Annotated in this window: 103 protein-coding genes, 1 tRNA gene and 2 pseudogenes (2 of these 106 only partly in view); 37 read left to right on the top strand and 69 right to left on the bottom strand. The window is 64.6% G+C overall.

Going from position 1 to position 113,216, the window contains the following annotated elements:
- The 8 genes from XH87_RS16920 to XH87_RS16885 form a co-directional block, all read right to left on the bottom strand.
- Positions 1 to 576, bottom strand: partial view of an acetyl-CoA acetyltransferase gene (locus XH87_RS16920; protein ID WP_035706215.1) — the beginning only. The gene continues 594 nt to the left of window position 1, outside the view; 576 of the gene's 1,170 nt are visible here — the first part of the coding sequence; the start codon lies at positions 574 to 576; its stop codon lies beyond the left edge, outside the window.
- Positions 577 to 636: 60 nt separating this feature from the next.
- Positions 637 to 1,287: a bifunctional 4-hydroxy-2-oxoglutarate aldolase/2-dehydro-3-deoxy-phosphogluconate aldolase gene (eda, locus tag XH87_RS16915; RefSeq protein ID WP_271588148.1), complete on the bottom strand. Its 651-nt coding sequence runs from the start codon at positions 1,285 to 1,287 to the stop codon at positions 637 to 639.
- A 10-nt stretch (positions 1,288 to 1,297) separates the two neighbouring features.
- On the bottom strand, positions 1,298 to 2,266 hold the full coding sequence (locus tag XH87_RS16910; RefSeq protein ID WP_271588147.1) for a sugar kinase: 969 nt from the start codon (positions 2,264 to 2,266) through the stop codon (positions 1,298 to 1,300).
- A 24-nt stretch (positions 2,267 to 2,290) separates the two neighbouring features.
- Positions 2,291 to 3,277 (bottom strand): D-erythronate dehydrogenase, encoded by a 987-nt coding sequence (gene denD, locus XH87_RS16905; protein ID WP_271588146.1) that lies wholly within the window; start codon positions 3,275 to 3,277, stop codon positions 2,291 to 2,293.
- A gap of 64 nt (positions 3,278 to 3,341) precedes the next feature.
- A complete protein-coding gene (locus XH87_RS16900; RefSeq protein WP_035706227.1) occupies positions 3,342 to 4,265 on the bottom strand; it encodes a carbohydrate ABC transporter permease in 924 nt (307 codons plus the stop codon).
- The gene (locus XH87_RS16895) at positions 4,258 to 5,175 is read right to left on the bottom strand and encodes a carbohydrate ABC transporter permease (RefSeq protein WP_081492449.1); all 918 of its coding nucleotides are present in this window, start codon (positions 5,173 to 5,175) and stop codon (positions 4,258 to 4,260) included. The genes XH87_RS16900 and XH87_RS16895 overlap by 8 nt, the downstream gene beginning before the upstream one ends.
- 100 nt (positions 5,176 to 5,275) lie before the next feature.
- A complete protein-coding gene (locus XH87_RS16890; RefSeq protein ID WP_035706230.1) occupies positions 5,276 to 6,595 on the bottom strand; it encodes an ABC transporter substrate-binding protein in 1,320 nt (439 codons plus the stop codon).
- A gap of 44 nt (positions 6,596 to 6,639) precedes the next feature.
- Positions 6,640 to 7,707, bottom strand: coding sequence for an ABC transporter ATP-binding protein (locus XH87_RS16885; RefSeq protein WP_271588145.1), 1,068 nt, complete (start codon positions 7,705 to 7,707; stop codon positions 6,640 to 6,642).
- A gap of 202 nt (positions 7,708 to 7,909) precedes the next feature.
- Here XH87_RS16885 and XH87_RS16880 point away from each other — a divergent pair, with 202 nt between their 5' ends.
- The 7 genes from XH87_RS16880 (at position 7,910) to XH87_RS16850 (ending at position 14,295) form a co-directional block, all read left to right on the top strand.
- Positions 7,910 to 9,010, top strand: a complete 1,101-nt coding sequence (locus tag XH87_RS16880; RefSeq protein ID WP_271588144.1) for a LacI family DNA-binding transcriptional regulator — start codon at positions 7,910 to 7,912, stop codon at positions 9,008 to 9,010.
- 122 nt (positions 9,011 to 9,132) lie between these two features.
- Positions 9,133 to 10,962 (top strand): IlvD/Edd family dehydratase, encoded by a 1,830-nt coding sequence (locus tag XH87_RS16875; protein ID WP_035706253.1) that lies wholly within the window; start codon positions 9,133 to 9,135, stop codon positions 10,960 to 10,962.
- Between the two features lie 125 nt (positions 10,963 to 11,087).
- Complete coding sequence (locus XH87_RS16870; protein ID WP_158669605.1) at positions 11,088 to 11,819, top strand: SDR family oxidoreductase; 732 nt, start codon at positions 11,088 to 11,090, stop codon at positions 11,817 to 11,819.
- Between the two features lie 17 nt (positions 11,820 to 11,836).
- Entirely contained in the window at positions 11,837 to 12,583 is a 747-nt protein-coding gene (locus tag XH87_RS16865) for an SDR family NAD(P)-dependent oxidoreductase (protein ID WP_271588143.1), read from the top strand.
- Positions 12,584 to 12,590: 7 nt separating this feature from the next.
- Positions 12,591 to 12,983, top strand: a complete 393-nt coding sequence (locus tag XH87_RS16860; protein WP_035706260.1) for a GFA family protein — start codon at positions 12,591 to 12,593, stop codon at positions 12,981 to 12,983.
- A 150-nt stretch (positions 12,984 to 13,133) separates the two neighbouring features.
- Positions 13,134 to 13,814 (top strand): site-2 protease family protein, encoded by a 681-nt coding sequence (locus XH87_RS16855; protein WP_158669608.1) that lies wholly within the window; start codon positions 13,134 to 13,136, stop codon positions 13,812 to 13,814.
- Positions 13,815 to 13,872: 58 nt separating this feature from the next.
- Entirely contained in the window at positions 13,873 to 14,295 is a 423-nt protein-coding gene (locus tag XH87_RS16850; protein ID WP_035706310.1) for a hypothetical protein, read from the top strand.
- On the opposite strand, the gene XH87_RS16845 is transcribed toward XH87_RS16850, so the two are convergent.
- The 6 genes from XH87_RS16845 to XH87_RS16820 form a co-directional block, all read right to left on the bottom strand.
- Positions 14,283 to 15,098 carry a TonB family protein gene (locus tag XH87_RS16845; RefSeq protein WP_271588142.1) on the bottom strand — a complete coding sequence of 272 codons (816 nt, stop codon included), beginning with the start codon at positions 15,096 to 15,098 and terminating at the stop codon, positions 14,283 to 14,285. The genes XH87_RS16850 and XH87_RS16845 overlap by 13 nt on opposite strands.
- 9 nt (positions 15,099 to 15,107) lie before the next feature.
- Positions 15,108 to 15,563, bottom strand: a complete 456-nt coding sequence (exbD, locus tag XH87_RS16840) for a TonB system transport protein ExbD (protein WP_271588141.1) — start codon at positions 15,561 to 15,563, stop codon at positions 15,108 to 15,110.
- 3 nt (positions 15,564 to 15,566) lie between these two features.
- Entirely contained in the window at positions 15,567 to 16,550 is a 984-nt protein-coding gene (gene exbB, locus XH87_RS16835) for a tonB-system energizer ExbB (RefSeq protein WP_271588140.1), read from the bottom strand.
- Positions 16,547 to 17,236, bottom strand: coding sequence for a Fe2+-dependent dioxygenase (locus tag XH87_RS16830; RefSeq protein ID WP_035706273.1), 690 nt, complete (start codon positions 17,234 to 17,236; stop codon positions 16,547 to 16,549). The genes exbB and XH87_RS16830 overlap by 4 nt, the downstream gene beginning before the upstream one ends.
- Before the next feature lie 2 nt (positions 17,237 to 17,238).
- A complete protein-coding gene (locus tag XH87_RS16825; protein ID WP_271588339.1) occupies positions 17,239 to 19,638 on the bottom strand; it encodes a TonB-dependent receptor in 2,400 nt (799 codons plus the stop codon).
- Positions 19,639 to 19,841: 203 nt separating this feature from the next.
- A complete protein-coding gene (locus XH87_RS16820; RefSeq protein WP_025035676.1) occupies positions 19,842 to 20,081 on the bottom strand; it encodes a hypothetical protein in 240 nt (79 codons plus the stop codon).
- Positions 20,082 to 20,446: 365 nt separating this feature from the next.
- Here XH87_RS16820 and XH87_RS16815 point away from each other — a divergent pair, with 365 nt between their 5' ends.
- The 3 genes from XH87_RS16815 to XH87_RS16805 are packed head-to-tail and all read left to right on the top strand — an operon-like array spanning position 20,447 to position 25,386.
- Positions 20,447 to 21,619, top strand: coding sequence for an efflux RND transporter periplasmic adaptor subunit (locus tag XH87_RS16815; RefSeq protein ID WP_271588139.1), 1,173 nt, complete (start codon positions 20,447 to 20,449; stop codon positions 21,617 to 21,619).
- On the top strand, positions 21,616 to 24,762 hold the full coding sequence (locus XH87_RS16810) for a multidrug efflux RND transporter permease subunit (protein ID WP_271588138.1): 3,147 nt from the start codon (positions 21,616 to 21,618) through the stop codon (positions 24,760 to 24,762). Before XH87_RS16815 ends, XH87_RS16810 begins: the two co-directional genes overlap by 4 nt.
- A gap of 60 nt (positions 24,763 to 24,822) precedes the next feature.
- On the top strand, positions 24,823 to 25,386 hold the full coding sequence (locus XH87_RS16805) for an invasion associated locus B family protein (protein WP_271588137.1): 564 nt from the start codon (positions 24,823 to 24,825) through the stop codon (positions 25,384 to 25,386).
- 173 nt (positions 25,387 to 25,559) lie between these two features.
- Here the strand turns inward: XH87_RS16805 and XH87_RS16800 are convergent, their stop codons facing one another.
- Complete coding sequence (locus tag XH87_RS16800) at positions 25,560 to 27,848, bottom strand: arylsulfatase (protein ID WP_271588136.1); 2,289 nt, start codon at positions 27,846 to 27,848, stop codon at positions 25,560 to 25,562.
- Positions 27,849 to 27,957: 109 nt separating this feature from the next.
- Here XH87_RS16800 and XH87_RS16795 point away from each other — a divergent pair, with 109 nt between their 5' ends.
- Complete coding sequence (locus tag XH87_RS16795) at positions 27,958 to 28,644, top strand: TetR/AcrR family transcriptional regulator (RefSeq protein WP_442868280.1); 687 nt, start codon at positions 27,958 to 27,960, stop codon at positions 28,642 to 28,644.
- 18 nt (positions 28,645 to 28,662) lie between these two features.
- Here XH87_RS16795 and XH87_RS16790 read toward each other — a convergent pair whose 3' ends face one another.
- The 7 genes from XH87_RS16790 to XH87_RS16760 all read right to left on the bottom strand — a co-directional run bounded on the left by XH87_RS16790 (position 28,663) and on the right by XH87_RS16760 (position 35,105).
- A complete protein-coding gene (locus XH87_RS16790; RefSeq protein ID WP_035706291.1) occupies positions 28,663 to 29,025 on the bottom strand; it encodes a DUF1428 domain-containing protein in 363 nt (120 codons plus the stop codon).
- A 182-nt stretch (positions 29,026 to 29,207) separates the two neighbouring features.
- Positions 29,208 to 29,281: transfer RNA gene (locus XH87_RS16785), tRNA-Gln, on the bottom strand.
- A 214-nt stretch (positions 29,282 to 29,495) separates the two neighbouring features.
- Positions 29,496 to 30,398 (bottom strand): ribonuclease Z, encoded by a 903-nt coding sequence (gene rnz / locus XH87_RS16780; RefSeq protein ID WP_271588134.1) that lies wholly within the window; start codon positions 30,396 to 30,398, stop codon positions 29,496 to 29,498.
- A 28-nt stretch (positions 30,399 to 30,426) separates the two neighbouring features.
- Positions 30,427 to 31,410 carry an antibiotic biosynthesis monooxygenase gene (locus XH87_RS16775; RefSeq protein ID WP_271588133.1) on the bottom strand — a complete coding sequence of 328 codons (984 nt, stop codon included), beginning with the start codon at positions 31,408 to 31,410 and terminating at the stop codon, positions 30,427 to 30,429.
- An 11-nt stretch (positions 31,411 to 31,421) separates the two neighbouring features.
- The gene (gene guaD, locus XH87_RS16770) at positions 31,422 to 32,819 is read right to left on the bottom strand and encodes a guanine deaminase (RefSeq protein ID WP_271588132.1); all 1,398 of its coding nucleotides are present in this window, start codon (positions 32,817 to 32,819) and stop codon (positions 31,422 to 31,424) included.
- A gap of 15 nt (positions 32,820 to 32,834) precedes the next feature.
- Entirely contained in the window at positions 32,835 to 34,052 is a 1,218-nt protein-coding gene (locus XH87_RS16765) for a multidrug effflux MFS transporter (RefSeq protein ID WP_271588131.1), read from the bottom strand.
- Between the two features lie 279 nt (positions 34,053 to 34,331).
- A complete protein-coding gene (locus XH87_RS16760; RefSeq protein WP_271588130.1) occupies positions 34,332 to 35,105 on the bottom strand; it encodes an alpha/beta fold hydrolase in 774 nt (257 codons plus the stop codon).
- Between the two features lie 144 nt (positions 35,106 to 35,249).
- Here XH87_RS16760 and XH87_RS16755 point away from each other — a divergent pair, with 144 nt between their 5' ends.
- The 3 genes from XH87_RS16755 to XH87_RS16745 all read left to right on the top strand — a co-directional run bounded on the left by XH87_RS16755 (position 35,250) and on the right by XH87_RS16745 (position 38,868).
- Complete coding sequence (locus XH87_RS16755) at positions 35,250 to 35,900, top strand: GntR family transcriptional regulator (RefSeq protein ID WP_271588338.1); 651 nt, start codon at positions 35,250 to 35,252, stop codon at positions 35,898 to 35,900.
- Complete coding sequence (locus XH87_RS16750) at positions 35,897 to 37,426, top strand: aldehyde dehydrogenase (RefSeq protein ID WP_271588129.1); 1,530 nt, start codon at positions 35,897 to 35,899, stop codon at positions 37,424 to 37,426. The genes XH87_RS16755 and XH87_RS16750 overlap by 4 nt, the downstream gene beginning before the upstream one ends.
- 74 nt (positions 37,427 to 37,500) lie before the next feature.
- On the top strand, positions 37,501 to 38,868 hold the full coding sequence (locus tag XH87_RS16745) for an MFS transporter (RefSeq protein ID WP_271588128.1): 1,368 nt from the start codon (positions 37,501 to 37,503) through the stop codon (positions 38,866 to 38,868).
- A 50-nt stretch (positions 38,869 to 38,918) separates the two neighbouring features.
- Here the strand turns inward: XH87_RS16745 and XH87_RS16740 are convergent.
- Together XH87_RS16740 and XH87_RS16735 are read right to left on the bottom strand one after the other, a co-directional pair.
- Positions 38,919 to 39,095 (bottom strand): annotated as a pseudogene (locus tag XH87_RS16740) (amidase family protein); the annotation flags it as partial.
- Between the two features lie 21 nt (positions 39,096 to 39,116).
- Complete coding sequence (locus XH87_RS16735; protein WP_271588127.1) at positions 39,117 to 39,722, bottom strand: TetR/AcrR family transcriptional regulator; 606 nt, start codon at positions 39,720 to 39,722, stop codon at positions 39,117 to 39,119.
- Positions 39,723 to 39,922: 200 nt separating this feature from the next.
- Here XH87_RS16735 and XH87_RS16730 point away from each other — a divergent pair, with 200 nt between their 5' ends.
- Both XH87_RS16730 and XH87_RS16725 read left to right on the top strand, forming a co-directional pair.
- Positions 39,923 to 41,167 carry an efflux RND transporter periplasmic adaptor subunit gene (locus tag XH87_RS16730; RefSeq protein ID WP_271588126.1) on the top strand — a complete coding sequence of 415 codons (1,245 nt, stop codon included), beginning with the start codon at positions 39,923 to 39,925 and terminating at the stop codon, positions 41,165 to 41,167.
- A gap of 178 nt (positions 41,168 to 41,345) precedes the next feature.
- On the top strand, positions 41,346 to 44,534 hold the full coding sequence (locus XH87_RS16725) for an efflux RND transporter permease subunit (protein WP_271588125.1): 3,189 nt from the start codon (positions 41,346 to 41,348) through the stop codon (positions 44,532 to 44,534).
- A gap of 1 nt (position 44,535) precedes the next feature.
- Here the strand turns inward: XH87_RS16725 and XH87_RS16720 are convergent, their stop codons facing one another.
- The 5 genes from XH87_RS16720 to XH87_RS16700 form a co-directional block, all read right to left on the bottom strand.
- A complete protein-coding gene (locus tag XH87_RS16720) occupies positions 44,536 to 44,988 on the bottom strand; it encodes a MaoC family dehydratase (protein WP_271588124.1) in 453 nt (150 codons plus the stop codon).
- 389 nt (positions 44,989 to 45,377) lie between these two features.
- Positions 45,378 to 45,800, bottom strand: a complete 423-nt coding sequence (locus XH87_RS16715; RefSeq protein WP_271588123.1) for a hypothetical protein — start codon at positions 45,798 to 45,800, stop codon at positions 45,378 to 45,380.
- A 12-nt stretch (positions 45,801 to 45,812) separates the two neighbouring features.
- The gene (locus XH87_RS16710) at positions 45,813 to 46,034 is read right to left on the bottom strand and encodes a hypothetical protein (protein WP_007592399.1); all 222 of its coding nucleotides are present in this window, start codon (positions 46,032 to 46,034) and stop codon (positions 45,813 to 45,815) included.
- 222 nt (positions 46,035 to 46,256) lie between these two features.
- Positions 46,257 to 47,075 (bottom strand): lytic murein transglycosylase, encoded by an 819-nt coding sequence (locus tag XH87_RS16705; protein ID WP_271588122.1) that lies wholly within the window; start codon positions 47,073 to 47,075, stop codon positions 46,257 to 46,259.
- A 38-nt stretch (positions 47,076 to 47,113) separates the two neighbouring features.
- Entirely contained in the window at positions 47,114 to 48,967 is a 1,854-nt protein-coding gene (locus XH87_RS16700) for a flavin-containing monooxygenase (protein WP_271588121.1), read from the bottom strand.
- A gap of 185 nt (positions 48,968 to 49,152) precedes the next feature.
- Here XH87_RS16700 and XH87_RS16695 point away from each other — a divergent pair, with 185 nt between their 5' ends.
- The 3 genes from XH87_RS16695 to XH87_RS16685 all read left to right on the top strand — a co-directional run bounded on the left by XH87_RS16695 (position 49,153) and on the right by XH87_RS16685 (position 52,002).
- Positions 49,153 to 50,364, top strand: a complete 1,212-nt coding sequence (locus tag XH87_RS16695) for an acyl-CoA dehydrogenase family protein (protein ID WP_271588120.1) — start codon at positions 49,153 to 49,155, stop codon at positions 50,362 to 50,364.
- A 305-nt stretch (positions 50,365 to 50,669) separates the two neighbouring features.
- A complete protein-coding gene (locus XH87_RS16690) occupies positions 50,670 to 51,449 on the top strand; it encodes a hypothetical protein (protein WP_271588119.1) in 780 nt (259 codons plus the stop codon).
- Complete coding sequence (locus XH87_RS16685) at positions 51,436 to 52,002, top strand: hypothetical protein (protein WP_271588118.1); 567 nt, start codon at positions 51,436 to 51,438, stop codon at positions 52,000 to 52,002. Before XH87_RS16690 ends, XH87_RS16685 begins: the two co-directional genes overlap by 14 nt.
- An 11-nt stretch (positions 52,003 to 52,013) precedes the next feature.
- Here the strand turns inward: XH87_RS16685 and XH87_RS16680 are convergent, their stop codons facing one another.
- The 4 genes from XH87_RS16680 to XH87_RS16665 all read right to left on the bottom strand — a co-directional run bounded on the left by XH87_RS16680 (position 52,014) and on the right by XH87_RS16665 (position 54,732).
- Positions 52,014 to 52,406 (bottom strand): hypothetical protein, encoded by a 393-nt coding sequence (locus tag XH87_RS16680; protein ID WP_271588117.1) that lies wholly within the window; start codon positions 52,404 to 52,406, stop codon positions 52,014 to 52,016.
- Between the two features lie 21 nt (positions 52,407 to 52,427).
- Positions 52,428 to 52,901, bottom strand: coding sequence for a hypothetical protein (locus tag XH87_RS16675; protein WP_271588116.1), 474 nt, complete (start codon positions 52,899 to 52,901; stop codon positions 52,428 to 52,430).
- A gap of 324 nt (positions 52,902 to 53,225) precedes the next feature.
- On the bottom strand, positions 53,226 to 54,134 hold the full coding sequence (locus tag XH87_RS16670) for an amino acid ABC transporter substrate-binding protein (protein ID WP_271588115.1): 909 nt from the start codon (positions 54,132 to 54,134) through the stop codon (positions 53,226 to 53,228).
- A 178-nt stretch (positions 54,135 to 54,312) separates the two neighbouring features.
- Complete coding sequence (locus XH87_RS16665) at positions 54,313 to 54,732, bottom strand: nuclear transport factor 2 family protein (protein WP_271588114.1); 420 nt, start codon at positions 54,730 to 54,732, stop codon at positions 54,313 to 54,315.
- A 143-nt stretch (positions 54,733 to 54,875) separates the two neighbouring features.
- Between XH87_RS16665 and XH87_RS16660 the strand changes: the two genes are divergently transcribed.
- The gene (locus XH87_RS16660; protein ID WP_271588113.1) at positions 54,876 to 56,117 is read left to right on the top strand and encodes an amidohydrolase family protein; all 1,242 of its coding nucleotides are present in this window, start codon (positions 54,876 to 54,878) and stop codon (positions 56,115 to 56,117) included.
- A gap of 199 nt (positions 56,118 to 56,316) precedes the next feature.
- Positions 56,317 to 56,637 carry a hypothetical protein gene (locus tag XH87_RS16655; RefSeq protein ID WP_035715918.1) on the top strand — a complete coding sequence of 107 codons (321 nt, stop codon included), beginning with the start codon at positions 56,317 to 56,319 and terminating at the stop codon, positions 56,635 to 56,637.
- Here XH87_RS16655 and XH87_RS16650 read toward each other — a convergent pair whose 3' ends face one another.
- The 6 genes from XH87_RS16650 to XH87_RS16625 all read right to left on the bottom strand — a co-directional run bounded on the left by XH87_RS16650 (position 56,638) and on the right by XH87_RS16625 (position 61,575).
- A complete protein-coding gene (locus XH87_RS16650) occupies positions 56,638 to 57,549 on the bottom strand; it encodes a DUF1932 domain-containing protein (protein ID WP_271588112.1) in 912 nt (303 codons plus the stop codon).
- On the bottom strand, positions 57,549 to 58,418 hold the full coding sequence (locus tag XH87_RS16645) for an ABC transporter substrate-binding protein (protein WP_271588111.1): 870 nt from the start codon (positions 58,416 to 58,418) through the stop codon (positions 57,549 to 57,551). The genes XH87_RS16650 and XH87_RS16645 overlap by 1 nt, the downstream gene beginning before the upstream one ends.
- A gap of 84 nt (positions 58,419 to 58,502) precedes the next feature.
- Positions 58,503 to 59,186: a 4-carboxy-4-hydroxy-2-oxoadipate aldolase/oxaloacetate decarboxylase gene (locus XH87_RS16640; RefSeq protein WP_271588110.1), complete on the bottom strand. Its 684-nt coding sequence runs from the start codon at positions 59,184 to 59,186 to the stop codon at positions 58,503 to 58,505.
- On the bottom strand, positions 59,183 to 59,896 hold the full coding sequence (locus XH87_RS16635; RefSeq protein ID WP_271588109.1) for a PIG-L deacetylase family protein: 714 nt from the start codon (positions 59,894 to 59,896) through the stop codon (positions 59,183 to 59,185). The genes XH87_RS16640 and XH87_RS16635 overlap by 4 nt, the downstream gene beginning before the upstream one ends.
- 52 nt (positions 59,897 to 59,948) lie before the next feature.
- Positions 59,949 to 60,833, bottom strand: coding sequence for an amidohydrolase family protein (locus XH87_RS16630; protein ID WP_271588108.1), 885 nt, complete (start codon positions 60,831 to 60,833; stop codon positions 59,949 to 59,951).
- A gap of 31 nt (positions 60,834 to 60,864) precedes the next feature.
- Positions 60,865 to 61,575, bottom strand: a complete 711-nt coding sequence (locus XH87_RS16625) for a TetR/AcrR family transcriptional regulator (protein ID WP_271588107.1) — start codon at positions 61,573 to 61,575, stop codon at positions 60,865 to 60,867.
- Between the two features lie 118 nt (positions 61,576 to 61,693).
- On the opposite strand from XH87_RS16625, the gene XH87_RS16620 reads away from it, so the two are divergent.
- Positions 61,694 to 62,671 carry a tripartite tricarboxylate transporter substrate binding protein gene (locus XH87_RS16620; protein ID WP_271588106.1) on the top strand — a complete coding sequence of 326 codons (978 nt, stop codon included), beginning with the start codon at positions 61,694 to 61,696 and terminating at the stop codon, positions 62,669 to 62,671.
- A 68-nt stretch (positions 62,672 to 62,739) separates the two neighbouring features.
- Here the strand turns inward: XH87_RS16620 and XH87_RS16615 are convergent, their stop codons facing one another.
- Entirely contained in the window at positions 62,740 to 63,882 is a 1,143-nt protein-coding gene (locus XH87_RS16615) for a mechanosensitive ion channel family protein (RefSeq protein WP_271588105.1), read from the bottom strand.
- 123 nt (positions 63,883 to 64,005) lie between these two features.
- On the opposite strand from XH87_RS16615, the gene XH87_RS16610 reads away from it, so the two are divergent.
- Positions 64,006 to 65,256, top strand: a complete 1,251-nt coding sequence (locus XH87_RS16610; RefSeq protein ID WP_271588104.1) for a DUF763 domain-containing protein — start codon at positions 64,006 to 64,008, stop codon at positions 65,254 to 65,256.
- Positions 65,257 to 65,292: 36 nt separating this feature from the next.
- Here the strand turns inward: XH87_RS16610 and XH87_RS16605 are convergent, their stop codons facing one another.
- From XH87_RS16605 to XH87_RS16590, 4 genes are all read right to left on the bottom strand, one after another.
- The gene (locus XH87_RS16605; protein ID WP_035715940.1) at positions 65,293 to 65,529 is read right to left on the bottom strand and encodes a hypothetical protein; all 237 of its coding nucleotides are present in this window, start codon (positions 65,527 to 65,529) and stop codon (positions 65,293 to 65,295) included.
- A gap of 94 nt (positions 65,530 to 65,623) precedes the next feature.
- Positions 65,624 to 66,892 (bottom strand): cytochrome P450, encoded by a 1,269-nt coding sequence (locus XH87_RS16600; RefSeq protein WP_271588103.1) that lies wholly within the window; start codon positions 66,890 to 66,892, stop codon positions 65,624 to 65,626.
- Between the two features lie 91 nt (positions 66,893 to 66,983).
- Entirely contained in the window at positions 66,984 to 67,310 is a 327-nt protein-coding gene (locus tag XH87_RS16595; RefSeq protein WP_271588102.1) for a hypothetical protein, read from the bottom strand.
- A gap of 107 nt (positions 67,311 to 67,417) precedes the next feature.
- A complete protein-coding gene (locus tag XH87_RS16590; protein ID WP_271588101.1) occupies positions 67,418 to 68,191 on the bottom strand; it encodes a ferredoxin--NADP reductase in 774 nt (257 codons plus the stop codon).
- Positions 68,192 to 68,348: 157 nt separating this feature from the next.
- Between XH87_RS16590 and XH87_RS16585 the strand changes: the two genes are divergently transcribed.
- Positions 68,349 to 69,545 (top strand): amidohydrolase family protein, encoded by a 1,197-nt coding sequence (locus XH87_RS16585; protein ID WP_271588100.1) that lies wholly within the window; start codon positions 68,349 to 68,351, stop codon positions 69,543 to 69,545.
- Positions 69,546 to 69,687: 142 nt separating this feature from the next.
- Here XH87_RS16585 and XH87_RS16580 read toward each other — a convergent pair whose 3' ends face one another.
- The 8 genes from XH87_RS16580 to XH87_RS16545 all read right to left on the bottom strand — a co-directional run bounded on the left by XH87_RS16580 (position 69,688) and on the right by XH87_RS16545 (position 77,970).
- The gene (locus XH87_RS16580) at positions 69,688 to 70,155 is read right to left on the bottom strand and encodes a MarR family winged helix-turn-helix transcriptional regulator (RefSeq protein WP_271588099.1); all 468 of its coding nucleotides are present in this window, start codon (positions 70,153 to 70,155) and stop codon (positions 69,688 to 69,690) included.
- Positions 70,156 to 70,169: 14 nt separating this feature from the next.
- Complete coding sequence (locus XH87_RS16575) at positions 70,170 to 70,874, bottom strand: ABC transporter ATP-binding protein (RefSeq protein WP_035701355.1); 705 nt, start codon at positions 70,872 to 70,874, stop codon at positions 70,170 to 70,172.
- A complete protein-coding gene (locus XH87_RS16570; RefSeq protein WP_035701357.1) occupies positions 70,871 to 71,662 on the bottom strand; it encodes an ABC transporter ATP-binding protein in 792 nt (263 codons plus the stop codon). Before XH87_RS16570 ends, XH87_RS16575 begins: the two co-directional genes overlap by 4 nt.
- Positions 71,659 to 73,548, bottom strand: coding sequence for an ABC transporter permease (locus XH87_RS16565; protein WP_271588098.1), 1,890 nt, complete (start codon positions 73,546 to 73,548; stop codon positions 71,659 to 71,661). Before XH87_RS16565 ends, XH87_RS16570 begins: the two co-directional genes overlap by 4 nt.
- Before the next feature lie 182 nt (positions 73,549 to 73,730).
- Positions 73,731 to 74,933, bottom strand: coding sequence for an ABC transporter substrate-binding protein (locus XH87_RS16560; RefSeq protein WP_158669643.1), 1,203 nt, complete (start codon positions 74,931 to 74,933; stop codon positions 73,731 to 73,733).
- 75 nt (positions 74,934 to 75,008) lie between these two features.
- On the bottom strand, positions 75,009 to 75,593 hold the full coding sequence (locus XH87_RS16555) for an amino acid synthesis family protein (RefSeq protein ID WP_035701362.1): 585 nt from the start codon (positions 75,591 to 75,593) through the stop codon (positions 75,009 to 75,011).
- Between the two features lie 26 nt (positions 75,594 to 75,619).
- Positions 75,620 to 76,516, bottom strand: a complete 897-nt coding sequence (locus tag XH87_RS16550; protein ID WP_271588097.1) for a UPF0280 family protein — start codon at positions 76,514 to 76,516, stop codon at positions 75,620 to 75,622.
- Positions 76,513 to 77,970 carry a 6-hydroxynicotinate reductase gene (locus XH87_RS16545; protein ID WP_271588096.1) on the bottom strand — a complete coding sequence of 486 codons (1,458 nt, stop codon included), beginning with the start codon at positions 77,968 to 77,970 and terminating at the stop codon, positions 76,513 to 76,515. The genes XH87_RS16550 and XH87_RS16545 overlap by 4 nt, the downstream gene beginning before the upstream one ends.
- A 239-nt stretch (positions 77,971 to 78,209) precedes the next feature.
- Here XH87_RS16545 and XH87_RS16540 point away from each other — a divergent pair, with 239 nt between their 5' ends.
- Together XH87_RS16540 and XH87_RS16535 are read left to right on the top strand one after the other, a co-directional pair.
- On the top strand, positions 78,210 to 78,692 hold the full coding sequence (locus XH87_RS16540; RefSeq protein WP_035701369.1) for a (2Fe-2S)-binding protein: 483 nt from the start codon (positions 78,210 to 78,212) through the stop codon (positions 78,690 to 78,692).
- On the top strand, positions 78,692 to 82,222 hold the full coding sequence (locus tag XH87_RS16535; protein ID WP_271588095.1) for a molybdopterin cofactor-binding domain-containing protein: 3,531 nt from the start codon (positions 78,692 to 78,694) through the stop codon (positions 82,220 to 82,222). The genes XH87_RS16540 and XH87_RS16535 overlap by 1 nt, the downstream gene beginning before the upstream one ends.
- A 1-nt stretch (position 82,223) precedes the next feature.
- On the opposite strand, the gene XH87_RS16530 is transcribed toward XH87_RS16535, so the two are convergent.
- Positions 82,224 to 83,192: a catechol 2,3-dioxygenase gene (locus XH87_RS16530; RefSeq protein ID WP_271588094.1), complete on the bottom strand. Its 969-nt coding sequence runs from the start codon at positions 83,190 to 83,192 to the stop codon at positions 82,224 to 82,226.
- A 431-nt stretch (positions 83,193 to 83,623) separates the two neighbouring features.
- Between XH87_RS16530 and XH87_RS16525 the strand changes: the two genes are divergently transcribed.
- The 3 genes from XH87_RS16525 to XH87_RS16515 all read left to right on the top strand — a co-directional run bounded on the left by XH87_RS16525 (position 83,624) and on the right by XH87_RS16515 (position 86,673).
- Positions 83,624 to 85,363 carry an ATP-binding protein gene (locus tag XH87_RS16525; RefSeq protein ID WP_035701417.1) on the top strand — a complete coding sequence of 580 codons (1,740 nt, stop codon included), beginning with the start codon at positions 83,624 to 83,626 and terminating at the stop codon, positions 85,361 to 85,363.
- Between the two features lie 223 nt (positions 85,364 to 85,586).
- A complete protein-coding gene (locus XH87_RS16520) occupies positions 85,587 to 86,165 on the top strand; it encodes a peroxidase-related enzyme (protein ID WP_271588093.1) in 579 nt (192 codons plus the stop codon).
- Between the two features lie 10 nt (positions 86,166 to 86,175).
- Positions 86,176 to 86,673: an MgtC/SapB family protein gene (locus XH87_RS16515; protein WP_158670598.1), complete on the top strand. Its 498-nt coding sequence runs from the start codon at positions 86,176 to 86,178 to the stop codon at positions 86,671 to 86,673.
- A 72-nt stretch (positions 86,674 to 86,745) separates the two neighbouring features.
- Here the strand turns inward: XH87_RS16515 and XH87_RS16510 are convergent, their stop codons facing one another.
- From XH87_RS16510 to XH87_RS16500, 3 genes are all read right to left on the bottom strand, one after another.
- Complete coding sequence (locus XH87_RS16510; RefSeq protein ID WP_271588092.1) at positions 86,746 to 86,913, bottom strand: hypothetical protein; 168 nt, start codon at positions 86,911 to 86,913, stop codon at positions 86,746 to 86,748.
- Positions 86,914 to 87,063: 150 nt separating this feature from the next.
- Positions 87,064 to 87,207, bottom strand: a complete 144-nt coding sequence (locus XH87_RS16505; RefSeq protein WP_193374091.1) for a hypothetical protein — start codon at positions 87,205 to 87,207, stop codon at positions 87,064 to 87,066.
- Between the two features lie 138 nt (positions 87,208 to 87,345).
- Complete coding sequence (locus XH87_RS16500; protein ID WP_035701380.1) at positions 87,346 to 87,969, bottom strand: ParB-like protein; 624 nt, start codon at positions 87,967 to 87,969, stop codon at positions 87,346 to 87,348.
- A 321-nt stretch (positions 87,970 to 88,290) separates the two neighbouring features.
- Between XH87_RS16500 and XH87_RS16495 the strand changes: the two genes are divergently transcribed.
- From XH87_RS16495 to XH87_RS16470, 6 genes are all read left to right on the top strand, one after another.
- Positions 88,291 to 88,635 (top strand): hypothetical protein, encoded by a 345-nt coding sequence (locus XH87_RS16495; RefSeq protein WP_271588091.1) that lies wholly within the window; start codon positions 88,291 to 88,293, stop codon positions 88,633 to 88,635.
- 233 nt (positions 88,636 to 88,868) lie between these two features.
- A complete protein-coding gene (locus XH87_RS16490; RefSeq protein ID WP_007592476.1) occupies positions 88,869 to 89,156 on the top strand; it encodes an acyl carrier protein in 288 nt (95 codons plus the stop codon).
- 10 nt (positions 89,157 to 89,166) lie between these two features.
- Positions 89,167 to 89,637 carry a 3-hydroxyacyl-ACP dehydratase FabZ family protein gene (locus XH87_RS16485; RefSeq protein ID WP_035701385.1) on the top strand — a complete coding sequence of 157 codons (471 nt, stop codon included), beginning with the start codon at positions 89,167 to 89,169 and terminating at the stop codon, positions 89,635 to 89,637.
- Positions 89,634 to 90,839, top strand: a complete 1,206-nt coding sequence (locus XH87_RS16480) for a beta-ketoacyl-ACP synthase (RefSeq protein ID WP_271588090.1) — start codon at positions 89,634 to 89,636, stop codon at positions 90,837 to 90,839. The genes XH87_RS16485 and XH87_RS16480 overlap by 4 nt, the downstream gene beginning before the upstream one ends.
- A gap of 21 nt (positions 90,840 to 90,860) precedes the next feature.
- Complete coding sequence (locus XH87_RS16475) at positions 90,861 to 92,138, top strand: beta-ketoacyl-ACP synthase (protein ID WP_035701390.1); 1,278 nt, start codon at positions 90,861 to 90,863, stop codon at positions 92,136 to 92,138.
- Positions 92,139 to 92,146: 8 nt separating this feature from the next.
- Complete coding sequence (locus XH87_RS16470) at positions 92,147 to 93,079, top strand: lipid A biosynthesis lauroyl acyltransferase (RefSeq protein WP_271588089.1); 933 nt, start codon at positions 92,147 to 92,149, stop codon at positions 93,077 to 93,079.
- A gap of 3 nt (positions 93,080 to 93,082) precedes the next feature.
- On the opposite strand, the gene XH87_RS16465 is transcribed toward XH87_RS16470, so the two are convergent.
- Positions 93,083 to 94,819 (bottom strand): winged helix-turn-helix domain-containing protein, encoded by a 1,737-nt coding sequence (locus XH87_RS16465; RefSeq protein ID WP_271588088.1) that lies wholly within the window; start codon positions 94,817 to 94,819, stop codon positions 93,083 to 93,085.
- Between the two features lie 187 nt (positions 94,820 to 95,006).
- Between XH87_RS16465 and XH87_RS16460 the strand changes: the two genes are divergently transcribed.
- Entirely contained in the window at positions 95,007 to 99,245 is a 4,239-nt protein-coding gene (locus XH87_RS16460) for an autotransporter outer membrane beta-barrel domain-containing protein (RefSeq protein WP_271588087.1), read from the top strand.
- Positions 99,246 to 99,568: 323 nt separating this feature from the next.
- On the opposite strand, the gene XH87_RS16455 is transcribed toward XH87_RS16460, so the two are convergent.
- The 8 genes and pseudogenes from XH87_RS16455 to XH87_RS16420 form a co-directional block, all read right to left on the bottom strand.
- Positions 99,569 to 100,693 (bottom strand): polyamine ABC transporter substrate-binding protein, encoded by a 1,125-nt coding sequence (locus XH87_RS16455; protein ID WP_271588086.1) that lies wholly within the window; start codon positions 100,691 to 100,693, stop codon positions 99,569 to 99,571.
- Positions 100,694 to 100,699: 6 nt separating this feature from the next.
- Positions 100,700 to 101,893, bottom strand: a complete 1,194-nt coding sequence (locus XH87_RS16450; protein WP_050990906.1) for an aminotransferase — start codon at positions 101,891 to 101,893, stop codon at positions 100,700 to 100,702.
- Positions 101,894 to 101,901: 8 nt separating this feature from the next.
- Positions 101,902 to 102,228, bottom strand: a complete 327-nt coding sequence (locus XH87_RS16445; protein WP_028178566.1) for a rhodanese-like domain-containing protein — start codon at positions 102,226 to 102,228, stop codon at positions 101,902 to 101,904.
- A gap of 158 nt (positions 102,229 to 102,386) precedes the next feature.
- A complete protein-coding gene (locus tag XH87_RS16440) occupies positions 102,387 to 104,315 on the bottom strand; it encodes a potassium transporter Kup (protein ID WP_271588085.1) in 1,929 nt (642 codons plus the stop codon).
- Between the two features lie 140 nt (positions 104,316 to 104,455).
- Positions 104,456 to 106,357: a potassium transporter Kup gene (locus tag XH87_RS16435; protein WP_271588084.1), complete on the bottom strand. Its 1,902-nt coding sequence runs from the start codon at positions 106,355 to 106,357 to the stop codon at positions 104,456 to 104,458.
- A 229-nt stretch (positions 106,358 to 106,586) separates the two neighbouring features.
- Complete coding sequence (locus XH87_RS16430; protein ID WP_018320942.1) at positions 106,587 to 107,417, bottom strand: OmpA/MotB family protein; 831 nt, start codon at positions 107,415 to 107,417, stop codon at positions 106,587 to 106,589.
- A gap of 23 nt (positions 107,418 to 107,440) precedes the next feature.
- A complete protein-coding gene (locus XH87_RS16425; RefSeq protein WP_035701404.1) occupies positions 107,441 to 108,214 on the bottom strand; it encodes a motility protein A in 774 nt (257 codons plus the stop codon).
- Positions 108,215 to 108,504: 290 nt separating this feature from the next.
- Positions 108,505 to 108,609 (bottom strand): annotated as a pseudogene (locus XH87_RS16420) (SDR family NAD(P)-dependent oxidoreductase); the annotation flags it as partial.
- Between the two features lie 99 nt (positions 108,610 to 108,708).
- Between XH87_RS16420 and XH87_RS16415 the strand changes: the two are divergent.
- Complete coding sequence (locus XH87_RS16415; protein ID WP_271588083.1) at positions 108,709 to 109,002, top strand: hypothetical protein; 294 nt, start codon at positions 108,709 to 108,711, stop codon at positions 109,000 to 109,002.
- 2 nt (positions 109,003 to 109,004) lie between these two features.
- Here XH87_RS16415 and XH87_RS16410 read toward each other — a convergent pair whose 3' ends face one another.
- The 4 genes from XH87_RS16410 to XH87_RS16395 form a co-directional block, all read right to left on the bottom strand.
- Positions 109,005 to 109,724 carry an RraA family protein gene (locus XH87_RS16410; RefSeq protein ID WP_271588082.1) on the bottom strand — a complete coding sequence of 240 codons (720 nt, stop codon included), beginning with the start codon at positions 109,722 to 109,724 and terminating at the stop codon, positions 109,005 to 109,007.
- A 125-nt stretch (positions 109,725 to 109,849) separates the two neighbouring features.
- On the bottom strand, positions 109,850 to 110,731 hold the full coding sequence (locus XH87_RS16405) for a CDP-alcohol phosphatidyltransferase family protein (protein WP_271588081.1): 882 nt from the start codon (positions 110,729 to 110,731) through the stop codon (positions 109,850 to 109,852).
- A gap of 79 nt (positions 110,732 to 110,810) precedes the next feature.
- Entirely contained in the window at positions 110,811 to 111,515 is a 705-nt protein-coding gene (locus tag XH87_RS16400; RefSeq protein ID WP_271588337.1) for a phosphatidylserine decarboxylase, read from the bottom strand.
- 71 nt (positions 111,516 to 111,586) lie between these two features.
- A protein-coding gene (locus XH87_RS16395) for an ABCB family ABC transporter ATP-binding protein/permease (RefSeq protein WP_271588080.1) crosses the window boundary here: on the bottom strand, positions 111,587 to 113,216 show its 3' portion. It continues 329 nt past the right edge of the window; the window shows 1,630 of its 1,959 coding nt (coding positions 330-1,959); its start codon lies off the right edge, out of view; its stop codon occupies positions 111,587 to 111,589.

Here is a 113,216-nt window from a genome sequence, read left to right as displayed (position 1 = left end):
GCAGAAGTCGAAGCCGAAGTCCTTGCGCATCTGGGCGAAGGGGTTGGCGACGCCGTTCTTGTGGTTCTTGGCCGCGATCAGCGCCAGCGCATCGGACTGGTCGCCGTATTTCTGGAAATAGGAGCTGGCGATCTTGCCGAACACGCCGGCAAAGCCGCCGACCGTGTCACCGTCCTCGGGCAGGTAGGACGCCTTGAGCAGGTTCTTGCCGATCTCCGGGCCCGGCGTGCGTGTCATCTGCTCGACGCCGACGACGAGCACGATCTTGGCGGCCCCTGCGGCAATCGCGCGCAGGCCCTGATGCACGGCGGCGGAGCCGGTGGCGCAGGCGTTCTCGACGCGGGTCGCCGGCTTGAAGCGCAGCTTGGGATCAGCCTGGAGCACCAGCGAGGCGGTAAAATCCTGCGGCGAGAAGCCGGCGTTGAAATGGCCAAGCACGATCTCGTCGACATCGCCAGCCGAAACGCCGGCATCGGCCAGCGCCTCATTGGCCACGCGGACGACTAGGCTTTCCACGGTCTCGGTATCGAACTTGCCGAACGGCGTGTGCGCCCATCCGACGATGCTGGCAGTCATGGTCATTTCTCCCTGGAGGTCTCTTCCTGAGCTAAGTCTTAGCCTAGGGATGGCAAGACTTCACGCGGCTTTCAGGGCCTCGAGGGTGCGCTGGCAGATGGCAGTTATGCCGGCCCAGTTCCCGGCCCGGATCTCCGCCGTCGGGCACAGCCAGGAGCCGCCGACCGCGACCACGTTGGGCTCGGCGAGCCAGCTCGCGGCATTGGCCTCGCCGACCCCGCCCGTGGGGCAGAACCGCACGCTCGGGAACGGGCCGCCGAGGGCGCGCAGGCCCTTGATGCCGCCGGCCTGCTCGGCCGGGAAGAACTTTGCGACGTCGAAGCCGTAGGACAGCGCCATCATCAGCTCGGAGGCCGTGGCGATGCCCGGCGCGAACGGCAAGGAGCTGTCGGTTGCGGCCTTGAGCAGATCGGGGGTCAGGCCCGGGCTGATACCGAACGCGACGCCGAGCTTCTCGACACGGGTGAAGTCGGCCGGATTGAGGATCGTGCCGATGCCGACCACCGCCTCGGGGACCTCGGCCATCATCGCCCTCGCCGCCTCGATCGCAACCGGGGTGCGCAGGGTCACTTCCAGCGTGCGCACGCCGCCGGCGACCAGCGCACGCGCCAGCGGCACCGCATCCTGGATCCGCTCGATGGTGAGGACGGGAATGACGGTCGCCGCCTTGAACAGCGCGACGAGGTGATTCTGTTGGGCAGTCGTGGTCATAGGTCTCGATTCATTTGGTCGCTTGGCGAGAGGCCGCCGGCCGGTGCCGTTTCTTCGGTGGCATGGCATAGCCCGGAATGATGGCGCCGGGATAGCAGATCACGAGGCTGGCGAGGCGATGCCCGGCCTGAGCGGCCTCGACCGGATCGGAACCGGTGAGCCGCGCCGCGATATAGGCCGCGGCGAAGCTATCGCCGGCGGCGGTGGTGTCGACGACCGGTTTCGTCATGGGCTCGGCGCGGACCTCGCTGGTCCCGCCGGGGAAGCGCAGCAGGCTGATGGGCTCGGCAAGCCGGAACACCAGCTCGGGGCTCGGAATACGCGCCATCAGCTGGTCGTGGCTCTCGCCGGGAAAGAGCGCGAGCAGATCCTCGGTCGAGGTCAGCACGATGTCCGCGATCACGAAGGCTGCGGCAAAGACCTCGCGGGCAACGTCGCGATCCGGCCAGCCGCGTGCGCGAAAATTGGTGTCGAACACGAAGCGGGTGCCGAGCAGGCGCGCGCGCTTGATCGCCGCAAACAGGCGATCGCGGCCCGAAGCGTCGTAGATCGAGAGCGTGATGGCGGAGAGATAGACGACGTCGTAGCTCATCAGCGAGTTGAGGATTTCGTCCGTCTCCGGCAGGCTCATCAGCTGCCGCGCCGCCGCGCTGTCGCGCCAGTGGAAGAACTGGCGCTCGCCCTTCGCATCCGTCTGGATCATGTAGAGGCCGGGCAGCTTGCCCGCGAGCCGCACCACACGCCGCGTGCCGACACCCTCCGCATTCCAGGCCGCGATCATCTCATCGCTGAGACCGTCATCGCCGAGCGCGGTGAGATAGTCGACCTTGACCTCGAGCCGCGCCAGATAGACGGCGGTGTTGAGGGTATCACCGCCGAAGCCGCGCGAGTACAGGCCGCCGCCCTGGCCGGCAGACGCGCCGCCTTGCGCCTGCCTGAGCTCGACCATGCACTCGCCGATGCAAGCAACGCTCGCCATCACCAGGGCCCGCTCAGTCAGAGATCAGGCGACGAAATTGCCGCCGAGCTCGTCTTCGATGTGAATGCGGATGATATCGTCGAAAGTCTTCTCGGCGGTGGTGAAGCCGAGCTCGCGCGCACGCTTCGGGTCGAAATTGCGCGGCCAGCCGCCGACGATGCCGACGATGAAGGGATCAGGCTCGCGCTTGATGCGGGCGGCGACCTTCTCGCCGGCAACCCGCTTCAGGGCGGCGATCTGCTCGCCGACCGTGGCCGACAGGCCCGGCATGGTCAGATTGCGGCGCGGGCCCACGGTGGCGAGATCCATGGTGCCGGCGTGCAACAGGAAGCCGACGGCCGAGCGCGGCGTGGCGTGCCAGTGGCGGACGTCCTCGGACACCGGCAGGATCGCTTCCTTGCCGGCGAGCGGCTCGCGCAGGATGTTGGAGAAGAAGCCCGATGCCGCCTTGTTGGGCAGTCCGGGCCGGATGCAGATGGTCGGCAGGCGGATGCCGATGCCGTCGAGGAAGCCGCGGCGCGAATAGTCCGCCAGCAGCAGTTCGCCGATCGCCTTTTGCGTGCCGTAGCTGAGCAGCGGGGTATGGAAGAACTCGTCGCCGATCGCATCCGGGAACGGCGCGCCGAACACCGCGATCGAGGACGTGAACACCACGCGCGGCTTGTAGCCGCCGCCGACGAGCCTGATCGCGTCGAGCAACATCCGCGTGCCGTCGAGATTGATGCGGTAGCCCTTGTCGAAATCGAGCTCGGCCTCGCCCGAGACGATCGCAGCCAGATGGAAGATCACGTCCGGACGGCCGGCGATCAGCTTCTCGGCCGCGCCGGGGACGGCGAAATCGCCCGACACGGTCTCGACCGGAAAACCGGTCTTCTCCGGCTTCCTCGGTTCGACCACGTCATGCATGGTGAGCTTGGTGATGTCGCTCTTGCCGAGCCGGCCGTCGCGCAGCAGCCGTTCGCAGAGTTTGCGGCCGACCATGCCGGCGGCGCCCAGAACCAGAATGTGCAAGAGCCTACTCCTTAGTTGTTGGCCGAAGCGCACCGCTCCGATGCGTCCTCGGCAAGCCCCGCGATCATTCCTTCACGGCGCCGGTCATCGCCGACACATAATGCTCCACGAAGAAGGCGTAAAGGATCACGAGCGGCAGCGAGCCGGCCAGGGCTCCGGCCATCAGCGAGCCCCAGCGGTAGATGTCGCCGTCCACGAACTCGTTGACGATCGCCACCGGCACCGTCTTGTTGCTGGTCGACTGCAGGAAGGTCAACGCATAGATGAATTCGTTCCAGCACAGCGTGAAGCAGAAGATGAAGGCCGAGATCAGGCCGGGAATCGCGAGCGGCAGCACGATCTTGATCAGGATCTGCCAGCGGCTCGCCCCGTCGATCAGCGCGCATTCCTCGAGTTCGAACGGGATGGTCTTGAAATAGCCCATCAGCAGCCAGGTCGAGAACGGGATCAGGATGGTCGGATAGGTCAGGATCAGCGCCAGCGGCGAGTCGAACAGGCCATACTGAAACACGACGGTGGCGAGCGGAATGAACAGGATGGACGGCGGCACCAGATAGGCGAGGAAGATCAGCCCGCCGACGAGATTGGCGCCTTTGTAGCGCAGACGCACGATGGCATAGGCCGCGAGCACCGATGCGATGATCGAGAGCACCGTGGCACAGATCGCCACGTACATCGTGTTCCAGAGCCAGTGCGGATAGTAGCTCTCGAACAGCAGTTTGTGGAAATGCTTGAAGGTCGGATTCCAGGTCCAGAACGGGTTGTACCTGTCGAGGTCGAGGAGCTGATCGTCCGGTTTAACCGAGGTCAGCGCCATCCAGTAGAACGGAAACAGGAGGACCACGACGATGATCGTCAGCGGCAGGTACAGCGTCACGATCCGCCGCGGCACCGACTGCAGATAGCTCATGCCCTCGCTGTTGTCGACGCGCGCGGGCGCCGACATCACGGACTTGAGATCGACTTTCGAGGCAGGAAGATCAGTCATTGTTCTCTCCCTGTTGCCATTTGCGACGCTGCAGGCCGAACCAGGAGACCATGATCGCAGCGAGCAGGAACGGAATCATGGCGCTGGATATCGCCGCGCCCTCGCCGAGCTGCCCGGCGATGATCGCGCGCTGGTAGGACAGCGTCGCCATCAGATGGGTGGCGTTGACGGGGCCACCGCGCGTCATCGCCCAGATCAACTGGAAGTCGGTGAAGGTGAACAGCACCGAGAAGGTCATCACGACGGCGATGATCGGCGTCAGCAGCGGATAGGTGATGTACCGGAAATTCTGCCAGCGTGTGGCGCCGTCGAGCGTTGCGGCTTCATAGAGCGACGGCGACACCGTCTGCAGGCCTGCGAGCAGCGTGATCGCCACGAACGGCACGCCGCGCCAGATATTGGCGAAGATCACGCAAATGCGGGCCCAGGTCGTGTCGCCGAGGAAGTTGATGTTCTGGTCGATCAGGCCGAGATGCTTCAGCGACCAGGAGATGATGGAGAATTGCGAGTCGAAGATCCACCAGAACGCCAGCGCCGAGAGCACCGTCGGCACGATGAAGGGGATCAGGACCATCGCGCGCAGCATCGCCTTGAACGGCATATTCTCGTTCAGCAAGAGCGCGAGATAGAGCCCGATCGCGAATTTGAGGGCGCTGGCGACGAAGGTGTAGAGCAGCGTGTTGAACACCGACAGCCAGAAGATGGAATCGTCCCACAGCCACTCATAGTTCTCGGTGGCGACGAAGTGCCCGACCCTGCCAATACGGGTGTCCGTGAAGGACAGCCAGATGCCGAGTCCCAGCGGATAGGCCAGGAAGAAGATCAGGAACGCCATGGCCGGCACCATGAACCAGAAGCCGAGCCAGTTGCGATTGTGTTTCAGCTGGGTCCAGGCGCTGTCCTCGCTCATCTGAGGCTTGGCCCGGGGAATTGCGACATCAGCCATGCCCGATATCCCTGATCGAAATGTTGACGAGCGGGCGGCCGGATGGCCGCCCGCTCCGTGATCCTCAGCGATAGATGCGCTTCAGCTGGCGCTCGGCTTCCGCCATCGCGCCCTTCGCATCCTTGGCGCCGGTGCAGTAATTGGCGAACATGTCGACGACGATGAAGTCGGCGATCGCAGTTGCCGCCTTCTCGCCGACGGTCCCGATACCGGAGGCCGGCAGAGTGCGCTTGGAAGCCTGCGCGAACACGGCGTTCTTCGGATCCGCCTTCCAGATCGGCGCCGACTCATAGGCGTTCAAGGTCTGCGTCAGATAGCCTTGCGCGCCATCCAGCCACTTCTCGTAATTCTCCTTCTCCAGCATGAAGGCGATAAAGGCCTTCGCCGCATTCGGATATTTGGTGAAGTTGAAGGCGAGGATCGGCAGCGCAAGCTGCAGCTCGGTCGGCTTGCCGACCGGGCCGACCGGCCAGAGCGCGTGATAGGTGTCCTCGGCGAGTTCCTTCTTGCTCGCATCGGTCTTGGCGGCGACGTAGATCGAGATGCCGTTCGCCGTGCAATAGAGCTCGCCAGCGAGGAACGCCTTGTTGTTGGAGGAGTCGTTCCAGGACGCCGTGCCCGGGATGAAGCTGTCATACAGCGCCTTGCAATATTCCAGCGCCTTCGCCGTTTCCGGCGAGTTGATGATGATCTTGTCGTTCTGGTCGACCGTGTAGGCGCCATGCCCCCACAGCACCCAGTGCAGCCACGAATTGCCGTCACCCGAGGCATGACCGAGCGCGAAGCCCGCCGGCGTGTTGTTCTTCTTCAGGGCCTTGCACATCTCGAGGAAGCCGGGGAAATCCTTCGGGAATTCCTTGAAGCCGGCCTTGTCGAGCGCCGACTTGCGGTACGTCATGTAGCCGCCGTTGGTCGCGACGGGAATGCCGAGCCAGTCGTTGCCTTGCTTGCAGGTCTTGGCCGCCGCATCGGTCCAGCCGCCATATTTCTTGCCGAGATAATCGGCGACGTCGTTCATCTTCAGCACTTTGGTGGGAAACAGCTGCGGCAGCGTGTGCAGGCCCCATGCGAGATCGAGTCCGGAGCCGGTGTTGGCTGCAACCGAAGCCTTCGGCTGCACGTCCTCGAAGGACTCACTGAACACGTTCATCTCGGTGCCGGTGGCAGCCTTGAACGCCGCAACCATCGCGTTGAACGCATCGTCCTCCTGCGGCACGAAGCGCTTCCACCGCATCACGGTCAGCTTGGCGCCGGGCTCGGCCTTCCAGGGCGCGCTCTGCGCCCAGGCCTTGGCGAACTCGAAAAGTGCCGGCCCGGTCAGCATGCCGGTCGCAGCCAGTGCCGTTCCGCCTTGAAGCAGCGTCCGGCGGGTAAAGTCTTGCATGTCGTCCTCCCTGTGATGCTTTTTCTTGTCTTGGTTAAACTACACTACGCGTTGAGGCGCTTGCCCGTCGCGTCGTCGAACAAGTGCACCAGTGACGGGTCGGGCTTCAATCGCACCTTGTCGCCCGGGTTGAACTGGTGACGCTCGCGGAACACCGCGACGACCTGCTCGCCGCCGACCTTGGCGAACACCTGCGTTTCCGAGCCGGTCGGCTCGACCACGATGATCTCCGCCTCGGCGCCATCGTCGGCGATGGTGAAATGCTCCGGCCGCACGCCGTAGACCGCGGGACGGCCGTCGGACGCCGCCGGCGCGGCCTTGAGCGGCAGCTTGACGCCGTTCGGCCCCTCGAAGGTGGCAACGCCGTTGACGCGCACGTGACCTTTGAGGAAGTTCATGGCGGGCGAGCCGATGAAGCCGGCGACGAACTGGTTATCGGGCTTGTCGTAGAGCTCGAGCGGCGTACCCATCTGCTCGACGATGCCGTCATGCATGACGACGATCTTGTCGGCCATGGTCATGGCCTCGATCTGGTCGTGGGTGACGTAGACGGTCGTCGTCTTCAGCCGCTGGTGCAGCTCCTTGATCTCGGTGCGCATGGCAACGCGCAGCTTGGCATCCAGGTTCGACAAGGGCTCGTCGAACAGGAACACCTGCGGATCGCGCACGATGGCGCGACCCATGGCGACACGCTGGCGCTGGCCGCCGGAGAGCTGGCGCGGATAGCGGTCGAGCAGCGGCGACAGCGCCAGGATCTCGGCGGCGCGCTTGACGCGCTTGTTGATCTCGTCGGCGCCCGCATTCCGCAGCTTCAGCGAGAAGCCCATATTGTCGGCGACCGTCATGTGCGGATAGAGCGCGTAGTTCTGGAACACCATCGCAATGTCCCGCTCCTTGGGCTGGACATTGTTGACGACGCGGTCGCCGATCGAGATCGTGCCGGAGGTGATGTTCTCGAGGCCTGCGAGCATGCGCAGAAGCGTCGACTTGCCGCAGCCGGAGGGGCCAACCAGGACGACGAACTGGCCATCCTCGATCGGAATCGTCACGCCGTGCAGGACTTCAAAATTGCCGAACGATTTCCGCACGTCGCGGATTTGCACAGACGACATCTAGCTCCCTCCTCGAAAGTCCACGACGCCTCTTAGCGCCGCGACCGTCTTGTTTTTCAGACTTCACCGTACGAAGCCCGATCTTGGCGGGCAACATTGTCGGCAGTTTGTGCGGTTTTGGCAATTTGTCTTTGGTTAGTCGTTGCTGGTAGCGCTGTCAACGTTCCTTTGTTTGCGGGACCGACTGTGTTAAGAGCAGCAAATGGGTCGAAAACGCACCAAGTCAGGCAAAATCCGGCTGGCCGAAGTGGCCGAGCTCGCCGGCGTCAGCCCGATTACCGCGTCCCGCTTCTTCCGCAATCCGGAGGCGCTGTCGGTCGCCAAGCGGACGCGGGTCGAGAGCGCCGCCAAGGAGCTCGGCTATGTGCCCAACCTTGCCGCAAGGGCACTGGCCTCGCAACGCACCGAAGTCATCGGTGTATTGATCCCCTCCCTCACCAATAACGTGTTCTCGGACGTGCTGCGCGGCATCTATGACGCGTCCGAAGGCAGCCGTTACTCGATCCAGTTGTCCAACACACGCTACAGCATTCTCCAGGAAGAGAAGTTGCTGCGCCTGTTTCTGGCGCAGAAGCCGGCCGGGCTGATCGTCACCGGCATCGACCAGACTGCGGAATCCCGCGCGATGCTGGAAGCCGCGGACTGCCCGATCGTGCAGATCATGGAGATCGGCCCGGATCCGGTCGACATGATGATCGGCTTTTCGCACTATGATGCAGCCCGCGCGGCGGTCGCGCACCTGTTCGAACAAGGTCACCGCAAGATCGGCTTCGTCGGCGCGCGCATGGACCCGCGGGTCCAGCGGCGGCTGGACGGATATGTCTCGGCCATGAAGGACGCTGGCCTGTTCGAGCAGCGCCTCGTCGTCACGACGGCCACGCCGACTTCGGTGACGCTCGGCGGAGCGCTGTTCGCCGATCTCCTGGCGCGGGAGCCCGACATCGACGCGGTGTTCTGCGCCAATGACGACCTCGCGCTCGGTGTGCTGTTCGAATGCCGGCGCCGGGAGATCACAGTCCCCGGGCAGATCGCGATCGTCGGCTTCAACGACCTTGAGTTCATGGCCTCCGCCGTCCCCACCCTCACCAGCATCCGCACCAACCGCTACGAGATGGGGAAGACGGCCGCCACCATGCTGATCAACGCGATCGAAGGGCGCCGCCCGGAGCAGCCGGTGCTCGATCTCGGCTTCAAGGTGATCGAGCGGCAAAGCTCGTCGACCCGGCGTTCGGACAGCAGGCCAGCCGTTTCCGGCGCAGGCGCGACGAACAAAATGATAGCGTTACCAAGTAGCCACGACTAGTATCGGACTCGTGAGGAAACGACCCGCCAGGGGGAAGGCAGATCGTCGCTCGCGCCGTTGGGCGTCGCACATGCCGGCACCATGAGACGGACGCCAGCGCGTTTGCATTGCAGGAGAAACCAATGACAAAGAAACCAACCAATGGGCATGCCGCCGGCAGCAACGGCTCTCGCCGCCATCTTCGCTCGCAGGAATGGTTCAACAACCCGCACAATCCGGGCATGACCGCGCTCTATATGGAGCGCTACCTGAATTACGGCCTCACCCGCGCCGAGCTGCAGTCCGGCAAGCCGATCATCGGCATCGCCCAGACCGGCAACGATCTCTCCCCCTGCAACCGCCACCATATCGAGCTCGCCCACCGTGTCCGCGAGGGCATCCGCGAAGCCGGCGGCATCGCGATGGAATTCCCCACCCACCCGATCCAGGAGACCGGCAAGCGCCCGACCGCCGCGCTCGACCGCAACCTCGCCTATCTCGGCCTGGTCGAGGTTCTCTACGGCTATCCGCTCGACGGCGTCGTGCTCACGACCGGCTGCGACAAGACCACGCCGGCCTGCATGATGGCGGCGGCCACCGTGAACCTGCCCGCGATCGTTCTGTCGGGCGGCCCGATGCTGAACGGCTGGCATGCGGGTGAGCGCACCGGCTCCGGCACGATCGTCTGGAAATCGCGGGAGCGGCTCGCAGCGGGCGAGATCGACTATGAAGAGTTCATGGAGATCGTGGCCTCCTCGGCCCCATCGGTCGGCCATTGCAACACCATGGGCACCGCCTCGACCATGAATGGCCTCGCCGAAGCGCTCGGCTTCTCGCTGCCGGGCTGCGCGGCGATCCCCGCCCCCTACCGCGAGCGCGGCCAGATCGCCTACGAGACGGGAAAACGCGCCGTCGAGATGGTGTGGGAAGATCTCAAGCCCTCGGACATTCTGACCCGCAAGGCGTTCGAGAACTGCATCGTGATCAATTCGGCGATCGGCGGCTCGACCAATGCCCCGATCCACATCAACGCGCTGGCCCGCCACATCGGCGTCGAGCTCTCGATCGAGGACTGGCAGAAGGTGGGCCACGACGTGCCGCTGCTGGTCAACATGCAGCCGGCCGGCTTCTATCTCGGCGAGGAATTCCACCGCGCCGGTGGCGTGCCCGCCGTGGTGCGCGAATTGATGAAGCACAAGCGCATCCATGAGGACGCCGTCACCGTCAACGGCCGCGGCATCGGCGAGAACTGCAAGAACGCGCCGGTCCCCGACAACGACGTGATCTGGGCCTACGACAAGCCGCTGGTGAAGGATGCCGGCTTCCTGGTGCTGAAGGGCAATTTGTTCGACTCCGCGATCATGAAGACCAGCGTGATCTCCAAGGAATTCCGCGACCGCTATCTCAGCAACCCGAAGGACCCGAACGCCTTCGAGGGCCGCGCCATCGTGTTCGAGGGCCCGGAGGACTATCACGAGCGGATCGACGATCCCTCGCTCGACATCGACGAGCGCTGCGTCCTGTTCATTCGCGGCACCGGGCCGATCGGCTACCCCGGTGGCGCCGAGGTCGTTAACATGCAGCCGCCGGCAGCATTGATCAAACGCGGCATCCTGTCCCTGCCCTGCATCGGCGACGGCCGTCAGTCCGGCACCTCGGGCTCGCCCTCGATCCTGAACGCCTCTCCGGAAGCTGCCGCCAATGGCGGCCTCGCGATCCTCAAGACCGGCGACAAGGTCCGCATCGACCTCAACAAGGGCAGCGCCAACATCCTGATCTCGGACGAGGAGCTGAAGAAGCGCCACGCCGAGCTCAAGGCCAGCGGCGGCTTCAAGCATCCACCGAACCAGACGCCGTGGCAGGAGATCTATCGCAACACCGTCGGCCAGCAGTCGACCGGCGCCTGCATGGAGCTCGCCACGCGCTATCAGAACGTCGCCGGCACGTTCGGCGTGGCGCGGGATAATCACTGAGCTAGGCATACGTAGCCCGGGTGAGCGAAGCGACACCCGGGACATCCCGTTCCCGGATGTCGCGCTTGCGCGCTCATCCGGGCTACGGCACTGACCATCAAATTCAAGGTGAGGAGAACAACAACATGGCAGACCGCCTCAAGGGCAAGCGCGCCGTCGTCACGGCTGCAGCCGCCGGCATCGGGCGCGCTTGCGCGATTGCGTTCGCGCGTGAAGGCGCAACCGTCATCGCCACCGACATCAACGAAGCCGGCATCGCGAGCCTGACCAAGGAAGGCATCGCCGAAGTGGCAAAACTCGACGTCCGCAACACCACCGACGTCAACGCCTTTGCAAAGCGCATCGGCAGGATCGACATCCTGCTCAACGCGGCCGGTTTCGTGCACCACGGCACCATCCTGGAGTGCTCGGAAGAGGATTTCGACTTTTCGTTCGACCTCAACGTCAAGTCGATGCACCGGACCATCAAGGCCTTCCTGCCCGACATGATCGCGGGCGGCGGCGGCAGCATCGTGAACATCTCGTCCTGCGCGGCGCTGCGGCCCCCGGCCAACCGCTACGTCTACAGCTCGTCGAAGGCAGCGGTATCGCTGCTGTCGCGCGCGGTCGCGCTCGATTTCATCACCAAGGGCATCCGCTGCAACTCGATCTGCCCCGGCACCGTCGAGACGCCCTCGATGCTCGACCGCGCCGCCGCGCAAGGCCCGCAGGGCAAGGAGATGTTCATCTCCCGCCAGAAGATGGGCCGGCTCGGCACCGCCGAGGAGATCGCATCCATGGCGGTCTATCTCGGCAGCGACGAGAGCGCTTTCACCACCGGCGTCGACCTCGTCGTCGACGGCGGCTACATGCTCTGACGCCAGAGGCCTCCGGCATGAACAAGATCGACCTCAACGGCCGCGTCGCCATCGTCACCGGCGGCGCGCAGGGCTTTGGCCGCGCCATCACCGAGCGCTTCGTCGCCTCCGGCGCCAAGGTCGCGATCTGGGACTTTGACTCAGGGCTGGCCGAGAAAACCGCCAAGGAAGTCGGCGGCGATACAAAGGTTTACAAGGTCGACGTCACCGACACCGCGGCCGTCGAGCAGGCGCGCGATGCGACGCTGGCCGCCTTCGGCAAGATCGACATCCTCGTCAACAATGCCGGCATCGCCGGCGTCAACAAGCCGGTCTGGGAGACTGACCTCGAGGAATGGCGCAAGGTGCTGCGCATCAACCTCGACGGCCCCTTCATCTGCTGCAAGGCGATCGTGCCCGCCATGCTCGAGCAGAAATACGGGCGGATCGTGAACATCGCCTCCATCGCCGGCAAGGAGGGCAATCCGAACGCCTCGCACTATTCGGCGTCCAAGGCCGGCCTGATCGCGCTGACGAAATCGCTCGGCAAGGAATTGGCGGCACACGACATCCTCGTCAACGCGGTGACACCGGCGGCGGCGAAGACCGCGATCTTCGACCAGATGACGCAGCAGCACATCGACTTCATGCTGTCGAAGATCCCGAAGGGCCGCTTCGTGCTGGTGGAAGAGCTCGCCGCGATGGTGGCCTGGCTCGCATCCGAGGACTGCGCATTCTCGACCGGCGCCGTGTTCGACATTTCGGGCGGGCGCGCAACCTATTGAGGACATCATGATCCGGGAAGGCGGATGCCTGTGCGGCGCGGTGCGGTTCAAGGCTGAGGGCGAGCCGCTCAACGTCCGCATCTGCCATTGCCGCCTCTGTCAGAAGGCGATGGGCTCGCCCTTCTTCGCCCGCGCGCAGTTCGACCAGCGCGCGCTGACCGTCGAGGGCGATACGGAGCGCTATGCATCCTCGGAGAACATCGACCGCGTGTTCTGCAAGCACTGCGGCACGCGCCTGTTCGCCTGGCGGCGCAACGGCACGCTGGCGGGCGTCGCGCTCTCGGTGTTCGACGATCGCAACGCCTTCGCGCCGACCGAGCATATCTGGGTTTCGGAGAAGCCTGCCTGGCTGAAGCTCGACGACGGTCTGACGCAATATCCGGGCACGATCCCGACGTGAATTTGCGCGACTGCACGGCGGAGCACCGGGGCGGTCATTTTGCAGCGTGGCATTCCGGGACCGGCCACCCTATGTTGAGTTGAAGCGTTGCTGCACCGCCGGTTGGCTGGGACGGCTGCAAGGCCGCGAGCGAACCGGGATCAACGAGCCGTGAACATCTCCTTCTATGACCTTTCCGTCTGGGTGCTGCCGCTGGTGCTCGCCATCACCTTTCACGAGGCCGCGCACGCCTTCGTCGCGGACCGGCTCGGGGACAACACAGCCTCACAGCTTGGCCGCGTCAGCTTCAATCCTATCAGGCATATCGATCCGTTCGGTACCCTGATCCTGCCCGCGATGCTGCTATTCGCGCATTCGCCATTCCTGTTCGGCTATGCCAAGCCCGTGCCGGTGAACTTCCGCAAGCTGAACAACCCCAGGCTCGACATGGTCTGGGTGGCGCTGGCCGGGCCGGTCACCAACATCCTGCTGGCGCTGGCCGCCGCCCTCGCCTTCCATGCCCTGCCCCTGGTGCCCGCGAGCTCGGCGAAATGGGTTGCGGACAACCTCAAGAATGCTCTCGTGATCAACGCGATCCTGGCCGTATTCAACATGATGCCGATTCCGCCGCTCGATGGCGGGCGCGTTGCCGTCGGGCTGTTGCCCCGCCCCCTCGCCGCGCCGCTGGCCCGGCTCGAGCCGTTCGGTATGCTGATCCTGATCGGCCTGTTGATCCTGCTGCCGCTTGCGGGTTCGCAGTTCGGTCTAAATCTTGATGTTATTTCAGCAATACTGCGAACGTTGACCGGTCATGTGATTCAGGCTGTTCTCTTCCTGACCGGCAACGTTTAGTTGAACGGAACACTCCCACGCCGAAAGGCCAGAGGCCGACTTGGTCAAAGCTGCCGATATGCTGATCGCGCGACGCGCCGACACCCGCGCCCGCGCCGATTTTGCCACCTGGAAGATGATGGCCAAGCTCAACGGGGCGTCCGCACTGCCTCCGGAGGCCCAGGAGTTCCTGGCGAGCTACCAGAACCTGCTGACGCAGATGAGCGAGGGAGAGGCCACCGAAGCCACCATCGCTGCGATCTACAAGGCCTATTATGTCGAAATGGGCGGTGCGGGAACGCCGCCCGACGTCCGTACGCGTCAGGCCGAGCCGGCAGCCGATAATGTAACCGCTTTCCGGCGCCCCGCGCCGAAGCCGAAGAGGGCCGTCTCCTTCGGTGCGGCGGCCTTCGCTGGAACCCAGAAACGGCCGCTGCCGGTGGCGCTGATCTTCGCCTGTCTGGTCGTGGTCTATGTCGGAATCCGGCTCTACTGGCGCTGAGCCGACTTCTTCCTTTTCCTTGCGTCGGGCGGCGTGAAGATGATGTCCACGGTGCGCTCGAACCGGTCGTCAGTCAGGCTGGCGGGCGGCTGTGGAATGGGATCGGATTTACGAACAATCGAGACCGCCGCCGCATCGTAAGCGGCGTCCCCGGACGATTCCACGACGTCGACCGAAAGCACGTTTCCTCTGCGGTTGATCGCAAAGCTCACCTTGACCTTCTGGTTATTGGGCTGCTTGCCCTCCGGATTGACCTTGTGAGCGGCGAGATGCGCGCTGATCTTGCGGTTCCAGTCGGCCGTGATCTTCAAGATGTCCTTGCCGAGCCCAAGCACCGGCGCCAGGGCTTTCTCGGCTTCGCGCGCGTCTTCATCGAGCGTCCGGCGAGCCGTCGCAACCGACTTCGGCGATGCCTCGGCAGCAGGAGTTTCAACCGCCGCGATCTTCGGATCCTCATCTTGCGGCTTCTTGGAGATGTTTTCGGTGACGACTCGATCGGGATCGTCGACCTCTTGCGACTGATCCTTCGGCAGCTCGGTTTCCTTGGTCTCGGCCTTTTGCTCGGGAAGCGCCTGCTGCTCCTGCATGGCTTCGCTGTCAGGCCCCGGCGGAAGGTCGGTATCGGGCGCCTTGGGCGATGCCATCTCTACGGCGAACTCGGCGCCGGCCGCACCAAGGCCGTCGTCGTCGTCGTCGGCACGCAAATGAGCCAGCGCGAGCGCGGCACCACCCAGATGGAGCACCAGCGCCGCCACTGCTGCCAGGATCCAGAGCCTCCGGGATGGTCTGACTTCGTCCGACATGGCGGGCCCTCAGGGCTGAGCGGCGGCTGCCGCGGGCGCCCCCGGCGGGCCTTCCAGCGCGACCAGCTTCACCCGCGTATAGCCGCCTGAACGCAAGAGCTCCATGACGCCCATCAACTCCCCATACGGCACCGAACGATCGGCACGCAGGAAGACGTACTTGTCCTTGCTCATGTCGGACAGTCCGTCGAGCGTCCCGATCAACTCGGCCCGGTGGACCGGGTTTTCTCCGATGGCAAGCGTCAGATCGGGCTTGATGCTGAGATACGTCGGCTTGTCCGGCTTCTTCTGCGGCGTCGCGCTCGACGTCGGCAAGTCGATCGGCAAATCGACCGTGGAAAGCGGAGCCGCGACCATGAAGATGATCAGCAGAACCAGGATGACGTCGATGAATGGCGTGACGTTGATGTCATGCGTTTCCGAGAAGTCGTCGTCGTCATCATTGTCTGCGAGCGAAACGGCCATGGTTCACTCCGCTGCGCGCGAATGCACGCTGCCGTGGCTGCGGTCGAGATCGCGCGAGAGCAGCCGCCCCGCCGCGCCCGAGGCGCGGCTGACGAGCTCGAGATAGCCCTTCGTCACGCGCGAGAAGTGGTTGTAGATGATCACGGCGGGAATAGCGGCGACGAGGCCGATCGCGGTGGCGAGCAGCGCTTCGGCAATGCCGGGCGCGACCACGGCGAGGTTCGTGGTCTGCGATTTCGAGATGCCGATGAAGCTGTTCATGATACCCCAGACCGTGCCGAACAGGCCGACGAAGGGCGAGGTCGAGCCGATGGTCGCGAGCACGCCCATGCCGATCCGGATGCGACGCTGTTCCGCGCGCACGATCTCGGAAAAGCTGGAGGCCGCGCGCTCCTTGATGCCGGCATCGCTGGACAAGCCGGCCGAAATCCGCGCCTCACGCAACGCCGCCGCCAGGAAGGACGGCAGGATGCCCTCCTTGGTGCCGAGCGCCATCTGCGCTTCGGCGAGGGAGCGCGCCTCCGCAATCTTCTTCAGCGCGGACCGGAGCTTGGCGGATGCGACCGACAATTCGATCGACTTGGCAATGAAGACAGTCCAGGTCATCAGCGAGGCGAAGGCGAGCCCGATCATCACCGCCTTCACGATGACGTCTGCCGACATGAACATCACCCAGGGCGACAACTCCTTCATGGCCGGCGCGATGGCGGTCGCCGCGTCGGGCTTCGCACTCGCGGGATTGGCTGCCACGGGGGCTGCGCCCGCAACGGCGGGAGCCGTCGAGACCGCAGGCGCCGGGGCCACGGGCGACGGGGCCGCTGGCGCGGTTGCCGCCGGAGCCGGTCCGGCCGCGGACGGCTGAGCCGTCGATTGAACCGGTGTCGCCACTGGCGGGCTTTGTGTCTGGGCCGAAACCGGGGATGCGAGCCAGGCGGCCGCCAGCGTCAAGGCTGCGGCGAGGCTTGCTTGGAAGGACATGGTCTTCATACTTCGGCCCAGTAGCGAATGAGGTTGTGATAGATACCCGTCAATTTGACCGTTTCGGGATCGTCACGCCCGAGCCGTTCCACCAGCGCCTGTATCGCGGTGTCGAGGTCAAAGATCATGCTCCGGGCTTGATCGTCCCGTATCATGCTCTGAAGCCAGAAGAAAGACGCAACCCGCGTCCCCCTGGTCACGGGGGTGACCAGATGGAGGCTGGTCGAGGGATAGAGCACGCAGTCCCCGGCTGGCAACTTGACTTCGTGCGAACCGTAGGTGTCCTCGATCACAAGTTCGCCACCGTCGTATTCTTCCGGTTCGGCGAGGAACAGCGTGACCGACAGGTCCGTACGGATGCGAAGGCCGGTCAGGCGGTCGCCGCGGATCGCATTGTCGACATGCAGGCCGAAATGATGGCTGCTGCTCGCCGCATAGCGGTTGAACAGCGGCGGAAAGATCTGGAGCGGGATCGCCGCGGCGATGAAACGCGGGTTCGAGGTCAGCGCCGAGATGATGCGGTTGCCGAGTCTTCGCGCGACTTCGCTGTCGGGTGGCAGCTGTTCATTGCGCTTGACCATGGCGGACTGCGCGCCCGCGGTCGAGCGGCCGTCCTCCCATGCGCTGACGTCCATGATGCGGCGGAAATCCGCCACATCATCCTTGCTGAGAACGCCAGGCAGGCACGTCAACATGATCAGAATTTCGCCGTCGTCACGATGTAGAATGCCCGTCCCGGCGCAACCGCCACGAACGGCACGTTGCTGCGATAGAACGAGTCGTAATAGAGCTTGTTGGTCAGGTTCTGCGCGTAGAACTTCATGGTCCAGTTCTGGTCGATCTTCTTCTCGACGAACGCATCGAAACGCCAATAGCTCGGCAGCTCGTTGGTGTTGGCCGCGAACGTGCCGCCATAGACCTTGGAGCGGTACACCGCCTGCCCGCCGAGTTCCCAACCGTCATCGAACTTGTACTTGGTCAGCATGCTGAACGACTGGTGGGCAATGTTGGCAAGCTGCAGGCCGAGATTCGAGGCAACACCGCTCTGCGTGACCTTGGACTGCATCAGCACCAGGCCGCCGAAGATGCTCCATCGATCGGTGATCTTGCCCTCGGCTTCGATGTCGATGCCCTGGATCCTGTAGGCAGCGCCCGAGGTGAGAAGACCGTTGACGGTCTCGCGCGCGTTGTCCTTGGTGGTCTGGAACAGCGCGCCGGTCACCAGCAGGTGGCGATCGGCGAGCTCCCATTTGGTGCCGAGCTCTATCGCCTTGTTGCGCTCCGGCCCGAGCAGAATGGTCGAGTTGGCGGGAACGCCACCGTAGTCGGTGCCGGTCGCGTCCAGCTCCGAACCGAACGGATTGGCCGAGGTCGCATAGGCTGCATAGATGCTGCCGATCGACATCGGCTTGTAGACCAGGCCGACGTTGTAGTTCACCAGATCGGCGTTCTGCTTCACAAAGTTCGTATTGTTCGACGCGCTCTGGCGGTAGCCATCATAGCGGATGCCACCGTTGACGATGATCGTGTCCTGCCAGTTCGCGGTATCCATCACATACACGCTGCTGGTGTTGACGCCATAGCGGGTCGGGTTTCCGACCAGTGAGGGCGTGCCGAAGCCGGAGAGATTGGTGTATTGAGGCGAATAGAGGTTGACCCCCGAGATGGCCCCGTTGCTCGTGAAGGGCGAGCCGGCCAGCTCCGACGCGAGACCGGCATAGCGGTCGATCGAGATGTTCTCGTTCGAATATTCGACGCCGAACACGGCGGTGTGCTTGACCCCGCCGGTGTCGAGCTTGAACGTGGCCTCGTTCTGGTTGGCCCACACGTCCACGTTCTGGTAGCGGCTCTGCGCGCTCGCGGTCGTGGTCCAGAGCAGTGGATTCGGGCTGGTGGTAATCGGGTTCTGGGGCAGCGTGCCGATATAGTTCAGCAGCGAGTGCTCGCCGCGCACCTTGCTGGTCAGAGTGATGGCCTCGTTGACCTTGTACTCAATCGTGCCGGTGCCGAAATCCTGGCGCGCGGTCTGGAAGTCGCGGTTGAGGAAGCCGTACCAGTTTCCACGCGGAATGCCCGCCGAGGTCACCGGCACGTTGCCCTGCTTGTAATAGGGCACGCCGAAATCGGGATAGCCGCTGAGATCGGTGTGGACGTAGTTCGTCGTGATCTTGATGTCGTTGGTCGGGGTGTACTTGGTCGAGATGAAGCTGCCCCAGCGATTGTCGGTGACGTGGTCGCGCCCGGCGACGTTGGCGTCCTGGAACAGGCCGCCGGTGCGCACCGAGAAGGTCGGATCGATGACATGGTTGACGTCGAGCGTGACGCGCTTGGTCATGTCGGTGCCGAACTCGCTGTCCACGCGCTTGAAGTTGACGTCGCCGGCCTGCTTGGTGACGATATTGATCGCGCCGCCGGCGGTGCCGCGACCGGCATAGGAGGAGGCCGGTCCGCGCAGAATCTCGATCTGCTCGGTGAAGAAGTTCTCGCGGATGGAAACGGCGGGATCGCGGATGCCGTCGATGAAGACGTCGTTGCGCGCGTCGAAGCCGCGGATGAAGAAGCGGTCGCCGAACGCGTTGCCGCCCTCGCCCGAGCCGAGCGTCACGCCCGCGGTCGAGCGCCCGATCTCCTTCAGCGTCGTGGCGTTCTTGTCCTCGAGCACTTCCTTGCTGAGCACCGTGATGGTCTTCGGCGTGTTCAGCATCTTCTCGGGAAACTTTCCCGAGGCCTGCACGTGATCGACCTTGTAGGGCGCCGCCGGATCGGCATAGGGATTGCCGTCGGGAGCGCCGGACGGCGTGGTGGGAGCTGTCTGCTGCGCCTGCTGGCGCTGCGCGGCGCGGCGAAGCGCGTTGCGGGCACGGACCTGCTCAGGTGAAGGCTTCGAGGCCGCTGGACGCGGGCGCTCGACCGGAGCATCGACCGTCACCGGCGGCAGGGTCGACCGCTGCGCCTGCGCGCCGCTCGACACCGACGCCACCGCGATCAAGCTCGCAACCGCTGAAACTTTCTTGCCGGAAACGCCCGCGGACCTCTCATCCATCGGATCGAATGCTGCGACCGAACGCAACGATTTCGGTGCGACCACCTGCCCCATTACCAAACGCCCCATCTTCTTGTTCGCTCATTCACTTCGATGAACGATGGCTGTTGGTATCGGCCGCAAAATAGCGGGTCAATGCGAGCCGCTGGCGAGAATGCTTGAATCGATCCAGATCAAAACGATTCTAAACTCCAGTTTGAAATCGTTCTAAGAAGAGATTGGACTCGTTCTAAGACGACGCCAACAAACCGTTCGCCTCAATCGCTGCTCGGCGGCTTCATCAGCGAGAACAATTCGTCGACGGTCTTCTGCGCGACGGCGCGCACGCGATCGGTGTTGTCCATGCCGGCGATGTTGACGCCGTTCACGACGGCTTTGATCTCGTCGCGAAAGTCGGTGAGGAAGCGCAAGGGATCGCGCTGCTCGTTGGCGACACGCGCGATCAATCCCGTAATCAGAATCTGACACGCGATCAGCTTGCCGTTCAGCTCGTCCATCCTGCGCTCCATTCATGGCGGCGCCGATATGGACGATGCCGAAATGCCTGACAACCAAAACGACCGCAACACGGCTTAGAACCGTTCTTGTGACTGATCCGAAGAACCAACGCTATCCGGCCCGGGCCCACCGCGATGGGTGCTGCGCAAGAGTGGCCGGCGGATCCGTCGCGCCGCGAAAATGCAGCACTGCACATCGCCGCGCCAGACCATTGCCCCCGGGGTGCAAAGCTTTCCAATTGTTTAGGATTCTCGACCGATAGTGCTGTTTACACTGGAACTTGGCGTGTATTATACACCGCGATGGAACTCTGGGCCTGCCCCATCATGCGTAGCTGAGGGCACACGAGCCGACACGAGACGACATGAAAAAGTCCCGGCCGATCCTCTGGCTTCTGATCATCGCGGCCGTGGCCTTCGCGGGCTATTATGGTTGGCACAAATTCGGCTCGTCCCAGCCTGAAAAAAGCCAGACCGCGCAAAACGGCCCGCCTCGTCCGACCGCCGTCCCCGTGAGCGTTGCGCCGGTCCAGAAGACCGACTTTCCGGTCTATCTCACAGGTCTGGGCACGGTTCAGGGCTTCAATACCGTCCAGGTCAGAACCCGTGTGGACGGCCAGATCGTCAAGCTCGCCTTCCGCGAAGGCCAGATCGTCCAGCAGGGCGAGCTTCTGGTCTCGATCGATCCCCGCCCCTATCAAGCCGCGCTTGACCAGGCGAAGGCCAAGAAGGCGCAGGACGAGGCGAGCCTCGCCAACGCCAATCTCGAACTTCAGCGCGCCATGAGGCTCGGCGAATTCGCGACAGCACAGCGGGTGGATACCCAGCGCTCGACCGTCGCCCAGCTCACCGCCCAGATCGCCGCCGACGAAGCCGCGATCGCCAACGCCCAGACCCAGCTCGACTACACCCAGGTCAAGGCGCCGATCACCGGCGTCGCCGGCCTGCGCCAGGTCGACATCGGCAATATCGTGAACGCCTCGACGCAGACGGGCATCGTCATGATTTCGCAGGTCGAGCCGATCTCGGTGATCTTCACGGCGCCGGAAGACCAGCTCCCCTATATCAGCGAGGGCCAGAAAGCCGGCGCGCTCAAGGTGATCGCCTCCACGACCGACGGCAAGAAGACGCTGGCCGAGGGCAAGCTCGCGGTCATCAACAACCAGGTCGACACGACCAGCGGAACGATCCGCCTCAAGGCGGTGTTCGACAACAAGGACCACGCGCTGTGGCCGGGCCAATCGGTCTCGACCCGGCTCCTGGTTCGGACGCTGAAGGATGCGACCGTGGTTCCTGATGACGCGGTCCAGCATTCCACCGACGGGCTCTACGCCTATACCGTCAATCAGGACAACAAGGCCGAGGTGCACAAGGTCAAGGTCAGCTATGCCATCGACGGACGTTCGGTGATCGAGGAAGGCTTGAGCCCGGGCCAGCAGGTGATCGTCGGCGGTCAGTTCAAGGTCCAGCCCGGAAGCCTCGTGTCGACGGCGGTGGCAAGCTCGGATCCGGCCCGGAACAAGGTACGACAGGAATGACCGAGGGAGGGATTTCGGCACCTTTCATCCGTTATCCCATCGGCACCTCGCTGCTGATGGCCGGCATTCTATTCGTCGGTCTCGTCGCCTATCCGCTGCTGCCGGTCGCACCATTGCCGCAGGTCGACTTTCCGACCATCCAGATCACCGCCAACCTGCCGGGCGGCAGCCCGGAGACGATGGCCTCGTCGGTGGCCCAGCCGCTGGAGCGGCAATTCGCCCAGATTCCCGGCATCGCCCAGATGACCTCGACGAGCTATCTGGGCACCGCGTCGGTCACCATTCAGTTCGATCTCAACCGCAGCATCGATGGCGCCGCAAACGACGTGCAGGCGGCGATCAACGCAGCCTCCGGGCAACTGCCGAAGAACCTGCCGTCGCCGCCGACCTACCGCAAGGTCAACCCGGCGGATGCTCCGATCCTGATCATGTCCGCGACGTCGGATACGCTCCCGCTGACCACGGTCAGCGACTCCGTGGACGCCCAGCTTGCCCAGCAGATCAGTCAGATATCGGGCGTGGCGCAGGTGTTCATCGGAGGCCAGCAGAAGCCGGCCATCCGCGTCCAGATTGATCCGGCCAAGCTCGTCGCCAAAGGCCTGTCCCTGGAGGACGTACGCAGCCAAATCGCGATCACGACGGTCGACAGTCCCAAGGGTAACATTGACGGCGCCAAGCGCGCCTACACGATCTACGCCAACGACCAGTTGACGGACGCCAAGCACTGGAATGACGTTATCGTCGTTTACCGCAACGGCGCACCGTTACGGATCCGCGACATCGGTCAGGCCGTTAGAGGCCCCGAGGACGCAAAGCAGGCCGCCTGGGCCAACGGGAAGCGCGGCGTATTCCTCGTTGTGTTCAAGCAGCCCGGCGCCAACGTCATTGAGACTGTCGATCGCATCAAGGCAACGCTGCCGCGCCTGGTGGCGGCAATTCCGCCGGCCATCAAGATCGAACTGATGAGCGATCGTACTCAAACGATCCGCGCCGCAGTGGACGACGTCCAGTTCACGTTGCTGCTCACCGTCTTCCTCGTGGTGACGGTCATCTTCATCTTCTTGCGAAGCTTCTGGGCAACGGTCATCCCGGCCGTGACAGTGCCGCTCGCCCTGCTCGGCGCCTGCGCCATGATGTGGGTCGCGGGCTATACGCTCGACAATCTCTCGCTCATGGCCCTGACGATCGCGGTCGGGTTCGTCGTCGACGATGCGATCGTCATGCTCGAGAACATCTCGCGCTATGTCGAGCAGGGTCAATCGCCGATGACCGCCGCTTACAGGGGTGCCAAGGAAATCGGGTTCACTATCGTCTCCATCAGCATATCGTTGGTGGCGGTGCTGATCCCGCTGCTGTTGATGGGCGGCATCATCGGGCGCCTGTTCCGCGAATTCGCGGTCGTGCTGGCGATGACGATCTTCGTCTCGATGTTCGTCTCGCTCACGCTGACGCCGATGATGGCCTCGCGCTTCCTGCGCGCGCATGGGGAGGTTAAGCACGGCCGCTTTTTTCAGTGGAGCGAACGCGGATTCGATGCGCTCCTGCGAAGCTACGAACACGTTCTTGACATCGCGCTGCGGTGGAAGCGCGCCACACTTGCCGTCTTCTTCGCAACGCTCGTGCTGTCGATCTATCTCTTCGTCCTCATCCCCAAGGGCTTCTTCCCGCAGCAAGACAACGGCTTGATCACCGCGACGTCGGAGGCCTCGCAGGATATTTCGTTCAAGGAGATGCGAGCCAAGCAGGAGGAGCTCGGCAAGATCGTTCTATCAGATCCCGGCGTTGCCGCTGTGGCCAGCGTGATCGGCGGCAGCGGTCGTGCCGGCAACAACGGTGCTCTGTACATCACCTTGAAGCCACGTAGCGAGCGCGATGCGACCGCGCAGCAGATCATCGCGCGGCTGCGGCCCCAGTTCGAGAAAATCGAAGGCGCCCGCCTCTACATGCAGGCGTCCCAGGACGTCCGGCTCGGCGGCCGGCCGACGCGCACGCAGTTCGAGTTCACGCTGCAGGACGCCAATCTGGCCGAGCTCAATGAATGGGCGCCAAAAATCCTGGCCAGGATGCAGACGTTGCCGCAGCTGCGCGACGTCGCGACCGACCAGCAGACGCAGGGCACCACGGTCCAGCTCAAGATCAACCGCGACACCGCCGCGCGTTACGGCATCCAGCCGCAGCTGATCGACGACACGCTCTATGACGCCTTCGGACAGCGGCAGGTCACGCAGTATTTCACCCAGCTCAACACCTACAAGGTGATCCTGGAGATCCTGCCGGAGATGCAGGGCAACCTCGACACCCTGAACAAGCTCTATCTCAAATCGCCGCTGACCGGCGACCAGGTCCCGCTGTCGACGTTCGCGACCTGGACCACCGATCCGGTCCGTCCGCTCTCGATCAGCCATCAGGGCCAGTTCCCGGCGACCACGATCAGCTTCAACCTCGCGCAAGGCGTCGCGCTCGGCCAGGCCACGGAGGCCGTGCAGAAGGCGATGGCCGATCTCGGCGCGCCGCCGACGCTCAACTCGAGCTTCCAGGGCACCGCGCAGGCGTTCCAGCAGTCGCTCGGCACGGTGCCGCTGCTGATTCTCGCCGCCCTCGTCGTGGTCTATCTGATCCTGGGCATCCTCTACGAGAGCTACATCCATCCGATCACGATCCTGTCGACGCTGCCCTCGGCCGGCGTCGGCGCGCTCGCGATCCTGATGGCGGCCGGCTTCGACTTCAGCCTCATCGCGCTGATCGGCATCATCCTGCTGATCGGCATCGTGAAGAAGAACGGCATCATGATGGTCGACTTCGCGATTGCCGCCGAGCGCGACGAGCACAAGACGCCGGAGGAATCGATCCGCCAGGCTGCGCTGCTGCGCTTCCGCCCTATCATGATGACGACGATGGCCGCGCTGCTCGGCGGCGTGCCCCTGATGCTCGGTCACGGCACCGGCGCCGAGATCCGCCAGCCGCTCGGCTACGCCATGGTCGGCGGCCTGATCGTCAGCCAGGCGCTGACGCTGTTCACCACGCCCGTCGTCTACCTCTATCTCGACAAGCTCAACAACTGGTTCTCCGCCTGGGGCCGTTCGGGCGACGGCGAAGGCGACGAGGTCCCCGAGCACGGCGGCGTCAAGGAAGCCGCCGAGTAAGCTTGCACCGCGCCTCCCGCGAGGCTACAGCGAGACCCCATTCGCCAACGCGGTTTCGCCATGCTCTTGCAATCCAGACTCATCGCCCTTGCCGCTGCTGCCCTGTTGTCGATGGGCGCAGCGTCCGCCCAGCAAGGTGCCAGGAAGAACGCCGCTCCTCCGGCCGCACAGCCGGCGCCGGCTCCCACGCAGCCGCAGGCTGACGGAGCTCCCGGACAGCCCGGCTGGATCGTCCGCTGCACCAGCGCCAGCCGCGATGCGCCGCTCGAATGCGCGATGGAGCAGAACGCGGTGCTGACCAAGACCGGCCAGACCGTCGTCCTGATCAACATCCGCATCGCGCCTGACACCCGCACGCCGGTGGCGCTGCTGCAATTGCCGCTTGGCCTCAACCTTCCCGTCGGCGCCAAGCTTCAGGTCGATGAAGGCAAGACGGTCGACCTCCAGATCCAGACCTGCGAGAACCGCGGCTGCTACGCCTCGACCCCGGTCGCGCCGGACCTGCTCGCCGCCTTGCGGTCGGGCAAGCAGTTGAAGGTCTCCTTCCAGAACATGGCCAGGGAGACGATCGCGATCCCGATGCCGCTGGGCGACTTCGCGGCAGCTTACGACAAGATCAAGTAAGACGGTTGGCGCTGTGGTCGCGGCCATCCTTCGAGACGGCCGCCTCTGGCGGCCTCCTCACAGGATGAGGTCGCGTTTTGCGGCGAGACGTCAACTCCTCATGGTGAGGCGCCAGCGACGGCTGGCGTCTCGAACCATGAAGGCCGAGCTCTCTCGCAGCCGCGAGCCTGCGCCTACTGCCGCGCCATCTGCGCGTTGCCGACGGCGTCGTCGTCGAGCTTCTGGTCGTCGTGCATCGTGACGGTGACGCGCAGCAGCCGCCCCTCGTACTCGAACGGCGTCTCGTAATGCGACACGGGGCTGCCGCGGTCGCGGCCGATGTCGAGCCCGGACCACGAGATCAGCGTGTGGAATCCGAGCTGGGTCTGGAGCGACCCTGCCGGCTCGCCATCGATCAGAAGCGTATATTCGCTGATGCCCGTGCGCGCGCCCTTCGCGGGCGGCTCCTTGCGCACGAGCCGTTCGACGTGAACGCCGAGACGCCGCGCGCCCGACGGCACCTTGCGGTCCGACCGTACGATCTGGTGGCTGCCGCCGATGTTGAGGTCGTGCACGAGATGACCGCCCTTGACGTAAAGGCTGTAGCCCGACGTCGCATCGCCGTGCGAGATCAGCACGCCGTCTGCGCCCACCTCGCCGATCTCGACATGTGCCTCGATCGTGTAGCTGCGGCTGCGCACGTCGGGCGCCACGTCGGTGGGCACATGCCCCATCCCGGCGTGGAAGACGAAGTGCCGGCGCGCGCCGTGGAAGCGCGCGGCATTCTCCGCAAAGCGCGGCCCGAAGCGGTCGTCGAGCGGCAGGACCTTGTGCTTCTCGGCTTCTTCCCACCATGCCGCGACCATCCGGGCGAGGCGCTCCGGCTCCTTGGCCGCGAGGTCGTCGGTCTCGGAGAAATCCGCGTCGAGATGGAACAGCTCCCATTTATCGTTCTCGAACGGCGTGCCCGACGGATGAAAGGCGACGGCCTTCCATCCGCCATGCCAGAGCCCGCGATGGCCGAACATCTCGAAATATTGCGGCGAGCTCTTCGAGGGGGCCGACGCCTCCGTGATCGAACGCGCGAAGCTCTCGCCTTCCAGCGGCATTTGCTGACAGCCCGCGATGGTCGCGGGTGGCTCGATGCCGATCAGCTCCAGCAGCGTCGGCGCAAGGTCGCAGGCGTGGACGAACTGGTGCCGCAGCTCGCCTCGGCTTGCGATCTTCTTCGGCCAGTTGATGACGAAGGGATCGCGGATGCCACCGCCATGGGTGTTCTGCTTGTAGCGGCGCAGAGGCGTGTTCGAGGCCATCGCCCAGCCATGCGGGAAATTGCTGTGCGTGTCGGGCCCACCGATGTCGTCGATGCGGCTGAGCTTTTCAGCGACCGGCTCCGGCTTGAAGTTGAACGGTCCCATTGCGTTGACGAATCCGAGCGGCCCACCCTCCTGGCTCGCGCCATTGTCGGACATCACGATGATCACGGTGTTGTCGCGGATACCGGCCGTCTCCAGGAACGAGACGAGACGGGCGAGATGCCGATCGGAATGGTCGAGCATGCCGGCAAAGGCCGCTTGCAGCCGCGTGAAGACCCGGCGCTCGTCGGCCGAATGCTCCTCCCAGGCCTTGACGCCGTCATTGCGCGCCGGCATCCGCGTTGCCTCCGGCACCAGCCCCATGGCTTTCTGGCGCGCCAGCCGCTGAGCGCGCTCGACGTCCCAGCCGTGCGCGAAGGCGGCATCATAGCTCATGATGATCTCGGCCGGCGCCTGATGCGGCGCGTGGCAGGCGCCGAGCGCGACCCAGGTGAGCCAGGGGACATCCGGACGGTCGGCATGGTGATCGCCGATGAAGCGGATGGTCTGGTCGATCAGATCCTCGGTCAGATGATAACCCTCGGCATAGGTGCCCGGCGGATCGATATGCGTGTTGTCGAAGACGAGCTCCGGCGCATACTGGTCGGTTTCGGCATCGAGGAAGCCGTAGAAGCGGTCGAAGCCACGCCCGAGCGGCCAGCCGTCGAACGGACCGGTGGCGCCGCTCTCGGTCAGCGGCGTGACATGCCATTTGCCGACCATGTAGTTGCGATAGCCGTGCACGCGCAGCATCTCGGCGAGCGTCCCCGCCTCGCGCGCGATCTTGCCGCGATAGCCGGGATAGCCGGAATCGAAATTGGCGAGACAGCCGACGCCGACCGAATGGTGGTTGCGCCCGGTGAGCAGCGCCGCGCGCGTGGTCGAGCACATCGCCGTGGTGTGGAAGCCGCTGTAACGCAAGCCTTCCGCGGCGAGCTTGTCGATGGTCGGCGTCCTGATCGCCGAGCCGCAGCAGCCGAAATCGGAGAAGCCGACATCGTCGAACAGCACCACCAGGATGTTCGGCGCGCCCTCAGGCGGCTTCACGGCCGCCGGCCACCAGGGCTTTGACTGCGCAACCGTCTTGCCGATGCTGCCGCCGAACGGCGTGCCGCTGCCTGCGCTCATGTGATCCTCCCTGCTGGAGCCGGTGTTCATTTGTCCTGGCGGCCGCAATTGACGCGCGGAGCCTCGGGCTTTAGATTATAATCCGAATTATGATTATGGTTTTTGGCGGATGCAAGCCCTGATGCGCCTACGGTCCGAACCGCCGGAGCTTCGCGATTTCGACCTGCCCGGCGTCGCCCCGTCCCGGCAGAAGCGCAGTCGGGAAACCACGCTGGCGTTGCTGCGCGCCGGCGCCGCGATGCTGAGGACGCGCAGCCTTGCCGAGCTCTCGATCGAGAGGCTCTGCACCAAGGTCGGCGCCACCGTCGGCGCCTTCTACAGCCGTTTCGAGAGCAAGGAAGCGTATTTCAACGCCCTGATGGCGCTGGCCGCGCGCGACGGCGAGCAGCGGCTCAGCAAAATCAGGCGGCCGTCAGCCGATCCAAGCCTCGACAAGCTCTGCCATGTCGTCGTGAGCGGCATCATCGCATGGATGCGCAACCACGAAGGTGTGCTGCGCGCCGCGCTTCAGCATGACGACACCCGCCCGGACAAATGGACGCCGTTCAAGGCCCTCGCCCAGGCAACCACCGAGCGCGCCACCCCTATGCTGCTGCCGGCGATGGGCAAGGGCCGCAAAGCGGCAAAAACCCGCACCATCGCCTTCGGCTTCCAGGTCGTGCTCGGCACGCTCGTGAACGCGATCCTCAACGATCCCGGCCCGCTGTCGCTCTCGTCGAAAGAGATGGAGACGCGGCTCGCCGGCTGCCTGTCGCTGCTGCTCCAAACGGAGGTCGATCAGCGTCCCCCGAGATAGGCCTTCTGTCCCGTGCTGTCAGCCGACGATGTCGTTCGCCCGGAGCAGCGTCGTGAAGCCGCCATAGATCATGCGCTTGCCGTCGAACGGCATGCCTTCGAACGTCATCCGCGGGTCCGCCATCACCTTCTTGTTGACGGCATCGCGAGTCTCCCGATCGCGGTAGACGATCCAGGAGAACACCACGACCTCGTCCTCCTTCGCCATCACCGCGCGCGGAAACGAGGTGAGCTCCCCATAGGGAACGTCGTCACCGATGCATTCGACATAATCGAGCGCACCGTGCTCCATCCAGATCGCACAGGCGGTCGCCGCCAGCGCCTTGTAGGCCTCGAGCTTGTCCTTCGGCACGGCGAGAACGAAACCATCGACATAGGGCATTGCGGATCTCCTTGGGTTGCACGATCCAAGGACGATACGGCGCGCCGCGATCCGACCCGCGAATGGGGATGTCAGGTGAGGCAAACCGTCGCGAGCAGCGAGGCGGCCGACGAACCTGCCATCCTGCTCAAGGGGGACTTGGAAATTGGACCTTGGAAATCAGCCTTGGAAAGTGCCGGAACTGGCTGGGGAACCTGGATTCGAACCAAGACAAACAGAGTCAGAGTCTGTTGTGCTACCGTTACACCATTCCCCACCGAAGCGCTTGAAATTGCTAAGCTTTCCTCGGAAGTTTTGCAGGACTGACTGAAAGTTTTGCAAATCAGCGGCCCGCAGGCCGGTCATATAGCCGCGCCAGCGTTTGCGGTCCAGTCCTTCTGTGAACATCGTCGCCTGTTCTCGCTGCGTTCACGCCCGAGCGAAACGTCTTGTTGCTCTTTTCGGACAGTCCCGGCTTCGCAATGGGCTGATCAGACGACGATGCGATCGAAGTCCGCGGCGATCCGGGTGTTCGGGAAGATCTTTGCGGCTTCGGCAAGAATCTCCTCGTCTTCGTAGCGTCCCGACATATGCGTCAGCACGAGCTGCCCGACGTTGTTCGTGGCTGCAAAGGAAGCCGCTTCTGCCGCGGTGAGATGGCCGTAGTTCCGCGCGGTCGGCGCGTCGCGATCGAGGAACGTCGCCTCGATCACCATCATGTCGGCATCGGCAACGTATTGCGACAGCCCCTCGGTGGTCTCGGTGTCGCCGATCACGACGAGCTTCCTGCCGCCGCTCGGCGGACCGAGGACGTCTTCCGGATCGATGGTTCGGTTGGCGAGCACGATCGGTCGGCCCGCGGCCAATTCGCCGCGCAAGGGACCGTCGGGGACACCAAGCGTCATGAGCCGATCGGTCCGAAGATGACGGCGCGCTGGGCTTTGAAACACGAAACCAAAACTGTCGGTGTCGCGATGGCGGACCGGGAAACAATCGATGGTGAACTCACCGGCCTCGATGACCTGTCCTTCGGTCAGCGCTGCGAACTCCACCGCGATCGGCGCCCTGCCCGCGCCCCACAGGCCTGCGAGCATTCGGATGACGATGTCGAGCGTGCCCTCCCCACCGTGAATGGTCATCACGTCGGAGGTCTGCCGCAGGCCGAGCGTCGAGAACAGGCCGGGAATGCCGAGCACGTGATCGAGATGAGCGTGCGTCAGCAGGATGCGGTCGAGCCGCCGAAAGCCGGCGCCACTGCGCAGAAGCTGGCGCTGCGTGCCCTCGCCGCAATCAATCAGGACACGCTTGCCCGCGGCTTCCACGAGGAGCGCCGGATGGTTGCGCTCCGCTGAGGGAACGCTTGCCGAGGTCCCGAGAAATGTCAGGGCGAACATGGTCGTCACGTGCCAGTTGCGGACGGTCTCACCGCCCCCAATGCCACGCGAGCAGCAGCGCGTACAGCGCCATCGATGCGACGTAGAGCGCGGCGAGCAGCGCGTAGCCCGCGATCTGGCGGCCGAGCGTCGCCTTCGGCGTCACCCACCAGTCGAGCGCCCTGAACGCGGCGGGCACCAGCCACCAGCCGAGCAGCTGGGTGCTGACGAGATTGCCGACGAACAGCGACAGCCAGATCGGCACGCCGTGACTGTCGATCAGCGGCCGGCTGATGAAAGTGCCCCAGAGATAGACCACGGGATAGAGCACCAGCAGGACGATGAGATTGCTCTTCCAGATCAGCTCCGAACCTTGTTCCGGAGCCTGCGTCTTGCCGGCCGGGAACCAGAAATTGAATCCATAGCTCGCCCGCTTCACGTTCATGCCGGCGTTGAAGCGCTCGCCCTCCTTCAGCAGCGTCTGCCGCACGGGCGAGTCGAGCCAGGCATTGAGATTTTCATCGCTGTCGAACGACAGGATGATGATCCATTCGTCGTGCAGGCCCGGAATCGGCCGCTCGATCTTGTGGCGCAGGAATCCCTTGAACTCGGCTTCCGCGGCCTGGATGCGCTGCTGCCATTTCAGGAACGCATCCTCGAGCCCGTCGGGGACCTCGAAGGAGATGACGGCGGACACCGCATTGTCACGCTGAACGCCGGTGTCGGGCAGGATGTGGACGTCCTCGGAGCCGACGAAGAAGCGTTGTACCTGCCCGATCAGCCGCGCCCGAACATCGCTCTGGAGCCAGGCGCGTGCTGCGGCCGGGCTGGCGAAACGCAGGATCGTCACCCAGTCCACATGAGCGGGCGGTTGCGGCGGCACCACCTCCTGCCCCAGGAATCCGGGCCACGCCTTGAGCACCTCGCCAACCTCGCCGTTCCACCGCGCGAACGCGGCAAAGCCGTCGTCGGCAATGCGGCGCTGGATGACGAGGGCGACCGGCTGGCCGGCCGTGTCGGGGAATGCGCTCATGAGCTGCCGTCTCAGCTCTTCTTGTAGAGACGCTTGCCCATCACCCAGGTCTCGTCGACGCAGCGATCGTCGCCGACCATCATGACGGCGAACAGCATGCTCGCGGCTTCATCCATCGTGCGCGGGCCGGCGCCGTCCGCGATCAGCGACTGGTGCCACGCTTGCGCCATCTGCCCGCCATTCGGATCGAGCGCGACGAAATCGGCCTCCTTGCCGGGCTCGAAATTGCCGAGCTTGTCGTCGATGTAGAGACCTTCGGCACCGCCGAGCGTGATCGACCAGAAGCCGCGATAGGGCGACAGCTTGTTGCGCTCGGCCTCTGCAAGGTCCTTGCGCGTGGGATCGATGCTGCCGTCGAGCAGCGTATTGTTGCACATGCCGACCTTGTAGGCGTCGTCGAGCACGGAGATCATCGAGAAGCGGTTGCCGCCACCGACGTCGGTGCCGAACGACATCTTCACGCGATGCTCGGGATCGGTGGCGCGGCCGAGCCGGAACAGGCCGCTGCCGAGGAACAGGTTCGAGCACGGGCAGAACACCACCGCGGCGCCCTTCTTCGACATGCGGCGGAACTCGTTGTTGGAGAGATAGACGCCGTGGCCGCCGGAGAACTTTGGACCGACCAGGTCGAACTTCTCGTAGACCCCGAGATAGTCCTGGCAGTCCGGATGCTCGACCAGCACGCCGCTGCATTCGGCCGGGTTCTCGGAGATGTGGGTGTTGACCCAGCAATCCGGATGCTCGTGCTTGAGGCGCTGACACGCCCTGAGCAGTTCCGGCGAGGCGCCGAAGGCGAACCGCGGCGTGATGGCGTAGAGATTGCGGCCCTTGTTGTGGTACTGCGCGATCAGCCGCTTGCTGTCGCGATAGAAATTCTCGGGGGTATCGACGAAATCGGCCGGCGCGTTGCGATCGATGCCGGTGAGGCCCGCGATGACGCGCATGTTGCGGCGGGCCGCTTCCTCGAACAGCTCTTCGGTCGAGACCGGCGAGGAGCTGGTAAAGGCCTGACAGGTGGTGGTGCCGGACGCCAGCAGCGCGTCGAGGAAGCGCTTCACGCCCTCGCGCGCATAGTTGCGATCGCGATACTTGAGCTCCTCCGGATAGACCCACTTCTGCAGCCACGGCAGCAGCTGCTCACCATAGGCCCCTAACACGCGGGTCTGCGGCAGGTGAATGTGACCGTCGATGAAGCCCGGGACGATGATGCGATCCTTGATGTGGGTGACCTGCACGCCCGGATGCGCGGCGGCGATCTTGTCATAGGAACCGAACGCCTTGATCACGCCGTCGGTGACGACCATGAGGCCATCTTGGTGAAAGCGCGCAGCGGCCTGCTCGTTGCCGATGTGCTTCCAGGGATCATCGACGAAGTCGAAGAACGTGCCGCGAATGCCGACAGTGGTCATGAATTGGTTCCTTCCTTAAGTCTGTGTGGCGTGGCGCACTGAGGGCAGCGAGATCGCCAGCAGCGTCCCCGCAATGGTGCAGAGGCCGAGATAAAGCCATCCGATCGGCGCCTGCGTCGCCTCGGGCAGCACCGCGGCGATCGCCATGGCGCCGCTCACGGCGAGATAGCAGAGTGCACTGATGAGGCCGCCGATCAGTCCGTGGTCGCGCTCGAACAGGCCGAGCGCCATGCCGTACATCATCGGGCACAGCACGCCGCAGCCGCCGAGCACGAGCGCGCCGCCGATCGTGATCGACGCGAAATCGAGACCGACCATCATGCCCGTCGCGGTCAGGACCGCCGCGCCGGCAAGGAACAGCGCGAAGGCGCCGAAGCCCAGCATGCGGGCCGGCACGAAGCGCGCGCAATGCGCGCAACCGAGCTCGCCGGCGAGATTGACGCCGCCGAGACTGAGCGCGACGAGGCCGTAGATCGCCGCCGAGTAACCAAGGCCGGTCTGGTAGAAGAACGGTGCGACGACGCCGAATGCCAGCTGCGCACTCGCCGCCGCGGCAAAGACCAGCACGAAAGCCAGGAAGCCCCGACGAACGAGCGCCTCGCGCAAGACACCGGCAGTGCGGCGCGGATCAAACGGTGAGCGCCGGTCCGCTGGCAACGTTTCAGGCAGAAAGAACACGACGATCGTGGCGACGATTGCTGCGGCGACGGCAATCACGACGAACACTCCGCGCCAGGACGTCAGCTCCACGATGAATCCGCCGGCCGCCGGAGCAAGCACGGGCGCCAATCCCCAGGCAGCTCCAAGCAGACCCGAAATCGCCGTAAGCTCGCGGCCGCGGAAGCAATCGGCGGCGACCGCATAGGCGACGACGAGGCAGGTGCAGCCGCCAATGCCTTGCAGGAAGCGCAAGCCGAGCAGCAGCGAAGCGCTGGTGGCGAGCGCACAGGCGATGCTCATCGCGATCAGCACCGACAGCCCTGCGAGCAGGACGTTGCGGCGGCCGAGCGTGTCGGAGGCGATGCCGACCGGCACCAGGGCAAGGCTCATGCCGAGCATGTAGGCGGTGACGGTGTTCTGCATCGACGCCGCATCAGTGGCGAGATCCACCACCATCTGCGGCAGGCCGGGCGTATAGGCATCGAGCGGAATCTGGCTGAACGGCACGACGCATAGCAGGATCGGCACGATCCCACCCTTCGCGCGACCGGCGTCCGAAGCAAGTACAGTCATGGCTCACGCCCCCTCGATGCCCGCGGGCCCCATCTTTTCGTGCGCGCAATGAGACGCGACGATGCAGGTTGCGGGTCTTGACGCGCGGAACGTGCCAGAACTGTGTATAAAAACTCTTAGGAGAATCCTGTCGCGATACGGAATCTGACGGCTAATGCCGTGCCCCAGAGGCCCGAGACAGAACGCGAAGACAGGCTCGTCGCCGATTGCGAGCGCGTCGGCGTGCCGACACCATTAACCGTTCGGAACGGGATCGCTGAGTCGAACGCAAGGCGCCGATCAGAGCAAGAAGGCCTCGATAGCCGCGAGGAACTGCTGCGGCGATTGAAGCTGCGGCACGTGCGCGCATCCGGGAATGATCTTGAGCTCGGCGTGCGGCAACCCGGCAGCCAGCTCGTGCGACATCGGCGGAGGCGTCGCTTCGTCGTGCTCGCCGACCAGGACGAGCACCGGCACTTTCACGGCGGCAAGCTCGGTGCGCAGGTCGAGGCTTGCCAACGCCTCGCATGCGGCACGAAACACGTCGGAATCCGTCCGCAGAAATGCGGCGCGACGATCCCGCATCAGCTCCGGATGCTGCGCTTGAAACGCGGGCGCGAACAGGCGCCGCATCGCGACGTCGGTGATGGCCTCCAACCCTTCCTCCCGCGAGACCCTCGCCATGTTGCGAAACGCCTCGCGGCCGGGCTCCGAGAACGCCGCGCCGCTGTCGGCCAGAATGAGCTTGCCGGCGATCTCCAGATGCCGGATCGCCATCTGCAAGGCGACGAACCCGCCATAGCCGTTGCCGAGCACGATCGCCGGGGCGCCGCCCGCGGCATCGCGCACGGCCTCGGCCATCCGGTCGGCGACCGCGGCAAGGCCGCCCTCCACCGCGCGTGAACGGCCGAATCCCGGCAACTCCGGCACGATGGTCCGGAACGATGCCCGAAGCTCCGGCACGATCGCATCAAAGCTCGCACGGTCCGACAACAGCGAGTGGAACAGGAACAGCGGCGGCCCTTCGCCCGATTGCGCGGCATTGACGGTCCCGTTGGCTAGAAGCCTGTCCATGGCCGGCCCTTCCCTGACTTCTTCGCGCGTTCGCGTGCCCCTAAGGCCCCGACTGATAAATCAACTGTCAGGGAATTCAAGCATTTGTCTCTTGACGTAAAATATCACGACTGAGATATTGATACCAAGGAGATCTAAAATATGATGCTTTTGCGCGAGAATATCTACGATCTGTTGCGGTCTGATATTTTAGCTTGCCGCCTTGCTCCAGGCGATGAAATGCGTGAGCAGGATCTGGCCGAGCGCTATGACGTCAGCCGGCAGCCGGTTCGGGATGCGCTTCTGAGGCTGCAGCGCGAACACCTCGTGACCGTGCAGCCGCGCCAGGGCTACCGGGTCACACCGATCTCGCTATCCGACGCCCGCGACCTGCTGCGCTTCCGTCTTGCGCTGGAGCCGGCCTGCGTTGCCGAAGCGATCGAAAGCGCACCCGACAGCGTCTTGAAGTCGCTCGACGAATTCCGCCGCTTCTCGGGCAACCACGAGGACTTCATCGCCTACAATCGCGGCTTCCACAGCGCGCTGGCCCACGCCTCCGGCAATCGCCGCATGGCGACGGCCCTGTGCGACCTGATCGGCCAGGCCGACCGGCTGGTCCGCGTCAGCATTTCCAACCTGAAGGGCCACGACCCCGCAAAGCTCGTTGCCGAGCATGTCGCGCTGATCGACGCCATGCAGCGCCGCGAAACGCGCACCGCGGCGCGCATCATCAAGGCCCATATCGGGGACACCGAAAAACGCGTTCTGCCGGCGCTCAAGCGCAACGCCGTCATCGTCGAAGAGAGGTCATCATGAACGTTCCGTCGAAACCCGCGTCGATCGACGTCGAAACCCACGGCAATTTCATCGATGGACGTGAGGTCGAGGCCGGAGACGGCGCGATGCTGGACGTTCGCAATCCCGCGACCGGCGATGTCATTGCCCGCATTCCCGATTCGACCGCTGGGGATATCGACCGCGCCATGAAAAGCGCGCGCGCCGCGTTCGAAGGCAAGGCATGGGGCGGCATGGATACGCGTGCGCGAGCCAGGCTGGTCAACAAGCTCGCCGACGCGTTCGAAGCCAATCTCGACAGCCTGTACCGGCTGGAGACCCTCAACAACGGCCGCCCGGTCAACGAGACCCGCGCCCAGCTCTCCCGCCTGCCCGATTTCTTCCGCTACTTTGCGGGCCTCGCTTTGTCGCGCCGTGACTCCGTGATCCCCGTCGAAGGCACCTATCTCAACTACACGCTCCGCACGCCGATCGGCATCGTCGCCAATTGCACGCCGTTCAATCACCCGCTGATGATCCTGTGCAAATCGCTGGCCGCGGTGCTGGCGACAGGATGCGTGACCGTGGTCAAGCCATCGGAATACACGCCGCTGACCACCCTGAAGCTCGCGCAGATCTTCACCGAAGCGGGCCTGCCGCCTGGGGTGTTCAACATCGTCCTCGGCCTCGGCCAGAGCGCCGGCAAGATGCTCGCCGAGCATGGCGACATCAACAAGCTGGTCCTGACCGGCGGAACCGAAGCGGGTCGCATCGCCGGCAGCGCCGCCGCAAAGGTCTTTGCTCATCAAACCATGGAGCTCGGCGGCAAGACGCCGGTGATGGTGTTCGACGATTTCGACGTGGACCGCGCCGTCAACTATGCCGCGTTCGGCGCCTTCATCGGCGCCGGGCAGACCTGCGTTTGCGCCTCGCGCCATCTCGTCCAGGCCTCGATCTACGACGAGTTCGTCGAGAAGCTGCAAGCGAAGACCCGCACGATCCGCATCGGCGATCCCTTCGATCCCAGCACCCAAATGGGCCCCGTGATCTCGGCCAGGCAGCGCGATCGCGTTCTCGCCTATGCGGGCTATGGTCACGCCGACGGTGCGCGTCTCGTCGCCGGCGGCGTTGCCGCCAAGGTGCCGGGCCATGACAACGGCTATTTCGTCGAGCCGACGGTCTTCGCCGACGTCAAATCCGACATGCGCATCTTCCAGGAGGAAGTGTTCGGTCCCTTCACCTCGGTGACGCCGTTCAAGGACGAGGCCGATGCGCTTCGGCTCGCCAACGACTCGCCGTTTGGTCTCGCCGCAGCCATTCGCACCCGCGACGTCGCCCGCGCTCACCGTGTCGCCGCCGCGGTCAAAGCCGGCATCGTCTGGATCAACGATCATCACCGACTCGACCCGGCCTCGCCCTGGGGCGGCGTCGACGATTCCGGCATCGGCCGCGAATTCGGCACCGAGAGTTTCGACGACCATTTCAACACCAAGAGCGTGATGGTCGCCACCCACGAGCAGCCGTTCGACTGGTATCGCGACACGGCCAGTCAGAAGCGGCTGAACTAGCAGAACTGCACGCGGCCGATCGCCCATAGAAGGCGGGCCGCATCAACCAGAATGACAGTCAAGGGAGAGCGTCAATGTCGACATCGGTGAACGCAGGTGGCCGCCTCGATCGGCTTCCGATCGGTCCATTCCATCGTCGCATCATGCTGCTGATCGGCATCGGCATGTTCTTCGACGGTTTCGACATTTACATCGCCGGAACCGTGCTCAGCGTTACGTTGAAATCAGGCTTTTCGACGCTCGCCCAGAACGCGGCCTTCATCTCCGCGACATTCGTCGGCATGATGCTGGGATCGTTCGGCACCGGCTTCCTGGGCGACCGCTACGGACGCCGCTTCACCTATCAGTTCAATTTGCTGCTTTTCGGCATCGCTTCCCTTGCTGCGGCATTCTCGCCGAACATGGCCTTCCTGATCGCCTGCCGATTCGTGATGGGCGTTGGGCTCGGGGCGGAAAACGTCGTCGGCTATTCGACGATGACCGAGTTCGTGCCCGCCCGCACCCGCGGCAAATGGCTCGGCTTCACGAGCGTGTGCGTGGTCACCGGTTTGCCCGTGGCGCTGTTGGTCGCATCGGTGCTGGTGCCGCAATTCGGCTGGCGCTCCATGTTCGTGCTCGGCGGCGTCGGCGCGCTCGTGGTCTGGTACATGCGCAAGTCGCTGCCGGAATCGCCGCGCTGGCTGGAGGCGGTGGGGCGCACCGCGGAAGCGGAAGCGCTGATGCAGGCCATCGAGAAGGAGGCGGCGCAAGGTCAGCCCTTGCCTGCTCCCGCGGCCGCCGCATCCGCCCCGGCCGCGGCCGATCTCGGCACGCTGTTCACCGCGCCCTTGCTGTCGCGGATGATCGTCGGCGCGGTCTGCCTGATCACGATCAACACCCTGCTCTACGGCTTCGTGACCTGGCTGCCGGTATTCTTCGTCAAGCAGGGCCTCTCGATCGCGACCTCGTTCGGCTATTCGCTGCTCATGGCGCTCGGCGCGCCGATCGGCTCGGCCATCGGTGCATTGACCGCAGACCGCTGGGGCCGCAAGCCGACCATCGTCGGCGCATCGCTGATCGCGGTGGTGCTCGGCATTCTCTATCCCATGATCTCCGACCCGATCCTGCTGCCGGCCGTGGGCTTCGCGCTGACGGTGCCGATCTACGTGCTGGTCGCACTGCTGTTCGGCATCTACATCCCCGAGTTGTTTCCGACCGAGGTCCGCCTGCGCGCCTCCGGCATCGTCAACACGCTGGGGCGCGGCGCCACCATCGTCACGCCGTTTCTCGTCGTCTCGCTGTTCGAGTCGCGCGGCGTGGCCGGCGTGATGGCGCTGATGATCGGACTGCTGGTGGTGCAGATCATTACGGTCTGGGCCCTCGGCATCGAGCCACGGCATCGCAGCCTCGAGGAGCTCAAGCCGGAGGAAACGGCCGCACCGGTGCTCAAGGAAGCGTCCTGACTCTCTCCACCCATGGCCGGGCTTGTCCCGGCCATCGACGCCTTGTCAGAGTTGCTCGAGCACACCATCGCGCGCATCGAGGCGTTGACCTGTTCTTTCAAGGTCACGGGGATGCCGAGCAACGGCCGCCGCTCGTTGCGGCCGAGCGCGGCATCAGCGGCACGGGCGGCGTCTCTCGCGCGATCGAAATCGCGAACGACGATCGCGTTGATCTTCGGATCGAGCGCTGCCCTGCAATGCGATCTGCGCTACGTCTTGTCAGCCGACTGCGCCTCGATCGCCTGCACCGCGACATCAGCGACCTGCCGCAGCGCTTCCCGATCCGCGCCTGAGGACGCCATCACGCCCATGCCGACGGAGACAGCCGAGACATAACGTGCGAGCGCGGCGGGATCTGACGTTGGCTTGAGATCGCCTTCGGTCTTGGCGCGGACGAAACGGTCGCGGAGCTGGTCTTCGTTCTGGGCTCTCCGGGCGGCGAGCTCGAAGGGAACGTTCTCGGAACCGGTGCCGCAGGCGATGCCGCCTTGCACCAGCAGGCAGCCGGGTGGATTGGCAGGATCGGTCTGCTTGTCGGCGATACCCATCAGCATCCGTTCGGTGACGGCGCGGGCGGTCGGTGCCGCCACCACCTCGTCCATCCAGATGTTGCGCAGCTTGGTGTAGCGGTCGAGCGCGGCCTTCAGCAGGCCTTCCTTGTTGCCGAAGCAGGCGTAGAGACTGGGCGGGTTGATGCCCATGGCCTCGGTGAGCTGGGCAATGGTCGCGCCCTCATAGCCATGACGCCAAAACACTTCCATCGCCTGGTCCAACGCCATTTCAGCGTCGAATTCGCGGGGGCGTCCCATGCCCATGTGCCTGTCTCCTCGGACTTCGCGTTCTGCCGGAGGCTTAACGCGAAGTCCTAACTATTTGTTCTAATTCTACTTTCCCGGGGCCTTCCAAATCTTGCGGTATGCCGCTACAATTTTCTTAGTGAATGGTACATAAGTATCTTGCACTGCGGTATCCAGCTCCACATCTGTAGTGAACACTACATATCTGGAGCGCGCAAATGCACCCCTCCCAAAATACCTCCCGCACCGGCCGTTTCCGCCGCCTTCTGGGTGGCGTCGCCGTCGTGGGCGCCCTCGCCGCAGCCGGCTCGATTGCGACCGGCCGCTACTTTCACGCGGCGCAAGCGACGACACCGGCCGCCGCGGCCGAACAAGCCGTTTCCGTCACCGTCGCGACGATCGAGCCAAGGCAGACCGTGCTGTGGGACGACTTCTCCGGCCGGCTGGAGGCCATCAACCGCGTCGAGCTCCGCCCGCGCGTCGCGGGTGCGATCCTGTCGGCGAACTTCACCGAAGGCGCGCTGGTGAAGGCCGGCGACGTGCTGTTCAAGATCGATCCCGCCCCTTATGCGGCCGAGGTCGACAAGGCTGCGGCCCAGCTCGAGGCAGCGAAAGCGCGCGTCGTGTTCACCCAGAGCGAGCTCGAACGCGGCGCGCAGCTCGTCGGCAACGCCGTCGTGACGCGGCGCGACTACGATCAGCGCGACAACGCCAATCGCGAAGCGATCGCCAATGTGAAGGCGGCCGAGGCGACGCTCCAGACCGCAAAGCTCAATCTCGACTACACCGAGGTGCGTGCGCCCGTGGACGGCCGCGTCGGCAAGATCGAGGTCACCGTCGGCAATCTCGTTGCCGCCGGCACCGCGTCCCCGGTGCTGACCTCGCTGGTCTCGGTCAATCCGATCTATGCCTCTTTCGACGCGGATGAGGAGGTCGTGCTGCGCGCGCTGAACTCGATCGCGGATGCCTCCGGCAGGCGCGGCAAGCTCGACCAGATCCCGGTCGAGATGACGACGTCGGGCGGCCTCTCGGCGAAGGGTCACATCCAGCTCATCGACAACCAGGTCAACGGCCAGAGCGGGACCATCCGTGTCCGCGCCGTATTCCGCAACGATGACGGGCGTCTCATCCCCGGTCAGTTCGCCCGCGTACGCATGGGCCAGCCGAAGCAGCAGGCGCTGGTCATGATCGACGAGCGCGCGATCGGCACCGACCAGGACAAGAAGTTCGTGATGGCGGTCGGTGACGACAGCCGCGCCGTCTACCGGCCGGTCACGCTCGGCGGCGCGGTCGATGGGCTTCGCATCGTCACCTCGGGCCTGAAGTCCGGCGACCGCATTGTCGTCAACGGCCTCCAGCGCGTGCGTCCCGGTGCCCTGCTCAAGACGGAAGTGGCGGCCATGGGCGCGCGCGGACCACGGCAGGCCTCCAACCACGGCAACCAGGACGTGGTGCAACGCTAAGTCATTCCGGGGCGCGCGTAGCGCGAACTCCGGTGCGCAATTGCGCACCTGAGAATCTCGAGATTACGAAGTTCCGATCATCTCACCTCTGGATTCCGGGTTCGCGCGCGATGCGCGCGCCCCGGAATGACGGTGAAGCGGTCGGAGAACCGCACGATATTGCCCAGGGGCAAAGCCAATGAATCTCTCGAAATTCTTCATCGATCGTCCGATCTTCGCCGGCGTGCTGTCGGTGCTGATCTTCCTCGCCGGCCTGATCTCGCTGTTCGCGATGCCGATCTCGGAATACCCGGACGTGGTGCCACCCTCCGTCGTGGTGCGCGCGACCTATCCCGGTGCCAATCCCAAAGTGATCGCGGAGACGGTGGCGACCCCGATCGAGGAGCAGATCAACGGCGTCGAGAACATGCTGTACATGTCGAGCCAGGCAACCACCGACGGCGCGATGACGCTGACGGTGACGTTCCGCCTCGGCACCGACCCTGACAAGGCAACGCAGCTGGTGCAGAACCGCGTGCAGCAGGCCGAGCCGCGCCTGCCGGCCGTGGTGCGCCAGCTCGGCATCATCACCAAGAAGTCGTCGCCCGACCTCACCATGGTCGTTCACTTGCTGTCGCCGAACGGCCGCTACGACATGACGTATCTGCGCAACTATGCCGTGCTCAACGTCAAGGACCGGCTGGCGCGGATCGACGGCGTCGGCGACGTCCAGCTTTATGGTGCGGGCGACTATTCGATGCGGGTCTGGGTCGATCCGCAGAAGGCGGCCGAGCACGGCCTGACCGCGAGCGACATCGTGCGGGCGATCCAGGCGCAGAATGTCGAGGCCGCCGCCGGCGTGGTCGGCTCCTCCCCGAACGTCAGGGGTATCGATCTGCAGCTCTCCGTCAACGCGGAAGGCCGGCTCGCGAACGAGGAGCAGTTCGGCGACATCGTGGTCAAGACCGGCACACGCGGCGAAGTCGTGCGGCTGCGCGACGTCGCGCGCATCGAGCTCGGGGCCTCCGAATACGGCCTGCGCTCGCTGCTGGACAACAAGCAGGCGGTGGCGATCCCGATCTTCCAGGCGCCCGGCTCCAACGCGCTGCAGATTTCCGACAACGTCCGCGCCACCATGGCCGAGATCAAGAAGAACATGCCCGAGGGCGTGTCCTACCAGATCGTTTACGACCCCACCCAGTTCGTGCGCTCCTCGATCGAAGCCGTCATCCACACGCTGCTGGAGGCCATCGCCCTCGTCGTGCTGGTGGTGATCCTGTTCCTGCAGACCTGGCGCGCCTCGATCATCCCTCTGTTGGCCGTGCCTGTGTCGATCGTCGGCACCTTCGCGGTGATGCATGTGTTCGGCTTCTCCATCAACGCGCTCAGCCTGTTCGGCCTCGTTCTCGCGATCGGCATCGTCGTCGACGACGCCATCGTCGTGGTCGAGAACGTCGAGCGCAACATCGAGGGCGGGCTGTCGCCGCGTGACGCCACCTATCAGGCGATGCGCGAGGTGTCGGGTCCGATCATCGCAATCGCCATGGTGCTGATCGCGGTGTTCGTGCCGCTCGCCTTCATCTCCGGCCTCACCGGGCAATTCTACAAGCAGTTCGCGCTGACGATCGCGATCTCGACCGTGATCTCGGCCGTCAACTCGCTGACGCTGTCGCCGGCCCTGTCGGCGCTGCTGCTCAAGGGCCACGACGAACCCAAGGACAGGCTGACGCTGGTCATGGAAAAGAGCCTTGGCTGGTTCTTCCGCGGCTTCAACAAGGCCTTCACGCGCTCCTCGGAAAATTACAGCGGCACCGTCACCAAGGTGATCTCGGGCAAGGCCGCGGTGATGGGTCTCTACGTGGTCCTGGTCGGCCTCACCGCACTCCTGTTCCAGCAGGTGCCGAGTGGCTTCGTGCCGGGCCAGGACAAGCAATATCTGGTCGGCTTCGCCCGCCTGCCCGACGGGGCGACGCTCGACCGCACCGAGGAGGTGATCCGCAAGATGAGCGACATCGCCCTGACCCAACCCGGTGTCGAGAGCTCGGTCGCCTTCCCCGGCCTGTCGATCTCGGGCTTCACCAACTCGTCCAACGCCGGCATCGTGTTCTCGACACTGAAGCCGTTCGACGAACGCAAGGATCCCTCGCTCAGCGGTCCCGCGATCGCGGCCGAGTTGAACAAGAAATATGCCGGGATCCAGGAAGCCTTCATCGCCATGTTCCCGCCGCCGCCGGTCAACGGCCTCGGCACCATCGGCGGCTTCAAGCTGCAGATCGAGGACCGTGCCGGTCTGGGCTATGACGCCCTGAACGAGGCGACGAACGCCTTCATGGCGGCGATGCAGAAAGCACCCGAGATCGCCGGCGTGTTTTCGAGCTTCCAGGTCAACGTGCCCCAGCTCTTCGCCGACATCGACCGCACCAAGGCGCTCCAGCTGGGCGTGCCCGTGACCGAGGTGTTCAACACGCTGCAGATTTACCTGGGCTCCTATTACGTCAACGACTTCAACAAGTTCGGCCGCACCTATTCCGTTCGGGTTCAGGCCGACGCGCCGTTCCGCGCGCGCGCCGACGACATCAGGCAGTTGAAGGTGCGCTCGTCCTCGGGCGACATGGTGCCGCTGTCCGCGCTGCTCACGATCCGCCAGAGCGCGGGTCCGGAGCGCGCGATCCGCTATAACGGCTTCCTGTCCTCCGACATCAACGCGGCAGCCGCGCCAGGTTTTTCATCGGGCCAGGCGCAGGAGGCGGCGACGCGGATCGCCGCGGAGGTGCTGCCGCCCGGCTTTGCCTTCGAATGGACCGACCTGACTTATCAGGAGTTCATCGCCGGCAATTCCGGCATCTGGGTGTTCCCGCTGGCGATCCTCCTGGTGTTCCTGGTGCTGGCCGCGCTCTATGAGAGCCTGACCCTGCCGCTCTCGATCATCATGATCGTACCGATGGGCCTGTTGGCTGCAATGTTCGGCGTCTGGATCTCGAGGGGCGACAACAACGTCTTCACCCAGATCGGCTTGATCGTGCTGGTCGGTCTCTCCGCCAAGAACGCGATCCTGATCGTCGAATTCGCGCGCGAGCTCGAATTCGCCGGGCGCACGCCGATCCGGGCCGCGATCGAGGCAAGCCGCTTGAGGCTCCGCCCGATCCTGATGACCTCGATGGCGTTCATCATGGGCGTGCTGCCGCTGGTGCTCTCGACCGGCGCGGGCTCGGAGATGCGGCGCGCGATGGGCGTTGCCGTGTTCTCCGGCATGATCGGCGTCACGGTGTTCGGCCTGTTCCTGACGCCGGTGTTCTATGTGCTGCTGCGGACCGTCACCGGCATGAAGCCGTTGACGCATCACGGCAGCGACGCCAGCGCGGCGCCGGTTCAGGGGCTCGCCGAATGAGTCAACGAGAGTCCCGCCGCGGCACGATTGCGATCGGAGTGAAGGTGTAAACCTCCTCGCCCTTCTGGTTGAACATCGTCCATTTCACCAGCGCGATACCCTGCGGCTTCGACTTGGACGGCGTCAGGCTCATGACCTCGCCGACCAGATGCAGACGGTCGTTGGGCCGCACCGGAACGGTCCAGCGCAGCCCATCGACACCGGCGCCGATCAGCGGATGCGGGCCGAACGGGCGGGTCTGGATTGCGAGGTTCATGGCGATCGCCGCGGTGTGCCATCCCGAGGCGGCAAGCCCGTTGAACAAGGTCGTCTTGGCGGCCTCGTGGTCGAGATGCATCGGCTGCGGATCGAACTCGGCGGCGAAGCGCTTGATGTCGGCCTCGGTGACCAGAACTTCGGGGGACTTGAACCGCATTCCGACGGTGAGATCGTCGAACCACTCGACCTGCGCCATGATTTTGCCTCGCAATGTGATGCGCCGCTGCCAAAGAGACGGCTCAACGGCCGTGAGCGACAGCGGCATATAGCGGGCCCGCAGCGCGCAAACCAGCGCGGGGTTCCGCACGAAACCCCTTTCCCGATGCGACGAAACACGCCTGAAACAGATGGCCGGTTAGATGGTTGTCAAAATAAATACAGGGACGGCCACCATGCAATTGATCCTCGACCTGATCTACGATTTTTCCTGCTGCCAGAACCTCGTTGCCCAGCCGGCACGGGAGGACGAGCAATGATTGAGCTGATCTCGGCGCTGCTCGCCCTGTGCAGTATCGGAGTCTTCGCTGCGCATGCGCTGGACGCCTACCGCTCCACGCATTTCTGACCGCCTCACCCTTCCCGGCGCTAGAAGGGCCGCCGGTAGAAATGCTCGGAATGCGTAGCCGGCGGAAACCGGTTTGCGAGCGCGAGCGCACCCTTCTCGTCCGTTTCGAGCGCGATCTTCTGCGCCAGCATCACATCGCCTGGCACCAGGAAGCCTGACGGAACGAAGCACCACCCCATCGTCGCATGCCCTTCGCCGTCGATCTCGTGGACATTGGCGGCTGTGCCGTAGTGAATGCGGTAGATTCTGCCGGTGTCGCAACCGACGACATCGAAATACCGGTGCTGCTCGAACTGCGCGCGCTGCGCCGGCGACAACCATTCGGCCAGAAGCCGGCGGCCGCGCGCATCCGGCGTGTTCTCGCCAAAGAAGCGGCGATAGAGTTCACGCAGCGCATGCAAACGCGCACGCGCCGGCGCGCGGAGCCAAACTGCCGCGATCATGGACAGCTCAGATCAACCGCCGACCAGGCGGGGATAGAACAGCGTTTCCTGCGCGGTCGGGTCGAACGACCGGATCCGGGTGACTTCGCCGGGACCGGTTCGAAGAGCGGCGGTGAAGCCGGCTCCGGTGAGCTCCCGAAAGCGCCGTTCGGCTCGCGCCAGCGCTTCGGCATTGCCAGGATCAAACTCGTGGCGTGTGTCGCCAGTCTGGTCCATCACGATCTGGGTAGCCATGTTGAGTCTCCTCATGCCCAGCCCTGAACTTGATCAAAGCAAACCTCGTGCCGTCGGTTCCGAATGGCAACAACTTTCTCGCGCCGGCGCATCACGGCTTGCTGAGCGGCTTAAGGCGCGATGAGATCGTCGTCGCGCTTTAGGTTATTGTTTAAGCATAATCTTTTCGGAAAACCGCTGCGCACTTTTCGCCAACGCGGCCGTTCGGGTCCCGATCATGTTCTAGCGCGATGCCGCAGCGCCGCCGCCCTCGTCGATCTGCCGGCCCATCAGCGCGATTGCCTTCTGGTAAACGCCTGCGGCATTCCAGGCCTCGATGGCAGCGAAATTCGGCTCGCCCGGCTGGTATCCGGCTCCCGCGCGCCAACCATGGGCCTTGAGGAAGTTCGCCGTCGAGTTCAGCGCATTCGCTGCGACTTCGAGATTGCCGGTACCGTAGGCCAGAATGTTCTTGGGCATGAACTGGGTCTGGCCGACCTCGCCATGCATGGAGCCGCGGGTTGCCCCCGACAGCGTACCCCGGTCGATCAGCTTCAAGGCCGCATAGAGCTGGTCGGTGAAAAACTCGGGCCGGCGGCAGTCATAGGCAAGGGTCGCGATCGACGACAGCATGTTCTGGTTGCCGCGCTGGCTGCCGAAGCCGGTCTCCATGCCCCAGATCGCAATCAAGGGTCCGGGCGGGACGCCATAGCGCTGCTGGATCGAAGCGAACAAGGCGGCCTGCGACTGCTTGAGCTGCCGTCCCCTGGCAACGATGGTGGTGGCGCCGCGCTTGGCCAGGAACTGGTCGAGCGTCAGCGAGAAGCTGCGCTGGCCGCGGTCGGCCGCGATGGTGGCGCTGGCGTAATTGGTCTGCATCAGCGCCGAGAGCGCGGTGGGACCGATACCCTTGCCCTGCGCCTCCGCGCTGAACTCGCGCTTCCAGGCCTCGAAGCCGGCGGACGAGCTGCCGCATTGCGCGGCCTCGGCGGAGGGTGCCAGCCAACCGAGCAGCGTCATTGCGCCAAAAACCGCTCCCGCAACAGCCCTGCCCCTGATCATACCCAGTCTCCTGTCCTGCACCGCTCGGCGGCGCAATCTTACCCGTTGGAAAGCGCCGACTCCATGGCGTGATCATAGGACAATTCGAGACCTCCCAGATTCCCCTCCTTGCGCCATTTCGCGAGCAGCCGCAGGAATGCCACCGGCCCGCGCCAATATTGGCTGTTTCTCGCCGCGATCGGATCGAATACGCCTTCGTTGTTGTAGTAGCCCGGCGTGCATTCGGCGAGATAGGTCTGCCGGCCGAGCGCGGCCTTGACGACCTCGTCGACCCAGGCGTTCTCGGCGGCGAGCGTGGGCTCCAGGGTGCGCGCTTTGCGCTCGCGGGCCTCCTTGATGACATAGGCGATGTGCTGCGATTGCTCGTCGATGATGTGCGGAAAATTGGCGCTCTGTCCGGCCTGCACCGTGACGATCAGGAAGCAGTTCGGGAAGCCGCGGCTGTAGAAGCCGTGCAGCGTCTTGACGCCGTCGCGCCAGCGCTGGGACAGGCTCATGTCGTCGCGGCCATAGACCTCGAAGCCCATGCGGCGCGCGTAGTCGGTGCCGACCTCGAAACCGCTGGCGTAGATCAGGCAGTCGAGCTCGTAGGCCCTGCCGTCGACGATCACGGCATTCTCCGTGATGCGCTCCACGCCCTGCCCTCCGGTATCCACGAGATGCACGTTGGGGCGATTGAAGGTGTCGAGATATTCGTCGTGGAAGCACGGTCGCTTGCAGAATGCCTTGTACCAGGGCTTGAGCGCTGCCGCGGTCGCCTTGTCCTTGACCACCGCGTCGACGCGGGCGCGGATCTCCTCCATCTTGCGGTAGTCGGCCTGCTCGATCAGCTTCAGCGCCTCTTCCATCGAGGTCACCGGCTGCGTCTGCCGGCGCGGCGCCAGCAGGATCTCGCCGAGCAGGCCGGTCCAGCCGTCCTGCACCAGATCCTGCTCGAACGGCTCGCCTGAAATCACGGCCGTGAAATTGTCCATGCGTTCGCGCTGCCAGCCTGGCTCGAGGCTCTGCGCCCAGGCCTGATCCGTCGGACGGTCGTCGCGAACGCCGATCGCAGACGGCGTGCGCTGGAAGACATAGAGCTGCTTCGCCGAACGGCCGAGATGCGGCACGCATTGCACGGCAGTGGCGCCGGTGCCGATGATGCCGACGCGCTTGCCGGCGAGACCGGTCAGACCACCGTCCGCATTGCCGCCGGTGTAGCCGTAATCCCAGCGACTGGTATGAAAGCTGTGGCCTTTGAACGTCTCGATGCCGGGAATGCCCGGCAGCTTCGGACGGCTCAGCGGACCGCCGGCAAGAATGACGAAGCGCGCGCGGATGCGATCGCCCCGATCGGTCTCGACCAGCCAGCGCGCCTCCTGCTCCTGCCACGTCATCCGCGAGATGACGGTCTGGAACAACGCGCGCTCGTAGAGCCCGAAATGACGACCGATACGCCGTGAATGCTCGTAGATCTCCGGCGCCCGGGCGTATTTGCGCACCGGCATGTAGCCGGTCTCTTCCAGCAGCGGCAGATAGATATAGCTCTCGGTATCGCAGGCGGCACCGGGATAGCGATTCCAGTACCAGGTGCCGCCGAAGTCGGCGGCCTTTTCCACGATACGAAAATCATCGATGCCGGTCTCGCGCAACCGCGCGCCACACAACAGACCGCCGAAGCCGCCGCCAACGATGAGCACTTCGGTCGCTTCGCTGACAGCTGCCCGCGAAAATCCCGGATCGGCCCAGGGGTCGTCGAGGTAGCGGCCGAATTCGCCTGTGACCTCGACATATTGCGCCTTGCCCTCGGCGCGCAGACGATGGTCGCGCTCGTCGCGATAGCGGGCACGGAGAGCGGAAACATCGATCGTAGATGCGCCGGTCGTACCGGACTTGTGTCTTTCCGCTGACATCCATCTCCTCCACGGCGAACGCTGCTTCGCCGGCAGCTCGCCTCACGTTAGCCCCGAAAAAGCGCCGCATGCAATCATGCCAGCCGTTTTTTGCGTGAACGCCGCGTGACCTTCCGCTAACCTCGCGCGCAAGACACAAGCTCGCGCCACGCAACGACGTCGCCCTTCGATCCAGGAGACGAAAGATGCTCTACCCGATGTCGCCCAAAGTCGCCGAGCTCAAGCGCAAGCTCGAAAGCTTCATGGACCGGCACATCTACCCGAACGAGGAACGCTTCTATCGCGAGGCCGAAGAGCTCGGGCCGTGGAAGGTCTATCCAATCGTCGAGGAGCTGAAGCCGCTGGCGCGCGCCGAGCGGCTCTGGAATCTGTTCTTGCCCGAAAGTAGTCACGGCGCCGGTCTTTCCAATCTCGAATATGCCCCGCTCTGCGAGGTGATGGGACGCTCGCACCTCGCGCCCGAGGTGTTCAACTGCTCGGCGCCCGACACCGGCAACATGGAGGTGCTGGAGCGCTACGGCTCGGAGAAAGACAAGGAGCGCTGGCTGAAGCCGCTGCTCGCCGGCGAGATCCGCTCCTGCTTCGCCATGACCGAGCCGGCGGTCGCATCATCCGATGCGACCAACATCGAGAGCTCCATCGTGCGCGACGGCGATCATTACGTCATCAACGGCCGCAAATGGTACACGACGAATGCGACCGACCCGCGCTGCAAGATCTGCATCTTCATGGGCAAGACCGACCCCGACAATCCCGACCGCCACAAGCAGCAATCCATGATTCTGGTGCCGATGGACACGCCCGGCATCGAGGTGAAACGTCCCCTGCCCGTGTTCGGCTTCTACGGCGTGCCCGACCGCGCCTCCGAAGTGGTGTTCATCAATGTGCGCGTGCCCAAGGAGAACATGCTGCTCGGCGAGGGCCGCGGTTTCGAGATCGCACAGGGCCGCCTGGGGCCCGGCCGCATTCATCACTGCATGCGCCTGATCGGCCTGGCCGAACGCACGCTGGAGAAGATGTGCCGCCGCGTGCGCAGCCGGGTCGCGTTCGGCAAACCGGTCTCGGAGCAGACGGTGACGCAGGAGCGCATCGCGGAAGCCCGCATCATGATCGAGCAGGCCCGGCTGCTGACGCTGAATGCGGCCCACGCGATGGACACGGTGGGCAACAAGGTCGCGAAGGCCGAGATCGCCATGATCAAGGTCGCCGTGCCCAACATGGCCTGCCAGATCATCGACTGGGCAATTCAGGCCCATGGCGGCGGCGGGACCTCGAACGATTTCGGTTTGACCCAAGCCTACGCCACCGCGCGCTTGCTGCGTCTCGCCGACGGGCCGGACGAGGTTCACCGCAACCAGATCGCGCGGCTCGAGCTGAAGAAGTATTCGAACGCTTAGCTGCGCATCGTCTGTTTCGCTAATCGGCAGCGGCGACCGTTCTTCCCCTCTCCCCTCGTGGGAGACGCGGAGCCTTAAATAGTGCTGCAAAATCAACGCGGTGACAATTCGCTGTCCGCCGTTCTGTCTCGCCCGGCCGACGCCGGGAAAAGCTGTTGAAAACGTCGCCGAGCATCGATTCCCGCTCATTTAGCACGTCGCCGGGGAACGAGGCACCGCCGAAAGTCGGTGCGCGCGTTGGTGGTATTGTTAGGACCCCTCTGCTTTACTGGAGTCTATACAGGTCTCCTTTCGCTGAGTTCTCCATGGCCACGCCTCGCAAGCGGAAAAGCCGCGCTGACGGCACCGAGCATTACCGGTTCAAGATCGACGCCTATACCCCGGCGACGATCCCGATGGGCCGCCTCGCTCAATACATGAACGAGTTGGCGATCCTGCTCGGCGAGCGCGACTCCGTCCACTTTCGCGGTCTCACCAAGGGCAGCACCATCCTAAACGCGCGCGTTGACCGTGAAGCCGCGCCGAAGGTTCACGATCGTATGGTCGCGGTGCGGGCGGGAGACGCTAACGCTGACGCTCAGCGTGCCTTCAATGCCTTGAACACACTCCTCAGGGCGGACAATGCTGTTGGCGTTTTGCGGGATGCCGCGCCTCGTGGCGCGGTGGTGATCCGCTTTCCCGGCCGCGAGCTGACCGAAGAGAAGTTCACCGTGCGCCAGCAGGGCTCGATCGACGGATTCGTCACCGGGGTGCGCGGCAAAGATGCGACGATCCACGTGACGCTCCAATCCGAAGGCCGGCAGATCAGCGGCTGCGAAACCACCCGCGCCATCGCAAAGCAGCTCGGTGCCAAGCTGTTCGAGCCCGTGCGCCTGTTCGGGCGAGGCCGCTGGGTGCGTGAGGGCGATGGCGAGTGGACGCTTGAGCATTTTCGGATCGAGAGCTTTGAGCCTCTGCAGGATGCCTCGCTCTCTGACGCGCTCGCGGCCCTTCGCGACATCCCAACGGAATGGGGTGACGACGCATATACCGAGCTGACAGATGAGCGGAAGGGACGGGGGAGCCGCAACAATGGTGGTCATTGATTCCACCAACCTGCTGCTGATGCTCCGGCCTGACACGCGAGTCCCCGGCGGCGCCAACGGGAAGCCGGTCGATCGCGCCAAGGAGCGGATCGACTATTTGATCGCGCGGCTGAGCAAGGCAAAATCAAAAATCATCATTCCGACCCCTGCGTTGGGCGAGGCTCTCGTAAGGGCGGGAGCTGCGGCCTCGCAGCAGATCGTTGATGAGCTGCAAAAGTATGTGGTGTTCAGCATCGAGCCTTTCGATACGCGGGCAGCGCTGGAGGTTGCGGCGATGTCCCGCACAGCTCTTGCAAACGGCAACAAAAAAGCAAACTCAACAGCTCCATGGCAAAAGGTGAAGTTTGATCGCCAGATTGTCGCCATAGCGAAGGTCCACGGCGCGACTGAAATTTACTCTGACGATAGCGACATTGCTACTCTTGGCGGGCAGGCGAAGATCAAGGTCATCCGATTGGCAGACCTGCCGCTGCCACCTGAGAAGGACCAGCTCGACCTTCAACTTGAACCGGCGGCTGCGGACGTTGAAGCCATATCCGGCGACGAAGGTTGAGGCGTGTCCGTCTACTCCTTGAGCCAAAAAACTACGACGGATACCACTTTGGGATCGGGAGTATCCCCCGCATACCAGTCCCACGTCTTGCCGTCGTTGTAAGAGATGATGGCGCTTCCGGTTTTGCTATCGCGCCCGTATTTTGGCGCGTCCTCCCCACCGACCAACACACCGCTCGCATTATAGGCCTTCACGTGCGCCTTGTAGCTGCAGCCTTTGTCGCCAAGAGGCGCGTGCATGAAGTCGCAGTCTTTTGGTTTGGTGCTCGTCTGAACCTTATCGAAGCCAACTTGGTATTTTACGCCATACCAAAGCGCATTCGTCCAACTGTCCGGAGCAAAGAACCAAAGAGCCGCCAACCCAAAAAGAAAATATACTGCAGCATCATCGTCAGATTGAGCCACGTTTTCAGCCCCAATGGATAGCTATGCGTCCCGCGTGAAGCCGGCGCAGAGCCAGCCAATGCACCAGAAGCCGAGATAGGCCACGACGGCAATAATGCCGGTGATCATCAACCCGATGCCGAGGTTTGACACGCCATCGCTTGTCAAGGGGGTGGGCGCTGGCGCGTCGGCGATGGCGATCACTTGGGTGACGGAGTTGTAGGAGAACCTGTATCCACCGGAGCATCCGCCCACGTCATAGTCGACATCGCTGCTGTATTCGTATTTCCGCTTGAACGTGACGCCACTGCGCGCGAGCCGCGCGATACACTGCGCGGCTTCGTGCTTGTCTACAGCAGACTTGTAACCGTTGATGCCGGCCATAATGGAGGCCGGGACGCCGATCACCGCCGTCAGCACGGCGATGACCGCGCCGATCCGCGTGAAGCCGCGAATGAAGCGCGCGCCGGCCGTGAGTGTCACGCTCGGCTTTTGATAGGGTTTCAGATCATTCATTGGTTTTTCCCTCCCCCGTAATCGCGGCTTGCATCTCCTTGCGCCAGAATGCCATTGACGGCGCGCTCCAGCTTGGCGCGGCGCGTAACGACCGACCACCTTTGAGACCTGTCGGAGACGGCTATGCAACCGATGGATGCCGTTATCCCCGGAATTGATCACCGCGCGCGCAGCGCCTGCCGCTGCAGCCGGCCGAGCCGCCGCCGGCAGTGTCACCGGTAGAGCTGCCCTCTCCTACAAGGGGAGCGGGCGCAGCAACGCGCAGCTTGAGCATTCTGGCCTCGTATCGCGTGCGAAGGCAATCAGCGCCCAGGCTCCCTCGCCTCAGTTCACTCCGTAGGCATCAGGATCGGCGCTCGAGCTCGGCTTCTTGAAGGCGTTACGCAAGGCCGGCGACATCGGAACATTGTAGTTGAGGCCATTCGGCGGCGTCGGCGATTGCAGCCACTTCTTGTAGAGCACCTCGATCTCAGGGCTTGCATAGAGCTCCGCGGTTGCGCGATCGGCCAGCGCCTTGAATGGCGCATCCTCGCGCCGCAGCATGATGCCGTACGGCTCCGGCTTCGAGAACGCCTCCTCGCTGATCATGTACGCTTGCGGCTCCTTCGACCGCGCGATGGCGACGGCGAGCTGCACGTCGTCGAGGGCGTAGGCCTGGGCGCGGTCGGTTTCCAGCAACAGGAAGGCCTCGGCCTGGTCCTTGGCAGGCATCAGATTGATGCCGAGATTGCGCGCGGTGTTGACCTTGGCAAGCTGCGTCAGGTTGACCGAGCCGGCGACCGCCGTGACCGCCTTGCCCTTGAGATCGTCGATGGTGTTGATCCTGGCGGCCTTCTTCGCCGCGAACCGCGTCGCGCTGAGGAAATGCGTGTTGGTGAAGGCGACCTGCTTCTGGCGATCGGCATTGTTGGTGGTCGCCGAGCAATGCAGGTCGAGCGTGCCATTGACCATCAAGGGAATCCGGTTCGACGAGGTCACGGCGAGAGTGTCGACGGCGATGTCGGGCATGCCAAGCTGCTTCTTCACGGCGTCGACGATCCTGAGGCAGATGTCCATAGCAAAGCCAACCGGCTTCTGGTCGCCGTCCAGATAGCTGAACGGGACCGAGGCCTCCTGATAGCCCAGAGTAATCTTCTTGGTCTCCTTGACCTTCTGGAGCGTGCCCGACAGGTCTTCGGCCGAGGCTGCGCCTGCAAGACATGTCAGGGCCAGAATAATGGTGGGTAGGCGCATCGGCTGCTCCTAAAAGGGGGCTGGCGCCTCCATGCCGGGCGCAATTGCGGGGGTTGATAGCGCAGGCCTGCTCCAGCCGCCAGACATGCGTGCGCCTATCAGCTATCGCAGCTTTCGATAAGACGAGCGGCAGCTCCTTTCCGCCGAAGCAGCGCCACCCGGAACGGCGAGATGGCTCTTACGCGTCGATGCCGCGCTGGACCAGGATCCGCTCGGCGCTGTCGTTCCAGACGTCCATCCTGGTGATCTTGCCATTGCGCACCACGAAGCGGTCGACGTAACGGTTCCCCTCGAACAGGGTTCCATCCTTCCATTCGCCATAGAGCGTGCCGACGCTGTAAACCACGGTCTCGCCGTCCCCGGGGCAGACATCGAACCGGTCCATCTTCTTCTTGACCCAGCGGTAGCGCTTGGCGTTGAAGGCGGTTGGGCCACGCGGATGATCGAACGTGCGCCCGCCGGTAAAGGTGATCACGGTGCCGGGCGCCATATAGGCCGCCGCGGCGTCGGGATCGGGAATCATCGATGCCGCAAGATAGGCTTCCACGATCGCGGCGTCGGACAACGGAGCGGTTTCGGCTCTTGCGGCAACGGACATGGTTGGTTCTCCCGGGTTCGCCGAATACTATCGTCACTCGCGCGGAAGCCATGCATATATTTTGAACATCTGCCTCGCTACACTGCCGACAATCTGGAGCCGCCGACCCCGGTTGATTGCTCTAAATTCCGTCCGCAAGAGCCATGACCACCCAGACAGTCTTCGACCTGATCTTCCGTAACGCGCTGCTGCGATCATCCGCCGCCCCCGTCGACATCGGCGTCGCCCGCGGCCGGATTGCCGCGATCGAGCCGAGGCTGGCTTGCGAGGCTCCCGAGGTCGCCATCGGCGGGCACCTCGTCCTGCCTGGCTTCGTCGACAGCCATATCCATCTCGACAAGGCCTGCCTGCTCGACCGGTGCGGACATGATCACGGCAGCCTCGGCCAAGCGATCCGGGCCGTATCGGCGATGAAGCGCGAGTTCACCATCGAGGACGTCCATGCGCGCGGCGCCAAGGTGCTCGAACGCGCCGTCATGCACGGCACGACACACATGCGCACGCACGTTGAAATTGATCCGCGGATCGGCCTGCGCAGCTTTGAGGCGATGAAGGCGCTGAAGCTCGACTATGCCTGGGCGATCGACCTGTCGCTCTGCGTCTTCCCGCAGGAAGGCCTGACCAACGACCCCGGAGCCGAGGAGCTGCTGATCCAGGCGCTGCGTGATGGCGGCGACGTGATCGGCGGCTGTCCCTATACCGACACCGACCCGAACGCCCATCTCGCGCGCATCTTCGATCTCGCGCAAGAATTCGACGTCGACGTCGATCTCCATCTCGATTTCGACCTCGACCCCTCCTGGTGTCATCTCGACGAAGTCTGCCGGCAGACCGAACGGCGCAACTATCAGGGACGGGTCGCGGTCGGCCATGCGACAAAGCTCTCCGCACTGCCGCCGGAACGTATGAAGGCTGCTACCGCGCAACTGGCAAGGGCCGGCGTCGCCGTCACCGTGCTACCCGCGACCGATCTCTATCTGATGGGGCGCGAAGCCACCCACAACGCGCCACGCGGGCTGACGCTCGCCCACAAGCTTGCGGGCGACGGCGTCGTGTGCTCGGTCGCGACCAACAACGTGCTCAATCCCTTCACGCCGTTCGGCGATGCCTCGCTGCTGCGAATAGCCAATTTCTACGCCAACGTCGCGCACGCCTCGGTGAGCGATTTCGACACCTGCCTCGATCTCGTGACCGATCTGCCGGCCCGGCTGATGAACCTTGGTGACTACGGCATCAAGGTCGGCAATCCTGCCGATCTCGTTGTGCTCGATACGCAAGACAGCCGCTTCGCCGTCGCAGAGCTGCCGGACATCATGATGGGCTTCAAGCGCGGCCGGCGGACGTTTGAGCGGCAGCGGCCCACCCTGTTCAGTCCCAAGAGCTAATGAGGTCGAGACGCCTTGCCAACGGTAAGATTGTCGGGAAACGGCCTGGCCGTGGAGCCACTTCAGTTCGATTCTGCCGGTTTGAACTCGCCGGGTCCGGTAGAATCCCGGACCGTAGTCCAACGTGTTGCGAGGCCGGCTGCGCCGACCATTATTGCGACCTGCACTGACCATCTGCGTTCAATGGGGAAGTATGGGTATGTTCAGCGCATTCAGCAGCATCGATCATCATTCCGTCCGGTCTCGAACACCCACCGATACGGCGCTGAAGCGGCTTGACGGCATCGGCCACGTTCTCTCGGGTCTCGACATCTCGGCGATCCGGACGCAGGACGACGTCAATCGTACGCTCTGGACGCTCGATGCCGCCAGCAAATGCGTTCGCGCCGTGCTGGCGGAATTCCGCACGCAACCGGCCACGGAACAGCTCGTCCGCAAATCTCGCAATCTGATCGACCTGATCGAACGCGCTCGCGACGAGGTCGTGAGCTTTCAAGCCCGCGGCGCGGCCTCGAGCTGACTACTTTGCGCGATTGATCTTCGCGAGGATCCGGTCCGCCTCAGCACTGCGGGCGAACTCCTTCGTGCCCCTGACGCCGAACAGCCCTTCATCGGCGAGGTCGGCCACCCAGGCCTGCCGCTCGGCCGTGCCTTGCGCCGACCACGGCGTCAGCCCCGCCTCGCGCACGGTCTCGGCGACCTCACGCACCTCCTCGGCGCGGCGACGGCCGTGCTCGATCACGCGCTGGAAGACATAGGCGCCCTGCTTCTCCCAATCGATGCCCGGGAACGTCTCCGCAAGCGAGGCCAGCACGGCATCCTCGACGCCATAGGCGCGCGCGGTGGTGAAGCTTTCGATAACCATGGCCTCCAGGCCCTTGATCATGATGCTGCGGCACATCTTCACCGCGGAGGACACTCCGAGCTTGTCGCTCGCAACCTTCGCCGCAAAGCCGATCGCGTTCAACAGCGGCTCCAGTTCCCTCGCGCCGGGGCCGCCGAGCAGCAGCGGCACCTTGATGCGGTAGGGCGGCACCGAGGTCATCACCGCGCCCTCGACATAGCGGCCGGCGGCGCCGTCGATCAGTGCTGCGGCGCGCTGCTTGGCGCCGGGAGAGGCCGAATTGAAATCGAGGAACCAGGAGCCCTGATTGATCGCCGCCGCACAGGCCCTTGCGACCGGAACGGCCTGGCTCGCCGTGACGGCCGAGACGATGAAATCGGATTTCGCGGTCAGCTCGGCGTGAGACTCTGCGAGCGCCACGCCGAACCTCGCCGCATGGTCCTTCAGCGGCGCGCCCTGCTCGCCGCCGAGCTTGATGTCATAGGCGAAGACCTTGATGTCCTGCTGGCGCAGATCCTCGGCCAGTATCCTGCCGACCTCGCCATAGCCGACCAGCCCGATCTGCCAGCGCCTGGGATCACCTGCCATCAGTTCAATCCTCGTGTCGTCTCGTCAAAGAGATCCTCGACCGCATAGCGGCGCGGAATCAGCGCCTGCTGGAATGCGTAGTCGATGATCAGCTCCAGCGGCTTTCTGTTTGCCTCGATCCCGAACGGGATGAGGTCGGGCGTCGCCGCGAGCCCTGCCCGCTCCTTGCTCCGCTTGAGCAGATCATAGACGCCCGCGACCACGTCGGGCCGCGATTTCGCGAGCTTCTCAGTCACGACCACGAGATGGTTGACCGGCACGACGCCGCGGCGGGCGTACCATTTGGCGGCCTCGGCGGCGGGATCAGGGAATAGCGGCTTCAGCTTGGGATTATCAGAGGTCTCGCCCAGCACGGCATCGAGCTCGCCATCGAGCAGCATCTGGAGGATCTTCTTGTCCTTCGGCGCGCGCTCGGTGGTGTCGACATATTCGGCGACATGCGGATCCTCGAACGTCACCCATTTGATCTTGTCGAGGTTCACGCCGCAATCGTTGGCGAGGATGCCCCTGATCCAGGCGCCCGTCGTGGTCGTGAAGGAACGGATGCCGACGCGCTTGCCTTCGAGATCGGACGGACCGAGCGTTCCCTGCGCGGGGTTGTACAACGCATAGGAATGCTGGAAGCGGCCCAGCATGGTCGCCGGCAGCAGCACCAGTGGCTTGCCGTGCGCCTTCGCCATCAGATAGGTGACGATCGCCATCTCGCAGACGTCGAAGGCGTGCTCACGCACCATCGGTTTGAATGCCGTGTTGGTCGGCGTGTACTCGAGGAAGTCGAGGTCAAAGCGGTCGGAGCGGAGCTCGCCGCTCTTCACCGCCTGGACATGGGGATGACTGCCGAGCACGGCCTTCAGCTTGAGACGATCCATCCGCCCGCTCCGCTTCTCTAGAGCATGATCCGGAAAAGTGTGCAGCGGTTTTCCGAAAAGATAATGCTCAAACAATATTTCCGCTCAGACGTCCTCGGGATTGTCGACATAGACGAGGCCGGCCTTCGCCAGTGCCTCGCGCATGCCATACATGTCGAGACCGAGCTCGCCCGAGGCGAGCCGCTTGCGCTTGCCGCCCTCGTCCGCGTTGCGCTTCTTCGCCTTCTCGGCCACCTCGGCCGCATGGCGCTTCGGCACCACCACCACGCCGTCGTCATCGGCCACGATGATATCGCCGGGATCGACATTGACGCCGGCGCAGACCACGGGAACGTTGACCGAGCCGAGCGTGGCCTTGACCGTGCCCTTTGCGGAAACGGCGCGCGACCACACCGGAAACTTCATCTCATGCAGCGCTTTGACGTCGCGGCAGCCGGCATCGATGATCAGCCCCTGCAAGCCGCGCGCCTTTAGCGAGGTCGCGAGCAATTCGCCGAACATGCCGTCGGTGTTGTCGCTGGTGCAGCCGACGACGAGGATGTCGCCTTTCCTGCATTGCTCGACGGCGACATGGATCATCCAATTGTCGCCGGGCTGCGCCAGCACCGTGACGGCGGGGCCGGCAATCGACGCGCCCGGCCAGACCGGACGCAGATACGGCTTCATCAAGCCGATGCGGCCATAGGCCTCGTGCACGGTGGAGACGCCGTACTCAGCCATCCCGGCGGGGTCGGCACGCTTGATGTTGCGAACGACGACCGGCTTCATGCCAGCACCTCCTCGACCGTCGGGAACAGGCGCTGATAGGCCTCACCATAGGTCATGGGCACACCGGTGTTGCGGCTGCCCTGGATACCGCGGTTGAGCGCGACGCGCTCGTAATAGCCCCAGAGATGTTTCTGCGCGGCCAGGATCTGGAACGCCTCGTATTTCTCCTTCCAGACCTCGTCGATCTTCAGGATTAGGTTCGGCTTGTAATTGCACTGCTCCGGCTGATGCGGCTCGAACAGGAACACCGGCGGCGCCGAATATTTGTACTGCGCGCCCGGCTTGTGACCCATGGCCTGCGCCACGACGCGGGTCTCCTGCGCGAAATGCGCTGCGTTCGGATGGTCGAAATTATAGGGGTCTTCCAGCGCGTGCGTCAGCACGAAGCTCGGATTGAGCTCGCGGTGGATGTCGACCATGCGGTCGAAATGCGCTTCGGTCAGCTTGAGCGGATAGTCGCCGCAGTCGAAGAACTCGATCTCGGCACCCAACAGCCTGGCGGCGCGCTCCGCCTCGTCCTTGCGGCCGGCCTTGACCGATTCCAGCGTCGCGCCCTTTTCCTTCCAGGCGAATTGGCTCTCGCCGCGCTCGCCGAAGGACATGCAGACGATCTTCATGCGATAGCCCTTCTTCGCATGCAGCGCGATGGCGCCGCCGGCGCGCCAGACGAAATCGCCCGGATGGGCGGTGATCACGAGACCTGCTTTCATGGGACGAACTCCCTTCTTTCATTCGTAGGCATCATATTGATCGGAGCCCCTTTCATAGGTCGAAGCCAAACAGGCGCGCGGGATTGTCGACCAGAATCTTCTGCTGAAACTCCGGCTCCGGCGCGAACAGCGGGATCAGATCGACGAGGTCGCCATCGTTCGGCATCACCTTGACGTTGGGATGCGGCCAGTCCGTACCCCAGATCACGCGGTCGGGCGCGGTCTCGACGATCTTTCGCGCGAACGGCACCGCATCGGCAAACGGCGGACCGACCGAGGATACCCGCTCCGAGCCGCAGATCTTGACCCAGCACTTCTCGTCGCGCTGCATCAGCTCGATCAGGATCCTGAACGGCAGCTGATCCAGCCCGTCGGCAGCCTTCACCCGCCCCATATGGTCGATGGTGTAGCTCAGCGGGAGCTTTGTCAGCATGTCGGCGTATTCCGGCAGGTCGATCGCATCGAAGTGCAGATCGATGTGCCAGCCGAGCGGCGTGACCATCGCGGCGATGCGGTCGAACACACGTCTGTCGGGCACGCCGCCGAGATGGCGCACGAAGTTGAAGCGGCAGCCCCGGAAACCGCCGTCGTGCAGCACGCGAAGCCCGCGTTCGGTGATGGTATCGTCGATATTGGCGACGGCACGGTAGGCGCCGTTGCTCTGCGCGATGGCATCCAGCGCCACCGTGTTGTCGGTACCGTGCACGCTGGCATTGACGATGACGGCGCGCTCGACGCCGAGCTTGGCGTGCAGCGCGCGAAAATCCTCGAGCGGCGCGTCCGGCGGCGTGTAGGAGCGATCCGGCGCATAAGGATATTTCGCGCCGGGCCCGAAGATGTGGCAATGCGCGTCGCAGGACAGTTTCGGCAGCTTGAACCCGGGCGTGCGTGTGTTCGGATCGGGCGGAGGAATGGTCGGCGTATACGTCATCGTCATCAGGTAAATCGCCGAAGAGAGACCGCTTCTTTCAAGTCTTGGTGCTGACGACCGGCCGCCGCCGCGCCGGCACGGCCTCGTCAAGAGCCGGCGCCTGCAATGCGGCGACGGTGGCCTGCACCAACTGCTCGATGGCGCCTGCGGCATCGCTGCCGTCAGCCTCGCCGCGCGACAGGCGCGAGACGCGCTCCGGCGTCACCAGTGAATAATAGAGCGCGCCGAGCAGGAAATGGCTGCGCCAGACGATGTCGGTGCGCGGAATGTGCGGCAGACTCTCGTGGATCGCATCGATGAAGGCGTGGCTGGTGTCGTCAAAGGTCTGCGCGATGATTTTTCGCGCGACTTCATTGCCCTCCGCGGACATCACGGCGCGCAAGCGCGTGAAGCGCGCCCCGCCGCCGGCGAGATCGCTGCCCGAGGTGAAGGCCGGCACCACATAGGCCCGCACGATCGCCTCCAGCCGGTCCTGGAGATCGCGCACACGCCTGGCGGCGGCGAGCAGCTCGGAACGGCGCAGATTCATCGGCCCGCAATGGCGCCGGTAGATCTCCAGCAGCAGGCCGTCCTTGGTCTTGAAATGATAGGTGACGCTACCCGGATTGGCCCCGGCGGCCTGCGCGATGTCGCGCACCGACACGGCATTGAAGCCGTTGGTGGCGAACAGTTCCTCGGCCGCGGCGAGGATCGCCTCGCGCATGTTCGGCTTGCGGGCCGGTTCCTTGCTGGTGGGCTTGCGTACCATGCGATTTGTACTATCGTACAAAAGATCAGGTCTCGTCAACAAGAACCGCGGGCGGCGTCCGCAACGGCCTGGAGACCGCCGGCAGGCGCGCCAATACCCTCAAGGAGTGCTGGGAAATATGTTGGGTTTGAACAAGAAGATCGGCGGTTTGATGCTGGGTGCCGGTTTGCTGCTGGCGGGGAGCGTCGTGCAGGCAGAAAACTATCCGAGCAAGCCGGTCCACATCCTGGTGCCCTATGCAGCAGGCGGAGCAGTCGACGTGCTCGCGCGCACGCTGGGCCAGGCGCTAGCGAAGACCTGGGGGCAGCAGCCCGTGATCGACAATCGTCCCGGCGCGGGCGGCATCGTCGCCTCGCAAACGCTGACCAAGTCCGCGCCTGACGGTTACACGCTGATCCTGGTCGCGAGCGGCCATCCGCTCAACCAGTTCATCTATCCAAGCGTCCCTTACGACACGTTCAAGGATTTCACCGCGATCACCGAGGTCGCTTCGTCCCCGCTCGCGATCGTGGTGGCCAAGGACAGCCCTTACAAGACGCTCGGCGATCTCCTCGCCGCCGCCAAGAAGGAGCCGGACAAGCTCTCCTACGGCATGTCCGGCAACGGCACCTCGGCGCATCTTGCAGGCGAGCTGCTGAAATACATGTCCGGCACCAAGATCGTCGCGATCCCCTACAAGGGCGGCGCCCCGGCGCTGACGGCCGTGATATCAGGCGAGATCCCGCTCAGCATCAATCCGCTCGCCGAAGCGATCGGCCAGCTCGAGGGCGGCCCGGTGCGCGCACTCGCAGTGACCTCCGCCGAACGCTCCAAGGCGCTGCCGGATGTTCCGACCATCGCCGAGGCCGGCGTGCCCGGCTACGACGTCTCGGTCTGGTGGGGCGTTCTTGGACCGGCAAACATGCCGGCGGAGATTGTGTCCAAGCTCGAGGCCGATCTGAAGGCCGCGCTGCAGGATCCCGGCGTGCTATCGACGCTCGGCAAGATCGGCGCAGCGCCGGTCGGCTCCTCCGCCAAGGAGTTCGACGCCTACATGCACGCCGAGGCGACCAAATGGGAGCCGGTGCTGAAGGCCGCCAATATCCGCGCGCAGTGAGGTTCTGCGGCGCAAGCAAGGCAACGCACGAGTAGCAAGCCTCGGTCCGGCAGCAGGGCCCGTGCTGCTCAGCTATGGACCCTCGCCTGCATCTCCTGCGGCGACACAGGTCGCCGCAGCAAATCGGTATCATCGTCGCCCGACGGGATCAGGATCGCACGCGTGCGCGGCAGCGCCTCCGGCATCTCGTCGCGGATGAACGCGACGAGCTCTTCCCTGATCTCGCAGCGCAGATCCCACGATTGCGGCGCGTTCCGCGCGCTCACCAGTGCGCGAAGCTCGATGGTGTGCGAATCGGCATCGATGACCTGGAGATTGACCACCTTCCCGTCCCACAGCTTCGACTGCTTCACCGCCTGCTCCAGCCAGCTCCTGATGCGCGGGACGTCGGCACGATAGTCGACATGGAGCGCGATCACGCCGATGAGGGACGCGGTGTCGCGCGTCCAGTTCTGGAACGGCTTTTCGATGAAATAGGACAGCGGCACCACCATGCGGCGCCAATCCCACAGCCGGATCACGACATAGGTCGAGGCGATGTCCTCGACCCAGCCCCATTCGTTCTCGATGATTACGGCGTCCTCGATGCGGATCGGCTGAGTGATCGCGATCTGTAAACCCGCGATCAGATTACTCAGCAGCGGCCGGGCGGCAAGACCGACGATGATACCGGCCGCGCCGGCGGAGGCGAACAGGCTGACGCCATACTGCCTCACCGAGTCGAATGTCATCAATGCTGTCGACACGGTGATGACGACAATGATCGTGTCGGTGACGCGCTTGAAAACACGCACCTGCGTGACATGCTTGCGCGCGATGAAATTCTCGGTGACGTCGCGGAAATTCTGCAGATACCGCGCCGCGCTCATATCGACGATCCGGATCGAGATCCAGCCGACCAGGGCGATGAAAGCCACGACGAACAGGCGTGTCAGCGGGGTGCGGATCATGTCGTCGAGCGGTGCAAACGGCAGCACCAGCGCGACGGCAGCAAGGCAGAGCGCCATCTGCGCCGGTCCCGCCGTACGCTCGATGAACACGCTCAAGAGCGGAAGACGGGTTCCGAAGGCGCGGTTGAGCAGCCGGGCCGCGACCCGATAGACGAACAGGGCAACCAGGATCGCACCGGCAACCAGGCCGAGACCGATGAACCATGACGGTATCCAGCCAAGCATCCCGTCGATGTCGGCCATGAGAGCCTGCCAATCCATAACTTCCCCGTCGCTGCATTCAAGTCAGCGCTCAACGCGTTGGGGCCGGCTTCGCTCCCCCGGATCGTGCAACGCAGCATCCCACTGGTGCAACTGTCGTCGAATGCGCTAGCTTGGCCGCCAATGACTCGACGTACCGGCAGCGCCGATCTTCCTCTCCACACCGGGCGGGTTCCGCCGTGGCTTGCGAACCGCATGGCTTTGCTCGGCGGGATCGTCACGCAGGCGATCGTGCATCATTACGGCCGCGACGCGTTTCTTCAGCGCCTGTCGCATCCATTCTGGTTCCAGTCGTTCGGCGCCGTGATGGGGATGGACTGGCACTCTTCCGGAATCACCACCTCCGTGATCGGCGCGCTGAAGCGCGGGCTCGGACCGCTTCAGGACGAACTCGGGATTTATGTCTGTGGCGGCCGGGGTCAGCATTCGCGCAAGACGCCGGACGAGTTGCTGCAACTCGGCGACCGGGTCGGATTCGACGGCATCAAACTGACCCGCGCCAGCCGTCTGGTGGCCAAGGTCGACAGCGCCGCGGTCCAGGACGGATTCGACCTTTACCTGCACGGCTTTTTCGTTACCGCCGACGGCAAATGGACGGTGGTGCAGCAGGGCATGAATGGCGACAAGCGGCAGGCGCGACGCTATCACTGGCATTCCGAGGCGCTGAAGAGCTTTGTCGACATGCCACACAGCGCGATCGACGGCCCGCAGCAGGGCGAGATCGTCAATCTCACCGATCATCGCGCCGATATTTCTCGGATCGCGCAGCTCGATCTGCTGTCCGATCTCGGCCCGGATCGCATCGTCTTCGAATTCGAACGGCTCATCGGGACCGAGCCCGCGCCGGCACAGGGCACGCTGCCGCATCTGATCATGCCCGCACATCACGACGTCCGTCCCAAGGACGTGTTCGCGCGCCGCCTGCACGGCACGCTGGCAGCCGCAGCCGAGCGCGGCCCGGTCGATTTCCCGGAGCTGCTGCTGACGCCCGGCGTCGGCGCGCGCACTGTGCGCTCGCTCGCGATGGTCGCGGAGGTCGTGCACGGCGCGCCCTATCGCTTCGCCGACCCCGCGCGTTTCTCGCTCGCCCATGGCGGCAAGGACCGGCATCCCTACCCCGTTCCGATCAAGGTCTATGACGAGACCATCCGGGTGCTGAAGGGCGCGATCCACAACGCAAAGCTCGGACGCGAGGAAGAGATGCAGGCGATCAAGCGGCTCGACGACCAGGCGCGGCGGCTGGAGCGGACCGCGCGCGGCCCCTCGGTCGAGGCTTTCATCGCCGGTGAGCGTGCGGCCTCGCCTGATCTCGACGGCCGCTCCGTGTTCGGCTGGGAGCGTAATCCTGCGCCCACAAAAAAGCGGACCAGCTAAACCCCGGCCCGCAGGTTGGCGGGAGGAACGTCCCTTTCAGGTCTCTTCGGTCCCCGGCTCCTCCTCGAGCCGGTTGGCTGCGTGGTCCTGATATTGTTCGGTCTGGATGAATTTGCTGTCCATGCCGCGAATGTCCGAATGCTGCGCCTTGTCGCGGTTGGACAGGACCATGTTGTCCCCGATCTTCTCCTTGGGAATATCCGTCAGCGCTCCGTTGCCCGCACCCTTTCCGCGCGCGCCCGAACCGATATGCGTCTTGCCTCCGTGGGGCATGAATTGCTCCATCATTGTTGTCGGCAATTCGTCAACGCATGCAGCACCGGGTTTGTTTCGCGGTTGCATGAGGGAACCGCGCTCGCGCTCTCCCTCAGCTTGCGAGCAGCTGCTCCGGCTCGCGCGACTGCCGCCTCCCACCGCCATCGGCAATGACGGGCAGTTGCACGATCATGCGAATCCCGGGCCGCTTGCGCCAGTGGATCTCGGAGGGATCGACCGCAAGACCGAGCCGCGGCCAGCGCTTGAACAGGGCCTGGAGCGCACAGATCGCCTCAATCCGCGCGAGCTGATGCCCCAGGCAAAAATGGATCCCCGTGCCGAACGACATGTGGCGATTGGGCTTGCGCTCGAGATCGAGCCGTTCCGGCTGATCGTGCACCGCCGGATCCATGTTCGCTGCGGAGAGCATGACCATCACGCGGTCGCCCTTCTTCAAGCGCACGCCTTCGACCTCGACATCGTGCCGCACATAGCGCGGCTTCGAGAATTGCACCGGCGAGACGAAACGCAGGAACTCCTCGACCGCAAGCCCGGCGCGGCTCCAGTCCTGCTCCAGCCAGTCGCGAAGGCCCGGGTTCTTGAGCAGCTCGTAGACGGAACCGCTGATGAGATGCGTGGTGGTCTCCGATCCCGCCCCGAGCAACAGAAACACCATCGAAACCATTTCGTCCGGCGTGATCTGGCCGCCTTCGCGCTCGACCTGGATCAGCTCGGCAATCAGGCCCTCGCCGCCCTGCACGCGCGCGATCTGCAGCTGCCGTTCGAGGTAGGCGCGCATCTTTCGGAACGTGAACAGGAGGCGGAAGAAGCCGACGACGCTCGTCAGCGAGGACATCGTATTGGCCCAGGCGATGAATCTCGGACGATCGGCCGGAGGCAGGCCCAGCAGCTCGGAGATCACCGCAAGCGGCAGGATGCGCGCGTAGCGCTGGACGAGATCGGCCGGACTTCCCTCCGCGAACAGCTCGTTGGCGAGGCCGTCGGCGATGCCGCGGATGTGGGGTTCCATCGCGACGATGGCGCGGCGACGAAAAGCCTCGTCCACGATGCTGCGCAGCCGCGTGTGATCCGGCTCGTCCATCGTCAGCATGTTGTTGGCTATGGTCCTCACATATCTCGGCATCCACCAGCGCAGACCCGCGACGTCGCCATCTTCCTTGCGCAGCGTGAAGGTTGCACTGTCCTTCAACACCTGCGCCGTGGCGTCATGCGTGGTGGTGATCCAGACGTCGCCGACCAGGGGAAAGCGCGACGCGACCACGGGGCCTTGCGCCCGCAACGCGGCGATGGCCTTGGGCGGATCACGAAAGAAAGCCTCGCTGGTAAAATCGAGGCGCGGAGCCGTGATATCACCGGACATGGGATCACCGGGATGGTTGGCAGCACGTCAACGAGATGGTGTGGGGCCGCGCCGGCGCAAGGGCAGGAACTCTTCCGCCCCTTGCGAGGAACTACCCGCGCCCCGGCGAGCGCTGACCGGTCTTGCGCTGCTGCTGGTTGGTATAGGAATCCCAATGGCTCCAGCTGCCGCTGCTGAGGCTTTGCAGGTCGGTGCCGAGCGGCCGGCGCGTCCGCTTGTCGTGATCGGCGATCGCCCGTTCGGACTGCGCGATCTTCCGCTTGAGTTCCGCGATCGACTTCTGGGTCTGTCCATTCCGCTTCGACGAGGCGATCTCCCCCATCGTGAAGCGCGCGGTCTCCAGCGCCTTCAACTCGGCGCGATTCCTCTTCAACTGAACCCGGTGCCAGGCGATGTTGCTGTCGCTGTCCGCAACCATGTGGGAACTCCGCTGATTCGCTCCCACAGTGTATCAAGCGCCGAATCGGCGCCGCAACGGGCCCCACGCGGCGAAAATGCGGTCTTATTGCGAAAGAAGGCTTGCGTTCAGCGCTCGACAAAGGCCTTTTCGACCACGAACTGGGCCGGCTCGCCGTGGCTGCCCTCGACGAAGCCGCGTTCGCCCAGGAGCACGCGGGTGTCCGCCACCAGCGCCGGGCTGCCGCAGATCATGACGCGATCCCGGGCGGCTTCCAGCACCGGCAGGCCGATATCGGTGAACAACTTGCCTGACGTGATGAGGTCGGTGATACGGCCGCGGTTGCGGAAGGGATCGCGCGTCACGGTCGGGTAGTAGATCAGCTGATTGCGGATGTATTCGCCGAGCAGCTCGTCCTTCGGCAGATGCTCGGTGATCATCTCGCCATGGGCGAGCTCCTTCACGTGCCGGCAGCCGTGCAGCAGCACCACCTTCTCGAACCGCTCATAGGTCTCGGGGTCCTTGATCACGCTCAGGAACGGCGCGAGACCGGTGCCGGTGCCGATGAGGTAGAGGTTGCGCCCCTCCTCCAGATTGTCGATCACGAGCGTGCCGGTCGCCTTGCGGCTGACGATGATCTCGTCGCCTTCCTTCAAATGCTGGAGGCGCGAGGTCAAGGGACCATCCGGCACCTTGATCGAGAAGAACTCCAGCGAGTCCTCGTAATTGGCGCTGGCGACGCTGTAGGCCCGCAGCAGCGGCTTCTCGCCGACCTTGAGCCCGATCATGGTGAATTCGCCGTTGCGGAAGCGGAAGGTCGGGCTGCGGGTGGTCTTGAAGGAGAACAGCGTGTCGGTCCAGTGACGGACGCTCAAAACGCTCTCCTGATTGAAATTGCTCATCTCACCCTTCCGTGTCGCTTGCTTGCGGTCCCGAGGCGGTCAGCTATGCGTCGTTTGTACACGATCATTCGTATACTAATGAATAATCCGGCTTGATCCCGCGGTCAAGGCTGCCCAAGATCGAAAGCGTCGCAGCTGGAAACAAGGAGCCCCTTCCATGGCGCATGACGCACCCCAGGCCACCGGACCCTCGAAGCTCGTGATCCGGAACATCGGCCTGATCCTGTCCGGCGCCTTGGAAAAGCCGATCCTGGACGGCGACACCATCGTCGCCGAGAACGGCAAGATCACCGCGATCGGCCGCCTCAAGGACGTCAACACCGAAGGTGCGACCACCATCGTCGACGCCCAGGGCACCACGGTGGCGCCGGGCCTGATCGACAGCCACGTCCACCCTGTCGCCGGCGACTGGACGCCGCGCCAGAACCAGATCAGCTGGATCGACAGCTACCTCCACGGCGGCGTCACCACCATGATCTCCGCCGGCGAAGTCCACATGCCCGGCCGTCCCCGCGACGTCGTCGGCCTCAAGGCCATGGCCGTGTTCGCCCAGCGCGCGTTCTGGACGCTGCGTCCCGGCGGGGTGAAGGTTCACGCCGGCGCGCCGGTGATCGAATGCGAGATGGTCGAGGAAGATTTCAAGGAGATGGCCGCCAACGGCGTCAAGCTGCTCGGCGAGGTCGGCCTCGGCGGCGTCAAGGACGGCCCGACCGCACGCAAGATGGTCGGCTGGGCTCGCAAATACGGCATCCAGAGCACGATCCACACCGGCGGCCCCTCGATCCCCGGCTCCGGCCTGATCGACAAGGACGTGGTGCTGGAGGCCGACACCGACGTCGTCGGGCACATCAATGGCGGTCACACCGCGCTCCCCGACGACCAGATCCGCTGCATCTGCGAGGGCTGCAAGCGCGGCCTCGAGCTCGTGCACAACGGCAATGAGCGCTCGGCCCTGTTCACGCTGCGCACCGCGCGCGAGATGGGCGACCTGCATCGCGTCATCCTCGGCACCGATGCGCCCGCCGGCTCCGGTGTGCAGCCGCTCGGCATTCTGCGCATGGTGTCGATGCTGTCCTCACTCGGCGATCTGCCGGCCGAGCTCGCCTTCTGCCTTGCCACCGGCAACACCGCGCGGATGCGGCAGCTCGATTGCGGCCTGATCGAGGTCGGCCGCTCCGCCGACTTCGTCATCATGGACAAGGCGCAGCACTCGCCCGGAAAGAACATTCTGGAGAGCGTGCAGCTCGGCGACCTCCCCGGAATCGGCATGACCATCATCGACGGCATCGTGCGCACCCAGCGCAGCCGCAACACCCCGCCGGCCGGCAAGGTGCCGGAGGTGGTGGCGAAGTGACGGCATACTCCGCAGTTGTAGGGTGGGTTAGCTCGGCGGATGCGCAAAGCGCATCTGTCGAGCGTAACCCACCAACTTCGCTCCGCAATCGCGGAAGCGTGGTGGGTTACGCCTTCGGCTAACCCACCCTACGAGACTGCCTTCACCTCAGCTTATTGAGAAGCGCCATCAGCAGCTCGCGCTCCTTGGCGTCGAGCGGCGCCAGCGTTTCACGGGTGATCGCCAGCGCGTTCGGCGCGAGCTTCTCGGCGAGCTGCTGACCGGCGCGGGTCAGGCTCACCAGCAGCCGCCGCCCGTCGTCGGGATCCTGGCTGGTCTCGGTCAGGCCGCGCGCAGTGAGACGATCGATTACCCCCTTGATGGTGGCGACGTCCATCGCCGTCAGCCGCCCGAGCTGGTTCTGCGAGCACGGCCCGGTCTCGGCCAGTTTCGACAATGCCGCCCATTGCGTCGGCGTCAAGTTGGTGCCGATGTCGCGGGCGAAGATCGAACTGTGGCGCTGCCAGACCTGGCGCAGGATGAAGCCGACCTGCTCGTCCAGCACGTAAGGCGACTTGGAAGGCGCCTTGGCCGGCTTGACGCCCTTCTTCACCGCGACGCTTCTCGCCATCCCTTCCCCACCCCTCACAACGACAGATGCGCGTCGCGGATATCAGGACGCGCGTCGAGCTCGGCCATGGTGCCGCCGAAGCAGATGCGGCCGCGCTCGATGATGTAGGCGCGATCGGAGATCAGCCGCGCGAAATGCAGATTCTGCTCGGAGACGACGATGCTGACGCCCTCCTTCTTCATGGTCAGGATGGCCTCCACCATCTGCTCCACGATCTTCGGTGACAGGCCCTCCGACGGTTCGTCCAGCAGCACCAGTGAGGGATTGCCCATCAGCGTGCGCGCGATGGTGAGCATCTGCTGCTCGCCGCCACTCATGCGGCCGCCCGGCCGGTTCTTCATCTCACCCAGATTTGGGAACAGCGCGAACAGCTTTTCGCGCGTCCAGTGCGGCGCGTTCGGCCGCTTCGGCTGGCGGCCGACTTCGAGGTTTTCCTCGACGGTCAGGTCGGTGAAGATGCGCCGCTCCTCCGGAACGTAGCCGAGGCCCTCGCGCACGATCTCATGGGTCGGCCTCGCCGAGACATCCTTGCCCTCGAACATGATACGGCCGGAGCACTGCGCGACGAGGCCGACGATCGAGCGGAACGTCGTCGACTTGCCCGCGCCGTTGCGACCCAGCAGCGCCACCACCTCGCCCTCACCGACTTCGAACCCGATGTCGAACAGGATGTGGGCCGGACCGTAATGGCTGTTGAGGTCTTGCACCGTGAGCTTCATGCCGAGGTCCCCTCGCGGTGGCGGGCATCGTAGACGAGACCCTCGCCGAGATAGACCGCCTGCACCTGAGGATTGCCGCGCACCTCGGCCGGCGAGCCTTCGGCGATCAGCGCGCCGCGGTTGAGCACGATGATGCGGTCGGCATGCTCGAACACCACATCCATGTCGTGCTCGGTGAAGAGCACGCCGATCGATTTTTCCCGCGCGATGCCCGCCGTCAGGCGCATCAGATCGACGCGCTCGCGCGGTGCCATGCCGGCGGTCGGCTCGTCCATCAGGAGCAGCTTTGGCTGGTTGGCGAGCGCGACCGCAAGCTCGAGCCGCTTGAGGTCGCCATAGGCAAGCTCGCCGCAGGGCCGGTCCGCGTAGCCGCCCATGCCGACCAGTTCGAGCAGGCGGCCGGCCTCGCCGCGGTCGAACTTCGGCGCCGAGCCCCAGAGGTTGTAGAGCTGCCTCGCATGCGAAATCAGCGCGACCTGGACGTTCTCCCGCACGGTCATGGTGGCGAAGGTCGCGGTGATCTGGAACGTGCGCCCGACGCCGAGCCGCCAGACCTCACGCGGCTTCCTGCCCGTGATCTCTTCGCCGAGCAGGCGGACGTGCCCGGTATCAGGCTTGTTCTGGCCGTTGAGCATGTCGAAGCAGGTGCTCTTGCCGGCACCGTTCGGGCCGATCAGCGCCAGGATCTCGCCGGCGCGCAACGAGAACGAGACGCCGCGCACGGCGTGGATGCCGCCATAGGATTTGGTCAGGCCTTCGACCGCGAGAAGTGGGGGTGCAACGCTCATTCGGCGGACTCGATCGGCTTGGCAAGCAAGGGAGATCCCGGCGGCGAGGACTTCCTGCGGCGCTGCGCCAGCATCTCTAGCATGCCGACGATGCCCTTGGGGAAGACGACGACGATCAGCACGATGAAGCCGCCGAGCACGAGCTTCGACAGATCGGTCTGGCTTACCAGCCAGATGTTCAAAGCCTTGTAGACGATGGCGCCGATCACCGCGCCCGAGACCGTCTCGACGCCGCCGAGCAGCACCATGACCAGCGCGTCGACCGACAGCGAGATACCGAGATTGTCCGGGAACACGCTGCCCTTGAGGTAGGCGAACAGCGCGCCGCCGATGCCGGCGGTAGTGCCTGCGATCACGAAGGCGGTCCACTGGATCCGCTTGGCATCGATGCCGATCGCCTCGCTGCGCAGCAGCGAGTCGCGCGTGGCGCGAAGCGCGTAGCCGAACGGCGAGAACACCATTGCCCGCAACGCGATGGTCACCAGCGCCGCGACGCCGAGTGCAAGCCAGTAGAAATGCGACGGGCTCGCCGCCCAGCTCGACGGCCAGAGGCCCAGGATGCCGTTGTCGCCGCCCGTCACGCTCACCCACTGGAACGCGATCGACCATACGATTTGTGCAAAGGCGAGCGTCAACATCGCGAAATAGACGCCGGAGAGCTGCACCGCGAAGAACCCGAATACGGCTGCGCCCAGGCAACCGAGCAGCGGGCCGAGCAACAGACACACGATCATCGGCAGCCCGGCCATCTTGGCGAGGAAGGCGATGCCATAGGCGCCGAGCCCGAAATAGGCCGCGTGACCGAACGAGGCCAGCCCGCCGACCGACATCAGGAAGTGCAGGCTGACGGCGAAGATCACGAAGATCGCGATCTCCGAGCCCACGGTCAGCAGATAATTGCCCGCGAACAGCGGCAACATCGCTGCGACGACGAGCGCCGCAAGCGCCGCCAGCCGTTCGTTCGACGTCAGCGGCCGCCAGGGATTTACGGTGAGGCCAGGCGTCTTCCGCGCGGCCGCCTCCGGCTTGCCGAACAGGCCCCAGGGCCGCACGATCAGCACCACCGCCATCACCAGGAAGACGAGAATGATTGAGATCTTCGGGAAGATCAGGATGCCGAAGGCGTTGAGCTCGGAGACCAGCACCGCCGCCACGAACGCACCGACGATGCTGCCGAGCCCCCCGATCACGACCACGACGAAGACCTCGACGATGATGCGCAGATCCATGGCGTGATGCACGGCATCGCGCGGAATTTGGAGCGCGCCACCGAGGGCAGCGAGGAATACGCCCACCGCGAATACGGACGTGAACAGCCATTTCTGATTGACGCCGAGGGCTGCGACCATGTCGCGGTCCTGCGTCGCCGCACGCACCAAGACGCCCCAGCGTGTGCGCTGGAACAGCAGCCAGAGAATGCCGAGCACGACAGGTCCGAGCACGATCAGGAACAGATCGTAGCTCGGGATGTTCTGACCGAAGAAATCGATGGCGCCCTTGAACCCCGGCGCGCGACGGCCGACGAGATCGTCGGGCCCCCAGATCAGCACGACAAGGTCCTCGACCATCAAGGTCAGGCCGAAGGTCGCAAGCAGTTGGAACAGTTCGGGTGCGTGATAGATGCGGCGCAGCAGTACCATCTCCACAATGACGCCGATCAGCGCCACTGCGAGCGCCGCCAGCACGATGCTGCCCCAGAAGCCGAACGCGCCCGAAAGCCGCTCGGTGAGCGTGAAGGCGATGTAGGCGCCGATCATGTAGAAGGCGCCATGCGCGAAATTCACGATCCGCGTGACGCCGAAGATGATCGACAGGCCCGAGGCCACCAGGAACAGCGACGCTGCGCTGGCGAGACCGGTCAGAAACTGTACGACGTAAAAGGCCATCGGCGGTCCGGGTTAGGTGGTGGGTCTCATCCCGCTCGTGCGCGGGAGAGAGCTTTGTAGGGTGGGTTAGCCGGCGGCTGCGCGGAGCGCTGTTTGCCCGGCGTAACCCACCACTTCTGCTTCTGCGGATGCCGAAGGTGCTGGGTTACGCCTTCGGCTAACCCACCCTACGGCAACGGCGACTAATCCTTCGGGCGCAGCTTCGCGACTTCGGCATCGCTCGGCAGATAGTCGGCGCCCTTCTTGTAGGACGAATCCACCATCACGCCCTTGCCGTCCTTCAGCGCGGTCTTGCCGACGAAGGCGCCGAGCGTCGACTGGTGGTCGATCTTGCGGAAGGTGATCTCGCCGAACGGCGACGGCACGGAGAGCCCTTCCGCCGCGGCAATCAGCTTCTCCGGATCGGTCGAGCCGGCTTTGGCGAGGATCGCGGCCGCCGACTTGATGGTCTGATAGCCGACGATCGAGCCGAGGCGCGGATAGTCGTTGTACTTGGCCTGATACGCCTTCAGGAACGCATCATGCTCGGGCGTCTTGATCGAGTACCAGGGATAGCCGGTGACGATCCAGCCCTCCGGCGTCTCGTCCTTGAGCGGATCGAGATATTCGGGCTCGCCCGTGAGGAACGAGACGACCTCGCGCCCCTTGAACAGGCCGCGGGTGTTGCCTTCGCGCACGAGCTTCACGAGGTCGGCGCCGAAGGTGACGTTGAGGATCGCCTCGGGATTGGCGGCGGCAACCGCCTGCACCACGGGACCTGCGTCGATCTTGCCCTGCGGCGGCCATTGCTCGTCGACCCACTGGATGTCCGGGCGCTTCGCCGACATCAGCTTCTTGAACACCGCGACAGCTGACTGGCCGTATTCATAGTTCGGCGCGATCGTCGCCCAGCGTTTCGCCGGCAGCTTGCTGGCTGCCTCGACCAGCATCGCCGCCTGCATGTAGTTGGAGGGGCGCAGGCGGAAGGTGTACTTGTTGCCCTTGGACCAGGTGATGGCGTCCGTCAGCGGCTCGGCCGCGAGGAAGAACACCTTCTTCTGGTTGGCGAAGTCGCTGACCGCGAGGCCGATGTTCGACAGGAAGGTGCCCGCGAGCATCGCGACGCCCTCGCTCGAGACGAGCTCGTTGGCCGCGGTCTGCGCGTCGGCCGGCTTGCCGCCGTCGTCCTTGGAGATGACGACCAGCTTCTTGCCGTTGATGCCACCGGCCGCATTGATCTCCTCGACCGCGAGCTGCCAGCCCTTGCGATAGGGCTCGGTGAAGGCCGGCAGCAGCGAATAGCTGTTGATCTCGCCGATCTTGATGTCCTGCGCCAGGGCCGAATGAGCCATGCCGCCCGCCAGAAGCGCGAAGGCCGCGCCCACAAAATAGTTTCTCGCTCGCATCCCAACCTCCAGTTTTGAACTCTACGTCTTCAGCGTGTCTTGTCGGGGAAGCCGTGCCGCCTCCCCGGTTCAAACCTATCTCAGACCGTCTTCGCCCTTGATCTCGGCGACCGTCAGCCCGCCGACGCGCGGCAATGGCCGGCCACTGTCGGTGACGGCGACCGCGACCATGATCTCGTTGGCGCGCGGCGCGTCGTTGATCTGCACTTCCATGCCGTCGAAATGACTGCGCACGAAGGCAGCGTCCTTGTGCCCGAGCGGAATGTCCAGCGTCGTGCCCGGACCGCTGCGCTTCTTCGAGGAGGGGATCAGAGCTGCGCCCTTGCCCAGCACCTTGCGCACCGGCGCGCCCATCTTGGGGTGGAGGATGGCGGCGGCATGCTCCAGCTCGCCGTTCTCGCCGACGGCGGCCGCCTTGCCGTAGCTCTGCGCCTTGGCGCCATCGATGCCGAGCGCGGCTACCGCACGCTTCGACAACAGCTCGCCCAGCTCCTCGCCGATGACGATCAAGGGCGAAAGATCCTCGACGTATTTTCCGGCGAACGGATTCTCGATGACGGCGATCGCAGCCGCGCGCCGCGTCGGCGGCGAGACCTGCCGGCCCATCTCCATCTGCGTCTCTTCGACGACGGTAACGATCTTGCGGATGATCGCGCTCATGATTGTGTCCTCAGGCTCTTCCCCGTTCAGGCATGCACCGCATTCTCCAGCTGAGGCGGGCGCGTTTCTTGCCGTTCAATATCTTTTGGTCCGATGACGAGCATATCACCACAAAGCTGCAACACAGCACCCTCGATCAGTCGACGATCGAATAAGCGCCGTGCACATTCCGCGCCAGATTCCAGCGCCGTGGCGATCTCATCGTGAGACAGCTCGCCGACATCGCGGGTAACGAGGCGCGCGCCCAGATCGCTGTCGGGCTGAAGCTCGTTCGCAGATTTGCGGATGATGGCTGGATGCCCGGACAGATCGACCGCGTTGGCGATCACGGTCGCGGCCGCATCGGCCTGCGAAGCGGTTGCCGCCAGCACTGTCACAGCATCGGCAATGCCGAGCGAGAAGCTGCGGCCATGGCGCCCGCTGGTCGCGACGCCCCGCACCGGGTCGTCCGCATCGATCCTCATCGCCCGCATCACGCCATCGCGGTCGGGCCGGTCCATCAAGCCGACCGAAAAATGTTCGCCCGCGCCGAGATGAAGCGCGATGTCGCCACCATTGTTGACGTAAGCCCGATCGAGCGTCGCAACACGGAGCATCGCCCCCAGAATCTCCTCCGCCACGCTGCCGGCAACGGCCGCCATCGGCGTGATGAAGCAATCAGCGGCATAGGGCGCGACAGCAGCGTGCATGCAGCGCGCCACCACGCCCCTCAGTAACGTTCGCTCGTCGGCAGCCGCCCGCAGGTCCGGCAATTCCGCGCAGAGCTCGTCGAGCAGACCCGTGAACCGCCGCGCGGCAGCCTCATAGGCCGCACGCACCTCGTCCGCCCGCCCCTTCGCCTCCACGATCAGATCGATCGGTCCATCCTGCAAATGCAGCCGCCGGCCATCAGACAGCAATGCGATTTGCGGGAGCCGCGTCATGTCCGGCGCCCCGGAATCGGATTGTGCCAGGGCAACTGGCGGACATCGTCGCCGTTCTGCACCTCGGAGAGCGGCTTCACATAATCCATGTGTCCGCCGAGTGCGGCATAGTCGGCCAGCTTCATGGTGAACTCGATCGGCGCGACCAGGGCGGGTGTCGGCACATAACCGAACGCGCCTGAAGGCATCTGCGTCACGTCGACCATGTAGGTGATACCGCCGCCGGGCCAGACATAGACCGGCGCACCACCGCTGGTGACACGCGTCAGCGCGTCCTTCACCGAGCGCGTCAGTCGCACCGGATTGTCGGTGACACCGGCACGCAGCGAACCGCCCGCGCCCGCCATGAAGAGCACCGTGCACAGCGCGGGCTCGCAGTTTTCCTGGATCCGCTCGACCGAGAATTTGAGATCGGCCGGCATCTCGGTCTCGACCGGCTTCAAGGCCTCGTCGAGCACGTAATACGACGAGTGCTCGCCGGTGGTGGAGACCATCAGCATGGTCAGACCGGGCTTCGCTTCCTTCGCGTCGAACGGGCCGAGAATCGAGAGTGGATCGGAGATGTTGGTGCCGCCCCAGCCCGTGCCGGGATCGGCGACCTGGAAATAGCGGCCGGGCGTCGAGCGCCGGCCCTTCATCTTGATGCCGGTGTCGGCGATGTCGAGCAGCTTGCCGGCCTGATGCTCCGAGAGCACGCCGGTGATGTGGTCGTCGACCACGACGACCTCGTCGACCTTGCCGTGCCATTGCTTGGCGAACATGCCGATCGTCGCCGAGCCGCAGCCGACCCGCATGCGCTCTTCCCTGGAACCGTTGACGATCGGCGGCTGTCCAGCCTGCACCACCACCGTGGCGCCCCCGTCGATGGTGAGCTCGACCGCCCTGCAATTGGCGAGATCCATCAGCGTGTCGCAGGTGACCCGCCCCTCCTTCTTGGAGCCGCCGGTCAGATGATGGACGCCGCCGAGCGACAGCATCTGCGAGCCGTATTCGCTTGTCGTGACGTGACCGACCGCCTCGCCTTGCGCGCGGACGGTCGCGGTTTCCGGGCCGAGATAGCGGTCGGTGTCGATCTTCACCTTGACGCCGCAATAGGAGAAGATGCCTTCGGTGACTACCGTCACCATGTCGACGCCGTCGACCTCCGCGGAGACGATGAACGGCGCCGGCTTGTAGTCGGGATAGGTCGTGCCCGCGCCGATCGCGGTGACGAAGGTCGAAGGCTCGTGGACGATCTTGCCGTCCCAGTCTTCCGTGCGGCTGAAGGGGACGAGCTTGCCGCCATGCGAGACGGTGCGCTCCAGGATCACATGCGGATCGACGCGGACGAGCTTGCCGTCGTGATTGGCGTAGCGGTCGCAGGCTCCCGCCGCGCCCGGCTTGATGTAGCACATCACCGGACAAGCATCGCAGCGGATCTTGTCAATGACGGCGCTCGTCGTTTCAGTCACCATGTCGGGGCCGGCAACGTTGCGGTTATCATTCGTATACGAACGATGTTGCGCGCGGTCCCCCGCGGCTGTCAAGCGGCGGTGCGGCGCAAAAGATGCGACTGCCGCATAAAACCTCATCTGCCTATCGGCTCTGTCCACAAAGAAGGCAATCGCGCTGCAGTGCGGCATGCACGGCTTGCACGTTTGTGTACAAACGGTATCGTCGCGGCGTAGAGTTTTACGCGGGCTTGGGAACGAGGATGACGCAGACACCGATCCGCCTCACCGTGAACGGCAGGATCCACGAAGTCACGGCAGAACGCCAGACGCCGCTGCTCTATGTGCTGCGCAACGATCTCGCGCTCAACGGTCCGAAATATGGTTGCGGCCTCGGCGAATGCGGCACCTGTACTGTCCTGATCGACGGCGCCGCGGCGCGCTCCTGCGTCATTCCGGTGAGCGGCTGCGCCGGCCGCGACATCGTGACGCTCGAAGGTCTCGGCACCCGCGACAAGCCCGACGTCGTGCAACAGGCCTTCATCGACGAGCAGGCTGCTCAGTGCGGCTACTGTCTCAACGGCATGGTCATGACCACCAAGGCGCTGCTCGCGATCAATCCGCGGCCGACCGAACAGGAGGCGCTGGCGGCTTTGCGGTACAATCTCTGCCGCTGCGGCACGCATGTCGAAATCCTGCGGGCGGTGATGCGCGCATCCGGCCAGCTCACTGAGGCGGCCGATTGATGGCCTCCCCTGTTTCGAACGGAGCTGAGCAGCCATCGGGTTCGCTCGTCGTCGTCCGCTCGGTCGACGAGGTCACGTCCGAGACCTTCGTCCGCATCACCGCGGACGGCTCGGTCACGGCCTACAACGGCCATGTCGATCTCGGCACCGGCATCCGCACCGCCCTCGGCCAGATCGTCGCCGAAGAGCTCGATGTCTCCTTTGCGCGCGTCGTGGTCGTGCTCGGCGACACGTCGGTGGTGCCGAACCAGGGCGCGACGATCGCCAGCGAAACCATCCAGATCACCGCCGTGCCCTTGCGGAAGGCCGCAGCGCAGGCGCGACACTTCCTGATCGCGCGCGCGGCCGAGCGGCTGGAGCTGCCGGCCTCGGAGTTGAGGATCGAGGACGGCCTCGTGCGCGGGCACGACAACCGCAGCGCCAGCTATGGCGAGCTGATCGGCGGCGAGACGATTCGTCTCGAGCTTGCCGATGACGTCGCAGTGAAGCCTGTCGGCGACTACACGATCGTCGGCCAATCCGTGCCGCGCGTCGATCTGCCGGCCAAGGCCACGGGCGAGCTGACCTTCGTCCACGACATTCGTTTGCCCGGCATGCTGCACGGCCGCGTGGTGCGGCCGCCCTACGCCGGCGTCGATGCCGGACCGTTCGTCGGCACCAGCCTGCTCGCGGTCAATGAATCCTCGGTGCGCGACATTCCCGGCCTGATCGCGGTGGTGCGCATCGGCGATTTCGTCGGCGTTGTCGCCGAGCGCGAGGAGAATGCGATCCGCGCGGCGGAGCAGCTCAAGGTGAGCTGGAAGCCGACACCCACCCTGACCGACCTTGCCGATGTCGAGACGGCACTGCGGGCCAATCCGTCGACGCCGCGCACGCTGATCGACAAGGGCGAGGTCGACAAGGCGATATCAGGCGCGGCCAGGCCGATGCAGCGCACGTACGTGTGGCCGTATCAGATGCACGCCTCGATCGGCCCGTCCTGTGCGGTCGCCGATTATCAGGACGGCAATATCCGGGTCTGGTCAGGCACGCAGAATCCGCACGTGCTGCGCAGCGACCTTGCGCTTCTGATCGAACGTTTCGAGAGCGAGATCGAGGTGATCCGGCTCGAAGCCGCAGGCTGCTACGGCCGCAACTGCGCCGACGACGTCACCGCCGACGCGCTGCTGCTGTCGCGCGCGGTCGGCCGGCCCGTCCGCGTGCAATTGACACGCGAGCAGGAGCACGCCTGGGAACCCAAGGGCACCGCCCAGCTCATCGACGTCAATGGCGGGCTCAATGCCGACGGCGGCATTGCCGGTTACGATCTCGCCACGCGCTACCCCTCGAACGCCGCCCCGACGCTGGCACTCCTGCTGACCGGCCGCATTTCGCCCGATCCCGCCGTGCTTCAGATGGGCGACCGCACCGCGATCCCGCCCTACGACTACGACCACATGCGCGTCGTCGCCCACGATATGCCCCCGATCGTGCGCGCCTCATGGTTCCGCGGCGTCTCTGCGCTGCCGAACACCTTCGCGCATGAATCCTACATCGACGAGGCCGCGACCGAGGCCGGCGTCGATCCGATCGAGTACCGGCTGCGCTATCTCAAAGACCAGCGCGCGATTGATCTCGTCAGTGCAGTGGCCGAACGCGCGGGCTGGCGGCCGCGGCCGGTCCGCGAAGAGAAAGACGGCGAGATCGTGCACGGGCGCGGCTTTGCCTACGCTCTTTACGTCCACAGCAAGTTTCCCGGCTATGGCGCGGCGTGGTCGGCCTGGGTCGCCGATGTCGCCGTGAACAAGTCGACGGGCGATGTCAGCGTGACGCGCGTCGTCGCGGGCCAGGACTCCGGCCTGATGATCAATCCGGACGGCGTGCGCCACCAGATCCATGGCAACGTCATCCAGTCCACCAGCCGCGCGCTGATGGAGGAGGTCTCGTTCGAGCGCGGCGCGGTGGCGGCGCTCGAATGGGGCGCCTATCCGATCATTCCCTTCCCCGGCGTGCCCAAGATCGACGTCCTGATGCTGCCGCGCCAGGACCAGCCGCCGCTCGGCGTCGGCGAATCCGCCTCGGTGCCGAGCGCGGCGGCGATCGCGAATGCGATTTTCGATGCCACCGGCGTGCGCTTTCGCGAGCCGCCGTTCACGCCTGAGCGAATCCTGAAAGGGCTGCACGGCGATGCGGCGGCCACGCCGCAGGCCCTGCCAGCGCCCGCCGCCCCGACGCCGTCCCCCATCTGGCAGAGCCCGTTCGTCAAACGCGCCGGCATCTTCGCGACATTCGCGGCCGTCTGCACCGCAGCAATCGGCATCGGCGCAGCGCTGCTCCCGGCGCGCGCGATCGCGCCCATCGCGCGACCCGACGCATCGGTCTATTCCGCAGCAACGATCGCCCGCGGCCAGCAGCTGGCGGCGCTCGGCAATTGCGCGGAATGCCACACCTCGATCGGCGGCGCGCTCAATGCGGGCGGCCGTGCGCTGCAAACGCCGTTCGGCACGATCTACTCGACCAACATCACCCCCGATGTCGAGACCGGCATCGGCGCCTGGTCCTACCCCGCCTTCGAGCGCGCGATGCGCGACGGGCTGCATCGCGACGGACGGCAGCTCTATCCTGCCTTCCCCTACACGCATTTTTCAAAGACCAGCGAGGCCGACCTGCAGGCGCTCTATGCCTACTTGATGGCACAGCCTGCAGTGCGCGCGACACAGCCCGCCAACACGCTCGCCTTCCCGTTCAATCTGCGCCCGCTGCTCGCCGGATGGAACGCACTGTTCCACCAGACGCGCGAGTTCAAGCGCGATCCCGGCAAGTCCGAGCTTTGGAATCGCGGCGCTTATCTGGTCGAAGGTCTCGGCCATTGCAGTGCCTGCCATTCGCCGCGCAATGCGCTCGGGGCCGAGCCGCGTGAGGCCTATCTCGCCGGCGGCTTTGCCGAGGGCTGGGAGGCGCCCGCGCTGACGTCGCGGTCCCGCGCGCCGATCCCGTGGAGCGAGGACGAATTCTTTGCCTACTTGCGCACCGGCCATTCGCGCTATCACGGCGTCGCGGCCGGCCCGATGGCACCTGTTGTCAGGGACCTCAAAGCTCTACCGGATCAGGACATCCGCGCGATGGCGCTCTATCTCAACTCCTTCAACGACGCCGCGCCCGACTGGCAGGCGCAGGATGCGCTCGCCACCAGGCTCGAGAACGCGACCCAGGTCACCGTCGCCTCATCCACCGGTGCGCGCCTCTACCAGGGCGCCTGCGCCGTCTGCCACGAGGTCGGCGGCCTGCCGCTGTTCGGCAGCCGGCCTTCGCTCGCGCTCAACAGCAACCTGCACAGCGCAACGGCGGACAATCTCGTGCAAATCATCCTGCACGGCATCGCCGAGCCCGTCTCCAGTGACCTCGGCTATATGCCCGCGTTCAGGAACAGCATGAGCGATGCCCAGGTCGAGGGGCTCGTCACGTTCCTGCGCACGCAGTTCGCACCCGACAAGCCCGCCTGGACCAACGTGCGCGAGACCATCGCACGCGTGCGATCGTCGACGCCCTAGATCAAGCGTGCTTCTTGATCTCCACCGGCGGCGTGCCGTGGGTGTGGAAGGACTCGATCGTCTTCAGGCCCCAGGCCTGGCCCTTCTTGCGCTCCTCCTCGGTCCACACGATCGGCTTCCAGTCGGGCGCGAGGATGAGGCGCGCGCCGGCATTGGCGACCTCGACGCGGTTGCCGCCGGGCTCGTAGACGTAGAGGAAGAAAGTCTGCTGGATCGCGTGCTTGTGCGGGCCGGTCTCGATGTGGACGTCGTTCTCCAGAAAGATGTCGGCGGCGCGCAGAATCTCCTCGCGGCTGTCGAGTGCGTAGGTCACGTGGTGGAAGCGGCCCGGCACGCCGGAATGGTCGAGCGAGTAGGCGAAGTCGTAGCTCTTGTTCGACATCGTCAGCCACATCGCCGCTTCGCGACCGTCATTGAGCACGATCTGCTCGGTGAGACGACAGCCGAGATAGGTCTCGAAGAACTCGCGGTTGGCCTTGATGTCGACGGCAAGGCAGTTGAGATGGTCGAGCCGGCGGACGTTGACGCCGCGGGCCGGAAAGCGCTGCGCCTGGTTCTTCAGCGCGGGCTTGAGCTCGGGCGGCGCCTGATACCACTCGGTCTCGTAATACAGCTCGACGATGTGTCCGTCGGGATCGCGGCAGCGGAAGGTCGGCCCCTGCCCCATGTCACCGTCGATCCAGCCGATGTCGAAGCCGGAGCCCTTCAGCGCGGCCACGCGGCGCTCCAGCGCCTGCTGGCTGCGCGCGCGCAGCGCCATGTGCTCCATGCCCGAGGTCTTCGACGCCGTGAGCTTGAGCGAATAGCGCTCGTAATCGTCCCAGCCGCGCAAATAGACCGACTCGCCCTTCTGTCCGCTGACGGTCATGCCCATGACGTCGACGAAGAATTTCAGGCTCTCGTCGGGCTTCGGCGTCAGCAACTCCATATGGCCGAGATGAGCGAGATCGAGGATCGGTTCGGGCTGCATGTTTTCCTCCAGGGATGTCGCTGCGATCCGCCTCATCTGGCGGTGCGTTTGGTCGCAGGGGGCAACGATGCACGCCTCGCACGACGCCGACGGCAATGATTTCGTTTGTACTAATGTACAAATGATTAGGTCCCGTCAACAAATCAAGCCGCCGCGTCCGCTGCAATGGCGGCGCGGCCGGAACCGGCGATCTTCCAAAAGGGCAGCAGCTCGACTGAATGGTAAAATCTTCCTTAAAGCTGACCCGGCGCATCGGCCTGGAAAAGCAGCAGTTTCCCGGTGATTCCGCCCACAAGTATGCATGGAACAAACCTGTTGGCCGAATTGTCGCGGATTTAACAGAGCGGGCGCGCCCGGCGTTTAACCCTTTGTCCAGCGACGGCCGCGCATAGTCCGGAGCAAATCTCTTGCTCTTGCCGGGTTCATCGATCGTGACATCCTTTGGACGCGTGATTTCGGTACGCGGGTCGCTCGCCCGGGTGGGGCTTCTGGCGACCAGCCAGATGCCGATCTCGGAAGTTCGGGCGACCGTCGGCCGTTTCGTCAGCATTCGCTGCGCCAGCTCGGTCATCGTTGCGATGATCACCGAGGTCTCCTGCGAGAATCTGTCGAGTCCCGACAACTACATCGCCATCGCCTCGGTCGACCTGCTCGGCGAAATCCTCAATGCCGCGGACAAGGCCAAATTCCAGCGCGGCGTCACCAATTATCCGACCATCGGCGATGCCGTCGACCTGATCACCAGTCAGGAGCTGCGCACGATCTACGCGCCGACCGGGTCGGACCAGATCAATGTCGGCTTTCTCCAGCAGGACCGCTCGGTCGTCGCCTATGTCGACGTCGAGGAAATGCTGTCCAAGCACTTCGCGGTGCTGGGATCGACCGGCGTCGGCAAATCGACCGGCGTCTCGCTCCTGCTCAACGAGATCCTGAAGGCGCGGCCGAACCTTCGCATCTTCCTGCTCGACGTCCACAACGAATATGGCCGCTGCTTCGGCGACCGCGCGCTGGTGCTCAACCCGCGTAACCTGAAGCTGCCGTTCTGGCTGTTCAACTTCGAGGAAATCGTCGACGTGCTGTTCGGGGGCCGCGCGGGCGTGCCCGAGGAGCTCGACATCCTGGCCGAGGTGATCCCGCTCGCCAAGGGCGCCTATACCCAGTACCAGAACGCCGACCGCATCGGCCTCAAGCGCATCGATCCCAAGCAGATCGGCTACACCGTCGACACGCCGGTGCCCTATCGCCTGGTCGACCTGCTGTCGCTGATCGACGAGCGCATGGGCAAGCTCGAGAACCGTTCCTCGCGCATCATCTATCACAAGCTGATCTCGCGCATCGAGGCCGTGCGCAACGACCCGCGCTACACCTTCATGTTCGACAACGCCAATGTCGGTGGCGACACCATGGCCGAGGTGATCAGCCATCTGTTCCGCCTGCCGGCGAACGGCAAGCCGATGACGGTGATGCAACTCGCCGGCTTCCCGGCCGAAGTCATCGATTCCGTCGTCTCGGTGCTCTGCCGCATGGCCTTCGATTTCGGCCTGTGGAGCGACGGCGTCTCGCCGCTGCTGTTCGTCTGCGAGGAGGCGCATCGCTATGCCTCCGCCGACCGCAACATCGGCTTCGGGCCGACCCGCAAGGCAGTGTCGCGCATCGCCAAGGAAGGGCGCAAATACGGCGTCTATCTCGGCCTCATCACCCAGCGTCCGGCCGAACTCGACGCCACCATCATCTCCCAGTGCAACACGCTGTTCACGATGCGTCTCGCCAACGACCGCGACCAGGCGCTGCTGCGCGCCGCGGTGTCGGACGCGGCCGCGAACCTGCTCTCCTTCGTGCCGTCGCTCGGCACGCGCGAAGTGCTGGCCTTCGGCGAAGGCGTCGCACTGCCGACGCGCCTGCGCTTCAAGGAGGTGCCGCCGCACCAATTGCCTCGCGGCGAGGCCACCATCTCCAGCGTGCCGTCCGTCACCTCCGGCCACGACATGCATTTCGTCAGTGCCGTGCTCGAGCGCTGGCGCGGCGCCACCTCGCAGCGCGACGTGCCGAACGACCCCGTGTTCTCGGCACCGCCGGCGAAGATGATGTCCAGCGTCGAAGCCCCGATGCTGCAACCATCGATGGGACTTGATCCGGACCGCTTCTCGCTGTTGAAGAAGCCGCTGCGGTAAGGGACGGACACCGCCTCCTCGAATTCCGCTGTCATGCCTCGGCTTGACCGGGGCATCCAGTACGCTGCAGCTCCTCGGCTCAATCACTAACGCCTCTGGAATGCTGGATCGCCGATTAAATCGGGCGATGACAGCAAGTGTGTGGCACGCGCCTCCATCGTCTCACGTTGAGCCCGCCACCCGCATCGACTATGGTTGCCGGCCCCAAGCCGGAACCATGCCCATGACAAAAGCAGAGCAACGCTTCCCCGCACCCGCCCTCGACACGCTGCCCGACGACATCCGCACGCGGCTTCTCGCCGTGCAGGAGAAGAGCGGCTTCGTGCCGAACGTGTTCCTGACGCTGGCCTATCGTCCCGACGAGTTCCGCGCCTTCTTCGCCTATCACGACGCGCTGATGGAGAAGGACGGCGGCCTCACCAAGGCCGAGCGCGAGATGATCGTGGTGGCGACGTCGGCGGCGAACCAGTGCCAATATTGCGTGATCGCCCACGGCGCGATCCTGCGCATCCGCGCCAAGAACCCGCTGATTGCCGATCAGGTCGCCGTTAACTACCGCAAGGCCGACATCACGCCACGGCAGAAGGCGATGCTCGACTTCGCGATGAAGGTCTCGACTGACGCGCAGCGGATTTCCGAGGACGATTTCGGTGCGCTCCAACCGTACGGCTTCAGCGACGACGACATCTGGGACATCGCCGCGATCGCCGCCTTCTTCGCACTGTCGAACCGGCTGGCGAATTTCACCGGCATGCGCCCGAACGAAGAGTTCTACCTGATGGGACGACTGCCGAAGAGGTGATGGGCAAGACATGACCGAGCTGGACTGGCCCGAAATACTGCTTCGCCTCGGCGCAGCGACGCTCGCCGGCGGCGCGATCGGCCTGAACCGCGACCTGCACGGCAAGCCGATCGGGCTGAAGACACTCGGCATCGTCGGGCTCTCTACCGCAACCGTCGTGCTGCTCGCAGTCCAGTTCGCCGAGCCCGACAAGATGACCGACGCGGCGAGCCGTGTGATCCAGGGCATCCTGACCGGCATCGGCTTTCTCGGTGCCGGAGTCATCGTCCACGAGAGCGACCGCTTTCGCGTACGGGGCCTGACCAGCGCGGCCTGCACCTTTCTCGCCGCCTGTCTCGGCATTGCCTGCGGCGCCGGACAATGGAAGATCGTCCTGGTCGCACTGGCCTTCGCCTTCGTTCTGCTCACGATCGGCCGCCGCGTCGAGCGCTGGCTGCATCGCGCACTCGGCGGCAGAGAGGATCCGCACCGGCCAGGGACCCCGCCGCCTGCGGGTTCCCCGAGGTAGCGGCTGGAACCGAAGCCGCCGGCCCCAAAGCGGCCTCAGCAGTGCGAGCGCCGTGAGCACCGCGCTGAGCGCTCACGTCTTCCGCCGCAGGCTCCAGAGACTTCCAATGCCCAGGATAGCGGTCACGAGCAGGATCGCAACGAAGGTCTGGATGATCGTGAAGTTCAGGGCATCGCGCGTAACAAACAGCGCGGTGACTGCGCCGGCGATGATGAAGAGAATGCGAAAGATAAGGCTCATGACAATGTCTCCAGGTCCGCATGACATGGAGCCGACCTGACCTCTCGGGACGGGGCGCGATAACGGTCCGGCGATCATGCAACCGGACCATAGCCGCCGGCTGTCGCCGCGAACTTGCGGAAGATCAAGCGTGTCCGGGCCGCAAAGCCGCTAGCGCTTCGCCATCAACTCGAGCGCCGGAGCAAAGCGCTCGGCAAATGTCAACGTCCTGGCGTGGTGAACCGCGGCAAACGATGCCGAGATCCCTGCTGAGACGACGGCGAGCAAGGCAACGACAAAAACCAGACGGCGCATTCCGGCCTCCTGTGTAAGCTCGATACCCCGAGAAATGGGGTGGCCCTGTTTCAGGACCGCTTCATGGAGATAGGAAAGTGACTTCGCTCAAGCGACCGTGATGTGCTCCGGTTGGTGGTGCCGCAGTCGCCACGGCCCCTAATCGTCGTCCGCCGGACCGCACCAGCCGGGCAGATAGATGGCATTCTTGCTTCTGGCCGCGGCCATCGCCTTCTCGAGCGCCTCATCGAAGTCGGCCTCCACCGCCTTGCGCGAGACCTGTCGACGCAGGAAGTCGGCCCACAGAAATTCGGAGAACGGAGTGATATCCTTGGCGAATCCGCCCATGCGGCGCAATTCGCCGGCAAGACTGCGGAACGGGTCATCCTTGAGGTCGGCGACCGATTTCGGCAGATCGCGGAACGACCGCCGCTCGCCCTTGGCGTCGTAAGGATAGACCCAGCGCTTGTTGTCCATCACGCCCCAGAAGGCCTCGCGCTCGACCATCCTGAGGTCGCCGACGATGGTCACCAGCACCTCCTTGACGCCTTCATCGTGCAGCGCGCGGCCGAGATGATGATGGTCGATCACGTAATAGCGCGAGTCAGGGCCGTAGACGACGGGGATCATGTGCTTGCCGAGCAGATCAGCCTGCTTCTTCTTGTCGTGCTCGCGCCAGCGCTTGCGCTTCTCCCTGACCTCACGCATGCCGACCGTCATCTGCGTCGGCCGGAGCGACAGGATCGGGACAGGATGCACTCGCGGCTCGCGCGTATTGGTCATGATCGAAAGGTCCTCACATGGTTGCAGCTGATGGTCCGGGTTCCCGCGACTATGCCATGGGCCCTGGGGTGACAAAATGCGTTTGGAAAGGACGCGGTGATCACAACTCGATATCGACGGGAACGAAGCGGCGAACTCCGCGGTGTTGTTATGCCCGTCGTTGCTGCTGCTCGACCCGCGCGCCACCGCCACGACGGCTCCACACCGCCCCATGCACAAATAGTGCAAACGCACAAATGCACGCGAGCATTGAGAAGATTTTCTGCAACGTGGTCGTCGCGTATGCTATCTAAATCGCTGCTTCGGAGTGATCCCCGCCCCATGAACAACCAGCGGCCCATAAGCTCTGATGACGAGCACCGGGTGCTCCAGTTCAGGCCGCGTACCTCGCCGCCTTCCCCGGCGGTCCAGCGCGGCAGCGGCACCGTGCAGCCGTTGCACGAGGCGCCCGAACGGCTGGACCTGTCGCGCTATGAGCAGCCCCGCTCCGAACCCGACAATTTCCGCCAGCGCATGCTTGCCAACATCGCGGCGCTGGCCTTCACCATCGCGCTGACCGCGATCGGTATCTGGCTTGCGGTCAACATCGCCGACCTGCGCCGGACCCAGGATTGCGTGCTGATGGGCCGCCGCGACTGCGTCAAGATCACGACGCCGCACATTTAGGACCGGCCCGGCGCTGGCCCCTCGGCGGAAGAGTCCCAGCCTGCATCCCCAACCCTGTCCTTTACTGTCCCCTTGGCCTGCCCGGCTCCATTGAACTCAGGGCGGCGCTCCGATATACGGGCTTTCGACCCGGCCAGAGGGGGGTTTGAGGGCGTCATTCGGGGCGCGATGCCCACCCACCATGCCACTCTGGACAATCTGACAGATACCCGCAATATATCAAAGGCTTAGTGATGTCTTCCACATTCGATCAGGTCGCCACGATCATCGCTGAAACCTGCGACATCCCGCGCGACACGATCACGCCGGATAGCCATGCCATCGATGACCTCGGCATCGACAGCCTCGATTTTCTGGACATCGCGTTCGCGATCGACAAGCAGTTCGGCATCAAGCTGCCGCTGGAGAAGTGGACTCAAGAGGTCAACGACGGCAAAGCGACCACCGAGCAGTATTTCGTGCTGAAGAACCTGTGCGCCCGCATCGACGAACTGGTTGCGGCCAAGGGCGCGAGCGCCTAAGGGCGCAGTCATGCAACTCGAATACTTCCACATGATCGATCGCATCGTCGACCTCAAGGTCGACGAGAAGACGATCGTCGTCGAAGCGCAAGTCCCGAAGGAAAGCACCATCTTCGAGGGGCATTTCCCGGGCTATCCCTTGATGCCCGGCGTGCTCCTGATCGAATCGATGGCGCAGGCCTCGGGCTGGCTTCAGCTTGGCGTGTTCAAGTTCGAACGCATGCCGATCCTGGCCGCCGTGAAGGAGGCCAAGGTCCGCGGCTCGGTCTTCCCCGGCGATCTCATGAGCATCGAGGCGCGCCTCACCCATGAAGGCTCGGGCTATGCAATGACCGAAGCCAAGATCAGAGTCGGCGGCAAGCTGCGCGCGAATTCGGCGCTTACCTTCACGCTGATCCCCTTCCCCAATGCGGACATGCGCTCCCACATGGACGCGATCGCCAAGCGCGTCGGTTTTCCGCAACAGGCCGTATCGCCATGATTGACACTCCTGCTTCGAAGCCGGGCCAGACGGAAGTCTGGATCACCGGCATTGGGTTGGCCACCTCGCTCGGCGAGGGCCTGGACGCCAACTGGGCCGCGCTTCAGGAGAAGCGCATCAATGTCGACGAGAAGGGCTTTGCGCCCTACATCGTGCATCCGCTGATGCCTGTCAGCTTCGACAGCCAGATCCCGAAGAAGGGCGACCAGCGCCAGATGGAAGCCTGGCAGCGCATCGGGACCTATGCCGCCGGTCTCGCGCTCGATTCCGCCGGGATCAAGGGCAACAAGGACATCCTGTCGAAGATCGACATGGTGGTCGCCGCCGGCGGCGGAGAGCGCGATCTCAACGTCGACAGCGGCGTGCTGACGGCCGAGGCCAAGGGCGCCAACGCTCCCGGCTTCCTCAACGAGCGGTTGATGAGCGATCTCAGGCCGACGCTGTTCCTGGCCCAGCTCTCCAACCTGCTCGCCGGCAACATCGCCATCGTGCACGGCCTGGGGGGCACTTCGCGCACCTTCATGGGCGAAGAGGTCGCCGGCGCCGATGCCGCCCGCATTGCGCTTGCGCGCATCGCCTCGGGCGAGAGCGACATCGCGCTGGTCGGCGGCTCGCACAATGGCGAGCGCAAGGACTTGCTGGTCCTCTATGAATTCGGCGACTTCAACCTCAAGAACAAGTTCGCTCCCGTGTGGGCGCGCAAGGAGCACGCCGGCTTCGCGCTCGGCTCCGCCGGCGCCTTCCTGGTGCTGGAATCGAAGGCGCATGCGGAAGCGCGCGGCGCGAAGCCGTTCGCAAAATTGTCGAGCGTCGTCGCAGACCTCGCCAAACGCAAGCGGCCCGGCGACATGGCCGCGACGCTGGAGAAGCTGTGGGCCAAACTGCCGAAGCGCGAGGGCAAGGGCGCCATCATCACCGGAGCGACCGGTGCGGAGCCCGCGACCTCGGAAGAGCGCGGCTTCCTGAAGAGCCATGCCGACTTTCCGGTGCGCTCGACCGGCACGGTGTTCGGCCACGCCATGGAGACGCAATTCCCGCTCGGAATTGCGCTCGCTGCGCTGTCGATCTCGCGTGGTGCGCTGTTCCCGCCGAACGATTCGACCGGGACCGAGATTGAAATGGAGGGGGCGCCCACCCAGATTGTGGTGGTGGGAGCTGGACACTGGCGCGGCGAAGGCATGGCGCTGGTCGAGGCAGTTTAGTTAGCTCAAGCGGGGATCGACATGACTGCAGCACGCGACAAATTCGGGCGTCCCGTCGTTGTCGTCACCGGCATGGGCATCTTGACGTCGCTCGGTGCCGGCAAGACCGACAATTGGGCGAAGCTCGTCGCCGGCGAATCCGGCATCCGCACCATCACGCGTTTTCCGATCGACGGCCTGAGGACCACGATGGCTGGCACGGTCGATTTCGTCCGCGTCGATCCGTTCTCCTCCACCGCGCTGTCCGAACGGATGGCCGAGATCGCGACGGAGGAAGCGCTGGAGCAGGCCGGCATCGGCGCCAAGGCCGATTTCCCGGGTCCGCTTTTCCTTGCCGTTGCGCCAGTCGAGGTCGAATGGCCGCAGCGTCGCGAACTGGGTCGCGCCGTCGGCCAGCTCGACATCACCTATGACGATTTGCTGCGCATTTCCGGCGGCGGCAGGTACAGCGCCTACCATCATCGCTTCATGTTCGGCTCGGTCGCCGCATCTCTCGCCGAGACATTCGGCACCAAGGGTTCGCCGATTTCGCTGTCCACGGCCTGCGCCTCGGGCGCGACCTCGATCCAGCTCGGCGTCGAGGCGATCCGCCGCGGCGAGACTGATGCCGCGCTGTGCGTCGCGACCGACGGCACCGTGAACCCGGAAGCGCTGGTGCGCTTCTCGCTGCTTTCGGCGCTGTCGACCCAGAACGATCCGCCGCAGGCGGCCTCCCGCCCCTTCTCCAAGAACCGCGATGGTTTTGTGATGGCCGAAGGCGCCGGTGCGCTGGTGCTCGAAAGCTACGAGGCGGCGACCGCGCGCGGCGCAAAGATCCTCGGCGTGATCGCCGGCTGCGGCGAGCTCACTGATTCCTTCCATCGCACCCGTTCCTCGCCCGACGGCAAGCCGATCATCGGCTGCATGAACAAGACGCTGGCCGATGCCGGCATGACGCCGGACCAGATCGACCACATCAACGCGCACGGCACCTCGACGCCCGAAAACGACAAGATGGAGTTCAACACGACATCGGCAGTGTTCGGCGAGCTCGCGCAGAAGATTCCGGTCACCTCCAACAAGTCGATGGTCGGCCACACCATCTCGGCCGCCGGCGCGGTCGAGGCGATCTTCTCGCTGCTGACGCTCGAGCATCAGCGCATTCCGCCGACGATCAACTACGACAATCCTGATCCCACGATCCTGTTCAACGTCGTCGGCAACAAGGCGCGCGACGCCCGCGTGAGCGCGGTGATGTCGAATTCGTTCGGCTTCGGCGGTCAGAACGCCTCGCTGATCCTGACCCGCGAACCGGCCTGACCGGACGCATGGCGCTGCTGACTGCGAGCATGAAGGCCCGCGCGCGGGAGGCTGCCAAATCGCTCGGTGGAAGCCTGATCGGCGCAGCGACGGTCGCGATGCTGCGCACCACGCGCTATTTCGATCCGGCCAAGACCTCGGACTTTTTTGCGCGCGCCGTCAAGCTGATCGGCCCGCGCCTGCGCGAGCACCGCATCGGCCGCGCCAATCTGACCGCCGCCTTTCCGGAGAAATCGCCGGAGGAGATCGAACGGATCCTGATGGGCGTCTGGGAGAATCTCGGCCGCGTCGGCGCCGAGTTCGCCCATATGGACCAGGTCTGGGACTACGATCGCGACCATCCGGAGAAGAGCCGGATCGAGATTCCTCCACGCAGCATCGAGCTGTTCGACCAGATTCGCGATGACGGCAGGCCGGCGCTGATCTTCGCCGCGCATCTGGCCAATTGGGAATTGCCGGCACTCGCCGCGGTCGCGCATGGACTGGAGACCGCGATCCTCTATCGCCGGCCGAACATCGCCTCGGCCGATCGCATCATCCAGGAGATGCGCCAGGTCAACATGGGCACACTGATCCCGGCGGGCCGCGACGCGCCGCTGCGGCTCGCGCAGGCGCTCAAGGACGGCAAGCACGTCGCCATGCTGATCGACCAGTATCTCACCGCCGGCGTCGAGGTCACCTTCTTCGGCCGCAAGACCCGCGCCAACCCGATGCTGGCGCGCCTCTTGCGCCAGGTCGAATGCCCGATCCATGGCGTGCGCATCATCCGCCTGCCCGGCGGCCGCTTTCGCGGCGAGCTGACCGAAGAGATCAAGCCGGTGCGCGACGCCGACGGCAAGATCGACATCCAGGGCACGACGCAGGCGATCACGAGCGTCGTGGAAGGCTGGGTGCGCGAGCATCCCGAGCAGTGGCTCTGGCTGCACAGAAGGTGGCGGTAAGGCTTACTGCTCCGGCAATCCGGCGTCGACCTCGGCCTGAACGACGCGATCCCAGGCAGCGACACAGATCGGACTTGCGTTCTTCATCGGAGGCGAGACGTTGCGCCTGGTCGTGCCGGGCCGCAGTTTCAGTCCCTCTGCCATCGCCGCGCTCGCCTCCTCGTGCCGACCCAATCGCTGATAGGCAGCGGCGAGCAAGAAGTGCGAGCGGCCGGTCCCCGGCGTGATCGCGATCGAGCGTTGCAGCCACGGCACCGCCTCCTCATAGCGCTCCATCAGGACATACGCCAAGCCTGCGCCGAGCAGCCAGGTCCAGCGCGAGGCCTGGGGCGTGTCGTAACGATCCGCCTGCTGGAACGTCGCCAGCGCATCGTCGAAGCGGCCGAGATAGATCTGCCCAAGGCCGATCAGGTAGAGCGCCGACCCGTTCCATGGATCGAAACTCAACGCCGTGGCGCAGGTGACGAGACTTTCCACGAAATGATTAGTGGCGCTGAGAAAGCGGCAAGTGGCCTCCAGCACCGGAATGGAATTCGGCTTCGACTGCAACGCCTGCTCGAGCGTCGCATTGGTCTTCGCTTCGACAGTCACGGCCTCCTCCGGGCTGAACCAGACCATCTGGATGCCGCGCATCTGCAGCGAGGCGAGCGCCACGGCGAGATCGACATTGTCGGGATCGTCAGTGAGAGCCTTCTGCAGCATCGCCTGCGCCGCGCCAAAGCGCTCGCGCGTGGTCTGGTTGATCGAGGCGAGCGCCTGCTCGACGGCCACCTTGTCGCCGCCGGCCGACGCCCCGGCGGCCAGGGCGCGCGGCGCACGCGACTCCAGAATCTCGTTGAGACGGCGGGCAAGCCCATGACCGACGCCGGCAACGAGCCGAGATTGCGCGAGCTGCGCGTTCGACTCGTCCGCGGCGACCGAAGCTGCGACGACCGACTGAACCTCGCCGGTCGCGGCCTTGATGATGCGCGCACGCAGCGTCCAGGACTGATCGGTACGCTCCAGTTCGCCGCGCAGCTCGTAATCGAATGATGCGGAGGACGCAGCGGTGCTGTCGCCGCCCTTGGCCGCCAATCGTGGCGCAACCACGCTGATGTTCTGGATCCTGGCAAAACCATCCGTGAGGCGGGCGGTGACCTCGGCGGCCATCGCCGCACCGCGTGCGTCCTTGCTGTCGTCAACGATCGGCATCACCGCGAGCTGCGGCGGCGTTCGCTTGAACAGAAGATCCGGCTTCAGCACGGGCGCAGCAACCGCAAGCCCCATGACGACCACACAGAGCCCGGCCACGGCGGCGACCGCGGCCTGCCGGCTCAGACCGAACCAGGCGCGCTGTGGCCCCGCGGACACCGCAGCGACCCCGGCTGATGGCAGAGGCGCGACCTCGACGGTCGGGTCCGGCCGGGTCTCCTCGGCCGGCACCGGGCCGGCTTCGCTCGCCGCCACGACCTCCGTCGCCAGCAGATAGCCGCCGCCGGAGGCGAGCTTGATCAGCTGCCGCCGGTCGTCGCCGAGCGCGGTGCGCAGCTCTCGAATACATTGGAACAGGCTGTCCTCGCCGACATGCACGTTCGGCCAGACCGCCTCCATCAGCTCCTGCTTGCTCAGCACCCGGCCGCCGCTGGTCGCGAACAGCCGGAGCATCTCGAAGGTCTTGGGTCGGAGCTTGATCGGCGTCCCGTCAGGCCCGCGCAGCTCCGCGCGCGGCAGGCCCAGCTCGAAGCCGGCGAAACGAAGCAAGCGGTCCCCCAACACGTCTCTCAGACCGGCTCTTATAATGGAAGTCTGGCGAAAATGCCCGAAAATCGGGCCTGAAACGAAAATATCAGAAACTTTCAGAAACTGGCCAACCCCTTATCAGGACACCCCTCCCACCCGATGCGAAGAATCCCTTTGTGGACTCGGGACCTGCGTGTTGGGGGAAGTGGTGAGGACGGGGAAAGATTATTTCAAGGCGACCCGCCGGCTGCGGGCCGCGCTGTTGACGTCGTCGGCGCTGGCCCTGGCCTGGGCGCTGCCGGCTGCGCCATCGCGCGCCGCGTCGAACGGCACCTGGCTCGCCTCCCCCGGCAGCAACGACTATGGCACGGGCTCCAACTGGGACGGCGGCTTCGTCCCGGTGGGCACGGCCTCCTTCGGCACCTCTGATATCACCAGCCTGGTGATTACGAGCGCCAGCGTCGGCGGCTTGACGTTCAACGCCGGCGCTTCGAACTACACGTTTACCGTCAACAGCACGCTGAATTTCACGGGAGCCGGCATCAGCGTCAACGGCGGCAGCGCCACCATCAACAACAACAGCGATTTAGTCTTCTATGGCTCAAGCACCGCCGGCAATGCCACCATCAACAACTATAGCGACCTCCAGTTCGTGGACAACAGCACGGCCGGCAATGCCACCATCAACAACAGCAACATTGGCAGCATACTAACCTTCTACAATTCAAGCTCGGCCGGCAGCGCCACCATCACCAACAGTTACATCGTCCAGTTCCGCGACAACAGCACGGCCGGCAATGCCGCCATCGTCAACAATGGCGGCGGCTCGGTCGACTTTTCCCTCACCTCGGGATTGAACGGCGACCAAAAGATCAGCGCCGGCTCGATCGCAGGGGCTGGCTCCTACAACCTCGGCGCCAACGAACTGACGGTCGGCAGCAACAATTCCACGACCGAGGTCAGCGGCGTCATCTCCGGCAGCGGCTCACTGGTCAAGACCGGCATGGGCGTCTTGTACCTGACCGGCGCCAACACCTATTCCGGCGGCACCACCGTTGATGGCTCCGGTAGCCAACTATGGCTTGGCAATAACTCCGGTGCGGTTGGCTCCATTGTGGGGGCGGTCACCGTCGGTGGTGGAGGCACGTTCAGGATCCTCAACGCCGACACAAGCGGCATCACGACGATCACGAACAATGCCTTCACGTATTTTTACAACACCAGCACGGCGAGCAGCGCCACCATCACCAACAACAGCTTCCTGGCGTTCTTTGACAGCAGCACGGCGGGCAGCGCCACCATCACCAACAACACCATTCTGGAATTCTATGGAGCCACGGCGGGCCACGCCGCCATCACCAACAACGGCACGATGTCTTTCTACTCAGGCACGGCGGGCAATGCCGCCATTGCAAACAACTCTACCCTGACTTTCTACTTCACCGCCACGGCCGGCAGCGCCACTATTACCAGCAGCAACGCCTCCAACCCCATCTTCATGTATTTCTACGACAGCAGCACGGCTGGCAGCGCCACCATCACCAACGGCAACAATTCTTATCTGAACTTCTTCGGCAACAGCACGGCGGGGAGCGCCAGCTTCACCAACAACTCCTATATGTACTTCAAGGACTCCAGCTCCGCCGACAACGCCACCATCGATAACACCAACGGCACGACGTTTTTCTACAACAACAGCACGGGCGGCACCGCAACGATCACCAACAATGCCGGCGGCAAGACCTATTTCTACGAGAACTCCACCGCCGGCAACGCGCAGTTGATCAACAACGCGGCAAACGCGGTCTTCGACTTCTCCTACGGCGCCGGCCCGAATGGCGACAACAAGCTCTCGGCTGGCTCGATCGCCGGCAACGGCACGTTCTCGCTCGGCGCCAACGCGCTGACGGTCGGCTCCAACAACCTGTCGACCACGGTCAGCGGCGTGATCGCCGACGGCGGCGCCCATGGCGGCACCGGCGCCTCGCTGGTCAAGATCGGCACCGGCACGCTGACGCTGTCGGGCATCAACACCTATACCGGAGGCACCACCTTCGCCGGCGGAACGGTCAGCGTCTCCTCGGACGCCAATCTCGGCGACCTCTCGGGCGGCCTGACCTTCAACGGCGGCACCCTGCAGATATCGGGCAGCTCTTTCAACGCTACCACGCGCAGTATCTCCCTCGATGCCGGCGGCGGCACGCTGGAGATTGCAGCGGCAGCCAACAATTTCGTCATCAGCCAGAATCTCAGCGGCGGCGCGCTGACCAAGTCCGGCGCCGGCACGCTGACCTTGACCGGCGCGGATAATTTGTCCGCCCTGACGATCTCTGCCGGCACGCTGGTGTTCGGCGGCAATGCCACGGCCGGCGGCACTCAAATCGCCAACAACGCGCAGCTGACGTTCGATACCAACGCCACGGCCGGGAGCGCCACTATTACCAACAACGGCAACGTGCTGTTCGACGGCAACGCCACGGCCGGCAGCGCGCAGCTCATCAACGGCACGCCCAGCGCCGTCTTCGACTTCTCGATGAGCACCGGCCCGAACAGCGACAACAAGCTCAGCGCCGGCTCGCTCGACGGTGGCGGCACCTTCGACCTCGGCGGCAAGGAGCTGACGGTCGGCAGCAACAACCTGTCGACCAATGTCACCGGCGTGCTTGCCGATGGCGGATCCGGCGGCGGCACCGGCGCCTCGCTGGTGAAGGTCGGCACCGGCAGGCTAACCCTGTCGGGCGTCAACACCTACACCGGCGCGACCACGATCGACGGCGGCACGCTGGCGGTGAACGGCTCGATCGCGTCCTCCAGCAGCGTCACCGTGAACAGCGGCGGCACGCTCGGTGGCACCGGCATCGTCGGCAACACGACGATCGCGAGCGGCGGCACGCTGGCGCCAGGCAATTCCGTCGGCACCATCACCGTCAGCGGCAACCTGACCTTCAACGCCGGCAGCTTCTACACCGTCGAGGTCTCGCCGAGCGCCGCCGACCGCACCAATGTTTCGGGCACCGCGACGCTCACCGGCGCCACCGTGCAGGCGGTCGCCCTGCCCGGCAGCTTTCGGCAGCAGACCTACACCATCCTGAACGCCAGCGGCGGCTTCGGTGGAACACATTTCGCCGGCCTCACCGGCAGCAGCTTCGCGCCCGGCGCGCGCAATCCGCATCTCACCTACGATCTGAACAACGTCTATCTCGTGCTCGATCCCGGCACGATCGTGCTGCCGCAAGGCACCGGCGCCAACCAGAGCAACGTCGCCGGCGCCATCAACAAAGCCGTCGCGGGCGGCGGGACGCCGCCGGCCGGCTTCGATGCGCTGCTCAACATGGGCCAGCCTCAGCTCAACCACGGGCTCAGCCAGGTCTCCGGCCAACCCGGCGCCGCCGGCACGCAAGCCGCGTTCAATGCCGCGCAGCAGTTCGTCGGCATGCTTGATCCGCTTGGCGGCGGCGGCTCGGGCGGCGAGCGCGGCGGCACGGCCGGCGACGGCGGAACGCTGGGCTATGCTTCCACCGCACCAAACGACGGCAAAGTGCGCGAAGCCTACGCCGCGGTGACACCGCGCGATGCAAGCGACGATGTCGTCGACCGGCGCTGGGGCGTCTGGGCCTCCGGTTATGGCGGCGCCACTACGTTGAACGGCAACGTCGCGGCAGGCTCGACCACCACCACCAGCCGCATCTACGGCACCGTGGTCGGCGCCGACTATCGCGTCTCGCCGAACACGCTGGTCGGCTTCGCGCTCGGCGGCGCCGGCTACAACTTTGCGCTGTCCGACAGTCTCGGCAGCGGCCGCGCCGATCTCTTCCAGGCCGGCTTCTACGGCCGCCACACATTCGGGCCGGCGTATATCTCCGCCGCGTTTGCCTATGGCTGGCAGGACGTCACCACCGATCGCACCGTAACGGTGTCAGGCACCGACAAGCTCACCGCGAACTTCAAAGCCAGCACCTTCTCAGGCCGCCTCGAAGCTGGCTGGCGCTTCGCGCCCATCCCCGGCTCCAGCTTCGGCGTGACGCCCTACGCGGCCGCACAAGTCACGACCTTCCACCTGCCGGGCTACGGCGAGACCGCGATCGTCGGCAGCAACCAGTTCGCGCTCTCCTACACCGCGCAGGACACCACCAATGTCCGCACCGAGCTCGGCGCCCGCACCGACCAGCGCTTCCTTGTCAGCGACGGCGTGCTCACGCTGCGCGGCCGGCTCGCCTGGGCGCACGATTCCAATACCAACCGCCTCGTGAATGCCGCCTTCCAGACGCTGCCGGGCGCGGCGTTCACGGTCAACGGCGCGCAACCGGCGGCCGACTCCGCGCTGGTCGGCGGCCGCGCCGAGATGAAATGGCGGAACGGCTTCTCGCTCGCGGGCGCGGTCGAGGGCGAGTTCTCGCAGAGCACGCAGACTTACACGGGCAAGGGCACGGTGCGGTACGAGTGGTGAGGTTCGCGCCCTCGTCACAGTTAGCTGCCATCGCCCGGCTTGACCGGGCGATCCAGTGCGCCGAAACAGTTGTCGTTGAACCGAGAGGCCGCGGCGTACTGGATGCCCCACCTCGCGGGGCATGACGGAGGAATTTAGGGCCACAGCACAGGCCAACCGCATCGTGCCATTCTGCCGCTGTTTTGCCCGACGCCGCAATCGAATATTTCGTAATTCCAGAAATCAAAAATGCCCAATGATTTCCGTCCGGTCTCTACTGTGCATGGGGTTGTTCTTCAAAAAAATGATCTGCCGGGGTCGATCCCGGCACGACCGCGGCCGATCTACCGCCCCGTCTTCACTCTGGTCCAGAGCCGGTTGATGATCCGCTGCGTCGCCGGCTCGCGCGCCGTGATGACGAACAGTTTTGCCAGCGTCGCCTCGTCCGGATAGATGTTCTTGTCGTTCAGGATCTTCGGGTCGACCAGCTTCTGGCTGGCGAGGTTGCCATTGGCGTAGGACAGGAAGTCCGAGTTCTTGGCGGCGACATCGGGGCGATAGAGGTAGTTGATCAGCTCGTAGGCTTCGTTGACGTTCTTGGCATCCGCGGGGATCGCGAGATTGTCGAAGAACATCTGCGCGCCCTCTTTCGGGATCGCGTAGCCGATCTCGACGCCGCTGCTGTTGTCTTTCTTGGCCTCCGCGGCGCGGGCGCGGGCCTGCATGATGTCGCCGGACCAGCCGACCACGAAGCAGATCTCGCCGGTGGCGAGCGCGCTCAGATATTCGGACGAGTGAAACTTGCGCACGGACGGGCGGACTTTTGCCACGACGTCCGCGGCTTTCTCGAGGTCGGCCTGCTTGGTCGAGTTCGGATCGAGCCCGAGCCAGTTCAGCGCCGCCGGAAAGATATCGTCGGCGGAATCGAGCATGTGCACGCCGCAGTCTTTGAACTTGGCGAGGTTCTCTGGCTTGAAGACGATGTCCCAGCTGTCGATCTTGGCGTCGGGGCCGAGGATCTGCTTCACCTTGGCGACGTTGTAGCCGATGCCCGTGGTGCCCCACATGTAGTTGGCGGCGTAGACATTGCCGGGATCGTAGGTCGCCAGGTGCTTGGTCACCATCGGCCAGGCATTTGCCAGGTTCGGCAGCTTCGATTTGTCCAGCTTCTGGAAGATGTTGGCCTTGATCTGGCGTTGCAGGAAATAGGCGGTGGGCACCACGACGTCATAGCCGGACCTGCCGGCCATCAGGCGCGTCTCCAGCGTCTCGTTGGCATCGAAAGTGTCGTAGACCACCTTGATGCCTGTCTTCTTGGTGAAGGCCTCAAGGACGTCGGGCGCCATGTAGTTGGACCAGTTGTAGAAGTTGACGACGCGCTCCCCGGCTCCTGCGGGAGGCGAAAGCAACGCCAGCACCGTGGCGATTGCAAGTCCGAGGCGAAACCCGGAGCGGCCGACGCTCGTCATCTCTGTCTACCTCTTGCGCCCGCGCACCGCGTCCGACAGCCGCTCCAGCGCGGTGTCGAGCGTCTCGTCCTTCTTGGCGAAGCAGAAGCGCACCACCGAGGTTACCGGGTCCTGCTCGTAGAAGGCGGAGACCGGGATCGCCGCCACCTTGTAGTCCTTCACGATGCGCCAGCAGAACTCCGTGTCGCTCTCGTTGAGTCCGAGTGGCGACAGGTCGACGGTGAGGAAGTAGGTGCCTTGCGACTTCAGCACGGGGAAGCCGAGGCTTTCGAGGCCCTTGGTCAGGCGGTCCCTGCTCCGCGTCAAATCCTTGCGCATCGACAGGAAGTAGTCGTCGGACTTGCCGAGGCCGTAGGCGACGGCGGCCTGCAGGTTTGGTGCGGTGGTGAAGGTCAGGAACTGGTGCACCTTGGCGGCGACGCGCAGCAACGGCGGTGCGGCGCAGACGAAGCCGATCTTCCAGCCGGTCAGCGAGAAGATCTTGCCGGCCGAGCCGACCTTGATGGTGCGCTCGCGCATGCCGGGAATGGTGATCAGCGGGATGTGCTTGTGCTCGTCGAAGGTGACGTGCTCCCAGACCTCGTCGCAGATCGCGATGACGTCGAACTCCTGGCAGTAGCGCGCCAGCAGCTCGAGGTCCTCGCGCGGATAGACTACCGCCGAGGGATTCAGAGGATTGTTGAACAGCACCGCCTTGGTCTTTGAATTGAACACGCTTTTCAGCATGTCTTCATTCAGCCGCCAGTGCGGCGGCTCGAGACGGACCAGGCGCGGAATGCCGCCGGCCTGGCGGATGATGGGCAAATAGGAATCATAGACCGGCTGGAAGCAGACGACCTCGTCGCCGGGCTGAACCACCGCGAGGATCGCCGAGGTCAGCGCCTCGGTGCCGCCGGAGGTCACCATGACCTCGCTCATCGGGTCGAGCCTGAGGCCGTGCCAATGGCCGTAATGGGTCGCGATCGCCTGGCGCAGTTCCGGCAGGCCCATCATCGACGGGTACTGGTTGTAGCCGTTCAGCGAGGCCTCGGCCGCGGCGCGGCGGATGTCCTCGGGGCCGGGATCGTCGGGGAACCCCTGGCCGAGATTGATGGCATTGTTGTCGCGAGCGGCCTGCGACATCGCCTCGAAGATGGTGACGGGAAGGTCGGCAAAGACCTTGTTCAGGGACGAGCTCTTGTTCAGGGAAGAATTGGACATCGAGCCGATCAGCCACCGACCTTGCTGGGGAGCCCGGCCGCCTTCCAGCCCAGCATGCCGCCGGCCAGATGCTTGTTGTATGGCAGGCCCGCCGCCTGCGCCGCCAGCGAGGCCGTCACGGAGCGCTTTCCCGAGCGGCAGGCGAACACGACTTCCTTGCCGGCGGGATCGGGAATCGCTTTGGGATCGAAGGTCGAGAGCGGCACCACGACGCCGTAGGGATAGGCTTCGGCCTGAACCTCGTTCGGCTCGCGAACGTCGACGAGCAGATAGCGCCCTTCCGCGACACCCTTGGAGACCTCGTCCGGGGTCAGATCCTGTACTTGATTTGCCACATCATCCTCCAACGTCGCAGGGCGCGCACCGGGGCGATCCCGGCCGGCGGCAACCTCGCCTCTCGGCAGGCGAAAATCAAGCGCTACAAAGGCTTGAGCCGCGCCGCGCAAGTTAAGGCTAAATCGCAGCGGCTTGAAGTCCGCATCAAGTTTCGGCCCTAAATGGCCACCTGCGTTCCGACCTCGACCACGCGGCCGCTCGGGATCTGGAAATAGTCGGTGGCGTCGTTGGCGGAGCGGCTGAGCGCGATGAACAGCCGGTCCTGCCAACGCGGCATGCCGGAATGGGCGGCGGGCTTCAGCGCCCGGCGCGACAGGAAGAACGAGGTCGACATGATGTCGAACTGCCAGCCCAGCTTGCGGGCGATCGCCAGCGCCTTCGGCACGTTGGGCGATTCCATGAAGCCGAACTTCAGCGTCACCTTGGAGAAGGTCGGGCTGATCTGCTCCAGCCTCACGCGGTCCGCCGGATCGATCCGCGGGGTCTGCGCGGTCTCGATGGTGAGAATGACGTTCTTCTGGTGCAGCACTTTGTAGTGTTTCAGACTGTGCATCAGCGCGGTCGGCGCGCTGAGCGGGTCCGAAGTCAGGAACACCGCGGTGCCGGGTACGCGCTGCGGTGGCCGCTTCTCCAGCATCGCCACGAGGTCGGCGAGCGGGAATTCGAGCTTGCGCGACTTCTCGAACAGGAGGCGGCTGCCGCGCCGCCACGTGTACATCAGGATGATCATGAGCGCGCCGAGCGCCAGCGGCACCCAGCCGCCCTCGAACACCTTCAAGAGGTTCGCGGTCAGGAAGGTCAAATCGAGGAACAGGAACGGCGCAATCAGCGCGCCGGCGGCGAGCGGCGACCATCGCCATCCCTTCCAGATCACGACGAAACCCATCGTCGCCGTGACCACCATGGTTCCCGTGACCGAGATGCCGTAGGCCGAGGCCAGGGCACTGGAGGAGCGGAACATGAGCACCAGCAGCACCACCGCGACCAGCAGCAGCTGGTTGATGCGCGGGATGAAGATCTGGCCGGAATGGGCTTCGGAGGTATGGCGAATTTCGAACCGGGGCAGCAGTCCGAGCTGGATCGCCTGTCGCGTCAGCGAATAGGCGCCGGTGATGACGGCCTGGCTCGCGATGACCGTGGCCGCAGTGGCCAGCACCACCATGCTGCCGCGGACAAGACCTTGCGGGAAGAGCTGGAAGAACGGGCTGACGATCGCGCCGGGATCGCTAAGGACGAGCGCCCCCTGCCCCAGATAGTTCAGTGCCAGCGAGGGCAGCACGATAGAGAGCCAGGCGAACTGGATTGGCCGCTTGCCGAAATGGCCGAGATCGGCATAGAGCGCCTCGGCGCCGGTGACGGCCAGGAACACCGCGCCCAGCGTCACGAAACCGATGATGCCATGGTGCAGCATGAAGGACACGGCGTAAAGCGGGTTCAGCGCGAGCAGCACCTGCGGCTGCTGGATGATGGGATGGATTGCGGCCGCCGCGAGGACTGCGAACCAGACGCACATGACCGGACCGAAGAAGGTGGCAACGCGCGCCGTGCCGCGTGACTGCACCGCGAACAGACACACCAGGATCAGGACGGTCAGCGGAACGATGTAAGGCTCGAACGTCAAGGTGACGTCCTTCATGCCCTCGATCGCCGACAGCACCGAGAGCGCCGGGGTGATCACGGCATCGCCGTAAAACAGGGCTCCGGAAATGATGCCGAGCAGGACGATGGCCGACCCACCGGTGCCAACGGCCCGCTGGGCCAGCGCCATCAGCGCCAGCGTGCCGCCCTCGCCGTTGTTGTCGGCGCGGAGCAGGATCACGACGTATTTGAGCGTCACCACGACGACGAGCGCCCATAGGATCAGCGAGAGTACGCCGAGAACGGCGGCCGGCGTCGGCAACCCCTCCGCGCCCGAGGCCGCCATGACCGCCTCGCGGAACGCGTAAAGCGGGCTGGTGCCGATATCGCCATAGACGACACCAATGCTGCCGAGCGTCAGCGCGCCGAAACCGGCCGTGGTATGGGCCTCGCCATGCCCGGTGGCCGCCGCCGTCTCCGGGGCGGGAACTGCTACGTCACTGGTCATGGAAGAGCCCTATGGCCTCTACGACGCTTCACGGCACAACGGCGGAAGAGCGCGCGGCTTATAGTCCTGCGCTGCCGACATAGCCTAGCCCGATTCCGGGCCCTAGCCATGCTAATTTTGCATGGAATTGCCGGTTGCGTTCAAATAGTGACTTGGGTTCCGACTTCAACCACCCGCCCTGTAGGAATCTGGAAATAGTCAGTGGCGTCGTTGGCCGACCGGCTCAGCGCGATGAACAAATGATCCTGCCACAGCGGCATGCCCGACTGTGCCGAGGCCTTCAGCGATCTCCGCGACACGAAGAACGAGGTCGACATGATGTCGAACTGCCAGCCCTGCTTGCGCGCGATCGCGAGCGCCTTGGGCACGTTCGGCTGCTCCATGAAGCCGAAGCGCAAGCGAACCTTGGAGAATTTTTCGCTGATCTTTTCCATCCTGAACCGCTCCGAAAGATCAACCCGCGGCGTATGCGCGGTCTCGATGGTCAGGATCACGTTGTGCTCGTGCAGCACCTTGTTGTGCTTGAGATTGTGCAAGAGCGCGGTCGGCACGAAGGCGGGGTCGCTGGTCAGAAATACGGCCGTGCCCTTGACGATGTGTGGCGGCCGCTTCTCCAGGCTCCGGATCAGATCGTCCAGCGGCACCTCGATCCGTCGCGTCTTCTGGATCAGAATTCCGGACCCCTTGCGCCAGGTCCAGATCGTCCCCGCCATGAGGATGCCGAACAGCAGCGGCACCCAGGCGCCTTCGAGCAGCTTGAGCAGATTGGCGCTGAAGAAGCTCAAATCGACGATGACGAAGGGGACGATCACGGCAGCAGCCGTCGCCGCACGCCAGTTCCACAACTTCCAGATCACGACGAAGCCCATGATGCCGTCGGCGACCATGGTGGTCGACACCGCAATGCCGTAGGCCGAGGCCAGATTGCTGGGGGTGTGGAACAGCAGCACCAGCAGCATCACGCCGATCAGCAGCAGACGGTTGACGCGCGGCAGATAGATCTGGCCGGCATGGGATTCGGAGGTGTAGCGCACCTCGAAACGCGGCAACAGCCCGAGCTGCACGGCCTGATAGACCAGCGAATAGGCGCCCGTGATCACCGCCTGGCTCGCGATCACGGTTGCGGCAGTCGCAAGTCCGACCAGCGGCAGCACCAGACCCTCGGGCACCATGCGATAGAAGGAGTGTTCGATCGCGCCGGGATCGGATAGCACCAGCGCACCCTGCCCGAAATAGTTGATCAGGAGCGCGGGCAGCACGAAGAACATCCAGGCCGACTGGATCGGCTTGCGGCCGAAATGGCCGAGATCGGCATAGAGCGCCTCGCCTCCCGTCACCGCCAGGAACACGGCACCGAGTGTCACGAGGCCGATCGTGCCGTGCGACAGCACGAACTGCACTGCGTAGTAGGGATTGATAGCCGCCAGCACGGAGGGGTCGTCGGCAATGTGGACGGCCCCCATCGCGGCGATGACGGTGAACCAAACCACCATCACCGGCCCGAAGGCCGAGGCGACCAATGCGGTTCCCTTGCTCTGGACCGCGAACAGCAGCACCAGAATGAGGACGGTGAGGGGCACGACATAGTGCTCGAGCGCGGGGGTTGCGAGCTTCAGGCCTTCGACCGCCGAGAGCACCGAGATCGCCGGCGTGATCATGGAATCGCCAATGAACATCGAGGCGCCGACCACACCGAGCGCGAGCAGGAACCAGCTCCGCCGCCCGAGCGCGCGCTGGCCAAGCGCCATCAGCGAGAGCGTGCCGCCCTCCCCGTTATTGTCGGCGCGCAGCAGCAGCAGGACGTATTTGGCAGTCACGACGATCAGGAGCGCCCACAGGATCAGCGAGAGCACGCCGAGCACGATGACCCGCGAGACCGGCTCGCCATGGGCCGCGCCCCTGACCGCCTCGTGGAATGCGTAGAGCGGCGAGGTGCCAATATCGCCGAAGACGACGCCGATGCTCCCGAGCGTAAGGGCCCAAAAGCCTGATGTGACCGGTTGCCCATCCTGGGTCTCGGTCGATGTGATGCTCGCCGTCATGAGGGTGGAAAACGCTTCGTCCCTTGAATTGATCCGGCGCCTTTTGACGCTCCCGCCGCGTCTGTCAATCGGTCCTTCACCATAGCAGGGACCAAGACAGATGTTGTGACGGCGCCGCCACGTTCATCGCCGGCGTGACCACATGCCTCAGGTAAGATGGTAGCGCAAGAGGCCAATTATCCGAGCATGATCTCGTCGGAAAACCGGTGCCCACTTTTCCGGATCATGCTCACGGCTTCAGATTCGGGGGCAGCGGCGGATCTTCGCGCATCAGGGTGATGGTCACCCGCCGGTTGGCCGCGAGCGAGGGATCGTCCGGAAACAGCGGCTGGGTATCCGCCTTGCCGGAAACGGCGAAGATGTGAGACGGCGGCAGGCCCTCGCGTTCGAGGATCTGGCGCACGGCATTGGCGCGATCGGCCGACAGATCGAAGGCACCGTAGTCGCTGCGGGTCGGGACAAATCCTGCCGCGGTGTGGCCGGCGATGGAAACGCGCAGCGGCGTTGCCTTGAGCGGAATCGCGAGCTTCTCGACCAGGCGGCGGGTGCGGTCATAGGGCACCTTGGAGCCGTCGGCGAACATCGAGCGGCCGTCCTGGTCGACGATCTCGAGGTTGAGGCCCTGCTTGGTCTCCTCGAACATGATGTGCTTGGACATCTCGGTCAGTTCCGGCATGTCCTGCAACGCCTGGCGCAACGAGGCCGCGGCCAGCGCGAAATTGCGGTCGACCTTGATCTTCGCCCCCGAGGTGCGGTCGCGATCCTCCTGATCCGGCGTCGGCGTGTTGGAGGCATCCTCGGGTTGGATGTGGTCAACGTTCTTCAGCCGCGGGCGGGTCGGCAGGCCGTCGGACTCGACGATGCCGGCGTACCGCGCCTCGCTCTGCACGCCGAAGGCGTCGCGCATGGATCCCGCGACGATCTTCAGCTTGTTGGCGTCCTGCGTCGAGAACGCGACGAGCATCACGAAGAAGCTCATCATCAATCCCATGAGGTCGGCGAAGGTCACGAACCAGCCGTGACCACCGCCGTGAGCATCGCCGCGCTTCTTCTTGGCCATGGCCTAAATCCGGATGCGCGCGATCAGGCCGGCACCGGCTCGCCCTCGCCGTGGCGATGCTTCTCCGGCAGATAGGCCAGCAGCATTTCGCGCACCAGGGTCGGGCTCTTGGAGTCGCGGATCATCAGGATGCCGTCGATGATCAGGGTGCGGTTGGTCTCTTCGTCCAGCAGCTTGCCGTGCAGCTTGTCGGCGATCGGCAGGCAGAACAGGTTGGCGACGAGCGCGCCGTAAAGGGTGGCGAGCAGCGCGGTTGCCATGAACGGGCCGAGCTTGGAGGGGTCGGTCATGTTGGCGAACATCTGCACCATGCCGATCAGGGTGCCGATCATGCCGAAGGCCGGGGCGCAGTCGCCGATGGCGCGGTAGATCTTGCTGCCCTCGTCCAGGTGCATCAGGAAGTTGTCGCGATCGCGCTCGAGATTGTCGCGGATGAAGTCGAGGTCGTAGCCGTCGGCGACGTAGCGGATGCCCTTGGCGAGGAAGGGTTCGTCGGTCTCGACCTTTTCGAGACCCACCGGGCCCTGCTTGCGGGCGATCTCCGCGATGCGGGCGAGCTCGTCGACGAGGTCGTGGGCCGACAGGCGGCTCATGGTGAAGGCGAACTTGGCGCCGAGCGGAAGGCCGTGCAGGAGCGCCGAGAGCGGGAAGCGGATCATGGTGGCGGAGATCGAGCCGCCGAAGATGATGATCATGGCATGTTCGGAGATGAACATGTGGAGATCGCCACCCATGAAGATCATCGCGGTGATGACGATGATGCCCGCCGTGAGCCCAACGCCCGTCATGATATCCATGGGAGACTCCAACGCGTACGCAGCAACGGCCATCCTGGCCGCTGGCGCGGCCCAACCCCGAACCGCATCGGAAACCCTAGAGCGCCGCCCTTAAAGCCGCGTAAAGGATAAGTTGAGCGGGCGCGCCGGGCTGACGCAGCTCGCCAAGAGAAAGCCGGCTTTGCCGGCCGCCGACAGGAATCTCAATATTTCCCTAACCATGTTTGCGCGGGCTCACGATGACAGCCCCGCCAGCTCGAGGCTGAGCGCGCGCAGACGCTTCCGCACGAGGCGCAAGATCGCCGCACCGCGTGGATCATGACCTTCGCACCCTCTGCTGCCAGCCGGCGAGCGACGTAGCGGCCGACGCCATCCGTTGAACCCGTGATCAGAATCGTCTTGCCGTTCATCTTCATTGCGGCCTCCGACTGCGGCTCTGCGCCACATCCGGGACAGGCGATCATGCGATATTCTATGGAGTGTGCGGCATGCTCCATGGCGGGAGCCGTTGTGCAATGTTGACGCTGTTCAGTTTTCTCACCGCGCTGCCTGCGGTGCTGGCGCTCCACCTGCTTGAGCCGGAGCTCGTCCTGCCGGCCTTCAGCCTCGTGCTCTTTGCCGAGGCCGCCTTCGCGGTGATCGCGGCGCGCTTGATTCACCTCCCGGACAATGTGGAGGACATCACGCTGTGGGACCTTGCCGGCGGCTTCACCCTGATCGGATGCGCCGCCGTAGTGTTCGGCGAGCCGGATCAGGCCGCCCTGTTCCTGACGGAACAAGGCGGCGCGCGACCGGCGGCATCGCCATAAGCTCAGTGGATCTCCGCCGAGCGCTTCAGCGCAGCCTTCAGCTTCTCCAGCGAGAAGTCGGGGCTGCGGGCGATCTCGAGGATCGGCGTCTCGCGGCGGCCGCAGAGCTCCGCGGCCTCCGGGAGTTTTGCGGCAAGGTCGAGCGGGATCACGATGGCGCCGTGCTGGTCGGCGTGGATCAGATCATCGGACCTCACGGTCATGCCGGCGACGCGCACTTCGCCGCCAAAGCTCTCCGCATGGACCCAGGCATGCGACGGGCCGATCGAGCCGGCCAGCGCCTGGAAGCCCGGGGCCCATTGCGGGATGTCGCGGATCGAGCCATCGGTGATGACGCCGAGGCAGCCGAGCGCCTTGTGCACGTTGCTCTGCACCTCGCCCCAGAACGCGCCATAGCCGACGTCGGGCCCGTCGATGTCCTGGATCACCGAGATGCGCGGGCCATGGCCGGTGCCGACATATTCGTAATAGTCGATGCGGCGCCTGGACTGTTCTTCGGCCGGGAGCGATGATTTCAGCACCGAGCGGATCGTCACCGTGCGGGCATAGCCGACGATCGGCGGCAGGTCGGGAAACGGACAGACCAGTTGCTTGGTGGTGTAGCCGATCAGTCGCCGCTCGGGCGCCACGATCTCCATGGCATTGCAGATCGTCGGCGTGTCGTAGCGGCCCAGCGCCTCGAGGACGGAAGCGGGCAGCGGCCCGGTCGCGGAATTGATCACGGCGTTCTCTCCCAGATTGGCGGCGGTTGATTGCGCGATGCCGCCGGCACAGAGGGGCGATATAGCCGAGATCGGGCCTCGACCCAACTCAGGCAGGCCTCATGGCAGATATCCGTGAAAGGCGCTCAGTGCAGACGACCGGGCCGGTCGTCATCGCGCGGCGGCTCCGACAAATTCGCCAGCGTCGGCGCCGAAGGCGGTGGCGAGACCTCGCCTCCCGCCGGCGCGGCGGCTTCGATCGCGCGCGCCTGGTCGCGATAGGATTTGTAGCCGAGCGGCAGGCAGAGCAGATAAAGCGCCGTACCGATCGACAGCACGTGCCACGGATAGGCGATCAGGAGCGCGATGAAGACGATCACGGCGACGAACGCCGGCAGCACCAGCTCCGGCGGCACGCGCATGCGCTTGGTCTTGCCGGAGAACACCGGCAGGCGCGACACCATCAGAAAGGCGATCAGAAGCGTATAGGCCGCCGTCACTGCCGCGGGGGTGCGGCCGAGATCGAGGAACGCGATGTAGATCGGCAGCAGCACCGTGATGGCGCCGGCGGGCGCCGGCACGCCGGTAAAGAAGTTGGCCGCGAAGGCCGGCTTGTTCGGATCATCCATGGTGGCGTTGAAGCGCGCCAGCCGCAGGCCACCGGAGATCGCGAACACCATCGCGGCGATCCAGCCGGCATTGCCGAGCTCGTGAAGCTGCCAGAAATACAGCATCAGGCCGGGCGCCACTCCGAAATTGACGAAATCGGCGAGGCTATCGAGCTCGGCGCCGAACTTGGACTGGCCCTTGATCATGCGCGCAATGCGACCGTCGATGCCGTCGAGCGCGGCCGCGAACACGATGGCGTAGACGGCCAGCGACATCCGCCCCTCGATCGACAGACGGATCGAGGTCAGGCCGGCACAGATCGCCAGCAGCGTGATGACGTTGGGCACCAGCATCCGCACCGGGATCGGTCGGAACCGCCGGCGCCGCGCATCGGTATCTTTGAAGTCATAGGGCGTCATTGCTCACCTCAAGGCGAGATATAGCAAGCCGCGCCCCCCTCCGCCATTGCGGCGGAAGGCCCACAAGCTCGACTATTGGTCAATTGGCTCGGTAGGCGCGGCTCGGGTCGTCGCTGGCAAGGTCGGCCAGGATCGTCTCTCCGGCGATCGCGGTCTGTCCTTCGGAGACCAGTGCCTTGGTGCCCACGGGCAAATAGACGTCGAGGCGCGAGCCGAAGCGGATCAGGCCGAAGCGCTCGCCGGCGCCGATCGACTGCCCTTCCTTGACGAAGCAGACGATGCGCTTGGCGACGAGGCCGGCGATCTGGACCACGCCGATCCGCGCCGTCGGCGTCGTGATGACCAGCGAGTTGCGCTCATTGTCCTCGCTCGCCTTGTCGAGCTCGGCGTTGATGAAGAGGCCGGGCCGATAGGCGATGCGATCCACCCTGCCCGCTACCGGCGCGCGGTTCACGTGGCAGTTGAACACGCTCATGAACACCGAGATGCGCGGCAGCGGCCGGTCGCCGAGCCCGAGTTCGGCCGGGGGCAGCGCCATGGTGATCATTGAGACGCGGCCATCGGCCGGCGACACAACCAGCCCCTCGCGCACGGGTGTCACGCGGACTGGGTCGCGGAAGAACAGCGCACACCAGACGGTCAGGATCGTGCCGATCCACCCCAACGGCGACCACAGCCAGAACAGGATCAGGCTTGCCAGCGCGAAGCCGCCGATGAAGGGATAGCCCTCCTTGTGGATCGGCGGGATCTGGCGCTGGATCGAATCGAGAATGGACATCGCTATCTGCCGGTCGGGGTTAATGGCACGGGTCGTCGCGCGGGTTGTTTAGGCCAGAGTTGGGACTGGAGACAAGGTCACTCCACCGCCGCAGGCGTCGTCAGGATGTCATCGACCGGCGGCGGCTCCCGGTTGGGCGCCGCGCTGGTGTCGGCCATCTTGGCCAGTTTCTCCCGCGCCGCCTCGGCCTCGCGCTGCCTGTTCCACATGCTGGCATAGAGGCCGCCCTGCGCGAGCAGTTTCGCGTGGGTGCCGCGCTCGGCGATGCGGCCCTGGTCCAGCACGATGATCTCGTCGGCGCCGACGACGGTCGAAAGCCGGTGCGCGATCACGAGCGAGGTACGGTTCTTCGCCACGCGGTCGAGCGCACCCTGGATCTCGTGCTCGGTGTGGGTGTCGAGCGCCGAGGTCGCCTCGTCCAGCACCAGGATCGGCGGCGCCTTGAGCACGGTGCGTGCAATCGCGACGCGCTGCTTCTCGCCGCCCGACAGCTTCAGGCCGCGCTCGCCGACCTGGGTCTCGTAGCCCTTCGGCGCCATGCGGATGAAATGGTCGATCTGCGCCAGCCTCGCTGCCTCCTCGACTTCGGCATCGCTGGCGTCCCAGCGGCCATAGCGGATGTTGTAGCGGATGGTGTCGTTGAACAGCACGGTGTCCTGCGGCACCATGCCGATCGACGCACGCAGGCTCGCCTGCGAGACCTCGCGGATGTCCTGGCCGTCGATCAGGATCCTGCCGCCGGAGACGTCATACAGGCGGAATAGCAACCGCGAAATGGTCGACTTGCCTGCGCCCGACGGGCCGACGATGGCAACGGTCTTGCCGGCCGGCACCTCGAAGCTGATGCCCTTGAGGATCGCGCGTGTCGGCTCATAGGCAAAGCGCACGTCCTCGAAGCGCACCGTGCCGGCGGAGATGACCAGCGGCTTCGCGTTCGGCGCATCCTTGATCTCGGCCTCGCGGCCGAGCACATTGAACATCTTCTCGATGTCGATGATCGCCTGCTTGATTTCGCGATAGACCATGCCCATGAAGTTCAGGGGCTGGTAGAGCTGGATCATCATCGCGTTGACCAGCACGAAATCGCCGACGGTGTTGGTGCCGTTGCGCACGCCGATCGCGCACATCAGCATGGTCGCTGTCAGCCCCAGCGTGAAGATCACGGCCTGGCCGGTGTTGAGGACCGCGAGCGAAGTATAGGTGCGAACGCTCGCCTCCTCGTAGCGCTCCACCGATCTGTCGTAGCGCTGCGCCTCGCGCGCCTCCGCACTGAAGTATTTGACAGTCTCGTAGTTGAGCAGCGAGTCGATCGCCTTGGTGTTCGCCTCGGTGTCGGAATCGTTCATCTTGCGGCGGATGCCGATCCGCCACTCGGTCGCGATGTAGGTGTAGTACATGTAGAGCGCGACCGTGATCAGGGTGGCGACCACGTAACGCCAGTCGAACTGCCAGAGCAGCACCGCCAGCAGCAGCGAGACCTCGACGATGGTCGGGATCAGCTGCAGGATCACCATGCGCACGATGACCTCGATGCCCTCGCGGCCGCGCTCGAGCACGCGCGTCAGGCCGCCGGTCTTGCGCTCGAGGTGGAAGCGCAGCGACAGCTCGTGCATGTGGACGAAGGTGAGGGTCGCAAGCTTGCGCACCGCATGCATGGCGACGCGGGCGAAGATGCCGTCGCGCCATTGCGTCAGCACCGCCATCAGG

The organism is Bradyrhizobium sp. CCBAU 53415 (genome assembly GCF_028128735.1).
In the GTDB taxonomy this organism is placed as follows: Bacteria; Pseudomonadota; Alphaproteobacteria; order Rhizobiales; family Xanthobacteraceae; genus Bradyrhizobium.
The sequence above is the reverse complement of the archived record's forward strand: the minus strand, read 5'-3'. Positions and strand labels throughout refer to the sequence as shown.

What these genes read in the sequence shown, in the direction of transcription:
- XH87_RS16600 (WP_271588103.1), bottom strand. Translation starts at nt 66,892, where the DNA reads ATGTCCGGTGATATCACGGCTCCGCGCCTCGATTTTACCAGCGAGGCT.
- XH87_RS16490 (WP_007592476.1), top strand. Translation starts at nt 88,869, where the DNA reads ATGTCTTCCACATTCGATCAGGTCGCCACGATCATCGCTGAAACCTGC.
- XH87_RS16660 (WP_271588113.1), top strand. Translation starts at nt 54,876, where the DNA reads ATGACCACCCAGACAGTCTTCGACCTGATCTTCCGTAACGCGCTGCTG.
- XH87_RS16800 (WP_271588136.1), bottom strand. Translation starts at nt 27,848, where the DNA reads ATGAGCGCAGGCAGCGGCACGCCGTTCGGCGGCAGCATCGGCAAGACG.
- eda (WP_271588148.1), bottom strand. Translation starts at nt 1,287, where the DNA reads ATGACCACGACTGCCCAACAGAATCACCTCGTCGCGCTGTTCAAGGCG.
- exbB (WP_271588140.1), bottom strand. Translation starts at nt 16,550, where the DNA reads ATGAAGACCATGTCCTTCCAAGCAAGCCTCGCCGCAGCCTTGACGCTG.
- XH87_RS16895 (WP_081492449.1), bottom strand. Translation starts at nt 5,175, where the DNA reads ATGAGCGAGGACAGCGCCTGGACCCAGCTGAAACACAATCGCAACTGG.
- XH87_RS16535 (WP_271588095.1), top strand. Translation starts at nt 78,692, where the DNA reads ATGGCCTCCCCTGTTTCGAACGGAGCTGAGCAGCCATCGGGTTCGCTC.
- XH87_RS16620 (WP_271588106.1), top strand. Translation starts at nt 61,694, where the DNA reads ATGTTGGGTTTGAACAAGAAGATCGGCGGTTTGATGCTGGGTGCCGGT.
- XH87_RS16485 (WP_035701385.1), top strand. Translation starts at nt 89,167, where the DNA reads ATGCAACTCGAATACTTCCACATGATCGATCGCATCGTCGACCTCAAG.
- XH87_RS16685 (WP_271588118.1), top strand. Translation starts at nt 51,436, where the DNA reads ATGGTGGTCATTGATTCCACCAACCTGCTGCTGATGCTCCGGCCTGAC.
- XH87_RS16470 (WP_271588089.1), top strand. Translation starts at nt 92,147, where the DNA reads ATGGCGCTGCTGACTGCGAGCATGAAGGCCCGCGCGCGGGAGGCTGCC.
- XH87_RS16830 (WP_035706273.1), bottom strand. Translation starts at nt 17,236, where the DNA reads ATGTTGACGTGCCTGCCTGGCGTTCTCAGCAAGGATGATGTGGCGGAT.
- XH87_RS16735 (WP_271588127.1), bottom strand. Translation starts at nt 39,722, where the DNA reads ATGGGCATGGGACGCCCCCGCGAATTCGACGCTGAAATGGCGTTGGAC.
- XH87_RS16795 (WP_442868280.1), top strand. Translation starts at nt 27,958, where the DNA reads ATGCAAGCCCTGATGCGCCTACGGTCCGAACCGCCGGAGCTTCGCGAT.
- XH87_RS16910 (WP_271588147.1), bottom strand. Translation starts at nt 2,266, where the DNA reads ATGGCGAGCGTTGCTTGCATCGGCGAGTGCATGGTCGAGCTCAGGCAG.
- XH87_RS16700 (WP_271588121.1), bottom strand. Translation starts at nt 48,967, where the DNA reads ATGTCAGCGGAAAGACACAAGTCCGGTACGACCGGCGCATCTACGATC.
- XH87_RS16455 (WP_271588086.1), bottom strand. Translation starts at nt 100,693, where the DNA reads ATGACGAGCGTCGGCCGCTCCGGGTTTCGCCTCGGACTTGCAATCGCC.
- XH87_RS16440 (WP_271588085.1), bottom strand. Translation starts at nt 104,315, where the DNA reads ATGACCAGTGACGTAGCAGTTCCCGCCCCGGAGACGGCGGCGGCCACC.
- XH87_RS16695 (WP_271588120.1), top strand. Translation starts at nt 49,153, where the DNA reads ATGCTCTACCCGATGTCGCCCAAAGTCGCCGAGCTCAAGCGCAAGCTC.
- XH87_RS16870 (WP_158669605.1), top strand. Translation starts at nt 11,088, where the DNA reads ATGGCAGACCGCCTCAAGGGCAAGCGCGCCGTCGTCACGGCTGCAGCC.
- XH87_RS16665 (WP_271588114.1), bottom strand. Translation starts at nt 54,732, where the DNA reads ATGTCCGTTGCCGCAAGAGCCGAAACCGCTCCGTTGTCCGACGCCGCG.
- XH87_RS16825 (WP_271588339.1), bottom strand. Translation starts at nt 19,638, where the DNA reads ATGGGGCAGGTGGTCGCACCGAAATCGTTGCGTTCGGTCGCAGCATTC.
- XH87_RS16475 (WP_035701390.1), top strand. Translation starts at nt 90,861, where the DNA reads ATGACTGCAGCACGCGACAAATTCGGGCGTCCCGTCGTTGTCGTCACC.
- XH87_RS16565 (WP_271588098.1), bottom strand. Translation starts at nt 73,548, where the DNA reads ATGGCCTTTTACGTCGTACAGTTTCTGACCGGTCTCGCCAGCGCAGCG.
- XH87_RS16510 (WP_271588092.1), bottom strand. Translation starts at nt 86,913, where the DNA reads ATGAGCCTTATCTTTCGCATTCTCTTCATCATCGCCGGCGCAGTCACC.
- XH87_RS16730 (WP_271588126.1), top strand. Translation starts at nt 39,923, where the DNA reads ATGCACCCCTCCCAAAATACCTCCCGCACCGGCCGTTTCCGCCGCCTT.
- XH87_RS16850 (WP_035706310.1), top strand. Translation starts at nt 13,873, where the DNA reads ATGCTGATCGCGCGACGCGCCGACACCCGCGCCCGCGCCGATTTTGCC.
- XH87_RS16885 (WP_271588145.1), bottom strand. Translation starts at nt 7,707, where the DNA reads ATGTCGTCTGTGCAAATCCGCGACGTGCGGAAATCGTTCGGCAATTTT.
- XH87_RS16755 (WP_271588338.1), top strand. Translation starts at nt 35,250, where the DNA reads ATGCTTTTGCGCGAGAATATCTACGATCTGTTGCGGTCTGATATTTTA.
- XH87_RS16415 (WP_271588083.1), top strand. Translation starts at nt 108,709, where the DNA reads ATGTTGACGCTGTTCAGTTTTCTCACCGCGCTGCCTGCGGTGCTGGCG.
- XH87_RS16615 (WP_271588105.1), bottom strand. Translation starts at nt 63,882, where the DNA reads ATGGATTGGCAGGCTCTCATGGCCGACATCGACGGGATGCTTGGCTGG.
- XH87_RS16820 (WP_025035676.1), bottom strand. Translation starts at nt 20,081, where the DNA reads ATGGACGAGCTGAACGGCAAGCTGATCGCGTGTCAGATTCTGATTACG.
- XH87_RS16650 (WP_271588112.1), bottom strand. Translation starts at nt 57,549, where the DNA reads ATGGCAGGTGATCCCAGGCGCTGGCAGATCGGGCTGGTCGGCTATGGC.
- XH87_RS16865 (WP_271588143.1), top strand. Translation starts at nt 11,837, where the DNA reads ATGAACAAGATCGACCTCAACGGCCGCGTCGCCATCGTCACCGGCGGC.
- XH87_RS16550 (WP_271588097.1), bottom strand. Translation starts at nt 76,516, where the DNA reads ATGACGCGGCTCCCGCAAATCGCATTGCTGTCTGATGGCCGGCGGCTG.
- XH87_RS16860 (WP_035706260.1), top strand. Translation starts at nt 12,591, where the DNA reads ATGATCCGGGAAGGCGGATGCCTGTGCGGCGCGGTGCGGTTCAAGGCT.
- XH87_RS16720 (WP_271588124.1), bottom strand. Translation starts at nt 44,988, where the DNA reads ATGGCGCAGGTCGAGTGGTTCGACGATCTCACCGTCGGAATGCGGTTC.
- XH87_RS16610 (WP_271588104.1), top strand. Translation starts at nt 64,006, where the DNA reads ATGACTCGACGTACCGGCAGCGCCGATCTTCCTCTCCACACCGGGCGG.
- XH87_RS16710 (WP_007592399.1), bottom strand. Translation starts at nt 46,034, where the DNA reads ATGGCTACCCAGATCGTGATGGACCAGACTGGCGACACACGCCACGAG.
- XH87_RS16570 (WP_035701357.1), bottom strand. Translation starts at nt 71,662, where the DNA reads ATGAGCGTTGCACCCCCACTTCTCGCGGTCGAAGGCCTGACCAAATCC.
- XH87_RS16500 (WP_035701380.1), bottom strand. Translation starts at nt 87,969, where the DNA reads ATGACCAATACGCGCGAGCCGCGAGTGCATCCTGTCCCGATCCTGTCG.
- XH87_RS16590 (WP_271588101.1), bottom strand. Translation starts at nt 68,191, where the DNA reads ATGAGCAATTTCAATCAGGAGAGCGTTTTGAGCGTCCGTCACTGGACC.
- XH87_RS16900 (WP_035706227.1), bottom strand. Translation starts at nt 4,265, where the DNA reads ATGACTGATCTTCCTGCCTCGAAAGTCGATCTCAAGTCCGTGATGTCG.
- XH87_RS16625 (WP_271588107.1), bottom strand. Translation starts at nt 61,575, where the DNA reads ATGGTACGCAAGCCCACCAGCAAGGAACCGGCCCGCAAGCCGAACATG.
- exbD (WP_271588141.1), bottom strand. Translation starts at nt 15,563, where the DNA reads ATGGCCGTTTCGCTCGCAGACAATGATGACGACGACGACTTCTCGGAA.
- XH87_RS16630 (WP_271588108.1), bottom strand. Translation starts at nt 60,833, where the DNA reads ATGACGATGACGTATACGCCGACCATTCCTCCGCCCGATCCGAACACA.
- XH87_RS16505 (WP_193374091.1), bottom strand. Translation starts at nt 87,207, where the DNA reads ATGCGCCGTCTGGTTTTTGTCGTTGCCTTGCTCGCCGTCGTCTCAGCA.
- rnz (WP_271588134.1), bottom strand. Translation starts at nt 30,398, where the DNA reads ATGTTCGCCCTGACATTTCTCGGGACCTCGGCAAGCGTTCCCTCAGCG.
- XH87_RS16425 (WP_035701404.1), bottom strand. Translation starts at nt 108,214, where the DNA reads ATGGATATCATGACGGGCGTTGGGCTCACGGCGGGCATCATCGTCATC.
- XH87_RS16480 (WP_271588090.1), top strand. Translation starts at nt 89,634, where the DNA reads ATGATTGACACTCCTGCTTCGAAGCCGGGCCAGACGGAAGTCTGGATC.
- XH87_RS16435 (WP_271588084.1), bottom strand. Translation starts at nt 106,357, where the DNA reads ATGACGGCGAGCATCACATCGACCGAGACCCAGGATGGGCAACCGGTC.
- XH87_RS16605 (WP_035715940.1), bottom strand. Translation starts at nt 65,529, where the DNA reads ATGCCCCACGGAGGCAAGACGCATATCGGTTCGGGCGCGCGCGGAAAG.
- XH87_RS16655 (WP_035715918.1), top strand. Translation starts at nt 56,317, where the DNA reads ATGTTCAGCGCATTCAGCAGCATCGATCATCATTCCGTCCGGTCTCGA.
- XH87_RS16545 (WP_271588096.1), bottom strand. Translation starts at nt 77,970, where the DNA reads ATGGTGACTGAAACGACGAGCGCCGTCATTGACAAGATCCGCTGCGAT.
- XH87_RS16635 (WP_271588109.1), bottom strand. Translation starts at nt 59,896, where the DNA reads ATGAAAGCAGGTCTCGTGATCACCGCCCATCCGGGCGATTTCGTCTGG.
- XH87_RS16815 (WP_271588139.1), top strand. Translation starts at nt 20,447, where the DNA reads ATGAAAAAGTCCCGGCCGATCCTCTGGCTTCTGATCATCGCGGCCGTG.
- XH87_RS16845 (WP_271588142.1), bottom strand. Translation starts at nt 15,098, where the DNA reads ATGTCGGACGAAGTCAGACCATCCCGGAGGCTCTGGATCCTGGCAGCA.
- guaD (WP_271588132.1), bottom strand. Translation starts at nt 32,819, where the DNA reads ATGACCACTGTCGGCATTCGCGGCACGTTCTTCGACTTCGTCGATGAT.
- XH87_RS16775 (WP_271588133.1), bottom strand. Translation starts at nt 31,410, where the DNA reads ATGAGCGCATTCCCCGACACGGCCGGCCAGCCGGTCGCCCTCGTCATC.
- XH87_RS16750 (WP_271588129.1), top strand. Translation starts at nt 35,897, where the DNA reads ATGAACGTTCCGTCGAAACCCGCGTCGATCGACGTCGAAACCCACGGC.
- XH87_RS16530 (WP_271588094.1), bottom strand. Translation starts at nt 83,192, where the DNA reads ATGCAGCCCGAACCGATCCTCGATCTCGCTCATCTCGGCCATATGGAG.
- XH87_RS16580 (WP_271588099.1), bottom strand. Translation starts at nt 70,155, where the DNA reads ATGGCGAGAAGCGTCGCGGTGAAGAAGGGCGTCAAGCCGGCCAAGGCG.
- XH87_RS16670 (WP_271588115.1), bottom strand. Translation starts at nt 54,134, where the DNA reads ATGCGCCTACCCACCATTATTCTGGCCCTGACATGTCTTGCAGGCGCA.
- XH87_RS16495 (WP_271588091.1), top strand. Translation starts at nt 88,291, where the DNA reads ATGAACAACCAGCGGCCCATAAGCTCTGATGACGAGCACCGGGTGCTC.
- XH87_RS16875 (WP_035706253.1), top strand. Translation starts at nt 9,133, where the DNA reads ATGACAAAGAAACCAACCAATGGGCATGCCGCCGGCAGCAACGGCTCT.
- XH87_RS16450 (WP_050990906.1), bottom strand. Translation starts at nt 101,893, where the DNA reads ATGTCCAATTCTTCCCTGAACAAGAGCTCGTCCCTGAACAAGGTCTTT.
- XH87_RS16640 (WP_271588110.1), bottom strand. Translation starts at nt 59,186, where the DNA reads ATGAAGCCGGTCGTCGTTCGCAACATCAAGCGTGCCGACCCCGCCGGG.
- XH87_RS16645 (WP_271588111.1), bottom strand. Translation starts at nt 58,418, where the DNA reads ATGGATCGTCTCAAGCTGAAGGCCGTGCTCGGCAGTCATCCCCATGTC.
- XH87_RS16805 (WP_271588137.1), top strand. Translation starts at nt 24,823, where the DNA reads ATGCTCTTGCAATCCAGACTCATCGCCCTTGCCGCTGCTGCCCTGTTG.
- XH87_RS16595 (WP_271588102.1), bottom strand. Translation starts at nt 67,310, where the DNA reads ATGGTTGCGGACAGCGACAGCAACATCGCCTGGCACCGGGTTCAGTTG.
- XH87_RS16585 (WP_271588100.1), top strand. Translation starts at nt 68,349, where the DNA reads ATGGCGCATGACGCACCCCAGGCCACCGGACCCTCGAAGCTCGTGATC.
- XH87_RS16760 (WP_271588130.1), bottom strand. Translation starts at nt 35,105, where the DNA reads ATGGACAGGCTTCTAGCCAACGGGACCGTCAATGCCGCGCAATCGGGC.
- XH87_RS16810 (WP_271588138.1), top strand. Translation starts at nt 21,616, where the DNA reads ATGACCGAGGGAGGGATTTCGGCACCTTTCATCCGTTATCCCATCGGC.
- XH87_RS16705 (WP_271588122.1), bottom strand. Translation starts at nt 47,075, where the DNA reads ATGATCAGGGGCAGGGCTGTTGCGGGAGCGGTTTTTGGCGCAATGACG.
- XH87_RS16405 (WP_271588081.1), bottom strand. Translation starts at nt 110,731, where the DNA reads ATGACGCCCTATGACTTCAAAGATACCGATGCGCGGCGCCGGCGGTTC.
- XH87_RS16880 (WP_271588144.1), top strand. Translation starts at nt 7,910, where the DNA reads ATGGGTCGAAAACGCACCAAGTCAGGCAAAATCCGGCTGGCCGAAGTG.
- XH87_RS16575 (WP_035701355.1), bottom strand. Translation starts at nt 70,874, where the DNA reads ATGAAGCTCACGGTGCAAGACCTCAACAGCCATTACGGTCCGGCCCAC.
- XH87_RS16540 (WP_035701369.1), top strand. Translation starts at nt 78,210, where the DNA reads ATGACGCAGACACCGATCCGCCTCACCGTGAACGGCAGGATCCACGAA.
- XH87_RS16765 (WP_271588131.1), bottom strand. Translation starts at nt 34,052, where the DNA reads ATGACTGTACTTGCTTCGGACGCCGGTCGCGCGAAGGGTGGGATCGTG.
- XH87_RS16560 (WP_158669643.1), bottom strand. Translation starts at nt 74,933, where the DNA reads ATGCGAGCGAGAAACTATTTTGTGGGCGCGGCCTTCGCGCTTCTGGCG.
- XH87_RS16745 (WP_271588128.1), top strand. Translation starts at nt 37,501, where the DNA reads ATGTCGACATCGGTGAACGCAGGTGGCCGCCTCGATCGGCTTCCGATC.
- XH87_RS16555 (WP_035701362.1), bottom strand. Translation starts at nt 75,593, where the DNA reads ATGAGCGCGATCATCCGCAAGATCGTTACCGTCGTCGAAGAGACGCAG.
- XH87_RS16715 (WP_271588123.1), bottom strand. Translation starts at nt 45,800, where the DNA reads ATGATCGCGGCAGTTTGGCTCCGCGCGCCGGCGCGTGCGCGTTTGCAT.
- XH87_RS16725 (WP_271588125.1), top strand. Translation starts at nt 41,346, where the DNA reads ATGAATCTCTCGAAATTCTTCATCGATCGTCCGATCTTCGCCGGCGTG.
- XH87_RS16790 (WP_035706291.1), bottom strand. Translation starts at nt 29,025, where the DNA reads ATGCCCTATGTCGATGGTTTCGTTCTCGCCGTGCCGAAGGACAAGCTC.
- XH87_RS16430 (WP_018320942.1), bottom strand. Translation starts at nt 107,417, where the DNA reads ATGGCCAAGAAGAAGCGCGGCGATGCTCACGGCGGTGGTCACGGCTGG.
- XH87_RS16690 (WP_271588119.1), top strand. Translation starts at nt 50,670, where the DNA reads ATGGCCACGCCTCGCAAGCGGAAAAGCCGCGCTGACGGCACCGAGCAT.
- XH87_RS16515 (WP_158670598.1), top strand. Translation starts at nt 86,176, where the DNA reads ATGACCGAGCTGGACTGGCCCGAAATACTGCTTCGCCTCGGCGCAGCG.
- XH87_RS16520 (WP_271588093.1), top strand. Translation starts at nt 85,587, where the DNA reads ATGACAAAAGCAGAGCAACGCTTCCCCGCACCCGCCCTCGACACGCTG.
- XH87_RS16890 (WP_035706230.1), bottom strand. Translation starts at nt 6,595, where the DNA reads ATGCAAGACTTTACCCGCCGGACGCTGCTTCAAGGCGGAACGGCACTG.
- XH87_RS16675 (WP_271588116.1), bottom strand. Translation starts at nt 52,901, where the DNA reads ATGAATGATCTGAAACCCTATCAAAAGCCGAGCGTGACACTCACGGCC.